The organism is Ruegeria sp. BC2 (genome assembly GCF_056539245.1).
The window spans coordinates 1-114,514 of sequence record NZ_JBQFUQ010000001.1 but is presented as its reverse complement, the minus strand read 5'-3'; the positions used below and the strand labels follow the sequence as shown (position 1 = coordinate 114,514).

The 114,514-nt window shown below is 62.3% G+C and carries 105 protein-coding genes and 2 tRNA genes (1 of these 107 cut by a window edge); 51 read left to right on the top strand and 56 right to left on the bottom strand.

Features of this window, described 5'->3' with window-relative positions; all coding sequences use genetic code 11:
• From ACR0CU_RS00535 to ACR0CU_RS00500, 8 genes are all read left to right on the top strand, one after another.
• Positions 1–112 carry the end of a carboxymuconolactone decarboxylase family protein gene (locus ACR0CU_RS00535; protein WP_170444308.1) on the top strand. It extends 281 nt beyond the left edge of the window, so only the last 112 of its 393 coding nucleotides appear in the window; the start codon falls outside the window, past its left edge; its stop codon occupies positions 110–112.
• A 191-nt stretch (positions 113–303) separates the two neighbouring features.
• A complete protein-coding gene (gene pcaF / locus ACR0CU_RS00530; RefSeq protein ID WP_170444305.1) occupies positions 304–1,506 on the top strand; it encodes a 3-oxoadipyl-CoA thiolase in 1,203 nt (400 codons plus the stop codon).
• Positions 1,507–1,521: 15 nt separating this feature from the next.
• A complete protein-coding gene (gene paaA / locus ACR0CU_RS00525) occupies positions 1,522–2,514 on the top strand; it encodes a 1,2-phenylacetyl-CoA epoxidase subunit PaaA (RefSeq protein ID WP_170444302.1) in 993 nt (330 codons plus the stop codon).
• Positions 2,515–2,537: 23 nt separating this feature from the next.
• Positions 2,538–2,822 (top strand): 1,2-phenylacetyl-CoA epoxidase subunit PaaB, encoded by a 285-nt coding sequence (gene paaB, locus ACR0CU_RS00520; RefSeq protein WP_005978248.1) that lies wholly within the window; start codon positions 2,538–2,540, stop codon positions 2,820–2,822.
• On the top strand, positions 2,822–3,583 hold the full coding sequence (gene paaC / locus ACR0CU_RS00515; RefSeq protein ID WP_170339746.1) for a 1,2-phenylacetyl-CoA epoxidase subunit PaaC: 762 nt from the start codon (positions 2,822–2,824) through the stop codon (positions 3,581–3,583). Before paaB ends, paaC begins: the two co-directional genes overlap by 1 nt.
• A 6-nt stretch (positions 3,584–3,589) precedes the next feature.
• Entirely contained in the window at positions 3,590–4,051 is a 462-nt protein-coding gene (gene paaD / locus ACR0CU_RS00510) for a 1,2-phenylacetyl-CoA epoxidase subunit PaaD (protein WP_170444299.1), read from the top strand.
• Between the two features lie 10 nt (positions 4,052–4,061).
• Positions 4,062–5,135, top strand: coding sequence for a 2Fe-2S iron-sulfur cluster-binding protein (locus tag ACR0CU_RS00505; protein WP_170444297.1), 1,074 nt, complete (start codon positions 4,062–4,064; stop codon positions 5,133–5,135).
• A gap of 13 nt (positions 5,136–5,148) precedes the next feature.
• Entirely contained in the window at positions 5,149–5,907 is a 759-nt protein-coding gene (locus ACR0CU_RS00500; protein ID WP_170444294.1) for a Phenylacetic acid catabolic protein, read from the top strand.
• On the opposite strand, the gene ACR0CU_RS00495 is transcribed toward ACR0CU_RS00500, so the two are convergent.
• The 5 genes from ACR0CU_RS00495 to paaG all read right to left on the bottom strand — a co-directional run bounded on the left by ACR0CU_RS00495 (position 5,908) and on the right by paaG (position 9,337).
• The gene (locus ACR0CU_RS00495) at positions 5,908–6,123 is read right to left on the bottom strand and encodes a hypothetical protein (protein ID WP_170444290.1); all 216 of its coding nucleotides are present in this window, start codon (positions 6,121–6,123) and stop codon (positions 5,908–5,910) included.
• 71 nt (positions 6,124–6,194) lie between these two features.
• The gene (locus ACR0CU_RS00490; protein WP_170444287.1) at positions 6,195–6,791 is read right to left on the bottom strand and encodes a TetR/AcrR family transcriptional regulator; all 597 of its coding nucleotides are present in this window, start codon (positions 6,789–6,791) and stop codon (positions 6,195–6,197) included.
• 3 nt (positions 6,792–6,794) lie between these two features.
• A complete protein-coding gene (gene paaK / locus ACR0CU_RS00485) occupies positions 6,795–8,105 on the bottom strand; it encodes a phenylacetate--CoA ligase PaaK (RefSeq protein WP_480642226.1) in 1,311 nt (436 codons plus the stop codon).
• Between the two features lie 15 nt (positions 8,106–8,120).
• Positions 8,121–8,549, bottom strand: a complete 429-nt coding sequence (paaI, locus tag ACR0CU_RS00480; RefSeq protein ID WP_170445987.1) for a hydroxyphenylacetyl-CoA thioesterase PaaI — start codon at positions 8,547–8,549, stop codon at positions 8,121–8,123.
• A 2-nt stretch (positions 8,550–8,551) separates the two neighbouring features.
• Positions 8,552–9,337 carry a 2-(1,2-epoxy-1,2-dihydrophenyl)acetyl-CoA isomerase PaaG gene (gene paaG / locus ACR0CU_RS00475; protein ID WP_170444281.1) on the bottom strand — a complete coding sequence of 262 codons (786 nt, stop codon included), beginning with the start codon at positions 9,335–9,337 and terminating at the stop codon, positions 8,552–8,554.
• 166 nt (positions 9,338–9,503) lie between these two features.
• Here paaG and ACR0CU_RS00470 point away from each other — a divergent pair, with 166 nt between their 5' ends.
• The 12 genes from ACR0CU_RS00470 to ACR0CU_RS00415 all read left to right on the top strand — a co-directional run bounded on the left by ACR0CU_RS00470 (position 9,504) and on the right by ACR0CU_RS00415 (position 22,930).
• Entirely contained in the window at positions 9,504–10,523 is a 1,020-nt protein-coding gene (locus ACR0CU_RS00470) for a TRAP transporter substrate-binding protein (RefSeq protein ID WP_170357008.1), read from the top strand.
• A 56-nt stretch (positions 10,524–10,579) separates the two neighbouring features.
• The gene (locus ACR0CU_RS00465) at positions 10,580–11,086 is read left to right on the top strand and encodes a TRAP transporter small permease (protein ID WP_170444278.1); all 507 of its coding nucleotides are present in this window, start codon (positions 10,580–10,582) and stop codon (positions 11,084–11,086) included.
• Positions 11,083–12,435, top strand: coding sequence for a TRAP transporter large permease (locus tag ACR0CU_RS00460; protein WP_170444275.1), 1,353 nt, complete (start codon positions 11,083–11,085; stop codon positions 12,433–12,435). Before ACR0CU_RS00465 ends, ACR0CU_RS00460 begins: the two co-directional genes overlap by 4 nt.
• A 43-nt stretch (positions 12,436–12,478) precedes the next feature.
• A complete protein-coding gene (gene paaZ / locus ACR0CU_RS00455) occupies positions 12,479–14,509 on the top strand; it encodes a phenylacetic acid degradation bifunctional protein PaaZ (protein WP_170444272.1) in 2,031 nt (676 codons plus the stop codon).
• A 51-nt stretch (positions 14,510–14,560) separates the two neighbouring features.
• Positions 14,561–15,361: a PaaX family transcriptional regulator C-terminal domain-containing protein gene (locus ACR0CU_RS00450; RefSeq protein WP_170444269.1), complete on the top strand. Its 801-nt coding sequence runs from the start codon at positions 14,561–14,563 to the stop codon at positions 15,359–15,361.
• Between the two features lie 72 nt (positions 15,362–15,433).
• Complete coding sequence (locus tag ACR0CU_RS00445) at positions 15,434–16,915, top strand: flavin-containing monooxygenase (protein ID WP_480642223.1); 1,482 nt, start codon at positions 15,434–15,436, stop codon at positions 16,913–16,915.
• A complete protein-coding gene (locus ACR0CU_RS00440; protein ID WP_170444263.1) occupies positions 16,912–17,886 on the top strand; it encodes an alpha/beta fold hydrolase in 975 nt (324 codons plus the stop codon). The genes ACR0CU_RS00445 and ACR0CU_RS00440 overlap by 4 nt, the downstream gene beginning before the upstream one ends.
• Positions 17,887–17,957: 71 nt before the next feature.
• A tRNA-Met gene (locus ACR0CU_RS00435) sits at positions 17,958–18,034 on the top strand.
• A 233-nt stretch (positions 18,035–18,267) separates the two neighbouring features.
• A complete protein-coding gene (locus ACR0CU_RS00430; RefSeq protein WP_170444260.1) occupies positions 18,268–19,647 on the top strand; it encodes an amidohydrolase family protein in 1,380 nt (459 codons plus the stop codon).
• A 4-nt stretch (positions 19,648–19,651) separates the two neighbouring features.
• On the top strand, positions 19,652–20,458 hold the full coding sequence (locus tag ACR0CU_RS00425) for a DUF3299 domain-containing protein (RefSeq protein WP_254437513.1): 807 nt from the start codon (positions 19,652–19,654) through the stop codon (positions 20,456–20,458).
• On the top strand, positions 20,455–21,636 hold the full coding sequence (locus ACR0CU_RS00420; RefSeq protein WP_170444257.1) for a carbohydrate porin: 1,182 nt from the start codon (positions 20,455–20,457) through the stop codon (positions 21,634–21,636). Before ACR0CU_RS00425 ends, ACR0CU_RS00420 begins: the two co-directional genes overlap by 4 nt.
• Before the next feature lie 160 nt (positions 21,637–21,796).
• Positions 21,797–22,930, top strand: coding sequence for a membrane dipeptidase (locus ACR0CU_RS00415; protein WP_217356748.1), 1,134 nt, complete (start codon positions 21,797–21,799; stop codon positions 22,928–22,930).
• Here ACR0CU_RS00415 and ACR0CU_RS00410 read toward each other — a convergent pair.
• From ACR0CU_RS00410 to ACR0CU_RS00360, 11 genes are all read right to left on the bottom strand, one after another.
• Entirely contained in the window at positions 22,927–24,039 is a 1,113-nt protein-coding gene (locus ACR0CU_RS00410) for an alpha-hydroxy acid oxidase (protein WP_170340254.1), read from the bottom strand. The genes ACR0CU_RS00415 and ACR0CU_RS00410 overlap by 4 nt on opposite strands.
• Complete coding sequence (gene comE, locus ACR0CU_RS00405; protein ID WP_170339641.1) at positions 24,039–24,593, bottom strand: sulfopyruvate decarboxylase subunit beta; 555 nt, start codon at positions 24,591–24,593, stop codon at positions 24,039–24,041. The genes ACR0CU_RS00410 and comE overlap by 1 nt, the downstream gene beginning before the upstream one ends.
• Entirely contained in the window at positions 24,590–25,096 is a 507-nt protein-coding gene (gene comD, locus ACR0CU_RS00400; protein ID WP_170339639.1) for a sulfopyruvate decarboxylase subunit alpha, read from the bottom strand. The genes comE and comD overlap by 4 nt, the downstream gene beginning before the upstream one ends.
• Positions 25,097–25,145: 49 nt before the next feature.
• Positions 25,146–25,556, bottom strand: a complete 411-nt coding sequence (locus ACR0CU_RS00395; RefSeq protein ID WP_170340249.1) for a universal stress protein — start codon at positions 25,554–25,556, stop codon at positions 25,146–25,148.
• 22 nt (positions 25,557–25,578) lie between these two features.
• Positions 25,579–26,559 (bottom strand): zinc-dependent alcohol dehydrogenase, encoded by a 981-nt coding sequence (locus ACR0CU_RS00390; protein WP_170444254.1) that lies wholly within the window; start codon positions 26,557–26,559, stop codon positions 25,579–25,581.
• Positions 26,556–27,317, bottom strand: coding sequence for an SDR family NAD(P)-dependent oxidoreductase (locus tag ACR0CU_RS00385; RefSeq protein ID WP_170444250.1), 762 nt, complete (start codon positions 27,315–27,317; stop codon positions 26,556–26,558). The genes ACR0CU_RS00390 and ACR0CU_RS00385 overlap by 4 nt, the downstream gene beginning before the upstream one ends.
• Positions 27,310–28,617, bottom strand: a complete 1,308-nt coding sequence (hisD, locus tag ACR0CU_RS00380) for a histidinol dehydrogenase (protein WP_170444247.1) — start codon at positions 28,615–28,617, stop codon at positions 27,310–27,312. Before hisD ends, ACR0CU_RS00385 begins: the two co-directional genes overlap by 8 nt.
• A gap of 12 nt (positions 28,618–28,629) precedes the next feature.
• On the bottom strand, positions 28,630–29,958 hold the full coding sequence (locus tag ACR0CU_RS00375; RefSeq protein WP_170340241.1) for a TRAP transporter large permease: 1,329 nt from the start codon (positions 29,956–29,958) through the stop codon (positions 28,630–28,632).
• An 11-nt stretch (positions 29,959–29,969) separates the two neighbouring features.
• Positions 29,970–30,482, bottom strand: coding sequence for a TRAP transporter small permease (locus tag ACR0CU_RS00370; RefSeq protein ID WP_093964490.1), 513 nt, complete (start codon positions 30,480–30,482; stop codon positions 29,970–29,972).
• 97 nt (positions 30,483–30,579) lie between these two features.
• A complete protein-coding gene (locus ACR0CU_RS00365; RefSeq protein WP_170444244.1) occupies positions 30,580–31,725 on the bottom strand; it encodes a TRAP transporter substrate-binding protein in 1,146 nt (381 codons plus the stop codon).
• Positions 31,726–31,749: 24 nt separating this feature from the next.
• Entirely contained in the window at positions 31,750–31,932 is a 183-nt protein-coding gene (locus ACR0CU_RS00360) for a hypothetical protein (RefSeq protein WP_005981170.1), read from the bottom strand.
• A gap of 135 nt (positions 31,933–32,067) precedes the next feature.
• Here ACR0CU_RS00360 and ACR0CU_RS00355 point away from each other — a divergent pair, with 135 nt between their 5' ends.
• A complete protein-coding gene (locus ACR0CU_RS00355; RefSeq protein WP_170444241.1) occupies positions 32,068–33,093 on the top strand; it encodes a LacI family DNA-binding transcriptional regulator in 1,026 nt (341 codons plus the stop codon).
• 14 nt (positions 33,094–33,107) lie between these two features.
• Here ACR0CU_RS00355 and ACR0CU_RS00350 read toward each other — a convergent pair whose 3' ends face one another.
• Complete coding sequence (locus ACR0CU_RS00350; RefSeq protein ID WP_170420139.1) at positions 33,108–34,079, bottom strand: LysR family transcriptional regulator; 972 nt, start codon at positions 34,077–34,079, stop codon at positions 33,108–33,110.
• A gap of 90 nt (positions 34,080–34,169) precedes the next feature.
• Complete coding sequence (locus ACR0CU_RS00345; protein WP_480642216.1) at positions 34,170–36,605, bottom strand: GcvT family protein; 2,436 nt, start codon at positions 36,603–36,605, stop codon at positions 34,170–34,172.
• A 155-nt stretch (positions 36,606–36,760) separates the two neighbouring features.
• Between ACR0CU_RS00345 and ACR0CU_RS00340 the strand changes: the two genes are divergently transcribed.
• Together ACR0CU_RS00340 and ACR0CU_RS00335 are read left to right on the top strand one after the other, a co-directional pair.
• On the top strand, positions 36,761–38,308 hold the full coding sequence (locus tag ACR0CU_RS00340) for a trimethylamine methyltransferase family protein (RefSeq protein WP_437436484.1): 1,548 nt from the start codon (positions 36,761–36,763) through the stop codon (positions 38,306–38,308).
• 83 nt (positions 38,309–38,391) lie between these two features.
• Positions 38,392–39,360, top strand: a complete 969-nt coding sequence (locus tag ACR0CU_RS00335; protein ID WP_170444236.1) for an agmatinase — start codon at positions 38,392–38,394, stop codon at positions 39,358–39,360.
• Here the strand turns inward: ACR0CU_RS00335 and ACR0CU_RS00330 are convergent.
• From ACR0CU_RS00330 to ACR0CU_RS00295, 8 genes are all read right to left on the bottom strand, one after another.
• Positions 39,357–40,337: an arginase family protein gene (locus ACR0CU_RS00330; RefSeq protein WP_170444233.1), complete on the bottom strand. Its 981-nt coding sequence runs from the start codon at positions 40,335–40,337 to the stop codon at positions 39,357–39,359. The two genes, ACR0CU_RS00335 and ACR0CU_RS00330, sit on opposite strands and share 4 nt — an antisense overlap.
• A gap of 61 nt (positions 40,338–40,398) precedes the next feature.
• Positions 40,399–41,988: an ABC transporter permease gene (locus ACR0CU_RS00325; RefSeq protein WP_093964482.1), complete on the bottom strand. Its 1,590-nt coding sequence runs from the start codon at positions 41,986–41,988 to the stop codon at positions 40,399–40,401.
• Entirely contained in the window at positions 41,981–43,018 is a 1,038-nt protein-coding gene (locus tag ACR0CU_RS00320; RefSeq protein WP_170339611.1) for a quaternary amine ABC transporter ATP-binding protein, read from the bottom strand. The genes ACR0CU_RS00325 and ACR0CU_RS00320 overlap by 8 nt, the downstream gene beginning before the upstream one ends.
• Before the next feature lie 84 nt (positions 43,019–43,102).
• Positions 43,103–44,053 (bottom strand): ABC transporter substrate-binding protein, encoded by a 951-nt coding sequence (locus ACR0CU_RS00315; protein WP_170356986.1) that lies wholly within the window; start codon positions 44,051–44,053, stop codon positions 43,103–43,105.
• Between the two features lie 347 nt (positions 44,054–44,400).
• Entirely contained in the window at positions 44,401–45,177 is a 777-nt protein-coding gene (locus tag ACR0CU_RS00310) for a heme ABC transporter ATP-binding protein (RefSeq protein WP_170444230.1), read from the bottom strand.
• Positions 45,178–46,251, bottom strand: a complete 1,074-nt coding sequence (locus ACR0CU_RS00305; protein WP_170444227.1) for a FecCD family ABC transporter permease — start codon at positions 46,249–46,251, stop codon at positions 45,178–45,180.
• A complete protein-coding gene (locus ACR0CU_RS00300; RefSeq protein WP_254437512.1) occupies positions 46,248–47,096 on the bottom strand; it encodes a heme/hemin ABC transporter substrate-binding protein in 849 nt (282 codons plus the stop codon). The genes ACR0CU_RS00305 and ACR0CU_RS00300 overlap by 4 nt, the downstream gene beginning before the upstream one ends.
• Complete coding sequence (locus ACR0CU_RS00295) at positions 47,096–48,148, bottom strand: hemin-degrading factor (RefSeq protein ID WP_170444220.1); 1,053 nt, start codon at positions 48,146–48,148, stop codon at positions 47,096–47,098. Before ACR0CU_RS00295 ends, ACR0CU_RS00300 begins: the two co-directional genes overlap by 1 nt.
• 299 nt (positions 48,149–48,447) lie before the next feature.
• On the opposite strand from ACR0CU_RS00295, the gene ACR0CU_RS00290 reads away from it, so the two are divergent.
• Genes ACR0CU_RS00290 through ACR0CU_RS00265 form a run of 6 tightly spaced genes read left to right on the top strand, consistent with a single transcriptional unit; the run spans position 48,448 to position 53,051 of the window.
• Positions 48,448–50,421: a TonB-dependent receptor domain-containing protein gene (locus tag ACR0CU_RS00290; RefSeq protein ID WP_480642212.1), complete on the top strand. Its 1,974-nt coding sequence runs from the start codon at positions 48,448–48,450 to the stop codon at positions 50,419–50,421.
• Between the two features lie 23 nt (positions 50,422–50,444).
• Positions 50,445–50,891: a hypothetical protein gene (locus ACR0CU_RS00285; RefSeq protein WP_217356747.1), complete on the top strand. Its 447-nt coding sequence runs from the start codon at positions 50,445–50,447 to the stop codon at positions 50,889–50,891.
• Between the two features lie 4 nt (positions 50,892–50,895).
• Positions 50,896–51,561 carry a MotA/TolQ/ExbB proton channel family protein gene (locus tag ACR0CU_RS00280; RefSeq protein WP_170444214.1) on the top strand — a complete coding sequence of 222 codons (666 nt, stop codon included), beginning with the start codon at positions 50,896–50,898 and terminating at the stop codon, positions 51,559–51,561.
• A 31-nt stretch (positions 51,562–51,592) separates the two neighbouring features.
• Complete coding sequence (locus ACR0CU_RS00275; protein WP_170444211.1) at positions 51,593–51,922, top strand: biopolymer transporter ExbD; 330 nt, start codon at positions 51,593–51,595, stop codon at positions 51,920–51,922.
• On the top strand, positions 51,919–52,314 hold the full coding sequence (locus ACR0CU_RS00270; protein ID WP_170444208.1) for an ExbD/TolR family protein: 396 nt from the start codon (positions 51,919–51,921) through the stop codon (positions 52,312–52,314). Before ACR0CU_RS00275 ends, ACR0CU_RS00270 begins: the two co-directional genes overlap by 4 nt.
• Positions 52,311–53,051, top strand: coding sequence for an energy transducer TonB (locus tag ACR0CU_RS00265; RefSeq protein ID WP_170444205.1), 741 nt, complete (start codon positions 52,311–52,313; stop codon positions 53,049–53,051). Before ACR0CU_RS00270 ends, ACR0CU_RS00265 begins: the two co-directional genes overlap by 4 nt.
• Before the next feature lie 23 nt (positions 53,052–53,074).
• Here ACR0CU_RS00265 and ACR0CU_RS00260 read toward each other — a convergent pair whose 3' ends face one another.
• Positions 53,075–54,004 carry a LysR family transcriptional regulator gene (locus ACR0CU_RS00260; protein ID WP_170444200.1) on the bottom strand — a complete coding sequence of 310 codons (930 nt, stop codon included), beginning with the start codon at positions 54,002–54,004 and terminating at the stop codon, positions 53,075–53,077.
• A gap of 111 nt (positions 54,005–54,115) precedes the next feature.
• On the opposite strand from ACR0CU_RS00260, the gene ACR0CU_RS00255 reads away from it, so the two are divergent.
• Together ACR0CU_RS00255 and ACR0CU_RS00250 are read left to right on the top strand one after the other, a co-directional pair.
• Entirely contained in the window at positions 54,116–54,559 is a 444-nt protein-coding gene (locus tag ACR0CU_RS00255; RefSeq protein ID WP_170444197.1) for a cupin domain-containing protein, read from the top strand.
• A gap of 5 nt (positions 54,560–54,564) precedes the next feature.
• Complete coding sequence (locus ACR0CU_RS00250; RefSeq protein ID WP_170356975.1) at positions 54,565–55,374, top strand: glutathione S-transferase family protein; 810 nt, start codon at positions 54,565–54,567, stop codon at positions 55,372–55,374.
• A gap of 172 nt (positions 55,375–55,546) precedes the next feature.
• On the opposite strand, the gene xylA is transcribed toward ACR0CU_RS00250, so the two are convergent.
• The 4 genes from xylA to xylF form a co-directional block, all read right to left on the bottom strand.
• A complete protein-coding gene (gene xylA / locus ACR0CU_RS00245; protein ID WP_170444194.1) occupies positions 55,547–56,854 on the bottom strand; it encodes a xylose isomerase in 1,308 nt (435 codons plus the stop codon).
• Positions 56,855–56,863: 9 nt separating this feature from the next.
• On the bottom strand, positions 56,864–57,595 hold the full coding sequence (locus tag ACR0CU_RS00240) for an ATP-binding cassette domain-containing protein (RefSeq protein ID WP_093965003.1): 732 nt from the start codon (positions 57,593–57,595) through the stop codon (positions 56,864–56,866).
• 71 nt (positions 57,596–57,666) lie between these two features.
• Positions 57,667–58,965, bottom strand: a complete 1,299-nt coding sequence (locus tag ACR0CU_RS00235; protein WP_170340195.1) for a sugar ABC transporter permease — start codon at positions 58,963–58,965, stop codon at positions 57,667–57,669.
• A gap of 63 nt (positions 58,966–59,028) precedes the next feature.
• Positions 59,029–60,048 (bottom strand): D-xylose ABC transporter substrate-binding protein, encoded by a 1,020-nt coding sequence (gene xylF, locus ACR0CU_RS00230; RefSeq protein ID WP_170340192.1) that lies wholly within the window; start codon positions 60,046–60,048, stop codon positions 59,029–59,031.
• A 151-nt stretch (positions 60,049–60,199) separates the two neighbouring features.
• On the opposite strand from xylF, the gene ACR0CU_RS00225 reads away from it, so the two are divergent.
• Both ACR0CU_RS00225 and ACR0CU_RS00220 read left to right on the top strand, forming a co-directional pair.
• A complete protein-coding gene (locus ACR0CU_RS00225) occupies positions 60,200–61,417 on the top strand; it encodes an ROK family transcriptional regulator (protein ID WP_170444190.1) in 1,218 nt (405 codons plus the stop codon).
• Positions 61,407–62,918: a CRTAC1 family protein gene (locus tag ACR0CU_RS00220; RefSeq protein ID WP_170444187.1), complete on the top strand. Its 1,512-nt coding sequence runs from the start codon at positions 61,407–61,409 to the stop codon at positions 62,916–62,918. The genes ACR0CU_RS00225 and ACR0CU_RS00220 overlap by 11 nt, the downstream gene beginning before the upstream one ends.
• Here the strand turns inward: ACR0CU_RS00220 and ACR0CU_RS00215 are convergent, their stop codons facing one another.
• The 4 genes from ACR0CU_RS00215 to ACR0CU_RS00200 form a co-directional block, all read right to left on the bottom strand.
• On the bottom strand, positions 62,919–64,220 hold the full coding sequence (locus tag ACR0CU_RS00215) for a cytochrome-c peroxidase (protein ID WP_170444185.1): 1,302 nt from the start codon (positions 64,218–64,220) through the stop codon (positions 62,919–62,921).
• The gene (locus ACR0CU_RS00210) at positions 64,217–65,170 is read right to left on the bottom strand and encodes an aldose epimerase family protein (RefSeq protein WP_302478124.1); all 954 of its coding nucleotides are present in this window, start codon (positions 65,168–65,170) and stop codon (positions 64,217–64,219) included. The genes ACR0CU_RS00215 and ACR0CU_RS00210 overlap by 4 nt, the downstream gene beginning before the upstream one ends.
• Positions 65,170–66,624, bottom strand: coding sequence for a xylulokinase (gene xylB / locus ACR0CU_RS00205; protein WP_170444180.1), 1,455 nt, complete (start codon positions 66,622–66,624; stop codon positions 65,170–65,172). Before xylB ends, ACR0CU_RS00210 begins: the two co-directional genes overlap by 1 nt.
• Before the next feature lie 474 nt (positions 66,625–67,098).
• Positions 67,099–68,592, bottom strand: coding sequence for a BCCT family transporter (locus ACR0CU_RS00200; RefSeq protein WP_170444177.1), 1,494 nt, complete (start codon positions 68,590–68,592; stop codon positions 67,099–67,101).
• A 173-nt stretch (positions 68,593–68,765) separates the two neighbouring features.
• On the opposite strand from ACR0CU_RS00200, the gene ACR0CU_RS00195 reads away from it, so the two are divergent.
• The 3 genes from ACR0CU_RS00195 (at position 68,766) to ACR0CU_RS00185 (ending at position 70,678) form a co-directional block, all read left to right on the top strand.
• Positions 68,766–69,848, top strand: coding sequence for an AI-2E family transporter (locus tag ACR0CU_RS00195; protein ID WP_170340177.1), 1,083 nt, complete (start codon positions 68,766–68,768; stop codon positions 69,846–69,848).
• Between the two features lie 72 nt (positions 69,849–69,920).
• Positions 69,921–70,196: a hypothetical protein gene (locus tag ACR0CU_RS00190; RefSeq protein WP_170367714.1), complete on the top strand. Its 276-nt coding sequence runs from the start codon at positions 69,921–69,923 to the stop codon at positions 70,194–70,196.
• An 11-nt stretch (positions 70,197–70,207) separates the two neighbouring features.
• Complete coding sequence (locus ACR0CU_RS00185) at positions 70,208–70,678, top strand: phage holin family protein (RefSeq protein ID WP_170339560.1); 471 nt, start codon at positions 70,208–70,210, stop codon at positions 70,676–70,678.
• Between the two features lie 14 nt (positions 70,679–70,692).
• Here the strand turns inward: ACR0CU_RS00185 and ACR0CU_RS00180 are convergent, their stop codons facing one another.
• The 8 genes from ACR0CU_RS00180 to napF are packed head-to-tail and all read right to left on the bottom strand — an operon-like array spanning position 70,693 to position 77,190.
• Positions 70,693–70,950 (bottom strand): hypothetical protein, encoded by a 258-nt coding sequence (locus tag ACR0CU_RS00180; RefSeq protein WP_093964456.1) that lies wholly within the window; start codon positions 70,948–70,950, stop codon positions 70,693–70,695.
• Between the two features lie 12 nt (positions 70,951–70,962).
• On the bottom strand, positions 70,963–71,658 hold the full coding sequence (locus ACR0CU_RS00175; protein WP_170367712.1) for a NapC/NirT family cytochrome c: 696 nt from the start codon (positions 71,656–71,658) through the stop codon (positions 70,963–70,965).
• Positions 71,659–71,688: 30 nt separating this feature from the next.
• Positions 71,689–72,126 (bottom strand): nitrate reductase cytochrome c-type subunit, encoded by a 438-nt coding sequence (locus tag ACR0CU_RS00170; RefSeq protein ID WP_170339556.1) that lies wholly within the window; start codon positions 72,124–72,126, stop codon positions 71,689–71,691.
• Between the two features lie 12 nt (positions 72,127–72,138).
• Entirely contained in the window at positions 72,139–73,056 is a 918-nt protein-coding gene (gene napH / locus ACR0CU_RS00165) for a quinol dehydrogenase ferredoxin subunit NapH (RefSeq protein ID WP_170340169.1), read from the bottom strand.
• On the bottom strand, positions 73,053–73,871 hold the full coding sequence (gene napG, locus ACR0CU_RS00160) for a ferredoxin-type protein NapG (RefSeq protein ID WP_170444174.1): 819 nt from the start codon (positions 73,869–73,871) through the stop codon (positions 73,053–73,055). The genes napH and napG overlap by 4 nt, the downstream gene beginning before the upstream one ends.
• A gap of 27 nt (positions 73,872–73,898) precedes the next feature.
• Entirely contained in the window at positions 73,899–76,391 is a 2,493-nt protein-coding gene (gene napA, locus ACR0CU_RS00155) for a nitrate reductase catalytic subunit NapA (protein WP_170365082.1), read from the bottom strand.
• Positions 76,388–76,681 carry a chaperone NapD gene (locus ACR0CU_RS00150; protein ID WP_170365080.1) on the bottom strand — a complete coding sequence of 98 codons (294 nt, stop codon included), beginning with the start codon at positions 76,679–76,681 and terminating at the stop codon, positions 76,388–76,390. Before ACR0CU_RS00150 ends, napA begins: the two co-directional genes overlap by 4 nt.
• Positions 76,678–77,190: a ferredoxin-type protein NapF gene (gene napF / locus ACR0CU_RS00145; RefSeq protein ID WP_170444171.1), complete on the bottom strand. Its 513-nt coding sequence runs from the start codon at positions 77,188–77,190 to the stop codon at positions 76,678–76,680. The genes ACR0CU_RS00150 and napF overlap by 4 nt, the downstream gene beginning before the upstream one ends.
• A gap of 281 nt (positions 77,191–77,471) precedes the next feature.
• Here napF and ACR0CU_RS00140 point away from each other — a divergent pair, with 281 nt between their 5' ends.
• Together ACR0CU_RS00140 and ACR0CU_RS00135 are read left to right on the top strand one after the other, a co-directional pair.
• The gene (locus ACR0CU_RS00140) at positions 77,472–80,771 is read left to right on the top strand and encodes an adenylate/guanylate cyclase domain-containing protein (RefSeq protein ID WP_480642205.1); all 3,300 of its coding nucleotides are present in this window, start codon (positions 77,472–77,474) and stop codon (positions 80,769–80,771) included.
• Positions 80,768–81,985, top strand: coding sequence for a hypothetical protein (locus ACR0CU_RS00135; RefSeq protein ID WP_254437510.1), 1,218 nt, complete (start codon positions 80,768–80,770; stop codon positions 81,983–81,985). Before ACR0CU_RS00140 ends, ACR0CU_RS00135 begins: the two co-directional genes overlap by 4 nt.
• Here the strand turns inward: ACR0CU_RS00135 and ACR0CU_RS00130 are convergent.
• Positions 81,966–85,634 (bottom strand): flavoprotein, encoded by a 3,669-nt coding sequence (locus ACR0CU_RS00130; protein WP_170444164.1) that lies wholly within the window; start codon positions 85,632–85,634, stop codon positions 81,966–81,968. The two genes, ACR0CU_RS00135 and ACR0CU_RS00130, sit on opposite strands and share 20 nt — an antisense overlap.
• Positions 85,635–85,984: 350 nt before the next feature.
• Between ACR0CU_RS00130 and speB (ACR0CU_RS00125) the strand changes: the two genes are divergently transcribed.
• Entirely contained in the window at positions 85,985–86,950 is a 966-nt protein-coding gene (speB, locus tag ACR0CU_RS00125) for an agmatinase (protein WP_170369935.1), read from the top strand.
• A gap of 12 nt (positions 86,951–86,962) precedes the next feature.
• On the opposite strand, the gene ACR0CU_RS00120 is transcribed toward speB (ACR0CU_RS00125), so the two are convergent.
• Positions 86,963–87,481 (bottom strand): ZrgA family zinc uptake protein, encoded by a 519-nt coding sequence (locus tag ACR0CU_RS00120; RefSeq protein ID WP_170444161.1) that lies wholly within the window; start codon positions 87,479–87,481, stop codon positions 86,963–86,965.
• Positions 87,482–87,765: 284 nt separating this feature from the next.
• Here ACR0CU_RS00120 and ACR0CU_RS00115 point away from each other — a divergent pair, with 284 nt between their 5' ends.
• The 10 genes from ACR0CU_RS00115 (at position 87,766) to speB (ACR0CU_RS00070) (ending at position 98,811) form a co-directional block, all read left to right on the top strand.
• On the top strand, positions 87,766–89,037 hold the full coding sequence (locus tag ACR0CU_RS00115) for an imelysin family protein (protein WP_170444158.1): 1,272 nt from the start codon (positions 87,766–87,768) through the stop codon (positions 89,035–89,037).
• Positions 89,038–89,153: 116 nt separating this feature from the next.
• A complete protein-coding gene (locus tag ACR0CU_RS00110) occupies positions 89,154–89,447 on the top strand; it encodes a (2Fe-2S)-binding protein (protein ID WP_170444156.1) in 294 nt (97 codons plus the stop codon).
• Positions 89,395–89,880, top strand: coding sequence for a bacterioferritin (bfr, locus tag ACR0CU_RS00105; protein WP_149776400.1), 486 nt, complete (start codon positions 89,395–89,397; stop codon positions 89,878–89,880). The genes ACR0CU_RS00110 and bfr overlap by 53 nt, the downstream gene beginning before the upstream one ends.
• Positions 89,852–91,387 carry a di-heme oxidoreductase family protein gene (locus ACR0CU_RS00100; protein ID WP_217356746.1) on the top strand — a complete coding sequence of 512 codons (1,536 nt, stop codon included), beginning with the start codon at positions 89,852–89,854 and terminating at the stop codon, positions 91,385–91,387. The genes bfr and ACR0CU_RS00100 overlap by 29 nt, the downstream gene beginning before the upstream one ends.
• Positions 91,388–91,390: 3 nt before the next feature.
• A complete protein-coding gene (locus ACR0CU_RS00095) occupies positions 91,391–92,401 on the top strand; it encodes an imelysin family protein (protein WP_170444149.1) in 1,011 nt (336 codons plus the stop codon).
• Between the two features lie 3 nt (positions 92,402–92,404).
• Complete coding sequence (locus tag ACR0CU_RS00090) at positions 92,405–93,493, top strand: DUF1513 domain-containing protein (RefSeq protein WP_480642201.1); 1,089 nt, start codon at positions 92,405–92,407, stop codon at positions 93,491–93,493.
• A gap of 99 nt (positions 93,494–93,592) precedes the next feature.
• On the top strand, positions 93,593–95,482 hold the full coding sequence (speA, locus tag ACR0CU_RS00085) for a biosynthetic arginine decarboxylase (protein ID WP_170444144.1): 1,890 nt from the start codon (positions 93,593–93,595) through the stop codon (positions 95,480–95,482).
• A 23-nt stretch (positions 95,483–95,505) separates the two neighbouring features.
• Entirely contained in the window at positions 95,506–96,717 is a 1,212-nt protein-coding gene (locus ACR0CU_RS00080) for a saccharopine dehydrogenase family protein (protein WP_170444141.1), read from the top strand.
• A gap of 85 nt (positions 96,718–96,802) precedes the next feature.
• Positions 96,803–97,972, top strand: a complete 1,170-nt coding sequence (gene nspC / locus ACR0CU_RS00075) for a carboxynorspermidine decarboxylase (protein ID WP_170444138.1) — start codon at positions 96,803–96,805, stop codon at positions 97,970–97,972.
• A complete protein-coding gene (gene speB, locus ACR0CU_RS00070; protein ID WP_170444135.1) occupies positions 97,969–98,811 on the top strand; it encodes an agmatinase in 843 nt (280 codons plus the stop codon). Before nspC ends, speB (ACR0CU_RS00070) begins: the two co-directional genes overlap by 4 nt.
• Here speB (ACR0CU_RS00070) and ACR0CU_RS00065 read toward each other — a convergent pair.
• The gene (locus ACR0CU_RS00065; RefSeq protein ID WP_170441277.1) at positions 98,808–99,398 is read right to left on the bottom strand and encodes an HD domain-containing protein; all 591 of its coding nucleotides are present in this window, start codon (positions 99,396–99,398) and stop codon (positions 98,808–98,810) included. The two genes, speB (ACR0CU_RS00070) and ACR0CU_RS00065, sit on opposite strands and share 4 nt — an antisense overlap.
• A gap of 104 nt (positions 99,399–99,502) precedes the next feature.
• Between ACR0CU_RS00065 and ACR0CU_RS00060 the strand changes: the two genes are divergently transcribed.
• Entirely contained in the window at positions 99,503–100,339 is an 837-nt protein-coding gene (locus tag ACR0CU_RS00060) for a LysR family transcriptional regulator (RefSeq protein WP_170444132.1), read from the top strand.
• A 2-nt stretch (positions 100,340–100,341) separates the two neighbouring features.
• On the opposite strand, the gene lptF is transcribed toward ACR0CU_RS00060, so the two are convergent.
• The 8 genes from lptF to ACR0CU_RS00020 all read right to left on the bottom strand — a co-directional run bounded on the left by lptF (position 100,342) and on the right by ACR0CU_RS00020 (position 113,060).
• On the bottom strand, positions 100,342–101,481 hold the full coding sequence (lptF, locus tag ACR0CU_RS00055; RefSeq protein WP_170444129.1) for an LPS export ABC transporter permease LptF: 1,140 nt from the start codon (positions 101,479–101,481) through the stop codon (positions 100,342–100,344).
• A gap of 51 nt (positions 101,482–101,532) precedes the next feature.
• Complete coding sequence (gene qhpG, locus ACR0CU_RS00050) at positions 101,533–102,972, bottom strand: flavin-dependent monooxygenase QhpG (protein ID WP_170444126.1); 1,440 nt, start codon at positions 102,970–102,972, stop codon at positions 101,533–101,535.
• 11 nt (positions 102,973–102,983) lie between these two features.
• Complete coding sequence (locus tag ACR0CU_RS00045) at positions 102,984–104,291, bottom strand: radical SAM/SPASM domain-containing protein (RefSeq protein WP_170444123.1); 1,308 nt, start codon at positions 104,289–104,291, stop codon at positions 102,984–102,986.
• Positions 104,288–106,045 carry a ferritin-like domain-containing protein gene (locus ACR0CU_RS00040; RefSeq protein ID WP_170436066.1) on the bottom strand — a complete coding sequence of 586 codons (1,758 nt, stop codon included), beginning with the start codon at positions 106,043–106,045 and terminating at the stop codon, positions 104,288–104,290. Before ACR0CU_RS00040 ends, ACR0CU_RS00045 begins: the two co-directional genes overlap by 4 nt.
• Positions 106,038–107,738: a hypothetical protein gene (locus tag ACR0CU_RS00035; RefSeq protein ID WP_170441263.1), complete on the bottom strand. Its 1,701-nt coding sequence runs from the start codon at positions 107,736–107,738 to the stop codon at positions 106,038–106,040. The genes ACR0CU_RS00040 and ACR0CU_RS00035 overlap by 8 nt, the downstream gene beginning before the upstream one ends.
• Positions 107,739–107,782: 44 nt before the next feature.
• The gene (locus tag ACR0CU_RS00030) at positions 107,783–109,342 is read right to left on the bottom strand and encodes an FAD-binding oxidoreductase (RefSeq protein ID WP_170444120.1); all 1,560 of its coding nucleotides are present in this window, start codon (positions 109,340–109,342) and stop codon (positions 107,783–107,785) included.
• Between the two features lie 123 nt (positions 109,343–109,465).
• Entirely contained in the window at positions 109,466–112,780 is a 3,315-nt protein-coding gene (locus tag ACR0CU_RS00025; protein WP_170444117.1) for an adenylate/guanylate cyclase domain-containing protein, read from the bottom strand.
• Positions 112,781–112,984: 204 nt separating this feature from the next.
• A tRNA-Trp gene (locus ACR0CU_RS00020) sits at positions 112,985–113,060 on the bottom strand.
• Positions 113,061–113,204: 144 nt separating this feature from the next.
• On the opposite strand from ACR0CU_RS00020, the gene ACR0CU_RS00015 reads away from it, so the two are divergent.
• On the top strand, positions 113,205–113,909 hold the full coding sequence (locus tag ACR0CU_RS00015) for a lysophospholipid acyltransferase family protein (RefSeq protein WP_170390736.1): 705 nt from the start codon (positions 113,205–113,207) through the stop codon (positions 113,907–113,909).
• On the opposite strand, the gene ACR0CU_RS00010 is transcribed toward ACR0CU_RS00015, so the two are convergent.
• Complete coding sequence (locus tag ACR0CU_RS00010; RefSeq protein WP_170444111.1) at positions 113,910–114,173, bottom strand: hypothetical protein; 264 nt, start codon at positions 114,171–114,173, stop codon at positions 113,910–113,912.
• A gap of 177 nt (positions 114,174–114,350) precedes the next feature.
• Positions 114,351–114,514, bottom strand: a 164-nt coding sequence (locus ACR0CU_RS00005; RefSeq protein ID WP_480642961.1) for an EF-Tu C-terminal domain-related protein, incomplete at its 5' end; no start/stop codon positions are given.

The window sequence follows — 114,514 nt, the reverse complement described above, 5'->3', positions numbered from 1 at the left end:
GGAGGAGATTCGGGCGATCATCCATGTCGTCGGCATCTATTGCGGCGTCCCGCAGGCGCTGGAGTGCTTTCGCGTGGCGCGCAAGGTTCTGACCGAAGCCGGTCAGCTTTAGTCGGTTCCTGCCCCGAAGATCGAGATCGCCCGCCCCCGTGCGGGTTTTCTCATGTCGGCACAAATACGTTACCGAATTTCGATTTGGTGCACGATTGCGTTACATTTTCCTTGCCGCGAATCGCTTCCGGGCGTATTACCCGACCAAGCGGTCACTTATTGACCCGGACGCAAGACACGAGGTTCCGACGCATGGACGCTTTCATCTGCGACGCACAGCGCACCCCGATCGGACGCTATGGCGGGGCCCTGTCCCAGGTTCGCACCGACGATCTGGCCGCGATCCCGCTGGCTGCGCTGAAAGAGCGGAACCCGCAGGTGGACTGGGCCAGCCTGGATGACGTGATCATGGGCGATGCCAACCAGGCCGGCGAAAGCAACCGGAACGTGGCGCGCATGGCCGCCCTGCTGGCCGGTTTCCCGGTTCAAGTGCCCGGCACCACGATCAACCGCCTGTGCGCCAGCGGCATGGATGCGGTCGGCATGGCCGCGCGGGCCATCAAGGCGGGCGATTATGACATGGCGATCGCCGGTGGCGTCGAAAGCATGTCGCGCGCGCCCTTCGTGATGCCCAAGGCCACCAGCGCCTTTTCCCGCGCCAACGCTGTCTATGACACCACGATCGGCTGGCGTTTCGTGAACCCGAAGATGCAGCAGATGTACGGCACGGATTCAATGCCGCAGACCGCCGACAACGTGGCCGAGGACTATGACATCAGCCGCGCTGATCAGGATGCCTTTGCCGCGCGCAGCCAAGCCCGCTGGGCGGCGGCGCATCAGGCCGGCGTTTTTGCCGAGGAAATCACTCCCGTCACCATCCCCCAGCGCAAAGGCGACCCGCTGTTGGTGGACACCGACGAACATCCCCGCCCCGGCACCACGGCCGAAAAGCTGGCGGGCTTGAAGGGCGTCAACGGGCCGCACAAGACGGTGACGGCGGGCAATGCCTCGGGCGTCAATGACGGCGCCGCGGCCATTCTGCTGGCCAACGAGGCCGCCGCGCAGAAGAACGGTCTGACTCCGATGGCCCGTGTCGTGGGCATGGCGGTTGCCGGGGTCGAACCCCGTGTCATGGGGATCGGCCCGGTCCCGGCCACCCGCAAGGTGCTGGCCCGCACGGGGCTGAGCATCGAGCAGATGGATGTGATAGAATTGAACGAGGCCTTCGCCGCCCAGGGTCTGGCCACCCTGCGTGAACTTGGCGTGGCTGATGACGCACCCCATGTGAATCCTAATGGCGGCGCCATCGCCATCGGCCATCCGCTGGGCATGTCCGGCGCGCGGCTGGTCATGACGGCGGCCTATCAGCTGCGCCGCACCGGCGGGCGATATGCCTTGTGCACCATGTGCGTGGGCGTGGGCCAGGGCGCCGCGCTAATTCTCGAACGCGTGTAAGGGAGGAGACCCGACATGTACGCTCAGATGATCATGACGGCAGGAACAGGCGTCAAATCCCGCGAGGAAATGACCGAGCAGGAACGCGCCTTTCAGGACAAGATCGACGCCGACATCAAGATCGAGCCCAAGGACTGGATGCCCGACGACTATCGCGCGACGCTGATCCGCCAGATCGGGCAGCACGCCCATTCCGAGATCGTCGGCCAGCTGCCCGAAGGCAACTGGATCACGCGCGCGCCCACGCTGGAACGCAAGGCGATCCTTCTGGCCAAGGTGCAGGACGAGGCCGGGCATGGCCTGTACCTGTACTGCGCCGCCGAAACCTTGGGCGTCAGCCGCGACGAACTGACCGAGATGCTGCTGGACGGGCGGATGAAATACAGCTCGATCTTCAACTATCCAACGCTGAACTGGGCCGATATCGGCGCGGTGGGCTGGCTGGTCGACGGCGCGGCGATCATGAACCAGGTGCCGCTGCAGCGCACCTCGTACGGGCCGTATTCGCGCGCGATGATCCGCATCTGCAAGGAAGAAAGCTTTCACCAGCGCCAGGGCTATGACGCGATCCGCAAGATGGCCGAGGGCACGCCCGAACAGCGCAAGATGGCGCAGGACGCGCTGAACCGGTTCTGGTACCCGTCGCTGATGATGTTCGGCCCGTCCGACAAGGACTCGGTACATTCGGCGCAGTCGATGGCGTGGAAGATCAAGATCAACACCAATGACGAGCTGCGCCAGAAATTCGTGGATCAGACCGTGCCGCAGGCCGAGTATCTGGGCCTGACCATCCCCGACCCGGACCTGAAGTGGAACGAAGAGCGCGGGCATTACGATTTCACCCAACCCGACTGGTCGGAATTCTTCGACGTGATCAAAGGCAACGGCCCCTGCAACACCGACCGCCTGGCCGCCCGCAACAAGGCCTGGGACGACGGCAAATGGGTGCGTGACGGTCTGCTGGAACATGCCCGCAAGAAACGCGCCCGCAAGGTCGCAGCCGAATAACCTGCCCGATAGGAGGACACCTGATGAAAAACGAATGGCCCCTGTGGGAAATCTTCATTCGCGGCCAGCACGGCATGAGCCATCGCCATGTCGGCTCGCTGCACGCGCCCGACGCCGAAATGGCGATCAAGAACGCCCGCGACGTCTATACCCGCCGCAACGAGGGCGTCTCGATCTGGGTGGTCGAGGCCAACAACATCACCGCCAGTTCGCCCAGCGACAAGGGCCCGCTGTACGAACCCAGCGAAAGCAAGGTCTATCGCCATCCGACCTTTTTCGACATCCCCGAAGAAGTGGGGGCGATGTGATGACCCGCGACGAGGCATTCCTGCAATTCCTGCTGCGGATGGGCGACAACACGTTGATCCTGGGCCATCGCGTCAGCGAATGGTGCGGCCACGCGCCGGTGCTGGAGGAGGACATCGCCCTGGCCAACACCGCGCTGGACCTGATCGGCCAGACGCAGATGTGGCTGGGCCTAGCCGGAGAGGTCCAGGGCGAAGGCAAGTCTGCCGATGATCTGGCCTTTCTGCGCGACGCTTGGGATTTCCGCAACGTGCTGCTGGTCGAGGTGCCCAACGGCGATTTCGGCCGCACCCTGATGCGCCAGTTCCTGTTTGATGCCTGGCACTCGATCATGCTGGGCCGGTTGCTGAAGTCGTCTGACGACCGGGTCGCGGCGATTGCCGAGAAGGCCAGCAAAGAGGTCGCCTATCACCTGGAACGGTCCAGCGACACGGTGGTCGGGCTGGGCGACGGCACCGAGGAAAGCCACAGACGCATGCAGGAGGCGCTGGATTACCTCTGGCCCTATGTGGGCGAGTTGTTCGCCAGCGACGAGGTCGATGCCGAGATGGCCGCCGCGGGCATCGCCCCCGATCCGGCCAGCCTGCGCGAGGAATACGACGCGCTGGTTCGGCGCGTGCTGACCGAAGCCACCCTGACCATTCCCGACAGCCGCTTTGCCCACAAGGGCGGCCGCGACGGGCGCATGCATACCGAACATTTGGGTCATCTGCTGACCCAGATGCAATGGCTGCAGCGGGCCTATCCGGGCGCAACCTGGTAAAGCCCGATGAACCGCGCCACCGTAGAGCAGGTCTGGGAATGGCTCGACGCCGTGCCCGACCCCGAGATCCCCGTGATCTCGGTCGTCGATCTGGGCATCGTGCGCGATGTGACATGGGAGGGCGACACGCTGAAGGTTGCCGTGACGCCCACCTACTCGGGCTGTCCGGCGACCTCGATCATCGCGATGGACATCGAAACCGCCCTGCGCGACCACGGCATCGACAAGATCAAGCTGGAGACCCGCATCTCTCCGGCCTGGACGACCGATTGGCTCAGCGACAAGGGCCGCGCGAAGCTGAAGGACTATGGCATCGCACCGCCCCAGCCCGCAGGCGGACCCGACCGCTGCCCGCATTGCGGCAGCACGGCAGTGGAAAAGGTCAGCCAGTTCGGCTCGACCCCGTGCAAGGCGCATTGGCGCTGCACCGACTGCCTGGAACCTTTCGACTATTTCAAGTGCATCTGAGGAGGACCGGATGGCACGTTTTCACGATCTGGAAGTCACCGACATCCACAAGACCATCCGCGACGCGGTCGTGGTCACGCTGAAGCCGGTGAACGGCGCGGCCGAGGAATTCGACTTTGTCCAGGGCCAGTACCTGACCTTCCGCCGCGAATTTGACGGGGAAGAGCTGCGCCGATCCTACTCGATCTGCGCGGGCAAGGATGACGGCGTTCTGCAGGTGGGCATCAAACGGGTCGAGGGCGGCGCCTTTTCGACCTGGGCCAACACCGAGTTGAAAGTGGGCGACAGGCTGCAGGCGATGCCGCCGATGGGAGCCTTCCACACGCCGCTGGACCCGTCCGCGCACCGGCAGTACCTGGGCTTTGCCGGCGGGTCGGGCATCACGCCTGTGCTGTCGATCCTCAAGACCACGCTGGCACGCGAGCCGAATGCGCGCTTCACGCTGGTCTATGCCAACAAGGGCGTGAACACGATCATGTTCCGCGAAGAGCTGGAAGACCTGAAGAACCAGTACATGGGCCGCCTGAACGTGATCCATATCCTGGAAACCGACGCGCAGGAGATCGATCTGTTCACCGGGCTGGTGACCAAGGAAAAATGCGCCGAACTGTTCCAGCATTGGATCGACGTCGAAAACACCGACACCGCCTTCATCTGCGGCCCCGAGCCAATGATGCTGGGCATTGCCGAAGCGTTGCGCGAACATGGGCTGGACGACAGCCAGATCAAGTTCGAGCTGTTCGCCAGCGCCCAACCGGGCCGCGCCAAACGCAAGCAGGACGATGCCGCCAGCGCCGCGCAGGCCAACCAGACCCAGGCGCGGGTCACGCTGGACGGCGCCACCCAGACCATCACCATGCCCAAGGACCAGACCATTCTGGATGCGGCGCTGGAAAACGCGATGGACGCTCCCTTTGCCTGCAAGGCCGGGGTCTGTTCGACCTGCCGCTGCAAGGTGATCGAAGGCGAGGTCGAGATGGTCGCCAACCACGCACTCGAGGATTACGAGGTCGAAAAAGGCTATGTGCTCAGCTGCCAAGCCTACCCGCTGACCGACAATGTCGTCGTCGATTACGACCAGTAAAGGGAGAGGGACCATGGCCGAAGAAATGAGCATCGAAAGCTACCTGGCCGCAGGCGGCGTTCTGACCAACCCGACCAACGTGCCACCCCGATACCGGGCCGAGCTGATGAAGCTGATGGCGACCTTCGTCGACAGCGAACTGGCCGGTGCGGCAGGCTTTGCCGACATCATCAACCAGGGTCCGGGCATCAAGGAACGCATCGCGGCGGCGAAGATCGTTCTGGAAAAGACCGACAATGCCGACCGCGTTCTGAAGATCATGGGCGAGTTCGGCGCGGATACCGACCGCTACGCCACGCATCACCCGTGGACCGCGCGGCTGGACCGTTCCGCCGATATCGGGGCCACGCGCAGCGAACATGACATGCGCCTTGCGGTCTTCAACTATCCGATCGAAGGCTGGACCGATGCGGTGGTGATGAACCTGCTGATGAGCCGGGCCGTGGGCGTGCAACTGGCCGAGTTCGCGCTGGTGTCCTATCAGCCGCTGGCCGAAGCGTTCCGCGCCATCGCCCCCATCGAGGCGCATCATGGTGAATTGGCCTTGGAAGGCGCGGTGAAGCTGTTGGAACAGGGCGCGGCGCCGGCGATGCAGGACTCGGTCAATTACTGGTGGCCCCGGGTGGCCGCAAGTTTCGGCGCGGGCAACCCCGAGCGGATGGAAAAGCTGCGCCAGATGGGCCTGCGCCGGGCCTCGGGGGTCGAACTGAAGAACCGCTGGCTGGCCGAGGCCGCCGAGGTCGTCACGCGGCTGGGCCTGCGCACCCCGTGATCACCGCCCGCTGGGGCGGCTGATCAGGCCGTACTTCAAGGCAAGCGATCGCAGACCGCGATGCCGTGGCCGGGCCACCTTGCCCGTGCCCGCGCCACGCGCACCGGCCTTGCGGTTGAATTCATAGACGTCGATTATGCGCTCGGCGCAGCCGCAGGCCTCGCCCATCCCGACCTTGGCGAAATAAAACTTGTCGAAGCGTTCCGGTTTTTGCATGGCGCCCTCCGACCGCAAGTAAACACCGGGACACCCGAAAAAGCCAAATCACAATGCCGGCGGGACCGCTGCTACAGCGCCTTGACGCCCGACAGGGTCAGGTTGCTGACCAGCGCGGCATAGTCCCGGCGCGCCTGTGCATCGGCACCGGAATTCCACATGTAATACCAGTTCAGCATACCGAAGACCGACATCGTGGCCGAACGCAGCTTGGACCTGTTGCCGCGAAACACGTCCGGAGCGACTTCGGCAATGATGGAACTGAGGAAATTCACCATGTCACGCTGATACTCGCGCAACAGGCGCTGCTGATCCTCGGGCAGAGCCGACATGCCGCTGGTCTGAACCCGGTGTTCGTCATCCACGCCCTGATAGGCCAGCAGGATCTCGGCCACCACGCGGTGCAGCTTTTCGGGCGGGCTGAGGCCTTCCATCTCGAGCCCGCAGATCAGGTCGCGCAGTTCCCGCAGATAGGTCTCGAGAATGTCGAAAAGGATCGCGTCCTTGCTGTCATAGTAGTGATAGATGTTGGCCTTCGATATCCCGCATTCGCGCGCAAGCTGGGTCATCGAGGCGCGGTCGAAGCCTTCGCGGGCAAAGACCCGCGCCGCCGATTTCAGGATCTGGGCGCGTTTCTGGTCGTGATCTTTTGCAATCGTACGGGCCAAACCTCACTCCTTGCCTCGGTTGTCGACAACGCGCTTGGCCTTTCCCTGGCTGCGCTCGACATCGCCGGGGTCCCCTACAACGATCTTGGTGGAAACGCCAACGATGTCCTTGATCCGCTTGGTCAGCATGCGGGCGGCGGCGGTCTTGCTGAGTTCATCGGCGGCATCGGGCATCGCCTCGACATAGACGCGCATCGCGTCCATGCGGCCGGATTTGTACAGCTCGATCTGGTAATGCGCGGCGATGCCGCCAGTGGCCATCACCTGCTCTTCGATCTGGCTGGGGAAGACGTTGACGCCACGCAGGATGATCATGTCGTCGCTGCGGCCGGTGATTTTCTCCATCCGGCGCATCGAGCGCGCGGTGCCGGGCAGCAGCCGCGTCAGGTCGCGGGTGCGGTAGCGGATCATCGGCAGGCCTTCCTTGGTCAGCGTGGTAAAGACCAGCTCGCCCATTTCGCCGTCGGGCAGAACCTCGCCGGTCTGCGGGTCGATGATCTCGGGCAGGAAGTGATCCTCCCAGATGACCGGGCCATCTTTGGTTTCCACGCATTCGTTGGCGACGCCCGGCCCCATGATCTCGGACAGGCCGTAGATGTCGACGGCGTGCATGTCAAAGGCCTGCTCGACCTCTTTGCGCATCGCATCCGTCCAAGGCTCGGCCCCGAACACGCCCACCGACAGCGAGCTTTCGCGCGGGTCAATCCCGACCTTGTGATACTGTTCCAAGATGTTGAGCATGTAGGACGGCGTGACCATGATGCCGTCGGGTTTGAAATCGGTGATCAGGGCCACCTGTTTCTCGGTCTGACCACCGGACATGGGAACGACCGTGGCGCCCAGACGCTCGATTCCGTAATGCGCGCCCAGACCGCCGGTGAACAGGCCATAGCCGTAGGCATTGTGGATCATGTCGCCCTTGCGCAGACCGCTTGCGCGCAGGCTGCGGGCCACCAGATCGGCCCAATTGCCGATGTCGTTCTTTGTGTACCCCACCACGGTCGGCTTGCCCGTGGTGCCGGACGAGGCATGCAGGCGGATGATCTGCTCGCGCGGAACGGCGAACAGGCCGAACGGATAGTGGTCGCGCAGATCGTTTTTGTAGGTGAAGGGAAACTTGGCCAGATCAGCCAGGGTTTTCAGGTCGTCGGGATGCACCCCGGCCTCGTCGAACCGCTGCTTGTACATCGGCACGTTGTCATAGGCATGGCGCAGCGACCATTTCAGGCGGTCCAGCTGCAAGCTGCGGATTTCATCGATCGACGCGATCTCGATCGGGTCAAGATCCGCTTTGTTCGGGGTCAGATCCTTCATGATGTCCTCCTCACCTCAAGATTCGGGAAACAGGGTGCCGTTGATCGCGCGGGAAAAGCCCCGGAACTCGGCGATCTTGCGGCCGTCCTGGTTGGTCACGGTCACGTCATAGATGCCGCTGCGGCCGGTTAGGCTCTGCTCGGTCGCGCGGGCGATCAGCCGGTCGCCCAGCCGGCCCGGCGCGATATAGCTGATCACGTTGTGCTGGGCCACGGTCGACTGGTTGCGGCTGTTGCAGGCAAAGGCAAAGGCGCTGTCGGCCAGCATGAAAGTCACGCCGCCATGGCAGATCCCGTGCCCGTTGCAATGGTGCTGCTGCACGGTCAGCGCCAGTGTCGCGGTGCCCTCGTCGACCTCGACCAGTTCCATCCCCGCCCATTTCGAGGCATGGTCCTGCGCCCACATCGCGGCGGCGGCTTTTTCGGCGCGTTCTTTCGGCGTCATGCTCATTTGCCCCAAAACTCCGGGCTGCGCTTTTCCAGAAAAGCTGCGACACCCTCGGCATAATCGGCGGATTCACCGCAGGTCTTCATGGCGTCGGCCTCGATCTCCAGATGATCGGTCAAGCTGTTGGTCGCGGCGGCCTGGATGGTCTGCTTGGTCAGACCCAAACCCAACGTCGGGCCGTTCGACAGGCGCTCGGCCAGCGCACGTGCCTCGGTCATCAGATCGGCGTCGGGCAGGGCTTTCCAGATCAGGCCCCAGTCCTCGGCCGTTTTCGCCGCCAAGGGCTCGCCGGTCAGGGCCAGCCCCTTGGCCCGCGCCTCGCCCAGCAGATGCGGCAAGTGCCAGCTGCCTCCGGTATCGGGGATCAACCCGACCTTGGCGAAGGACTGGATGAATTTCGCAGACTCGGCGGCCAACACGATATCGCAGGCCAGCGCCAGATTGGCGCCCGCGCCTGCGGCCACGCCATTGACCGCGCAGATCACCGGAAAGTTCAGCGACCGGATCAACCGCACCAGCGGCGCGTAGAAGGTGCGCACCGTGTGGCCCAGATCTGGCGGGCCGTCCATTTTCGACGGGTCGCGATCGGCCAGATCCTGCCCCGCGCAGAACCCGCGCCCGGCCCCAGTCAGCAGGATCGCCCGCGCGCCCTCATCGCGCGCGCCTTCGATGGCGCGGCGCAGGGCATGGTGCATTTCCTCGGTGAAGCTGTTCAGGCGATCAGGGCGGTTGAGAGTGATTTCCACATAATTTCCACGCCGCTGCGCAAGAATCGTATCGCTCATGGGCCGCTCGCTTTGCATTCGTTTCGATATTCTTCTTGCATTAACCGAACGGTTGGTCAATAAATTTCTCCGACGAAGCGCCGAATCCGGGCTTTCGGCCAGTTGATGGTTACAAAAAGGACCATTAACGCATTTATGACTCATGTTTTGGAGGAGGAAACCAGTCATGAAACTCAACGGGATCAAAACGCTGTTGGCGACGGCTGCCTTGGCAGTGTCTGGCAGCGTGGCATTTGCGGCGGATTACACCCTGACGATTTCCAGCTGGGCGCCGCCCACCCACGGGATCAACGCCAAGATGTGGCCCAAATTCGTCGAGATGGTCGAAGAGGCCACTGACGGCAAGGTGACTGCCGAGCTGAAGCTGGGCATCGCCCCGCCCCCGGCCCAGATGGACCTGATCATGGATGGCGCGGCGGATGCGTCGATCATCTTCCACGGCTATCAGCCGGGCCGCTTCGTGACGACCAAGCTGATCGAACTGCCGGGCTATGAGGGCTCGGCCGAGGCCGCCTCGGTCGCCTATTGGCGCGCTTACGACAAATACCTGAAGGCCGCCGACGAACACCGCGGCGTCAAGGTCATTGCCCTGCACACACACGGCCCCGCCCAGCTGCACACCAGCAGCCCGGTGACCTCGATGGACCAGATCTCGGGCCTCAAGGTGCGGATCCCCGGTGGCGTCGGTGGCGACGTGGGCACCGCGCTGGGTGCGACCGGCATCCAGGTTCCGGCCCCCAAAGTCTATGAGACGTTGGCCTCGAAGGCCGCCGACGGTGTGGTCATGCCGTTCGAATCGCGCAAGGGTTTCAAGCTGACCGAGGTGGCCCCGAACGTCTATGAGATGCCGGGCGGCCTGTATCGCGGGTCGTTTGCCTTCATCATGAACGAGGACACCTTCGCCGACCTGCCCGAGGACATCCAGAAAGCGCTGGAAGAAAACGTGTTCGGCGAACCGCTGAGCCGTGAGATCGGCAAGATCTGGGACGAGATCGACGCCATCGGTCGTGAAGCGACCCAAAGCACCGAGGGCAATGCGATCCACGAAGCCGCTGCCGAGGACATGGAGAAGTTCTCGACGATCGCCGAGGACGTGCGCGCCAAGGTTATTGCCGAAGTCAACGAAGCCGGCGTCGATGCGCAAGCCGCCTATGACATGATCAAGTCGGAAATGTCCTCGAACTGATCCCTGATGCGGGGCGGCACTGGCCGCCCCCACCCAGCCCCTTCCGGAGCCACCCGATGACCCCTCTCATCCAGCTTGTACGGCGCGCCAGCGTCCTGCCGGTGATCGTCGCCTGCACGGCCCTGTTCATCCTGATGGTGATGACCTTCTGCGACGTGATCCTGCGGTCGGTCTTCAACGCGCCGATCGAGGCCGCCACTGAACTGACGCGCATCCTGATGGCGATTCTGGTGTTCTCGGTGCTGCCCATCATCTCGGTCACCAACGGGCATATCGCCGTGGACCTGACCGACGGTATCTTTCACCGCCTGCGCCTCAGCCGCCTGCGTGATGCTGTGATCTACATCCTCAGCGGCGCCATGCTGTATTGGCCGGTCCAGCGCGTGTGGATTCTGGCCGAACGCGCCCGCGACTATGGTGATGTCACCGAATACCTCAGCATCCCGACATACCTCGTCGGCTGGTTCATCACTGCGTCGGTGGCGATCACCGCCGTGGTGATGATCATCACCGGACTGCTGCACCTGTTTACCCCCAAGACCCTGACGGAATCCACTCAATGACCGCTGCCCTCATCGGATTTGCCCTTGTCCTGATCCTGGTGCTGATGCGCCTGCCCATCGTCTTTGCCATGGGGCTGGTCGGCACGTTGGGCTTTGCCTATGAACGCGGCGGCTCGATCTTTGACGAGCGCGGGCTGAAGGCCGCGATGTCGATGGTTGGCCGCCAGATCACCGATACCGCGCAGGATTACGGCCTGTCGGTCGTGCCGCTGTTCATCCTGATGGGCCTGTTCGTCAACAAGGGCGGCATGGCGCGCGAGCTTTATGCGGTTTCCAATGCCTTTCTGGGCCATATGCGCGGCGGTATCGCCATGGCCACCGTCGCGGCCTGCGGCGGGTTCTCGGCCATCTGCGGATCGTCGCTGGCCACCGCCGCGACCATGTCTAAAGTCGCGATGCCGCAGATGCGCCGTTATGGGTATTCCGACGAACTATCGACCGCCTCGATCGCGGCCGGCGGCACGCTGGGCATCCTGATCCCGCCCTCGGTCATCCTGGTCATCTACGGGCTGCTGACCGAAACCTCGATCGGCAAGCTGTTCATGGCCGGCATCATCCCCGGCATTCTGGGCATCCTGTTCTACCTGTTCGCCGTGCGCTGGACCGTGTGGCGCAACCCTCAGGCCGGACCAGCCGGTGAACGCGCCAGCTGGGGCGAGCGCATCAGCGCGCTGGGGTCCGTTTGGGCGGTGCTGCTGCTGTTCTTCCTTGTGATCGGCGGGCTGTATGGCGTGTTCGATTTCGAACCCCTGAACCTGACCTTTTCGCCGACCGAGGCCGCAGGCATGGGCGCCGCCGGCGCCTTTCTGATCGCGCTGTTCCGCGGCGGGCTGACCGTGGGATCGACCTTCGAGGTGTTGAAGGAAACCTGCTTTACCGCCGCCGCGCTGTTCGCGGTGCTGATCGGCGCGCAGATCTTTTCGAACTTCATCAACCTGGCCGGCCTGCCCGAGGCGCTGATCGCCATGGTCACCGCCTATGACGTGGCACCCTTCGTCGTGATCCTGATGATCCTGGGCATCTACATCATCCTGGGCTGCGTGTTCGAATCCCTGTCGATGCTGCTGCTGACGGTTCCGATCTTTTTCCCGCTGGTGACCTCGCTGGGCTATGACCCGATCTGGTTCGGCATCATCGTGGTGGTGGTCACCGAGATTTCGCTGATCACCCCGCCGGTGGGCCTGAACGTGTTCATCCTCAAGGGCGTGGTGGGCGATGTCTCGACCGGCACGATCTTTCGCGGCGTGACCCCGTTCTGGGTGGCCGACATCTTCCGCCTGGCGCTGATCGTTCTGGTTCCGATCGTGGTTCTGTACCTGCCGCAACAGATGGGCGCGCTGGGTCACTGAGCAAATTTCGCCGCGCAAGGCGGCCCCAATACAGGAGCATCTCATGTCTCTGAAACAGATTTCCAGTTTCGCCGCGGGCCAGTGGGTTGCGCCCGGTGCCGGGGCCCGCACCATCGCCTCGGCCATCACCGGAGAACCCTTCGCCACCGCCGGCAATGACACGCTGGACGTGCAGGCGATGCTGGCCCATGCCCGCGACGTGGGCGGGCCTGCCCTGCGCCGGCTGACTTTCCATGAACGCGCCAAGATGCTCAAGGCGCTGGCGCAGGCGCTGTCGGAACGCAAACAGGCGCTCTATGACCTGAGTTTTGAAACCGGCGCCACGCAGAAGGATCACCTGATCGACATCGACGGCGGCATCGGCACCATGTTCGTCTTTGCCTCGAAAGGGCGGCGCGAGATGCCCGACGGCCATGTCTATCTGGATAGCGATGTCGAGCAGCTGTCGCGGAACGGCACCTTCCTAGGCCAGCATGTCTGCACCCCGCTGCAGGGCGTCGCGGTGCATATCAACGCCTTCAATTTCCCGGTCTGGGGCATGCTGGAGAAACTGGCCCCCACCCTGCTGGCCGGGGTTCCGGCGATCGTGAAACCCGCCACCAACAGCTGCTATGTCACCGAATTGGCCGTGCGGATCATGCTGGACAGCGGCATCCTGCCTGACGGCGCGCTGCAGCTGGTCTCGGGCGGGCTGGGCGACATGCTGGATCACCTGACCTGTCAGGACGTGGTCAGCTTTACCGGCTCGGCCGACACCGCGATGAAGCTGCGGCAGAACCCGGTGATCGTGACCAACTCGGTGCGGTTCGTGGCCGAGCAGGACAGCCTCAACGCGTCGATCCTTGGCCCCGACGCGGCACCCGACACGCCCGAATTTGACCTGTTCGTCAAGGAAGTCGTGCGCGAGATGACGACGAAGGCCGGGCAGAAATGCACCGCTATCCGCCGCATCATCGCTCCGCAGGCGCAGGTCCAGCCGCTGATCGCGGCGATCTCGGCCAAGCTGGCGCAGACCACGATCGGCGATCCGCGGCTGGACGGCACGCGCATGGGCGCGCTGGTCTCGAACGGTCAGAAGGCCGACGTTCTGGCCAAGGCCCGCCTCATCGGGCAAGAGGCCGAACGCGTGTTCGGCAACCCCGACGCGTTCGAGGTGGTCGGCGCCGATGCCGAAAAAGGCGCCTTCGTCCCGCCGATGCTGTTTCACTGCGCCGACCCCGACGCCGCCCGGCACGTGCATGACACCGAGGCGTTCGGCCCGGTCTCGACCATCATGGGCTATCGCGATCTGGACCACGCCATCGCGCTGGCCAATCGCGGCCAGGGGTCGCTGGTCACCTCGCTGATCACCCATGACCCCAAGGTCGCGCGCCAGGTGGTGATGGGCGCGGCCGCCTTCAACGGGCGGATCTACATCAACGACCGCGACTCGATGCAGGAATCCACCGGCCATGGCTCGCCCCTGCCGCACATGGTCCATGGCGGCCCCGGCCGCGCCGGCGGCGGTGAAGAGATGGGCGGCGTGCGCGGCGTGAAACACTACATGCAGCGCACGGCCCTGCAGGGCTCGCCCCGGATGCTGGCGACGATCGGCCGGAAATGGATTCCCGGCGCGCCCGAGATCCAAGGCCCCGCGCATCCCTTCACCCGCAAGTTCACGGACCTGCAGATCGGCGAGACGCTGCACACGGCGCCCCGAACCATCACGCTGGACGACATCGAACACTTCGCCCGTTTCACCGGCGACACATTCTATGCCCACATGGACGAGGACGCGGCGGCCAGAAACCCGTTTTTTCCGGGCCGCGTGGCGCATGGCTATCTGCTGCTGAGTTTTGCCGCTGGCCTGTTCGTCGAGCCGAACGAAGGGCCGGTGCTGGCCAATACCGGGCTGGACGGTCTGCGCTTCATGAAGCCGGTCGTGGCCGGCGACAGCATCAAGGTCCGCCTGACGGTCAAGCAAAAGACCCGCCGCACCGACGACTATGGCGAGGTGCGCTGGCACGTGACCCTGACCAATCAGGATGACGAGAAGGTCGCCGAATACGAACTGCTGACCATGAACGCCTACTGAGCGCACGGCAAAGTGTTTTTCTTGCACAGCCGGGCCGGATAGACTGGGCGCATGACCAACGCGCATCCGTGGTTCACCCAGGCCGTCGCCGAATTGGCCGACCCGCAGAATCAGCGGGTCTGGTCGATCATCGTGTCGCTGTTCGGTGACATGGCGCAGGAGCGCGGCGCCAAGATCTCGGGCGGGGCGCTGGGCCGCATCATCGAACCGATGGGCATCAAGCCCGAGGCGATCCGCGTCGCCCTGCACCGTCTGCGCAAGGATGGCTGGATCGAAAGCGACCGGGTCGGGCGCGTTTCGATGCATTTCCTGACCGAATATGGCCGCACGCAATCGGCCCGGGTCACGCCGCGCATCTATGCGCGTGACCCTGCGCCGGATACGCCGCTGCACCTGCTGATCGCCGAGGATGGCACTGGCACCCGGCTGCTGGAAGACATCCTGCTCAGCCACGATTACACGCCGATCGGCCGCAACGCCGCGTTGGGATCGGGGGCACCACCCGTGGACCAGGACGAGTTGCTGATCCTTGAGGTCACCGCCCGCTCGGTCCCGCAATGGGTGCATGAAAAGCTGTTTCCGCCCGAATTGCGGACGGCTTGCCGGTCCCTGCACGAGGCCGTGCGCCACGTGTCCCAAGGCCGCCCGGCCAGTTGGGAGCCCACGCCCTGTCAGATCGCCACCCTGCGCACGTTGATCGTGCACCGATGGCGGCGCGTCGTTCTGCGCCTGCCCGACCTGCCCGACGGATTCTGCCCGCCGGACTGGACCGGACCGGCCTGTCGTGCGCAGGTGTTCCGTCTGCTGGATCAACTGCCGCGCCCCCTGCCCGACGGTCTAAACCAAGACTGACCCAACGGCAGGTTTTCCTGGAACGCCGTTTGACCCTATCCTGACCTTGTACCTTTGGGAGGAGGTGCAGGCATGACCCACGACACTGACATGCTGATCGTAGGGGCCGGGTTCTCGGGGCTAATAATGGCGATCGAGGCCCGCAAGCGCGGCATCCACAACATCGCGATCCTTGAAAAGGCTGATGAGATCGGCGGCACGTGGCGAGAGAACACTTATCCCGGCGTGGCCTGCGATGTGCCCTCGCACCTGTATTCGATGGCCACCCATCCGAACCCGGACTGGACCCGCGCCTATGCAGGCGGGGCCGAAATCTGGGACTACATGCGCCGCGTTGCGTGTGACGAAGGGCTATACGATCTGTGCCATTTCCACACCGAACTGAAGTCGGCCCAGTGGGAAGGCACACATTGGCAGGTCGAGACGACCGGCGGCGCGCAATGGACGGCACGGTTCCTGGTATCGGCCATCGGCGCCCTGCACATCCCCAGCACTCCCGAGATCCCAGGAGCGGCGGGCTTTCAGGGTCCGGCATTCCACTCGGCCGAATGGGACCACACGGTGCCGCTGCAGGGCAAACGCATAGCAGTTGTCGGCACCGGCGCTTCCGCCGTTCAGTTCGTGCCGGAAATCGCCAAAACCGCCGCCCATGTCACCATCTTCCAACGCAGCGCGCCTTACGTTCTGCCGCGTCCCGACGGGCCGATTGCGCCCTGGGTCCGGCACCTCTATCGCCGCATTCCGCTGCTGCCGCGCATCCGCAGGCAGTTCATCTACTGGCTGTTCGAATTCCGCCACCGCGTGTTTCGCGGCGAAAAACGCGCGGTCGACTTTGCCATGAAGATGTGGCGCAAAGCGCTGGAGGAGGCCATATCCGACCCCGAAATGCGCCGCATTTTGACACCGGACTACCGGATCGGATGCAAGCGCGTTCTCAGCTCGAACGACTGGTACCCGGCGCTGGCCCGCGACAATGTCAGCGTGATCCCGCATGGGGTCGAGCGGATCGAAGGGTCCGACATCATCGCGACGGACGGCAGTCGGACGGCGGCCGACATTCTGATCTGGGGCACCGGATTCCACGTGACGGACGCGGTCCAAAGGCTGGACATCCGCGGCGCGGACGGACTGAGCCTGCAAGACGCCTGGGCCGAGGGCATGCAGGCCAATCTGGGCACCGCCATCGCCGGGTTTCCCAACTTTTTTATCCTGCTGGGGCCACATACCGGGCTAGGTCACAATTCGGTCGTTCTGATGATCGAAGCGCAAGTTGCCCATATCGGCCGGGTGCTGGAGGAGATGCGGCGCGCGGGTCTGCCCGCGATTGCGCCAAACGCTGACAGGCAGGCCGACTTCACCCGTGAAATGCAGGAAAGACATACTGACAGTGTCTGGCAGGCTGGCGGATGCACTTCGTGGTATCAGGACGCACAGGGGCGCAATACGACGCTGTGGCCCGGCACCGTTTCGGAATTCCGCAAACGTCTGGCGAAGGCCGGGCTCGAGCATTACCATCCCGTTGATCCCGCCCAGACCAAAGGACCGCCGACATGACCACCCTGCTGACCATTGCGCTGATCATCGGCGCCGCGTTGATCCTGATGCATCTTTGGACCCGGCGCCTGACGCGGATGGGAGCCCAATCCGTGCCTCAGCCCGGGCAGATCCTGCCGGTGAACGGCGGTTCGATCCACTATGTCGAACAGGGCGATCCAGAGAAGCCGACGGTGGTGATGATCCACGGGCTGACCGGCCAGTTGCAGCACTTCACCTATGCCATGACCGACCTTCTGGCCGACGACTTTCACGTCATCGCGGTTGACCGGCCCGGGTGCGGGTATTCGACCCGCGACCACGCGCGGCTGGCCACCTTGCCGGAACAGGCGCGGATGATCCACGAATTCCTCGAAGCCAAGGGCGTATCGCGGGCTATTCTGGTCGGACACTCGCTCGGGGGCGCGGTGTCGCTCGCCATGGCGCTGGACAATCCTGAACGGGTTCGGGCACTGGCCCTACTGGCCCCGCTGACGCATCGGGTGCCCAGCACACCCGCCATCTTCAAGGCGCTGGAGATCCGGACCGAATGGCTGCGCAGCCTGATCGCCAACACGATCGCCGTTCCCTTGGCGAAAACCACGGCTCCGCACGTGATCGGCGAAGCGTTCGCCCCGGAACCGGCCCCGAGTGATTTCCTGGACCGCGCCGGTGGCGCCTTGGGCCTGCGCCCGTCAGCCTATATCACCGGATCGCAGGATCTGGCGGGCGTGGACACCAGCATCGATGCCCAATCCCAACGCTACCACGAACTGAAGGTAGGGGGCGGCATCCTGTACGGGGCCGAAGATCCGATCCTGTCACCCAGCCAGCAAGGCGCACCGATGGTGGAATACGGGCTGAGCTTTAAACAGCTCGAGAACCGCGGCCACATGATCCCCCTGACCGCGCCCGAGGCCTGCGTAGAGTTCGTCCGCCGCATGGCCAACGCTTCGCAATCGCCGTCGAAACCCGCCAACACGGCCGGATGAAGAATCCCGCAATTTCGTGGCATTTCCCTCTTGACCCTCTTCAGCCCCTCCCTTAAATCGCCTCTCACCGTGGCGGAGTAGCTCAGTTGGTTAGAGCAGCGGAATCATAATCCGCGTGTCGGGGGTTCAAGTCCCTCCTCCGCTACCACTTCCCTAAAATCCTCGAGTTTGGCCTTGGGCCGCGTCCGCTTGGCCAGTCGCGGTTATCATCGACGATGCCAATGCCCTCATGCCACCCGTCTGCATCAAGCGGATCGGACAAACGGCCTGTTCGCCCTCCTCCAATGATCAACCCGGAAGGTTTGACTTTGGATGGCCGGCCCTATCATATTCAAATCTAGGATAATGATAGCCAAACCGGCACAAGCGGGAGGAACAGTGATGAAACGTCTATACCTTGGAGTGGTCTGTGTCCTCAGTTTCGCTTGGCCGGCGGCGGCCCAGGATGAAAAACCAGCTCAAACACTGTTCACCAACGTGCATGTCTTTGATGGCGTGAATGAACAGCGCATCGAGAATGCCAGCGTTCTGATCGAAGGCAACCTGATTAAGGCAGTATCAACCGATGCGATTGATGCCCCCAATGCGGAGGTGATCGATGGCGGCGGTAGGACACTGACACCTGGCTTCATCGAGCTTCACGCACACCTCATGCTCATGGGACCGTCTATCGCTTCCATGGAAACGAACTCAACCTGGGAGGATTTTGGCATCCATGGAACCAGGATGGCCGAGATGTACCTGATGCAAGGATTTACGACTGTAAGAGATGCGGGCGGCGCCAACGGCGGTCTGCGGAGGGCCATCGACGCCGGACAGATCGTCGGTCCACGTCACTATGCGTCAGGCGCGTTCCTCGGGACACGCGGCGGCCACGCTGACTTCGCATCCTTCACTTCGCCGCCGGGCGGGCAGACCAACTTCGGTAATCTGAACATGGCGCAACAGGTCAGCGGTGTCGATGATGTCTACTTGTATGGTCGTAATAACATGCGCATGGGGGCGACACAGCTGAAATTCATGCAGTCGGGTGGGGTGATCTCGGCGTTTGACCCATGGCAGTTGCTCGCCGGCTCCAAGGAAGAAATCGAAGCTGCCGTTCAGGTTGCCAACGAATACGGCACCTATGTCATGGCGCATTCTTACCGCAAGGAAGCAATCATGAACGCCCTTGAGGCCGGTGTAATGTCCATTGAACACGGCTTCTCCTTCGATTGCGAGATTGCCGAGATTATGAACGAGAAAGGGGCTTACATAACGACTAACCTCACGGCTTTTGATCCGGGTTTGTTGGATATCCCATCGGTCAAGAACGAGCCCAAGAGCCTCGCGAAAGCGATATCGGCGTCCGCGACTTTCGCGAACTACATTCCGAATATGAAGGAATGCCCGGTAAAACGCGGATTTCAGACCGATTGCGTGGGATCAGTGGAAGCATGCAACATCCAGATTGCTTATGAAAAACATCTCAATAACGAGTTCTTCGGACCGTACCAGTCGATGGTGACGCTTACGTCAATCGGCGGTGAGGTCGTAGCATTGTCAGGCGATTTTTCGAACCCTTACACGGCTGGCAAGCTCGGTGTGATCGAGGAAGGCGCCTATGCGGATATCCTGCTGATCGACGGCAACCCGCTCGAAGATTTCTCGGTCGTGGGTACAGGCGATCAGTGGTTCGGTGCGGACCCGCGGCCTGACAGCCCCGAGACCATCCGCCTGATCATGAAGGATGGCGTGATCTACAAAAATACGCTCAACTAGGGCCATGATGAGGATTCGCGGTCGGGGCCGCCATGACAAGCCCGCCTTTCTGAACTCCGTCGGAACTCTGCTGATTGCGGCGACGCTCAGCTTGGGTACGGGCGCGCCCACTTGGGCCGGCCTCTCGGTTGGTTGGGACGATCTGCCCGATCCGACCGTCCAGACCTTTGAGGACCCCTATCGCGACCTCAGCCCCGAACAGTTCGACGACGTCCTGTTCGTCGTTCGGCTGCGTGGCCGGCTGCAGCAGGATGTCGGCACGGACGAGGACCGCCAGAAGTGGCAGGAACTTCTGCACGAGACCGAGGATGCGCTAGCCGCGGGCGGTGTCGACGTGGACTGGCTGTTGGGTCAACGCCAGGTCGTGACCGAACGCAGGGAAAAAGCAGCCACGCTTGGCAACCCCTTGTATGACGGGCAAGAGGTCACGCTGTCCGGTTTCGCCATTCCGGCTCCTGCGGACGCGGACGGGCGATCCGTTGTCTATCTGGTGCCCGAACGGGGCATGTGCAGTCATATGCCGCCGCCGCCGCCGAACCAGATGATCCGTGTGATGCTGGATGCCGACTGGGTTCCCAGCTATGTCCACGAACCCGTCCGCCTGACGGGGCGTCTGACGATTTCGCCGACCGATCACCAGATGGTCGTGGTCGACGGGCTCATGCCGATGCGCGCCACGTTCCAATTGGAGGCAGACAAGGTCGAGACGCTCCAGAACCGCACCGACGGGCTGGAGTGGAGCGAGGACGCGACAGATCTTCTTCGGGCCGCGGGGCGGCGCAAAACCGGTGGTCAGGCGGCCTCGGAATGATCCGGCGGATTGCGCTGGTGCTGGCGGCCCTTGTCTGGGCTTCGGGTGCGGTCGCTCAGGGATTGTCAGGTCCCTCGTCGGTGAATGCCGAGCTTGAGCCCGGAGACGGCTTGACCAATCCGCAATTCCGGTCGGATTTTCCACGCAATATCGCGCCTGGATGGTTTGCCTGGAAGGATCGTCTGGCCGAAGACGGGTTCCGTTTCAACATTGACTATCTCGCCCTTGGGCAAACGACGGATGCCGACCTGGGCACCGGCGAAGCCGCCAGCGGAATTGCCCGTTTCTATGGCAGCTGGCAGGCAACCGAACAGGGTTCGTTGACCTTCAAGGTCGAACACCGGCACAGCTATACCGATGTCGCTCCGCAGTTTCTGGGCCTGGACGGAGGCGCGCTTTCGATCACAGGAACCGCCTTCAACGACACGGGTTTGCTGCTGACCAACCTGTTCTGGTCGCAGCGGGCCGCGGACGGGTCGTGGACGCTGCAATTCGGTCAGATCGACGTGACCGACTTCGTCGACATCTATGGCCTTGTCAGTCCCTATAGCGGTTTCCAGAACCTGTCGTTCAACACCAATCCGACGATAAACGCCCCCAACCCCGGGCTGGGTCTTGCCGGGGGCGTGCGGCTGGGCAGCAATTTCTATGCTGTGGCCAGTGTCGCTGACGCAAACGCCGATCCGTCCGATCCGAACTTCGACGTTTTCAGCGACGGCAACCTCTTCAAATCGCTCGAACTGGGGTACACGTCGGGCTTTGATCGGATCTATTTCGACAACATCCATCTGACACTTTGGCACGCGGATGCAGCCGATGACGGAAGCCGGGCCGAAGACTATGGCGCGGCCTTCTCCGCCGCGTGGTTCGTGGGCAACCAATGGATGCCGTTCCTGCGCGCCGGCGCGGCAAAGGGAACGGCGGCACTGTATGATCGGTCCCTGTCAGCCGGCATCGGGTACTACGGCCGGAACACCGATCTAGCTGGGCTGGGGCTGAACTGGGCCGAAGCCCGTGGCATCGACGGCGATCAGTTCACCCTCGAAGCTTTCTACCGTTTTTCGATTTCGCCCGGCTTGCAGATCACGCCGTCGGTGCAGTTCATCTCGAACCCACTGCTGAACCCCAGCCAGGACAGCGTGGCCCTGTTCGGCCTGCGGACAAGGCTCGTGTTCTGACGCTGGCCGGGTCTGCCCACTTGAGGCAATGCAACCCATGGAAGGACACTCGATGAAGCCACTGATGACTGCAGCCGCAACTGTCCTGACAATCGCCGCACCCCTTCACGCCAGCGAAGAGAGCAAGACCTAGGACGCATCGGACGAAGCCAGGCAGTTCGTGCAGGACACGATCGTACTGGGCATGCTGGCCAGCCCCTACGGAACCGGCTGGACCGAAGACGAACAACTGCACACCTACTTCCAACGCGCCCGGGACAACGGCATCACCGGCCATGAAATGACATTGGCCGCCGCTGACATGTCGTTCGACACGTTGCTTGAACAGCACTATCATTTCCGCGCCGCCATGGCGCAGCAGCCCGAGAATTATCTGATCGTGAATGAAACACGCGATATCGAGGCCGCGCATGCTCAGGGCAAGACGGCTGTGATCTGGAACAGCCAAACGGCAACGGTTCTGGATGGCGACCTCAAGAAGATGGCCCTGCTCAAGGACATGGGCATCAAAAGCATGATCCTGGCCTACAACGACATTTTCCGAACCGGTTCAGGGCAGTTGGCAGCTTACAACGGACGGGACATCGGTCTGACCCCATGGGGCAAATCCGTGATCGATGAGATGGTGCGTTTTGGTATCCTGCTGGACCTTAGCCACACCGGGTCGAAAACGGCCAACGACGCGATGGACTACATGGACGAGAACTATCCCGGCGTGCCCTATGTTTACACCCACTCGGTTCCGGCGGGGCTCTACGCGAATGAGCCCAACGCCACGACCAAGGGCTGTTACCGAGCCATCCCGGACGACGAGGCACTGCGAGCAGCCAAGTCCGGAGGATACATATCGCCCACATTCACAGAATGGATGATGGACGGGGTATGGCCCGAAGACATCTCACCCAAGCAAGCCGCCGATATGATCGACTATTATGTCCAACTTGTCGGCGTCGACCATGTCGGGATTGCGACGGACGATATGTTTTCAACCGAACTTGTCGTTCAGTTCGCGACCGCGAATGCCAGCATGTATGACGACGGCGGCTACATGATTGATGCGTTCAACAAAGGCGCAACCGGAAATGGTGAATTGGCCAAGATCCTTGCCGCAATAACCGACGATCTGTGGGCGCGCGGCTATTCAAACGAGGACCTCGCCAAAATCTACGGCGGCAACAAAATGCGCGTCTATGCCCAGGTCTGGGAGGGCAAGCCGCCCGAACGGTTTTTGCAGGAATACCCAGAACGCCTGCGGATGAGGCAGGAGTTCCAGAACCTGTTCCACTCGCGCTAGTCCCCGTTCGGTCGTTGAATCTCCGACAAGGTGCTGACACCGATCTGGGCCATGGCGATGTCCATCTCCTCGGACAGCACCTCCCACAACCGGTGTAAACCGGCCTCGCCGCCCGCCGCGACGGCGAATTGCAGGATCCGCCCGAAGAACAGGAAATCGGCACCGGCCATCAGCGCCTTGAGCGCATCTTCGCCGGATCGCAGGCCGCTGTCGTAGAACAGCGGATAGTCGTCGCCGACCGCCGCCCGGATCTGCGGCAGGACCGAGATCGGCGCGGGCGCGCTCTCCAACTGGCGGGCGCCGTGGCTCGAGACCTGGATGGCGTCGACTCCGGCAGCCTTCAGTGCAACCGCGTCTTCGACGTGCAGCACGCCCTTGACCACCAGCTTGCCCGGCCACCGGTCGCGCAACCTTGCCAGCGTGTCCCAATCGGCCATTGCACGGCTTTCGGTGCGGTCGAACGCGAACCCCTCCATCAGGAAATTCGCCATCTGCGGTTTGCCCTTCAGCAAGGTCGAGATCGACCAGCGCGGGTGCAGCGCGAAATCCAGAAACTGCCACGGCCCGACCCGGAACGGCATACGGAAGCCGTGGCGCAGTTCGCGCGGGCGGCGGCCGACTTCGGGCACGTCAACCGTCAGGATCAGAGTCTTGTAGCCCGCGGCCTTTGCCCGATCGACCAGCTTGAACGTACCGCCGCCATCGCCGCTGAAATACAGCTGAAACCAGGCATGGCCCCGGGCCTCTTCGATCAGCGCCTCCATCGGTGTCGAGGCCACCGTGGAAACGCCCAGCGGCACCCCGTATTGCGCCGCCAGCCGCGCCAGCATCAGGTCAGCGCCCGGAGCGGACAGGTTGCACATGCCCATCGGCGCGATACCAAAGGGCCTGTCGGCTGGTTGCCCGAATACGCGGGTTGCCAGTGACCGGGTACTGACATCGCGCAGGATCCGGGGGCGGAGGGTCATCGCGTCCAGCGCCGCGCGGGTGCGCCGGGCCCCGGCCTCGGACCCGGCGGCCCCGTCGATATAGTCGAACACCATCCACGGCAGACGCCGCCGGGCCAGGCGGCGGGCGTCTTCGGCGCTGTGGATGGCGCTTGCGCCCATCAGGCCTGAACGGCCTTCATGAAGCGGTCGCGGATGACGACCGGGTCCATCGTGATCGGCGGCATCTTGGCGTTTCCGCTTTCACATTTGCTGACGATGATGGTCATCTGGCGGGCGTCCAGCGCCTCTTGCAGCACGCGGCCGGTCTCTTCGGCCCGGCATTCGATCACGCGCTCGCAGCCCGCCGCCTCGGCCATCTTGGCCAGCGAGGTCTTCTGCCCCGCATAGGTCGGCTGATCGCCGGTCGAGCCGTACGAGCCGTTGTCGATGATCAGCAGGATATAGTTGTCGGCTACGTTGTTGGCGATGGTCGGCAGCGTCCCCAGGTTGGTCAAGATCGAGCCGTCGCCGTCGATGACGATCACCGGTTTCGGCTGGGCCAGCGCCAGCCCCAGACCGATGCTCGAGGCCAGCCCCATCGTGCCCAGCATGTAGAAATTGGTGGGCTGATCGTCGATGGCATGCAGTTCCTGGCTGGGGATGCCGATATTGCACACGACCAGTTGGTCACGCAGGATCGGGGCGATTTCCTTCAGGATTTCAGAACGGATCATTGGTCGCCATAGCCTCCCCAGAAATTGGCGTCGGTCAGGATCGCGACGGGCTTGTTGCACATGAAGGTGTATTTCAGGATCGCGTCCAGTTCGGCCACGTCTTCCTGATGGTGGAAATGGTAGGTCGGGATGTGCATCTGCGCCAGCAGGGCCTTGGTGTGAACGGCCATCTCGACCTGGCAGGCGATGGGCTCGCGTAGCTCGCCCCGGTACGAGATCAGCATCGGCAGCGGCATCCGGTAATACTGGATCAGCGTCGCCAGCGTGTTGATCGTGACCCCGATCGCGGTGTTCTGCATGATGATCGCGGGTCGCTTGCCGCCCATCCAGGCCCCGGCGCACAGGCCCATGCCTTCGTCCTCTTTGTTCGAGGGGATGTGGTAGATGGAGTCGTGGGCGTCGATCTCGGCGATGACGCCGGCCAGTTGCTTGCACGGCACCGTGGTGACGAACGAGATGTCGTTGGCCACCAGATCTTCGGTGATCTTCTTGTCTATGTTCATGTCGAAACTTCTGTTCCTGGGTTGGGGCGCCGAGGGCGCGATGGACGTGTCAGGCCCTGCGGTGGACGTGGACGGCACATTTTGCATGCCGCACCACGCGCGACGCGGTGGAGCCAAGGAAATAATCAGTAAGTCCGGGACGGTGCGAGCCGATGACGACGCAATCGAACCCGTGGTCGTTGGCATAGTCGATTATCGTGCGCGCGGTGTGGCCTTTGACCAGTTCGGGTTTTACGTCCGTAAGGCCTTCCAGCTTGTTCATCAGGACTTCGCGGGCGCGGGCAAAGCCATCGGCCACGGCGTCCTTATCCAGATAGACGCTGACCGAGCCCTGCGGCATCTCATAGACATGCAGCGCTACGATCTCGGCGGATCCGCCGCCCAATGCACGGGCGATCTCGAGCGTTTGCGGCGAAATGCCGTGGTCAAGCGCCATGGGGACAAGAATTTTCTTATACATGGTTACCTCCAGTTCCGGGCGGTCAGGCCCACGGGGACAGCACGATTTTCGGAACCGCGACCTCGCCCGAACGTAGCTGGGCAAAGGCCCGGGCGCCATCGGCCAGATCGCGTTCTTCGATCCAGTCCAGCGGCCCCAGCGCGCCGTCAAAGATGGCCTGCGCGGTCTGACGGAAATCCTGCGCGGTATAGGTGTAGGTTCCGATGAAGGTGATCTCTTGCAGGGTCATGCGCCGCACGTCCAGCCCGCCGGCGTCCTCGCCCAGGCCCACATGCGCGATCACCCCGCCGGGTTGGGCCCGTTCCGAGGCAACCGCACGGGTGGCGGCAAAGCCCACGGCGTCGACCACGATCGGGAAATCGCCTTGCGCTTCGGGTACGACCTTGGCGCAATCCAGCCTTTGCAGGAACTTACGCCGCAGGTCGTTGGGTTCGACGATGGTCACATCCACGACATCCATCGCCCGTAGCGCAAGCGCCGCCGCAAGCCCAATCGCCCCACCACCGATCACCAGCGCACGGCGCTCCATCGCCGGGTGCAGCGCCTCGAGCGCAAGGCGCGCGGCATGCCAGCTGACGGCCAGTGGCTCGGCCAAGGCGGCTTTGGCGAAGGGCACGTGATCCGGCGCCTCGACCAGATTGTCCCAAGGCATCGAAACATATTGAGCAAAAGCGCCTTCGCGCGGGGGCATCGAGATGATCTGACGGTCGGGGCACAGGTTTTCCCGCCCCGCCTGGCAGGCCGGGCACTGCCCGCAATTTACAAGTGGATTGATCGTGACCCGCGTTCCGTCTTTGGGGCCGCCGATCACTGTGCCCGCCGCCTCGTGACCCAGGATCAAGGGCGAAGGGCGGCGCGCATCATGGCCCAAATAGGCATGCATGTCGGACCCGCAGATCCCAGCGGCCTCGACCCGGATCAGGTGCTCACCGGGTTGCGGCGCGGCGTCCGGTACGTCGCGATAGACCAGCTGTTCGACACCTTCATAAACCAGAGCTTTCATTTCGCCGTGAACCCCCCGTCAACCATCAGGATCTGCCCGGTTACATAGTCGGATGCCTGCGAGCACAGGAAAAGGATCGGCCCGTCGATGTCGTCCATGCGGCCATTGCGACCGATGCATGTCTGCGCCGCGTTGCGGGCCGCGCGGGCGGGGTCATCGAACACCGCCCGCGTCAGCTCGGTCGGAAAGAAACCCGGGCCGATGGCGTTGGCGGTGATCCCGTGGGACGACCAGGCCTCGGCCATGGCGCGGGTCAGCTGTGCGATCCCGCCCTTGCTGGCCCCATAGGCGATCCCGCCGGGAAAGGCCCGCGTCGTCTGCAGCGAAGCAAAATTTACGATCCGGCCCCAACCACGCGCCTTCATTGCGGGAACCATGGCCTGGCTGAGGAAGAACGGCGCACTGAGGTTCAGGCCCAGCGTCGCGTCCCAGCCTTCGGGCGTGACGTCATCGGCGGCCTGTCGCGTATTCACCCCAGCGGCATGAACCACGATATCCGGCGCGCCGAAAGGGGCCGAGATTTGTTCGACCAGCGATGGCAGGCCGTCCCGGTCTGCCACGTCACCTGCGACCACCGCAGCGCTTGCACCGATCTCGGCCTGTAACTCGGCCAATGCCTCGGCCCGGCGGGCAAAGCCCACCACCCGCGCGCCTGCAGCCGCCAGCACCTGCGCAACGCGCCGGCCCAGCCCCGAACTGGCGCCCGTGACGCAGGCCACCCGGCCGGTCAGATCGAACAGGTCGCGGGGGTCATTCATCTGCGGTCAGGTCAAAATTTTCGTCCGGGAAATACTTGGCCAGACGCACATCGGCCGCGCGGGCGTGGCCCTCCATCCCTTCCAGACGCGAAATCCGCGCGGTCGCCTCGGCGATGGGTTTCGAACCCTCGCGCGTGGCCCGCTGCCAGGTGACGATTTTCATGTATTTGTGCACGCTCAGCCCGCCGGTATAGCTGGCCGCGCCTGACGTGGGCAGGACGTGGTTCGTACCGGTGGCCTTGTCGCCATAGGACACGGTCGTTTCTTCGCCGAGGAACAACGATCCATAACAGGTCAGCCGATCCAGCCACCAATCCAGATCCGCGGCCTGCACGGTCAGGTGCTCGGGGGCGTAGTCGTCGGAACACGCGGCCATCTCTTCGCGGTCCGCGCACAAGATCACCTCGGCATAGTCGCGCCAGGCGGCGGCGGCGTTGTCGCGGTTCAGCTCGGGCAGATCGGCGATCAGGGTCGGAACCAGCTCCATCACCCGGGTCGCAAGATCGCGGTCATCGGTCACCAGCCAGACGGGCGAGTTGTAGCCATGCTCGGCCTGGCTGACCAGGTCGGTGGCCACGACGAAGGGATCGGCCGTGGCATCTGCCAGGATCAGGCTGTCGGTCGGGCCCGCGATCATGTCGATGCCGACCTTTCCGTACAAAATGCGCTTGGCCTCGGCCACGAACTGGTTGCCCGGCCCCACAAGAATGTTGGCGCGCGGCAGCCCGAACAGGCCATAGGTCATGGCGGCCACGCCTTGCACGCCCCCCATGGCCAGTATGCTGTCGGCGCCGCTGATATGGGCGGCGTAGACGATCGCCGGGGCCACGCCCTCGCCCGGGCGGGGCGGCGAACAGGCGGTGATGTGACGGCACCCCGCCACTTTGGCGGTGGTCACGGTCATGATGGCGCTGGCGATGTGGCTATACCGCCCGCCGGGCACATAGCAGCCCGCCGCATCGACCGGGATGGCCTTCTGCCCCGCGATGAAGCCCGGCACGATTTCCAGCTGCACATCCGACACGGTGGCCTTCTGCGCCTCGGCAAAGCGGCGCACGTTGTCCTGGGCAAAGCGGATGTCGGCCTTGAGCTTTTCCGGCACCCGGGCGCAGGCGGCGTCGATTTCCGCGGGGGTCATCAGTACGTTGCCCTCGAACTTGTCGAACTTGGCCGCGTATTCCATCGCCTTGGCGTCGCCGCCGGCCTCGATGTCGGCCAGAATGGTCTTGACCGTGTCATGCACCTCGGACGCGTGGGATTGTGCGGTCAGGGTGGCCTTCTTGAGGTATTCACGCGACATATTCAGAAGATCCTATTGGTAGATTTCAGGAAGCAAAGTGGTCGACAGCGCCGGAACGTAGGCGATCAGGATGACGACGATCAGCATGGTCAGCACGAAGGGCACGGCGCGGGCCGCGATCTTGAGGATGGATTCACCCGTGATCCCCGACACCACGAACAGGTTCAGCCCCAGTGGCGGCGTGATGAAGCCAACGCCCAAGGCGGTGATCATCATGATGCAGAACTGGATCTCGTTCATGCCGATATTGTCCGCCAGCGGTTTAAGGATCGGGGCTAGGATGACGATATTCGGTGTCGTCTCCATGACGCAACCGGCCGCGATCAGAATGCCGATCATCAGCAGGATCAGCAGGAACGGATCCTCGGTCAGCGAGGTCACCGAGGCCACGAAGCCCTGCGGTACGCCCATGATCGCCAGCGCCTCGGCCAGCGGGGCCGAGAAGGCGATGATCGGCAGGATCACCCCGTTCACCTTGGCCGAGCTGACCAGCATCGACGGGAAGTCCGCCAGCGTCAGCGTGCGCAGGATGAACCCCATGATGATGGTGACGACAACGGCGGTCGCGCCGGCCTCGGTCGGGGTCAGGCGACCCGAAAAGATGCCGTAGAAGATGATGCCCGGCACGATGAAGGCGTACCAGCCTGATTTCAGCGCCTTGCCCAGATTGGCCAGCCATTCGCCCATGGTCATCATGCCGCCGCCCTCATAGGCGTAGAGACGGTTCATGATGATGTTGGTCACGAGGATCGAGATCAGGATCGCCAGCCCCGGGATCAGAGCGGCCAGAAACAGGGTCGAGGCCGAGATGCCCAGCACGAGCCCGATGATGATATAGGCGATCGAGGGCGGGATCAGGATCCCGGTACAGGCCCCCGCCGCCACCAGCGCACAGGCATAGGGGCGCGGATAGCCGCTTTCGACCAGTCGGTTGATCGTCATCCGACCCACCGCCGCAGCCCCCGCCGCGTCAGAGCCTGAGATGGCCGCGAACATGCCGCAGACCAGAACCGTGGCCGAGCCGAACCCGCCTTTTGCGAAACAAGTCAGCGCCTCGGCCACGTCCAGAAACTTGCGCGACAGCCCGGTTCGCACCAGCACGTCACCGGTCAGGATGAACAGCGGCACCGCGGTCAGGGCAAAGGCGTCGATGCCGGTGAACAGGCTTTCGCCCACAAGGCTCAGCGGCAGGTCGCCCGACATGATCAGCATCACGATCGCGGCCGAGCCGATTGCGGCCCAGACCGGAACCGCCAGCGCAATCAGGCCGACGAACAGGATCACGGGCAGGTAGAAATCCCAGCCCAGTTCGACCGTTTGATTGAGAGAACTCCAAAGCATCCGGTTTCTCCTCAGTCAAACAGCTTGTCGCCTTCGAAGACGGGCGTGCCGTCACGAAGGCTTTTGATATCGTTCATCAACGATTGGATCAGGCGCCAGATCATCAGAGCAAAGCCTGTGGGCACCGCCATCAGGAACCACACCTTCGACACCCGCAGCCCGTCAGTGACCGACCCGAACTTGGCCGAGACATGCACCGCCTCGTAGGACCAGTAGAGCGCGATCACCGCCACCGCGAACATCACCAGATCACCGAAGATATACAGCACCGCCTTGGGCCGGGGGCCGAGGTAATGCATGATGACGTCGATCCGGATATGGGCGCGTTCCTTGACGGCCGCGGCCGCGCCGATCCAGGCCAGATAGATGAAGGAATAGCGGACGATCTCCTCGCCCCAGATCGAGGAATAGGCGAAGATCTCGCGCCGCAGCACCTCGATTGCCATCGTGATGACGAGCATCACGTAGAACACCAGAAGCAGCCAGCGTTCGGCGTTGCGGTCTATGGTTTTGAGTAAGGACATCGCTTCCCTCGGCAAGGCTGGGGGGGATGGGCCTGAAGGATCAGGCCGCGCAGGTCTGGAAAGGGCGGGCGCGCTTCCGACGCCCGCCCGGTCCGTATCAGGCGTCGTGAACGTAGTATTTGCCTTGGGTTCCGGCCGCCTCGACCAGCTTTTCGAAGGCGTCCATCGACCCGGCCAGCTCGGTTTTGAAGGGGTCCCATTCCGAGCGCTGGTAACCGCCGGCCTCCTGCCACTCGGCCAGTTGGTCGTCGGTCAGCGAGTGGAACTCGACTCCGGCCTTGTTCAACTCGGCCATGGCATAGGCGCGAGCCGAGGGGACCTTGGCCAAGTTCTGGTGGCTGGTCATCTCCGAGCCCCACATGATTCCCTCTTGCACGTCGGCCGGCATCGAGTTGAACCATTCCAGGTTGCAGGAATAGACCTGGCTGTCCGGCACCGCCTGGGTGAAGGTGACGTGAGACAGAATGTCCTTGAAGCCAAACACATAGAGCGCGCCGACCGACGGGTCGAGCGCATCCGCCACGCCCTGCTTGATGGCCGAGGGGGTCTCACCCCAGGCAACGGGCGTCGGGTTGGCACCGACCATGCGGTAGTATTGCTGCAGCATCTTGGACCCGGGGACGCGGAATTTCACGCCGCTCATGTCCGAGGGGGTGATGATGGCATTTCCGCCCTGGCGCACGGCCACGACGCGCGGGTCGATCACGACATAGAACAGCGCCTTGAAGCCTGCGGCCTCGACCTTGGGGTGTACTTCGTTCTTCCAGGTGTCGGAATGCACCAGGTTGGTAAACCGCTGGTTCGAGCCGCACAGATACGGCATGTTGATCAGGTCCACGGTCGAAGCGAAGGGTGCGAAGTTCGACAGCGAATGCTGCGCCGCCTGGATGGTTCCACCCTGCACCTTCTGCACCAACGCGCCGCCCGCGCCCAGCTGCCCGCCCGGGGCCAGCTTGACATAGACCTTGCCGTTGGTTGCGTTCTGGATGTTCTCCTTCAGATCCAGTTGCATGATCGGATAGCTGCGCGAGGCGCCCAACACATAGGCCGTAGCGACCGTCATCACATGCTCGGCAGCTTGTTCGCGTTCCTTTTCCTCCTTCGCGGTCTGCGCCGCGGCCTCGGATGACCACAACACGCCGCTTGCGCCCGCCACCAGTGCGGCCGTGAACGCGCCACTGGCGCTGAGTTTCAGGAAATTGCGGCGTTCAGCTGACGCCAGTTCCATTTGATCTTTGTTCATTGATTGCCCTCCCATTGGAAAAATTCAGCCGCCGTTCTCCTCGCGCGCGGCCTCTTTTTTCAGAATTGCGACAACGAACAGGATCGACGCCGCGAACAGAACCAGCATCTCGCCCACGTCCCCAAGAAACGCGCGGCCTGCGAACGCACCCAGCGCCACGTTCGCGAAATAGACGACGAAGACGATGGCGGATGCGGCAAGAAACATGTTCGGGACTCCGGGTAGAATCGGCACTGATGCCATTTGTAAGCGCTTACATGAAAAATGCAAGCGCTTACATTTCAACTTTCATTGCCAACCCGATCCGGTTAGAATTGGACAGAGCAAAGATTAGGTTTGGAAATGTCGAAGCTGAAGCCCGCCCCGACACTGGATGACGTTGCCAGAAAGGCGGGCGTTTCCACGGCTACGGTCTCGCGCTGCATCAATACGCCGGATCGGGTTGTAGAAGCGACCCGCGAACGCGTGCAGTCGGCGATCGAGGCGCTGGGCTATACACCGAATTTCGCGGCTCGGGTCATGGCGGCCAAACGCACGTTTACCATCGGCGCGATCATCCCGACGATGGAGAACGCCATCTTTGCGCGCGGCTTGCAGGCCTTTCAGGAAGAGCTGCACCAACATGGATATACGCTGCTGGTATCCAGTTCGGCCTACAAACCGGCCACCGAAGAAGAGCAGATCCGTACTTTGGTTGCCCGCGGCGCCGATGGCCTGCTGCTGATCGGACACGACCGGGCGTCGCGCATCTACGAATTTCTTGAACACCGGGAAATTCCGGCGCTGGTCGCGTGGTCATTTTCCCCGGACGGGCGTTTGCCCTCCATCGGTTTCGACAACCGGGCGGCCATGTACGAGTTGGCGAAAAGGGTCATCGACCTCGGGCACAGACGGCTTGCGGTGATATCGGGCATCACCCACGGCAACGACCGCGCGCGCCTTCGATTGGACGGGGTGCGCGACGCTGTTCGGCAGCACGGGCTTGACCCGCAGATGCTTCAGGTCATCGAGACTCCGTACGAGATCGAAAACGGCGCAGAAGCCTTCGCGCGTCTCATGTCGCAGGACGCGCCGCCGACGGCTGTCATGTGCGGCAACGATGTGTTGGCCGCCGGCGCTTTGCTCAGGGCTCAGGACATGGGGCTGAAAGTGCCGCAGGATGTCTCGATCACCGGGTTCGATGACATCGAACTGGCCCGGATCCTGCGCCCGGCGCTGACGACCGTGCACGTGCCGCATCGGGAAATGGGCGGAAAAGCCGCCAAGGCATTGATCGAAATGGTTGAAAAAAGGGCCCCGGCGGCCGGTGAACACTTGTTCACGCACATCGTTGAACGACAGTCCCTGGGTCCGGCCAACTCGGCGTGATCCGTGTGCCCAGGTCAGGCGGCCTGATCTTCCATCGTCCGGAAATCACCCTTCAGCCACAAATGCCGCTTGCACATCGGTTCGGTAAAATACTGCCGGATCAAGCTGCTGAGGGCCTTGTGGATCAGTTTAGAAGTGGTGTCCGGATAGACCTCGGTCGTGAACAGAGAAACGATCCTGACAAAGTTCCGACCCGGAAAAGGCGTTGCCCGAACCGAGTCATGATAGCGATGCGCCCGGTGGAAACACCCGGCCGTGGTGATCGCCCATCCGCTGCCTTCGGCGACCAGCCCCATGATCGACTGGTTGCATTCCAGCTCGAACCGGTTGGGCAGGTTGTACTTGTTGCGCGTCAGCTGGATCTCGATCTGCTTGCCGATCGTGTAGTCTCGCGAATACCGCAGCAGCGGCAGGTCGGAATGGGGCGAGAACAGATCCTGCACCTCGCCCTTGAACTTTTCGGGCACGATCACGATGAACGGATCCCGCATCAAAGGGTATTCGACCAGGCCCTGTGTGCCGCCCGGCGGTCGGGTCGCCACGCCCGCGTCCAGCTTGTGCTCCTGCAATTTCTCGATGATCTCGTGGCTGGGCCGCGTGAAATGCCGGAAATTGCAGCGCGGCAGCGCATGGGCCAGAAACCGGATCAGTTCAGGCGCGATCTGGTTGTCGAAATCATCCACCAGGGCCAGCCGCAGATCGGTGGCGTGGCGCCAGTTGCCAGACCGGATCTCGGCCTCGCCCCGCTTCAACACGGTCAGGCCATCGCGTACATAGCGCGAAAATACCTCGCCAGCCGGTGTCAGGCTCATCGGACGACGGCCGTGATCCACAAGTGCGATGCCAAGGGCGTCTTCCAGGCTGCGAAGATGGTTGGAAACGGTGCTGATCGACAAACCCGTTTCCGAGGCCACCTGTTGGATCGAACCGGACTTGGCGATCAGGCGGAACACTTCCAGCCAGCGCAGGCTCAGTGTTTTGGACACGGGGCAAAACCCTCCCGCAATTTCGATTTCATCGAAACTAGCGAAACAGAGTTTTGGCTTTCGGGCAATGGTGAATGTTGGTCACCCGCTTTAGCTGCGCATGCGGGTGAACTCGGGATCGTAGGGGCAGGCGGGGATCACCCGCGCCGGAACCCTTTCGCCGCACAGGTCCAGCGTCATCTCGCTGCCCTCGGCTGAAAGGTGCGGCTCGACAAAGGCATGCGCCAGGTTCAGCCCGGTGCGATGCCCCCAGTCGCCCGAGGTCACCGTTCCCACCACCCGATCCCCGGCCATCAGCGACGCACCGGTATGCGCGGGCGCGTGCGTGGCCTGCACTTGCAGGGCAACCAGCTTGCGCGACGGCCCTTTGGCCTGCCGTTCGATCAGCGCCGCGCGCCCGATGAACTCCGCTTTGTCCAGCCGGACAAAGCGGTCCAGCCCCGTTTCGAACGGGTCATATTCGGTGATCAGGTCGGCCTTCCAATGCAGGAAAGTCTTCTCCATCCGCATCGACTCGACCGCGCGCGCGCCGAACAGTTGCAGGCCAAAGGCCTGTCCGGCCTGTCGCAGCGCAAGATAGGCCGCATAAAGCGAGGCGTTGGGCACATGGATCTCATAGGCCAGTTCGCCCGAGAAACTGACGCCCATCACGGTGGCGGGCGCGATGCCGACAAAGCACTCGCGCACGCTGAGCCACGGGAAGGCGTCCCGCGACCAATCCCCGCGCGAACAGGCCGACAGCACGTCACGCGCCCGTGGCCCGGCCAGAACCAGGATGGTCTGGTCGTTGGTCAGGCTACGCAACTGCACGTCCTCGTCGGGGGCGATGTGCCGGGACAGCCAATCCATGTCATGCAGTTCGGCCGCTGCGGCCGAGCCGTACCAAACCCGATCCGGCCCCCGGTCACTGGCGGGCAGATTGGCAATGGTCGCCTCGGCCTTGACCATGCCCTTGTGATTCAGAAGATAGGCCAACCCCACCCGACCCGGGCGACGGGGCAGCGCGCCGCAGACCATCCTGTCGAGGAACGCATGCCGGTCGGTACCGGTGATCTCGATCCGGTTGAACCCGTTCACCTCGGCCAGCCCGGCATTCTGCTGCACATTGGCAACCTCGGCGGCGATCACGTCGAATGTTTCGTCAAAATCGAAACTGAGTGTCGGCGTGAAATCGGGCGCGGGCTTGATGTACTCGACCCGCTCCCAGCCATTCACCACGGTAAATTCCGCGCCCTCGGCGGCCAAAACCGGGGTCAGCGGCGTTGTCTTGGCGGGCCGCCCGGCGGGGCGGTGTTCGTGCGGAAAGTGAAAGCGGAACTCATTCTGGTAATCCTCGATCGCCTTCAGCGCGGTCAGCTCGACATTGGCATGCCCGGCGAACCGGCGCGGGTCGAGGCACCAGGTGTCATAGCAGGCCTCGCCATGCACGATCTGCTGGGCCAGAAGCCAGCCGTGGCCGCCCCCCTCACCCAGCCCGGCCCGCAGGCCGATGATGCAGAATGCGTTGCGCTTGCCGGGGATCGGCCCGACCAGGGGTGCACCATCGATCGTGTAGGTGATAGGGCCGTTGACGACCGTGTGGATCCCGGCCTCCATCAGGGCGGGCATGCGGGCAAACGCGCCTTCCAGCACATCGGTCACCCGGTCCAGATCGTCCGGGCACAGCGCGTTGACGAAGTTCGGATCGATCCCGTCCATGCCCCAGGTCTTGCAGTCCTGTTCGTAGAAACCCAACAGCAACCCGTTCTTTTCCTGCCGGCAGTAGTAATCGCTGATCGGGCAGCGCAGCAGCGGCATGCGGTGGCCCGCATCACGGATCGCGGGGATTTCCTCGGTCAGGAAATACTGGTGCTCCATCGAGGCCACGGGATGTTGCACGCCCATCATCGCGCCCACCTCGTTCACGCGGTAGCCACAGGCATTCACCACGATGTCGCAGTCGATGTCGCCGTGCTCGGTATGAACGGTCCAGGTGTCGTCCCTGTGCTGGGTCAGGGCCGTGACCGGCGTGTTGCGATAGACCTCGGCCCCGGCCTTGCGCGCCCGCCGCGCCAGCGCCTGACACAGCTGGGCGGGGTCGATGTCTCCGTCCAGCGGATCCCACAACCCGCCCAACAGATTGTCGGTGGAAATCAGCGGGTGGCGACGGGCGCATTCCTGGGCGTCGATCACCTCGAACTGCACGCCCATCCCCCGCGCCATCGAAGCGAAATGGCGATAGCCCTGCATCTGCGTTTCGGTATTGGCCAACCGGATGCCACCGTCGCCATGATGGTAGTTGATTGGATAGTCCGGGTCCTCGGCCAGTTCCTTGTACAGGCGGATCGAATGCGACTTGAGCCCCACCATCGTCTGGTTCATTCCGAAATTCGTCACCTGCGCGGCCGAATGCCATGTGGTGCCGGATGTCAGCTCGTTGCGCTCCACCAGTACCACGTCGCTCCAGCCTTCCTGCGTCAGGTGATACAGGGTTGAACAGCCAGCGATTCCGCCGCCGATCACCACGACCTTGGTGCGCGATTTCATGGGTGTGCTCCTTCTGACATTCCCCGAACCCTGCCGAACGACGCAGCGGGCGGGCAATGGCGCAGTGGCCGGTCCCGAAAAATCGAAACGGGGATTGAGATTTCTCAAAACGGCATTTCCGCTTTGGCCGCACCCCGCGTTGCCGCGTACTCTGCATGGCAGGATCGGATCAGGAGCCTTCGAAGATGCCAGAACAGGGCAAACGCGGCGGGCGGCGGGCCAGGCTGGCGCAACGGGCGGCCAAACCGGCCTTTGACCCCTGCCCGCCCGGCCAGACCGGTGGGCAGTACAAACCCCTGACCTTGCCCGAGATCGCGGCGATCCACGACACCGCCCTGCGCCTGCTGGAAAGGCTGGGCATGGGCGAGGTGCCCGACCGTTTGGCACAAGACCTGATCGCCGCCGGCGCGCGGCCCGGCCCGCCGGGACGGCTGGTCTTTCCCCGCACGATGGTCGAAGGCGCGGTCCGGCAGGCTGCCAAACGGTTTACCCTGCACGGGCGCGACCCGGCCCGGTCGATCGAGGTGGGCGGCGACCGCGTGCATTTAGGCACCGGCGGAGCAGCGGTCCAGACGCTGGACCTGGACAGCGGGCTCTATCGCCCGTCGACGCTGGCCGATCTGCATGATTTCACCCGCCTTCAGGACACGCTGGCCAATGTCAGCTGGTTCACCCGATGCTGCGTCGCCACCGACGTGCCGGACAATTTCGATCTGGACGTGAATACAGCGTATGCGCTGATCCGGAATACCACCAAACCGGTGGCAACCTCGTTCACGCTGGCTGAACATGTCGCGCCCATCGTGCGGATGCTGGATATCGCCGCCGGAGGCCAGGGCGCCTTTGCGGAACGCCCGTTTCTGAAGGCGCATATCAGCCCGGTGATCTCGCCCTTGCGGTACGGCGAAGATGCGGTGGACGTGGTCTATGAATGCATCGCGCACAACATCCCCATGTCCTGCATCACCGCAGCCCAAGCCGGGGCGACCGCGCCCGCAACCATGGCCGGGTTTCTGGCCCAGTCGCTGGCCGAAACCCTGGCCAGCCTGGTCATGGTCAACGCGATCCGGCCGGGCTTTCCCATGGTGTTTTCCAACTGGCCCTTCATCATCGATCTGCGCACCGGCGCGTTTTCGGGCGGCAGTGGCGAAACCGCCGTGCTGAACGCGGCCTCGGCCCAGATTACCAACTGGTTGGGGCTGCCCTCGGGCGTGGCCTGTTCGATGACCGATGCCAAGGCCATCGACGCGCAATACGGCGCCGAAAAGGGCATCACCTCGCTGGCCGCCGCGCTGGCCGGGGGCAACCTGATCTACGAAAGCTCGGGCATGACGGCCTCGCTGCTGGGGGTCAGTTTCGAGGGGTTCGTTCTGGATGACGAGATGCATTCGCACACCTATCGCGCCCTGCGCGGGATCGAGGTGACCGAAGAAAACCTGGGCTTTGACGCGATCTGCCAGTCGGTTCTGGGCGAGGGCCATTTCTTGGGCAGCGCCCACACCCATGCAGCGATGGAGCGCGACTATTTCTACCCCGCCCTTGCCGACCGGGCCGAGCCGCGCAGCTGGCAGGACAGCGGCGCCCGCGATGCCTGGTCAACCGCCCGCGACCGCGCGCGTAAAATCCTGCGCACGCATCACCCGCAATACCTCAGCCCCGAACAAGAGGCCGAGATCCGCGCCAATTTCCGGATTCTGTCCTGATCCGACGCCGTTGTGTCGCGGACCGGGTGTTTTTGACGCGGGCTTGGCGCTAGGCTCGGGCAAACCACGACACAGGGGGCCCCATGGCAAATGCGTTCTTTCAACCCGTCTCGGCGATGGAACTGGCCCGCTTTGCCGGTGTCCCCACCTTCATGCGCCTGCCGGCCCTGACCTCGGACGACGACCGGATGGATCTGGTCGAGCTTGGGCTGGTCGGCATCCCCTGGGATGGGGGCACCACCAACCGGCCCGGCGCGCGGCATGGGCCGCGGCAGTTGCGCGACCAGTCCACCATGATCCGCGCCATGAACCCGGTGACCGGTGTTGCCCCGTTCGAACTGGTCAACTGTGCCGACCTGGGCGACGTGCCGCCCAACCCGGTGGATATCGAGGATACGCTGGACCGCGTCACCCGCTTCTACACCGACCTGATGCTGCGCGGCATCGTGCCCCTGACGGCGGGCGGCGATCACCTGACCACCCTGCCCGTCCTGCGGGCGCTGGCCAGCGACGGCCCGCTGGGGCTGATCCAGTTCGACAGCCATACCGACCTGTTCGACAGCTATTTCGGCGGGCACAAATACACCCACGGCACCCCGTTCCGCCGCGCGGTCGAGGAAGGATTGGTCGATCCCGAACGCTTCGCGCAGGTGGGCATTCGCGGCACCGCCTACAACACCGAGGATATCGAATGGGGCGAGGCGCAAGGCATCCGCATCATCCGCATCGAAGAGTTGTTCGACCGCGGCATCGACGATGTCATGGCCGAGGTCCGCGCGATCGTCGGCGACGCGCCCTGCTATTGTACCTATGACATCGATTTCGTGGACCCCACCCATGCCCCCGGCACCGGCACGCCCGAGATCGGCGGCCCCAACAGCTTTCAGGCCCAGCAGGTCATCCGCAAGCTGGAAGGTCTGAACCTTGTCGGCGCGGATCTGGTCGAGGTCTCGCCGCCCTTCGACCCGGCGGGCGGTACCGCATGGCTGGGCATTTCGCTGATGTTCGAGCTGCTGTGCGTGCTGGCTCAGGCGATCGACGCGCGGCGCTAGGCCCGCGCGACGTTCTCGGCGATCATCGAGATCATCTCGAACATCACCGCCGCCGCCGTCAGCGCAGTGATGTTGTTGGGGCTGTCCTTGGTCGGCATCATGCAGACCACATCGCCGCCGACGATGTTCAGCCCCCGCACGGCATGCAGAATGCCCACGGCCTCGTCGATGTCAAAACCCTTTTCGCCGGGTTCCAGGTTCGACACGCCCGGCGCGATGGTCGGGTCAAGGCAGTCGAGATCGAAGGTGATGTAGACCGGCCGGTCGCCCAGGACCTCGCGCGTTTGGGCGACAACATCGGCCAAGCCACGCTGGCGGAACTCGCGCATGGTGACGATGTTGTAGCCATAGTCATATGAAGGCTGCAGCCAGTCCAGGCTGCGCGGATGCCCCCGCAACCCGATCTGCATCGACCGGGTCGGGTCCACCTGCCCCTGATCGGCCAGGTAGGCCCCCCAATGCGCGGCCGACTTCTTGGCCCCCAGGAAATGATCGACCTTGGTGAACACATCCGTATGCGCGTCCAGATGCAAAAAGCTGATCGGTTGCCCGCCCGCCAGTTCGCCTCGGCCCAGCGCCTGTACGATCCCGCCCGTGATCGAGTGATCGCCGCCCACCGAAACGGGCCGCGCCCCGGCGGCGTCGATGTCACGGTAGAAGGCGGTGATACGCTCGATGCAGTCTTCGTTGTCGTTGGCGCGCGGGAACGGCACGTCGCCCACATCGGCGATGCGCGCGCTCGACCACGGATCGATCTGGAACAGCGAATGCACCCGGCGCTGCACGGCCGAGACATGACGCAGCGCACGCGGGCCCAGATGCTGGTCGCGCTCGGTGGTGCCGTTGCCGGCAGAGTGCGGCACGCCCACAAGGGCGATATCCTGGTCCTGCGGCCCCACATGGGGGCACCGGAACAGGGTGGGCACGCCCCACCAGTACAGGTTGTCCATCATGGATTGTTCGTAGCGGTCCGCCATCATGTCTCCCCGCCCTTAAATGAAACCGCCCCCACGGGTGACCCGGGGGGCGGCTGTCGCGTCAGATCTTTTCGTCTTCGCGTCGGAAGGCGCCCTGAACGATGCGATCCATGACCATGGCCAGGAACAGGATCGCAAAGCCACCCAGCAGGCCCGGCCCCTTGGCCGCGTATTGCAGCGCCTCAAGGATTTCCTTGCCCAGACCCCCGCCGCCGATCAGCGAGATGATCACGACCATCGACAGACACATCAGGATGGTCTGGTTCACGCCGGTCATGATCGACGGCAGCGCCAGCGGGATTTCCACGTCCTTCAGCAACTGCCATTTCGAGGCGCCAAAGGCCACGGCGGCCTCTTTGATGCTTTCCGGCACCCCGCGCATGCCCAGCGCCGTCAGGCGGATCACCGGCGGCATGCCGAAGATGATCGTAGCAAGGATGCCCGGCGGGTTGCCGGTGCCAAAGAAGGCGATGATCGGGATCAGGTAGACGAAGGCCGGCAGGGTTTGCATCAGGTCCAGCACAGGCTCGGCCGCGCGATAGGCGCGTTTGGATTTGCCGAACCAGATGCCCAGCGGAATGCCGAAGGTGACGCACAGCAGCACGGCCGCGCCCACCAAAGCCACCGTCTCCATCGCCACGTCCCAATAGCCCAGCAGCGCGATATAGGCCAACGACGCGGCGGTGAAGATCGCCACGCGCGGACCCGCCGCGCGCCACGCGGTCACGCAGATCACCAGCATGACCACCGGCCAGGGCGACCCGATCAGGGCCACGGTCAGCCCGTCCAGAACCGAGCGCACACCGGCAACGATCCCGTCGAAAATGTCTCCGCCCGCGGCGGCTGCGGCGTCGATCCGGGCCTCCATCCAACTGGCCACGACCGAGAACAGTGTTCCCTGATCAGGCCCGAGTATCATCTCGGAGACTTGTTTCTCGGGGAAGGCATCCAGCAGCGGAAGCGAGGCATTCACCGTGAATTTGTAAACGATCAGCGGTCCGATCGCAGCGATCAGAACTGCCCCCAGAACCGTGTTCCGAGTCGAGCGGCCGCTTTCGGTGTTGTCGGGGTTGATCCGCCAGTTCGAGTACTGTTTTTCGTACACCCGGTCAGCGTAGAACCCCTGAACCAGCTTGAAAACCAGCAGCATCAGAAGCCCGGTGACCATGATCCCCAGGGCTTCGGACTGTGCCAGCTGCGCTTTCTCAAGGCTGCTGTCAGCCGCTTTCTGGATATTCGCGGCCAGTTTGTTGAACCGGTCTATGTCTGCCTTCTCGGTTGCATCCGCCGCGCGGGCCAGCAGCTCATTTGCGCGTTCCTGCTGACGGGCCGCGCGTTCGGCCAGATCGGCCCCCGGGTTACCCCAGGCACCGCGACCGATCTGCACCCAGGCGATGATCTCAAGGATCAGGAAGGTCCAGAACATTCCCCAGATCGCCCGCGAGGCGGACCAGAACGGCCCCAGCACCGCCGCCCACAGGTTGAACGTATTCGGGATCGGACTGGTCGCGTCGTGGATTTTATGAAAGGCGTTGACGTAATAGTCACCGTTGGGGCCGGCGAATTCGTGGATCGACCGATCCAGCGCCTCGCGGTCCACCTCGATGTCGGAGGCGGCCGTGACTTTCAATTCCGTGGTTGCATCAGTCATTTTTGCCCCCCTGAATTCCGCGCAACAGGCGTGGTTTGGTCACGACGCCGACATCCTGACCGCCATCGGTGATCACCACCGGAAGCTCGGTGTTCACGGCCAGGTCGATCAGCTGGTCGAGGTCTGCGCCCTCATCGGCACGCGGCGCGCCATCCAGCGGGCCGGAATAACTGTCCAGCGGCTCCATGATCGAATGCGCCTTGACCAGTTTGAGTTTGGATATGCCCTGCACGAACTCGCGCACGTAGTCGTCGGCCGGGTTCATCACGATGTCCTCGGGCGTGCCGATCTGGACGATCACACCGTCCTTCATGATGGCGATGCGGTGGCCGATGCGAATGGCCTCGTCCAGGTCATGTGTGATGAACAGAGTGGTTTTTTTCAGCTGCGCAACCAGCGCCTTGAACTGATCCTGCAATTGCAGCCGGATCAGCGGGTCCAGTGCCGAGAATGGTTCATCCATCAACAGGATTTCCGGGTCCGAGGCCAGCGCGCGCGCAATGCCCACGCGCTGCTGCATCCCGCCGGACAGTTCCTTGGGCAGCCGGTCCTCGTAGCCGGTCAGGTCCACCAGTCCCAGCGCGTGATCGGACACCGCCCAGCGCTTGGATTTCGAGACTTTGCGGATCTCAAGCGGATAGGCCACGTTGTCGCGCACCGAGCGGTGCGGCATCAGCGCCATGTGCTGGAACACCATCCCGATCTGCTGGGCGCGAATACGACGCAATTCGGACTCGGAGATCTTGGACACGTCCTGCCCCATGATCTCGATCTTTCCGGCCGTGGGCTCGATCAGGCGATTAACATGGCGCACGAGGGTCGATTTGCCCGAACCCGACAGGCCCATGATGCAAAAAATCTCGCCGCGCGGCACTTCGAACGTGGCGCCTTGAACACCGACCACGCAATTGAATCTTTCAAGAACTTCAGGTTTTCCAATACCTTCATTCCGGACCGCGGCCATGGCTTCTTCGGCCCGTGCGCCGAAAATTTTCCAGACATTTTCTAGTTTTACGACAGGTTCGTCCATTTGCCCCTCATCTACGGGGTTGCATCCCGGCAAACAGGCAAAGGGCCGCCGCGATCAGTCGCGACGGCCCCATGCGTTTGTGATTTAGTTCGTCAGCCAGCCGATAACGGTGTCTTCGTTTTCAGCCACCCACTGGCGGGCGAAATCGGCTGCTTCCATGTTGTCCACGGCCAGCGCCTTGCCCATCGCGCTCAGATCATCACCCTGCATCTGGTAGTTGCGGAACAGGGCCGCGACCTCGGGGTGATTTTCCTCAAGCTCTTTGGCGTAGTGCAGGTGCAGAGTTGCCCCGTTCCACGCGGTCGAGGCCTCGGACTTATCCAGCCAGTCCGGGTCATCGGTGGGCTGAACGATCGTCCAGGTGGCCGGATCATGCGGTGGCTCTTCCAGTACGGTCAGATCCTGCGTCACGAAGATGTAGTGCGGGCTGTAGCAGAACCCGATCCACGGATCGCCGGCCTTGGTCGCGTTTGCCAGGTTGGCATAGGCGATGGTTTCTTCGTACTCGGTCAGCTCGAAGATTTGGTCATAGCCATAGGACTTGGCGCGGATCTTCTCGACCACGGTCGACGCCCAGCCGGGTGCGCCGATCCAAACCTCGGGGGTACCGTTTCCGTCAGTGTCGAAGATGGCCATCTTGTCCGGATCGCTCAGGTCGTCGATGGATTTGATGTCATATTCCTCGGCAATGTAGGTCGGAACGCACATACCCTGCTCGGCCTGAACCGGGTTCTCGTTCATCACGACTGTGCCGTTCTGCTTGACATAGGTGTCGTGCAGGTTCTGCTGGTTCGGCATCCAGACTTCCGGGTGGACGTGCATCGCACCGGAATCCATCGCTTCGAAGACGATGGGATTGGTGCCGTTCTGCAATTCGACATCAAGGCCAAGGTTTTCTTCGATAACGACTTCAAGAATGTGCGCGGTGGCGTTCACCGACGCCCAGTTCGGCACACCGATCACGATATCGGCAGCAAAAACCGGGGCAGCGACCGCCATCGATGCGCCCCCCAGTAACGTAGCAAGTTTGTTCATGTTGAATCTCTCCATGTTGGTCGTCTTCGGCGCTGATTCTCGTTGATCGGAAGCGACCAGGCGGACGGGCCTGATCGTCGAGATCGGGTCAGCGTCTCGGGTGTATTGAGCGCGTTTCGCATGTGAACACGCCCCGCACCTTAAAAAGTGAAGCACCTGCCGTTTGACCCATCAAGCGCAACTTCGAACCGGGGTCACGGTTTCGAAATTCTCTCAAAATGGTTTCGCTTAATTCCGAATAACGGTCCCACGCGTCGGGGTGAAGCCCGTTAGACCGTGCGTTGGATTGGTACGCCTGCAGCATGAAATCTGGCTGCCATGCAGTTTGGCTCGGTGGGGATTGGGCCTCAAACCAGCGCCTGCGGCAAGACAAACGGAACGTCAGTTGTCGGCAGCGTGCTGACCGGTAAATCGATGCCATAGACCTGCCGCATCACCTCGTCTGTCATGACGTCCGAAACCGCCCCGGTGCGCCAGACCTCTCCGTTCGACAGCACGCAGACCTTGTCGGCGAACAACGCGGTCAGGTTCAGGTCATGCATCACGACCACAACGCCCCCGCCCTGATCGGCGAATTCGCGCGCGATGCGCAGAACCGTGAACTGATGCGCGATGTCCAGGCTGGCGACGGGTTCGTCCAGCAACAGCCAGCGCGGCCGGTCGCGCCGCACCGCGCTCCAGACCTGGGTCAGAACGCGCGCAAGCTGCACGCGTTGCTGCTCGCCGCCGGACAGGTTCTGGTACGAGCGCGGCTCGAACCCCGCAAGATCCACATGCGCCAGCGCGCGCGACGGTAGGGCGTCGTCGCCGTCGGCCAGGCCACCGGGTAGGCCCAGCCGTACGACTTCCAGCGCGGTGAAGGGAAAGGCGACCGCCGAGGATTGCGGAAGAACGCCCCGCATCGCCGCCAGCTCCCAGGGCTGCAGGGCCGCGATGTCCTGGCCGTTCAAGGTGATCCGGCCGGTGTGCGGGATGTCGCCCGACAGCGCCCCGAGCAAGGTGGATTTGCCCGATCCGTTGGGCCCGATGATCGCAGTGACCTCTCCGGGTTCGGCCAGGAAATCCACATCGCGCAGGATCTGCTTGCGCCCGATGCGGACGCTGACATTTTCAGCTTTCATCATTCACATTCCCATCGATCCGTGGCGGCGCAGCAGGATCCAGAAGAACACCGGCGCGCCCAGAATGGCCGTGACGATGCCTATCGGCAGTTCGGCCGGGGCCACGATCACCCGGCTGATCATGTCGGCGGCTAGCAACAGGGCGGCGCCCAGCAAGGCGGAATTCATCAGCAGCCGATGGTGATCGGGGCCGGTGCCCAGCCGCAGCAGATGCGGCACGACGATGCCGATGAACCCGATCCCGCCCGACACGGCCACGGCCGCGCCGGTGGCGGCGGCCACTGTAAGGATCGCGATGTTCTTGCTGCGCTGCACCGGAATGCCGATGTGATGCGCCACCGCTTCGCCCATGGCCAGGCCGTTCAGGGCGCGGGCCAGACGCTGCGCGCACAGGATCGACGCCAGGATCAAGGGCGCGGCGGTGGCGACCTTGGTCCAGGTCGCGCCGGCCAGCGACCCCATACCCCAGAAGGTCAGATCGCGCAGCTGCTGATCGTCGGCGATGTACACCATGACCCCCGACACCGCGCCCGACAGGGCCGCCAGGGCGATGCCGGCCAGCAGCATCGTCGCCACCGAGGTCTGCCCCTGACGCGTCGAAACGCGATAGAGGATCAGGACCGACGCCCAGCCGCCCAGAAAGGCGGCAACCGCGACCAGGCCACTGCCGACCCAGGCCAGAACGGCGGCGGGCAGAAGGTTGCCGAAGACGATGGCGGTGATCGCGCCCAGCCCCGCCCCCGCGCTGACGCCGACGATGCCCGGATCCGCCAGCGGGTTGCGGAACAGCCCCTGCATCACCACGCCCGACACCGCCAGCGCCGCCCCGACCAGGATGCCCATCGCCAGCCGCGGCAGGCGGATGTCCCACAGCACGATCCGGTTCAGATCCGACAGGCCCCGGCCATGCAGCAGATCCGACACGGCCATCTTCAACGAGGCCTCGGACGCGCCGACCGAAATGCTGGCCACGCTGGTCACGGCCAGAAGGCCGATCAGAGCCAGGGTCACCCATGCCGCCCGCGACCTGCGGGCCGCGGCGGACGGGGGCGCGCCGTTGTCCAGTGCCAGCGTCATGAGCCCCCGACGCCCCGCAATGCGGCCGACAGATCCATGACCGCGTCGGCGGTGCGCGGGCCGAAGCCTAGCAGATAGGCGCCGGGCATCCGGATCAGCGCCCGGTTCCGCCCCGCCGGGGTCAGCCGGACCGCGGGCAGCGCGAACAGCTCTTCCTCCGAGAGGATCGGCCCGCCCTGACGCTCCATCATCAGGATCACGTCCGGCGCGGTGGCGGCCATGGCTTCGGGCGTCATCGACTTGAAACCCGTCACATCGGCGGCTGCGTTTTTGCCTCCGGCCATGCGGATGATGGTATCGGCCTGGGTCTCGGCCCCGCCGACGACAAATTCTCCGCCCCGAGCCGAAAGCAGGAACAGCACGTTCACCGGCGTGTCCTGCGCGGCGGACGCCTCGGCCAGCGCCCGGTCCAGCCGGCGCGCGGTTTCGCCCGCCAAGGCTTCGGCCTCGGCCTCGGCCCCCAACGCGGCCCCCACGGCGCGGATCTTGTCGATGACGCCATCGCGCGAGAACTCGTCGGCAATGGTGACGTAATCCACGCCGGCCTCTTGCAGCACAGCGATGGTCTCGGGCGGGCCCGACCCTTCGAGCGCAAGGATCAGGTCGGGGGCAACCGACAGCACGCCCTCGGGCGACAGGGCCCGGCGATACCCGACATCGGGCAGATCCGCCGCCTCGGGCGGCCAGGTCGAGCTGCGGTCACGGCCGACCAGCCGGTGCTGCTGGCCCAAGGCATGGACGATCTCGGTCAGCGAACTGCCGATGGCGATCACGCGTTTGCTCTCGGCCTGCGCGGCCGCCGCCGAAACCAGCAAAGCCGCGCAGAGTGTCACCAAGCCCCGCATCATGCCGCTCCGGCAGCGGCCGGGCCGGGCAGCGCCGCCACCAGCGCATCCCAGGCGGGGCGATGATCGGCCTTGCCGGTGCGGCGCCCGAAGGTCTGCAGGATCAGGGCGCCGTCCGCATCGAAGGCCTCGACCGAGATCGCCGGGCCGCGCTGGGTCGGCTTGTCGACGGCCCAGACCTCGGCGATGTGATCGCTGCGCAGATGCAGGTTGAAGCCCGGATCCAGCACGTTGAACCACGGCCCCATCTGCTGAAGATTTTGCACCGGGCCGCCGTGGATCTCGATGCAGCCGCGGTTGCCGACGAAGATCATCACCTCGATCTGCAGGTCCCGCACCTGTTCGAACAGGCCTGTGACCGCCGCGGGATCAACCGCGCGGGCCAGCGGTTCGCCCGCGATGCGATAGGCGCCCAGCCGGTTCATCTTGAGCTTCGAGGTCAGGCGCAGGAACTGGTGCGTGTCCGTCATCTTGGCCCATTCGCGGCGCAGCGCGTCGGCCTTGTCGGCATTGGCCTTGGGCGCTTCGGCCGGTTTGCGCGGCGCGACCGTCATCGTCTGGCCTTGATCCTCGGCGGCCAGTGTCCGAACCAAACTGTCCCAGTGGCCCAGGTCCGAGCCATCGCGCAGGAAGATCTTGTGAACCGCGTCCCCGGCCGCATCGAACACCTGGATCGAGCGGCGCAGACCGGCCTCGGTTTCCCGCTCGACGGCAAAGACATGGTGCCATTGCGCGGGGAACATGCGCAGGTCGATCTCTTCGGTCAGCACCATCGCGGCATGCTGGCCGCTGTGGTAATTGTCGTATCGCCCGATCTTTTCGATCACGCAGGACGGGTTACGCGTCAGCGCCATGACCTCGCCCAAACCAGCCAACTGGCCGAACAGCCCGGCAAGGCCGGGGTTCAGCCGCGTTACGCTCTGCCCGGCAAAGGCCGCGACCAGCTGGCCCTCGCTCAACCCCAGCGTTTCCGCGAAATCGCGGTCTCGCTGGCCTGTCTTCTGCGCATAGGCAGCACGAATATCCTGAGGAGCCATAAGCACCTGTTCCATAGCGGGTTTCCCGTCTTCTTCGTGGTTCCAAGGGGGTGCTGGCCCAGGTGCTGATCGCAAACAGCGCCCTGCTGGCAGTGCCGAAATTACAGGCACGAAATTATGTTGACTGTTTTAGTCACCTTTATTAACGAGCACAAGTCGCCGCGAACAGGCGATTCCAAAAAACAGAAAAAAAAACTGACCAGCGCCAGCGAACTGCAAGCATCTCCGGTCCTCACACTTGTTTCGAAGGGACAGAAATGCGTGCGCGTACTCATATTGCAGGCCTGCTTGGGACTGCCTCTTGCCTTGGTTTGATGGCGTCCATGGTTTGGGCGCAGGAACAGGATGACGGGTTCCTCGGGACCTTGGAACTGGGCGAAAGCAAACGCGAGATCCAGACCGGCACCGCGGTTCCGGTCACGAATATCGACCAGGAAGAGATCAACGACCGTCAGGCCAACACGGTGGCCGAGCTGATCGATTCGGTTCCCGGCGTCACCCTGGTGAACGGCTCGACCCCGCAAGGATCGGGCATCAATATCCGCGGATATGGGGCCAACGGCACCTTCGGCACCGACCAAAAGGTTCTGATCCTGGTCGACGGCGCCACCACCGGCGCGGAAGAGCTGTACCGGATCGGCAACCAGCTGTTCACCGATCCGCAGCTGTACAAAAGCGTCTCGGTCATCCGCGGCACGGTCGGGTCCTTCGAATACGGCTCGGGCGTCGTCGGCGGCGTGGTTCAGCTGGAAACCAAGGACGCGTCGGACTTCACCGGCGGCGAGCCGGGGTTCCGCTTCCGCCAGACGCTCGAGGGGTATTCCAACGGCAACGGCTTTGCCTCGTCGTCGATCCTGGCGTGGCAACCCAACCGGCAGACCGAATTCCTGTTCAACTATACCTATCGCGACCAAAGCGATCAGAAGGACGGGAACGGCGACACGATCGGCAACAGCGCCTTTACCCTGCCGTCGCTGCTGGCCAAAGGGAAATACAGCTTTGGCGACAACCTTGAACATTCGATCACCGCGTCCTGGAACCAGTCCACCTCGGAAGAGCGCGACGTGCCCTATGATTCCTTCGGCACGACGGCGGACGCCTTTGGCAACGTAGACCGCGACATCGAAACCCGGATCGCCGTTCTGCGCTATCAGTACCGGCCGGCCGGTAACGATCTGGTCGATCTGGACGTCAATCTCAGCTATTCCGAGCAGGCCATCGACAGCAGCTATGTGCCCGGCTCGTCCAGCCTGGAGGGAACGCCCTTCTTCCCCGGCATCCGGGCGCTGGCCGATGCCACGCACAATTACGAAACCACCAAGCTGACGATCAAGAACAGCGCGTATTTCCAGACCGGGGCCGCGTCGCATGATCTGCGGTTCGGGGTGGAATTCATCGAGCGCGAGCGGCTGGACGCCCCATCGGCGCCGGGCGGCACCGACCGTCGCGTCGCGCTGTTTGCCGTTGACGACATCCAGTTCGGCGACCAGCTGACCGTCACGCCCGCGCTGCGGTATGAAACGCAGGACATCAAGGGCAACGGCGACGCGGCCGCGCCCTTCAACGCCAGCTATGACAACGACGCGCTGATGGGCGGCCTGTCGGCCCGTTACGAATTCGCCAGCGGCTTCGCGGTGTTCGCGGGCGGGGCCTATACCGAAAGCCTGCCGATCATCGACGATCTGGGCACACCGCTCTACATGACCCAGCCCGAGAAATCCCGCACCTGGGAGGCCGGCTTTTCCTATGACCGCGGCGACATCTTCGCCGCCGGCGACGCCCTGCGCGCCAAGGTCAATTTCTACAGCACCGATCTGTGGGACATCACCTCGTACGTGTCGGGCACCCCGTCCCAGCCCCTGTCCAAGGTCGAAACCGAGGGCGTCGAGATCGAAGCCTCCTATGCCCATGCCACGGGCTTCTACGTCGATTTCAACGCCAACATCGTCAGCGCCACCGAATTCAGCGCGGCAGGCATCGGATCGCCGTGGCGCAACGAACCCACGGATTCGGCGCGGATCACCCTGGGCAAGCGGTTCGGCGAAACCCTGGATGTCAGCTGGGAGATCTTCGGCGCCAAGTCGGGGCTCGATTCCTCGGGCGATCCAGTTGCCGGATATGGGGTGAACACCCTGCGCGCGACCTATCTGCCGCAAGAGGGGGCGCTGGCAGGATTCGAACTGCGCGCCGGGATCGAGAACATATTTGACAAGGCCTATCAGCCGAACCTGTCGACCCGCAATTCGCCGGGCCGGAATTTCAAGCTGACCCTGGCCAAGACCTTCTGAGCCCACAAGGGAAAGGACCCGTCATGACAAAAGCCGTGCAAAACCTTGTTCGGGCGGTCCTGCTGGCCCTGCCCCCCATCGCGGGGGCGGGGTCGGCCAGTGCCGCAGACACGCAGGGCGCGGGTGGCGTCACGATCGAGCTCAGCTCGGCCGTGGACCAGGATCAGGGCTGCCTGCTGAGCTTCGTGGTCGAAAACGCCCATCCCGCCGATATCGGCGGCGCCGTCTTTGAAACGGTGCTGTTCGGCGCGCAGGGCGAAGTGGCCCTGCTGACGCTGCTGGATTTCCAGGACCTGCCCGCTGGGCGGCCCCGCGTGCGCCAGTTCAAATTCGACGGCCTGGCCTGCAATCAGATCAGCCGGATCCTGATCAACGGGGTGCAGGACTGCGCCTATCCCGGTGATCTGGCCGATGCCTGCCTGTCCGGCCTGACGCTGCGCAGCCGCCTTGAAACCGAATTGATTGGATGACCCGATGGATGCGTTTCTGCAAAGATTGACCGCGATTCTGGACCTGGGCGGCCCGGTCGTGGCGGTGCTGATCGCGACCTCGGTCGCGACCATGGCGCTGATCCTCTACAAGCTGTGGCAGTACAAGGCCGCCGGGGTCGGGCGGCATGTCGAGCTGTCGCAAGCCATCGAAGCCTGGGACCGCAACGACCGGGCCACCGCGCGGGTGCATCTGGACCGAAGCCGCAGCTATCTGGCGCCGGTAGTCGCCATGGCGCTGGAGGGGCACGGGCCGGAACTGATGGACCGCGCCGATGCCGAGGCCGAGGCGCGCTTTGCCGGGCTGGAACGCGGGCTGAACGTGCTGGACATGGTATCGCAGCTTGCGCCGCTGCTGGGGCTGTTCGGCACCGTGCTGGGTATGATCGAGGCCTTCCGCACCCTTCAGGCGGCCGGCAACGCGGTGGATCCGGCGCTGCTGGCCGGCGGCATCTGGGTTGCGTTGATGACGACCGCCGCAGGGCTGGCCGTGGCCATGCCCACCTCGCTGGTCCTGACCTGGTTCGAGGCGCGCATGACCCGCGAACGGGTCTTTGCCAACCGCGCCCTGCGCACGGTGTATGCCCCCGGCCACGCCGCCGCGCCACGCCCGGTCACCCCGCCGTCCGAGGCGCTGGCCCATGGCGCTTGAAACCCGCAAAATTCGGCGCCGGCGCCTGTCGATGACATCGCTGATCGATGTGATCTTTCTGCTGCTGCTGTTCTTCATGCTCACCTCGACCTTCTCGAAATATGCCGAGATCGAGCTGACCACCGCCGCGGCGGGCGGGTCGCAGGCCCAGCGGTCCATCCGGTTCATCAAGCTGGAACGCGACCGCATTCTGATCGACGGCACCGAAGTCGCGCCCGACGCGGTCGCCGCCCGGTTCGACGGCCGAACCGACCAGCTGGCCTTGATCAGCCTGGACGGCGGGGCGACCTCGCAGCAGTTGATCGACTTGCTGACCGCCCTTGCGCCCGTGTCCCGGCTCAGCACGCAGGTCATCGGATGATCCGGCTGACCCCCAAAACGAAACCCGGCCGCGAGCCGACGATCGCCCTGATCAACGTGGTCTTTCTGATGCTGGTCTTCTTCATGATCGCAGGCACGCTGGCGCCGCCTCTGGGCAAGTCGGTACAATTGGTGCGGACGGCGGATCTTGAAGGGCGCGAGCCCCCGGATGCACTGGTCATCCGCGCCGACGGCGTGCTGGAATATCGCGGGGCCGAGCTGACGGATGTGGCGGCCTATGTCGAGCGCGCCTCGATCGACCTGCCATTGGACGCCGTGCGGCTGGTGCCCGACCGGGCCTTGCCGGCGGTGCGGTTGAAACAGGTCAGCGACGCCCTGCGTACCTTGGGCGCCAACCGGGTCTTCGTCGTGACCGAACGGGGCCTGCCATGATCCCGCAATCCCGCATCATGGCCGCCGTGCTGGTCGTGCTGGCCGCCGCGGCCCACGCCGCCGCCCTGTTCGAATTCGACACGGACGAGGCGGTTTTCGTCGAAGGCGGTGGCGCGGTTGCCCCTGCGGCGCTGGGGTCCTCGTTCCGGGATTACGCGGCCGGAACCGTGGCCCCGCCCCAGGCGGCAACGCAGCAGTCACCCGTTGCCCCGGCCCGGACCGCACCAGAGGCCCCGGCGGACAGTGCGCGCGCGCAGACGGCCATCAGGGTGCAGGCGCAGGCCCCGGCCCAGCGGCAGAACGCCCATACGCCGACCCTGCAAAAACCCGAGCCTCAACAGGCCCGGCCTCCAAAACCACCCACCCCGACCGGCAATGCCGCGGACAGCCGAAAAAAGGGCAGCGCCACCGGCAAGGCGGTGACCGGGGCGGCCTCGGCGAAACGGACGAACCGCGCTGCGCAGGAACAGGGAAATGCCGAGGCCAGCACCTATGCCGGTCTGGTCAAGCGCAAGATTTTGCGCGCCCGTCGCAAAAGCGTGAATATCCAAGGCTCGGTTCTGGTGGCTCTTCGCATCGCCGACAACGGCGCGCTGGCGTCGGTCAGCGTTGCCCGCGGCTCGGGCTCGGCCCGGCTGGATCAGGTCGCACTGGCGCAGGTCCGGGCCGCCGCGCCCTTCCCGCCGCCGCCGGCCGCGGCCCGGCGCGCTTATACCGTGGAAATCGTCAGCAAATAGAAACCCAACCCGCGCTTGTCCGGCTACCTATTGTCCAGCGGCTTCAGCAGATCAAACACTTGTTGCCGCATCCATTTTGCCATCGGATTTGCATCCGATCGTCTGTGCCAGATAGCTATGATGTTGACGGGTTCGATTTCGAACGGCGGGGCAAGGACCTTCAGGCCGAACTCCGGCGCCAACTTCCTGGCCAGCTGAGAAGGCACCAAGGCCACAAGATCGCTTGCACTGACCACTCGGCACACCCCTGAAAACACCGGAAGGGTCATCGCGACGTGCCTTTTCCGACCAACTTTCGCCAGAGCCGCATCACCCATCGCCGCCAGTTTGCCCTCGGGTGAAAACAGCACATGCGACAAGGCGCAGAACGTTTCCATCGGAAGTTCGGTGCCGTCTTCGATCTGTGCAAGGAATGGGTTGTCAACGCGGCCGACGACCATGAAGGACGACCGGAACAGCACTTCTCTGCTGATCCAATCCGGTGCATCTGTATCCGGGATCAACGCGAGATCAGCATTGTAGCGCTCAATACTCTCGACATAGTTCTCGGGAACAAGATCCACCAATTGCGCGACCATCTTCGGAGCCTTGCGGTTCAGAACACCCCCAAGACCAGGCATCAGCAGCTCGGCGAAAAAGTCGCTGGCCGCGATCTTGAAAGTTTCGGATGCCTGCCTGGGGTCGAAATCGTCATTGTGGCTCAGCAAACTTTCCAGTCGATTGAGTTCCTCACGCAGCCCGTCCTTGATCGAAACCGCAAAATCCGTTGGGACAAGCTGATTTCCCCGCCGCACAAACAGATCGTCACCCAAGGCGTGCCGCAGGCGGTTCAACGCATTCGACACTGCGGATTGCGAGACCCCAAGTCTTTCCCCTGCCTTGGTGGTGGACCCCGCCGTCAGAATCGCATCAAGAACACGGAGCAGGTTCAGATCAAGCGTTGCGAAATTCATGCCGGTAATACCGTGTATTATGAACTTTCGTTAGATTGATACCGTTTTTTGCGCCTACAAGTAAGGTACCGAAAGCGCTTTCGTTTCATGTCGGATCAAAGGACAGAAGCGATGCATGATCATCTGGTTGATGACGCCACGCTCGAATGGCAGAGCGTTCGTTACAAAACAATTCTGGACCCCGCTGAAACCGGGGGCGCCATGTCGATTGTAGACAGCCTTTCGCCGGTCGGAAGCGGTCCGCCACGGCACATCCATCAGGCAGAAGACGAAGTCTTCGTGATTTTGACCGGTGTCTGCAAAGTCTGGGTCGAAGGTGTCGAAACGCGTGTCGGCCCGGGCGAAAGCATCTTCATACCCCGCGGAAAAGAACACACGTTCAAGGTCATCGGTGATGAGCCCAGCCGTCACCTTGTCATTCTCACACCGGGAGGTTTCGAGGGCTTTTTCCACGCCATGGCAACGGCCCAGTACAAAATTCTGGAAGACATGCCGGACATCGAGGCCGTAGCCGCCAAGTACAACCTGTCATTTACTGGCCCTCCATTGGATTGAACGTCATGACCCAGCACATCGTCTATCATATTCCCGTGTGTCCCTTTTCACAGCGGCTTGAAATTCTGCTGGCGTTGCGGGGGATGAGGGACCGGGTGGAGTTCCGCGTCGTGGACATCACCAAACCCCGCGATCCAGATCTGCTGAAGAAAACGCGCGGAACGACCGCTCTGCCAGTTCTCGAGACTCCGGACGGGCAGATCATCAAGGAAAGCCTCGTGATCCTGCGCTATCTCGATGAAATGCTCGAAGGGCCAAAGCTGCGGCGCAGCGACCCTGCCGAGCATGCGGTCGAGTCGATGCTGATTGCCAAAGAGGGCGCCTTCACGATGACCGGCTACGTCTATGTGATGAACCAGGACCCCGCGCAGAAAGACGCCCACAACGAAAAACTGCTCGCGCTTTATCGTGACCTCAATGACTTTCTTCTGACCCACAACCCGAACGGTGTTTTTCTGTTCGATCAGTTCGGGTTGGCCGAGGCGGTATTCACACCGATGTTCCAGCGCTTCTGGTTTCTGGAATACTACGAAGACTTTGAACTCCCGCAAAACGGCGAGTACGACAGAGTCCGAAACTGGAAAGCCGCCTGCATGGCCCATGAGGCCACGGGGCAGGTGACACAAGACGAAATCGTGAAACTCTACTACGACTATGCATTGGGTGCCGGAAACGGAGCGTTGGTGGGCGGCCGCAAAGTGTCGAGCTTTGCGTTCGAGCCACATTGGAAGTCGAGGCCAATGCCACCGCGGGACAAATATGCCGGGACGGCATCGGACAAAGAACTTGGGCTGGTAGTCCCGGCATCTGATTGAAGCCAGAAGGCACGCGGGTCGATCGGGGGCACCCGCCGCGGAGGACCGGCGCCCACAACACGCATTCGAATATGGCCCGGTGGTGCACAGTCGGTCTTAAGTCATGAATACCGGCTGATTAAACCGAACCAGTCTTAGGCTTCCGGGCGCGGAACCGTTGAACCTTTAGCCGTCAGACAAACCTGTTGACGTAGTTCTCCAAGCGCTCCTGCCTTCCGGATCGAGGCTCGGGATTGATACCTTCGGCCAACACTCGAGCCGCGATTTCATCCAGCGATGAGGCAAGCATGGATTGCGCCTCCGGGCTGCCCCATCCGGAGTATCTGTCGGTCAACGCGGCATCAAGCCCGCCATCCTCGATCATCGCGGCGGCGGCCTTCAACCCGCGGGCACAGACGTCCATGCCGCCCACATGCGCCGCGACAAGATCCTCGGGGTCGATCGACTGGCGGCGGATCTTGGCGTCGAAATTCGTGCCCCCGGTCGAAAACCCTCCGGCCTTGAGGATGTAGTAGTAGGCCAACGCGACTTCGGGCACGTTGTTGGGAAACTGGTCGGTGTCCCATCCAGATTGATAATCGTTCCGGTTCATGTCGATCGAACCCAGCATACCCTCGGCCGCCGCCACGGCGATCTCATGTTCAAAGCTGTGGCCCGCCAGGATCGCGTGGCCCTGTTCCAGGTTCAGCTTCACTTCGTCTTCCAGCCCGTATTTCCTGAGAAACCCGATGCAGGTTGCGGCGTCGTAGTCGTACTGGTGCTTGGAGGGTTCCTGTGGCTTCGGCTCGACCAGGATGGTGCCCTTGAACCCGATCTTGTGCTTGTAGTCGACCACCATGTTCAGGAACCGTCCCATATGGTCCAGTTCCAGCCCCAGATCGGTGTTCAGCAACGTCTCGTAGCCTTCGCGCCCGCCCCACAACACATAGTTCTCGCCGCCCAGCTTGTGGGTCGCATCCATACAGGATTTCACGGTTGCTGCGGCAAAGGCAAAGACGTTCGGATCAGGGTTCGTGCTGGCACCCCCCATCCAGCGGCGATGGCTGAACATGTTGGCGGTCCCCCAAAGCAGCTTGGTTCCCGACGCCTGCATCTTTTCACCGATATAGTCGGTGATTTCCTCGAGCGTGCGCAGGTTTTCGGCAAAGCTGCCCTGTTCGGGGCGAATATCCGCGTCGTGCCAGCAGAAATAGGGCTGTCCCAGTATTTCAAACATCTCAAAGGCGACATCGGCCTTCATCCGGGCGCGTCCCATGTCGTCTTGCGGGTGCCACGGGCGGACAAGGGTCGGACCACCGAACGGGTCTCCGCCCTCCCATGCGAAAGAGTGCCACCAGGCGACGGCAAAGCGCAGATGGTCCTCCATGCGCTTGCCCAACACCACTTCGTCCGGGTCATAGTGACGGAACGCCAGCGGGTTCCGACTGTCTACGCCTTCGTACCGGACCTTTTCGATACCCTCGAAGAAACCGCTTGTCATACCTGCCCCCTATTCCGAGTTTTGACCGGGCTGCTTGCCCAGAATAATCATCGACAGCAGATCGTCGTCGGTCACGTCCGCGATATCGACCGTGCCGACCAGCTTGCCGTTCTTCATGACCGAGGCCCGATCGCACAAATCCATGACCGCATGGACATCATGGTCGATCAGGAAAATTCCGATCCCCTGCGCCTTGAGCTGGTGGATCAGATCGGCCACCATCTGCGTCTCGTGCGGGCCCAAGGCGGCGGTCGGTTCGTCCATGATCAGGATGCGGGCGTTGAAATAGACAGCCCGCGCGATGGCCACCGACTGTCTCTGGCCACCTGACAGAGCCGAAACCGGATCGTTGAACTTCTGAAAGTTGGGGTTCAGCTGCGCCATGATTTTACGGCATTCGGCCTCCATTGCCGCGTCGTTGACCAGACCGAAAGGCGTAGTCATTTCGCGTCCCAGGAACAGGTTCGAGGTGGCGTCCAGATTGTCGGCCAAGGCCAAGGTCTGGTAGATTGTCTCGATATTGTTGGCCCGCGCGTCGCGCGGATTGTTGATCTCGACCGGTTTGCCGTCGATCAGGATCTGCCCGTGGTCCATCTGATAGGCTCCGGACAGGACCTTGATCAGCGTCGATTTGCCAGCCCCGTTGTGCCCAAGCAATCCCACCACCTCGCCGGGATACAGATCGACCGAGACCTGGTCGACGGCCTTGATCCCGCCGAACGAGATCGAAATGTCTCGCATCTCGACCAGAGGTGGTTGCCCGGATCCGCGACCGGATGCCGGCGGCGTTTTCTGAGTTTCCTGCGCTTGCGTCATTTTCCACCCAATCGCTTGCGATAGACGATGTCGATATAGACGGCCAGAACCAGCACGCTTCCGACGACGATGTTCTGGAACGGCGCATCCACGCCGACCATGGCCATGCCCGATTGCAGCGCCTGCATGATCAGCGCACCAAGGATCGCGCCATAGATGGTGCCGATCCCGCCGGACAGGGCGGTTCCGCCAATGACCGCAGCCGCGATCACTCGCAGTTCGTCCAGTGTTCCGATGTCGTTGGAATGGTTGGCCAGCCGCGCCGAGGCGACCACTGCCGAAACCGCACACAGGAAGCCCATCAGCGCAAAGATCTTGACGGTCAGCAGGCGGGTATTGATACCCGACAGCTCGGCTGCGTCCGGGTTGCCGCCGGTCGCGAAGATATAGCGCCCAAAACGGGTTTTGCGGGCCACGACCGTCAGGGTCACAGCGACGATGATCAGGATCAGGACCGAGATCGGGATGCCGTACCCGACGATCAGGCCCTCGGGCATCGTCTCGCCGCGGGCTTCGAACATACGCTGCAACCGGCGCGTCGGAATGGCATAGCTGTTCAGGATGTACACATATCCCAGGATGCTTGCGGCAATGATACCGGCGAGCGTTGCCTCGGCCCAGACGGGTTTGACCGGGAAGCCATGCGCCGCCTTGGCCCGGCGGCTGCCCCACAGCGCCCAGATCGCAATGGCCGCCGCAAACAACCCGAACAGCCAGCTTGCCGTTGTTCCCAACGTTCCGTTCGTTCCCCCGAACATCATGAAATTACTGTCCAGCGGCCCGATTGTCTGCCCGCTTGTCAGATACCAGGCGACGTTGCGCCAGACCAGAAAGCCACCCAAAGTCACGATGAACGCCGGAATGGTCAGGTAGCCGACCATCCAGCCATGAAACGCTCCGATCAGCGTTCCGATGGCAAGACCGACCAGAATGGTGATGATCCAGGTGGCGGGATGGTCCAGACCCATCCCCAACACGCGCGGCAACAACTCGGTCTGCGTCATGGCCATTACCGCCGAGGTGGTCGCCAGCAAAGCGCCAACGGACAGGTCGATGTGCCGGGTTACGATGATGAACACCATACCGCAGGCCATGATCGCCACCGAAACCGATTGGATCGACAGGTTGAACAGGTTGCGGGGCGTCAGGAACCGCCCGTCAGTGACGATATTGAACCCGATGCACAGGATCACGAATGCGCCGATCATGCCCAAAAGCCGCATGTCCAGTTCCAGCTGCTGGAACAGGCTTGGCTTGGTTTTCTGAGGTATCGGCTGAGACGAAGTTTCGGTCATTTCCGATCTTTCATATTCAGCAAGGGTCCCCGGCCCGCCCATGCAGGCCGGGGACTTTGGAGTTTAGTTGCAGGGTGCGGGGCCGTTCTCGACGCCTTGGCACAGATCTTCCAGCGCGATCCATCCGGCATCCACAACAACCGACAGATTGTCCTTGGTGATCGGAACCGGAGCCAGGAAGACAGAATTCATCGTCGTTCCACCCGGCGAGGTCCAGCTGACCACTCCGTCGATTTCCGACGGGTCGGTGCCACTGCTGAGTGCGACGGCAATCTCGCCGGCGGCCTTGCCCAGTTCGCGTGCGTCCTTCCAGACGGAAACGGTCTGCGTACCCAAGGCTACGCGGTTCAGCGCGGCGTGATCGCCATCCTGACCCGACACTGGGATACCTTCCATGCCCTGCGCGGTCAGCGCCGCGACAACGCCACCTGCGGTCCCGTCATTCGACGCGACAACCGCATCGACCTTGTTTTCATTGGCGGTCAGGATCTGTTCCATGTTCCGCTGCGCATTGGCGGGCAACCAGCCATCGGTATAGGCTTCACCGACGATCACGATGTCACCGCTGTCCAGCGCCGCCTGAAGGATTTCCTGCTGACCACCGCGCAAGAAGTCCGCGTTCGGATCCGTAGGCGAACCCTTGATCATGACGTAGTTGCCCTTGGGCATCGCCTCGTACACGGCGCGCGCCTGCATGCGTCCCACTTCGACATTGTCGAAGGTCAGGTAGAAGGCGCGATCGTCCTCGATCAGGCGGTCGTAGGCGATGACGGGAATGCCCTCATCCGCGGCGGCCTGTACGGCCGGACCGATGGCCTGCGCGTCCTGCGCCAGAATGATCAGAGCGTCCACACCCTGTGCGATCAGGCTTTCGATGTCCGACAGCTGCTTGGCCGCGGACGACTGGGCGTCCGCCGAGATATATTCGGCCCCACCGGCCTCAAGCGCAGACTTGATTGCCGCTTCGTCTGTCTTCCAGCGCTCTTCCTGAAAGTTGGACCAACTTACGCCGACGACCGGCTCGGCAAATACAGCCGAGCCAACCATGGCAACAGCAGCTGAAAAGCTGAGAATTCGTTTCATGATTTCCTCCCGTTGATGGGGCCATCGCGTCATGATTCGCGGCCCTCGTATTTCTGCGTATCATATTTATTTCAGCGGGTAAAATATTTACTCTGTTCGTGGGCCCCAAATCCCAATAGATTGAGGCCAACAGAAGATTCGCGGAGACAAGATGCTGAAAAGCAAGGCTTCTCAAAACTCGCTGGACCAACGGAATGCCACGCGCCTGCGGGTGTTGGAGCATATCCGGACCAAGGGGTCGATTTCGCGGATCGACATCGCATCGGCCCTGCAGACCAGCCCGGCGACCGTCACCGCCGCAACCGCTGACCTGATTTCCGCCGGCCTGGTCCGAGAGACCGAAGGCGAGGCGCATTCCAAATCGGCCAAACGCGGGCGGCCGCGGGTTCTTCTACAACTGGACGGGCCCTCCTATCTTGTGGCGGGCCTCAAGGTCGCGCGCCAGGTCATCTCGGTCATCCTGGTCGATTTCGAAGGCAACGAAGTCACCTCGCACATGTACGCCCTACAAGATGCCAGGATGTCACCGCGCGATTTCGTCCGCACCGTGCGCCTTGCGCTTGACGAGACCTGCGCAAAGATCGACCGCACGATCGACGGGCTTTCAGGTGTTTCCATAGGCATCGCCGGTTTGGTCGATGCCGAAAGGAATTTCGTGCACTGGTCATCTTCGATCACCGAGCGCAATGTGAACTTCGCCGCGTTTCTGGACGAAGGCCTGCCCTGCCCGGCCTTCATCGAAAACGATGCAAACCTGGTGGCCAAGGCCGAACAGCTGTTCGGGCTGGGCAAGGGCCTGTCGAACTTTCTTGTCGTCACGATCGAGCACGGTGTCGGACTGGGCATCGTTCTGGACGGCAAGCTGTTCCGGGGCAACCACGGCTGCGGGGCGGAATTCGGGCACGCCAAGGTCCAGTTGGACGGGGCGCTGTGCCAATGCGGGCAACGGGGATGCCTCGAGGCCTATGTCGGCGACTATGCCTTGATCCGAGAAATGACGGTCGCCGGGCAAAGCAGCGCGCTGGAAACCGTTTCCGACATTCACGACCGCGCGCACGCCGGAGACCAACGGGCAATTTCCGTTCTGGCCCGCGCGGGTCAGATGTTCGGATTGGGCCTGTCAAACCTCATCAATCTGTTTGCCCCAGATTGCATCATTCTGTCCGGAGCCCAGGTCAGCTTTGAGCACCTGTGTTCGGACGACGTGATGGCGCGCATTCGAAACGGAGTGGTGAATGTCGACACCGCCCTGCCCGAGATCAAGGTGCATCATTGGGGCGACCTCATGTGGGCCAAGGGCGCGGCGGCCTACGGGATCGAACAAGTGTCGATCCTGAAGGTGCAGGAGATCGCAGCCCATGCGAGCTGAACTCGCCTTGGTGGCTGCCCTCGCCACGACCGCCAGTGCCGATCCTGCCATCCCCCGGTATCAACCGATCGATGTTCCCTCTCATGTCTATGACGGCGGTTGGGAGCATTTCGTGGGTGGCGGTGTCGCGGTTTTCGACTGCAGCGGGGACGGCTTGCCGGAACTCTTCCTTGCTGGTGGGGCGAACCCATCGCAGCTGTTCCGAAACACCTCTCAGACGCAAATCTCCTTTCAGGCAAACACGCCAGAGCCGCTGTCCCTGACAGGTGTGACCGGCGCCTACCCGATGGACATCGACGGCGACGCCATCCTGGACCTTGTGGTTCTGCGCGTTGGGGCGGACCTGTTGCTCAAAGGTGGGCCCGATTGCCAGTTCAGCCCATTCGCAGGGCTTGGGTTTGTGCCCGATGACCACTGGACCACGGCCTTCACGGCCACGTGGGAACCCGGACAGACACTGCCCACTCTCGCCTTCGGAACCTATGTGGACCGCGACAATCCGAATGGCCCATTCGAGGCCTGCGGCCCCACTCTGCTGTACCGCCCCCTTGGTGAAACCTATGGCCCGCCCGTTCGGCTGGAACCTGGGTACTGTGCGCTGTCGGCTTTGTTCTCGGATTGGGGCCGGACCGGGCGCGCGGATCTGCGGATCAGCAACGATCGGCACTACTATGTCCGTGGCGGACAGGAACAGATGTGGGCGATGGAAGAAACTCCGCGCCTGTATGATCAGGCAGAAGGTTGGTTGCCCTACTCGATCTGGGGCATGGGCATCGCGTCGCGCGATCTGACGGGGGATGGCTATCCCGATGTCTACCTGACCTCGATGGGAGATCAGAAATTCCAGATTTTCGACCCCGAAGCCGGCGGTCCCACATGGCGTGATGCGACCTATGACAAGGGCACGACCGCACATCGGCCGCACATCGGCGCGGACGGGCGACCATCGACCGGTTGGCACGCGCAATTCGCGGATGTGAACAACGATGGGCGTGACGACATTTTCGTCGCGAAGGGCAATGTCGAGCAGATGCCGGATGCGGCTCAGGACGATCCCAACAGCCTGTTGCTGCAGCTGGAATCCGGTCAGTTTTTCGAATCCGCGGCTGGGGCCGGTGTGGCATCAATGGCAAAATCTCGCGGCGCCGCGCTGCATGATCTGAACAATGACGGCTGGTTGGACTTGGTTGTGGTCAATCGCGGATCACCCGCCGAAATCTATCAGAACCAGCCCGCAACAGGGAACTGGGTCATGATGGATATGGGCCAGCATGACATCAATTCGCAGGCCATCGGCGCCTTTGTCGAAGTCCGGACCGCTGCCGGAATTCAGACCCGCGAGATCACGATCGGCGGCGGCCATGCCAGCGGGATGGCAGGGCCGCAGCATTTCGGTCTGGGCGACGCCGAGACCGTGGACATTCGTGTTGCATGGCCCGGCGGAGCCCCCTCGGACTGGGAGACATACGACACCAACCGGATCATCCGACTGCGACGCTGATCACTTGTCGACTGGCAGCCCACTGGGCACCCGCTGTGGTACACCCAGCCGTTCGGCAGGATCCTCCAGTGCAGTCAGAAAACTCAGGATGTCGTCAATCTCTGCGTCTGACAAGGCAATCGGTTGCAGTTCGTTGGCCGCGGCGATGGCATCGACCAAGGCCGGATCCTGTAGCGGCCGTTGATCATCGGCTCCGGGAAAGACAGGCAGCTCTGCCATTTCGATCGAGTAGCGCCGCAACGCGCCTTCGGGGTCAAGGTGGTGCCTAACCACGTCCTCGAGCCGAGCATAGGCGCCATCGTGGCCATAGGGCGCAGTCAGCGTCACATTGCGCAGCGACGGCGTCCGGAACGCAAACGCATCTTCGGCTGCACCGGTTACGCGCAGTCGACCATCATCCCGGACGTGGTTTTCAAAACGAGCAGCCTTTCCCGGACCAATCTGCGGCATCGCGATCGCATGAAACCCGTGGTCAGTCTGAAACCACCCCGAATGGCAAGATCCGCAACCGGCCTTGCCGTAAAACAGCTGCATGCCGCGCGCCGCGTCGGGCGGCAGAGGTTCCTCTCCGCGCATCGCGCGATCAAAGGGACTGTTGTCGGCACGCCATTCAAAGGCGATGAAATCGGCAATCACATTGGCGATGGCTACGAACGAGACCTCCTTTTCGGGGGTCACGTCGCGGAACATCCTTTGATATTCCGGAACCGCAGCCACCCGACCGGCGATCAGATCCCATGCACCACCCTGTTGCGTCAGAAGGCCCAGCCGCACCGCCTTGCTGATCGGGTTTTCCGAATAATGTCCGGCCATCTCATCGGGCGACAGAACCGGGAACATGGCCTGGGCCGCCAACGCCGAGCGGAACCCCGGCCGCATATGCTGCCCCAACGGTGTTCTGATGCCGAAAGGTTGCTCAGGATCATCCTCGAGCCTGCCGTCGTGAAAGAACGTCGTGAACTCGGTCGCGCCAAGGTTCCAGAGGGCCGGAGAGTTGCGCGGGATGCGCTGTTCGGGCAGGTTGTCGGACCCAAGCCCGCGGGCGCTGCCCAGCCCAATCCCGCCTTCTCCGATGCCCAGCGACATCCCGTCCGAGGTCCCGAACCTTGGGTGGTGGCAGGTGGCGCAACTGATATTTTCGTTTCCCGACAGGATCGGGTCGTAGAACAGCATTTGTCCCAGTTCCACGATCGCAAGGTCGGGCTCGATGAACTCGGGAGCCGAGCCCAGGTTCTGGGCGGCTGTCCCAGTGGCAAAGCTGGCAAGAACAGCCAAGGCCGATAAGGAACGGATCACGCTCATGCCCCTGCCTCGGATATCTCAAGCATCAGCGTCTGTTGATACGGTTTCTCGAGCGTACTTATGATCGATGGGAACGCGGAGACGTTCGGCGCATTCGGATAGCCCGATGGCTCGATACAAAGCCCGGCATGCGGCGCGAATGGCGCGGACAAATGGGCGGCAGAGTAGACCTGCGCCCCGGGCTGATCGGAATGGACCGTCATCGTCAATCCCGACGGCGCCGCAAGGGTGGCAACCGGTTGGGCCACCTTGCCGCCGGTGCCGAACAGGAAGAAGTGATCGAGGTCCATGGCGGCCTGTCCGATCGGTTGGGGGGCCGCGAAATCCAGCCCGACCGATGCAGAGTCGACGATCCCGCCAGACGGTATCCCCTGATCGTCCAGTTCCAAGTGACGATCTGACGCCAACTGCAATCGGTGCTCGGAGATGCCTCGAGCGGACCCCAACGTGTAGTAGTTGTGTTGCGCGATGCTGATCGGGGTCGGCCTGTCCGGCCAGGCAGAGATCGAATATGTCAGGCGAGGGAAATCCAACCGGACCCTGACCTCGAAGCGCACAGCCCCCGGAAATCCGCCCGCGCCGTGGGGCGAGACATGGACCAGCACCGCCTCGCACGGCGAAAGCTGCTCGACCTGCCAGAACTGGCGCGAGAGCCCTTCTGCCCCCCCATGCAGCGTATTCGACCCTTCGTTCGCAATCAGCGCATGATGGGTGCCGTCCAGATCGAACCCTGCGCCGCCGATCCGGTTGGCAACCCGCCCGACGAGCGCGCCCAGATAGAACGGGTCGTTCAGGTATTCGGTCGGGTCGTCATAGCCAAGGATCAGCGGTTGGCCCTTGTACCACCACCCTTGCGTGATCGCTCCATAGCCCAGCAATGACACCCGCATGTCCCCGTCTTGCAGGACGATAACCGGGATATCAGTGCAATCAGTGCGACTTTTGTTCATCATCCAGCCAATGGCGCCAGCGCCTTGTAATACGCTCTGTATCGTCTGTAGGCGCTGTCATAGGCTTCGGTCAAATCACTCTGCGGTTCGATGATGGCGTCGATCTCTGGCGGGGTCATGACCTGTTCGGGTGTTACGTCTCCGGCTGCGCACATGGCCAGCCGCGCGGCACCAGTCGCAGCCCCGAACGCGCTCCCCTTGGGCAGGGCCAGCGGCACATCCAGCGTGGTGGCGATGGTCTGAAGCCAATAGCGGGACCGCGCACCGCCACCTACTGCAATCAACTGCGCCGGTTCGGTGCCTGTGCTCCTCAGGGCCTCAAGGCAATCGCGCATTGCGAAACCGACACCCTCCATCACTGCCTGCACCAGATCCGTCGGCTCCGAAGCGATGTCTAGGCCCAGAAAAGCTCCTCGGATGGTGCTGTCATTATGCGGCGTCCGCTCGCCGGACAGGTAGGGCAGAAAGGTCAACGACGACGGCCCGTTTGGCTGGTCGGGCAGCGCCCCGGCCAGCGCCTCGACCGGTTGGCCCAGATTGCGTGACAGCCAGTTCAGGCTGTTGGTCGCCGACAGGATGACGCCCATCTGAATCCATCGCCGAGGCACCGCGTGGCAAAAGCAATGAACCGCCGTCTCGGGTGCCGGTGCATAGCTGTTCCGAGCCATCAGCAGCACACCCGAGGTGCCAAGAGACAGAAACCCGGACCCCTCGTCGATGCTGCCGATACCGCAAGCGGCCGCGGCGTTGTCGCCAGCACTGCCAGCGACCACAACCGGGCCGGACAGCCCCCATTCCCGAAGCAGTTCATCCCGCAGTTCGCCACCATGGTCAGTGCCCTCGACCAGTCGCGGCATCTGATCGGGCCTCATGTGACCCAACTCCAGCGCCCTGTCCGACCAGTCTCGCGCGCCGACATCCAGCCAGGACGTTCCCGCGCTGTCGGACATGTCACTGACATATTCCCCGGTCAGCCAGAACCGCAGATAATCCTTCGGCAACAACACCATGGCCGTACGGGCGAACAGGTCGGGTTCATGGGCACGGACCCATTCCAGCTTGGGCGCGGTGAACCCGGGGAACACGATATTGCCCGTGATCTCGCGCATCCCGGGGGTCTGGTCCAACTCTTTGGCCTCTAGCGCCGATCTGGTGTCATTCCACAGAATGCACGGCCGAAGGACGGTGCCGTCCCGATCCAACAGCGTTGCGCCGTGCATGTGGCCACTCAGTCCGATCGCCCGCAGTTGCGCCAGTGCATCGCCGTTCGTCTCACGCAGCCGGCCCATGACGGTTACACAGGCGTCGATCCAGTCTTGCGGGGCTTGTTCGGACCAGCCCGGTTGCGGGTTCGACGTCGCGATCTCAGCCTCGGCCTCGGCCAGAACGTGCCCGGCTTCGTCCACAAGAATTCCCCTGAGACCCGAGGTCCCCAGATCCAAACCCAGATACACGAGACGCGCCCTCACCCATATTATTTTAGTTGGTAAAATTATTAACTGAGTTCAGAAAATGTCAACACCGGAATCCGGCGCGCAAATTCATACGACACAAATAGGGCGGAATGCCCGGTCCTCACCCAACCTCTTTGATCGGCAGCGGATCAAAAAGCTCTCCGCCAATACGCTGTTTGGGCGCTCAAGACTTAGTTCGCTACAGGCTGCCAACTCTTGCGCATGCTGCCCTATGTCTCGGAGTTCGAGGCGGGTGTCTCGTTGCATGACGACCGCAGCATGGGGCATGGCTGCATCTCAAGCTGCAAGGAAAGCGCGCGCGTTCTTTGGGTTACGCCCATCAGGTTTGATGGATGGCGACATCCCCTTTCCCGGCGACCGGGCCTCAGGGATCCGGGCGCAGGCACAGCCAGATCAGAAAGCCCAGGTACAGAAAGACGGTGACGTTCAGAACGGTATCCAGAACCTCGCCTGTCATGGCCCTTCCTCCCGCGCCAGCACCCGGAACAGACAGACCACCAGAACCGGAACTATGAAAACAAAGGCGATCGCCGAAATTGCGATCACAGATCGCACCAGCCCGATATCCCCGACAAAGACCATGGCAAGCCCCAACGCACCCAGAATTGCCCCCCACACCGTGCGGATCCGGGGAGACGGGTTTTCATCACCACCGGTTCCGATCATCGCGAGGGTAAATCCGGCGCTGACGACGCTGGTGACCACAAACAGAAACGCGGCGACGATGGTCGCTGTCTGCGTTAGCCCCGACAGTGGAAACCGCTGAAGCAACGCGAATGTGGTCGCGTCCAGGTTCTGCTGATTGACCACGGACAAGGAACCTTGCTGCCGCAGCGCGTCAAAAAACCCAAGCCCGCCAAACACGCCAAACCAAAGAATCGAGAACAAGGTTGGCGCGACGATCACACCCAGAAGAAACGCCCGGATCGTTCGGCCCCGGGAAATCCGGGCGATGAAGATACCGACGAACGGCGACCAGGCCAGCCACCAGATCATGTAGTTCAGCGTCCAGTCCTGAAACCAGTTGACGAGGTCGTCTCCAAAGAACTCGGCCGTGGCAAACCCGGCGGGCAGAACGTGAAAAACGTATCTCCCGAAGCCGCTCACGATACCGTTCATCAGGTATGAGGTGGGGCCAAGGACCAACAGATAAATCATCATTGCGACGGCGATCAGCATCGCAGCATTGGACAGTTTGGCCATGCCGTCCCCCAGATCCCGGCGCAGAGGGATGACAAAGGCCACACACATGGCGAAAAAGACCGGAAGCGTCAGAGCCGCCGAATCTGCCACGCCAAGCAATCCGGCCAGCCCGGTCTGCACCTGAAACACCCCCATGGCCAGCGAACCAGCCAACCCCACGGCAATGGCAACGATTGACAGAAGGTCAAAGCCCCAGCCCATCGCCCGAACCCACGGGGCCGACCCCAGAGCGTCGTTCAACGGCGCGCTCAGCAGCAGAGTGCCCCCACGGCGGAAGGCGAAATAGGCAATGATCAGACCGACCACCCCGTAGATTGCCCAGGCATGAAAGCCCCAGTTCAAGTAGGTTACGAACAGAGCGTTTCCGGCGGCCCTCGGATCTGGTTCGTATTTTCTGAGCTCTTCGAAATGAGTCAGCGGCTCGGCCGCACCATAAAACAGCAGCCCAACCCCCATCCCGGCCGCAAACAGCATGGCGATCCATGCGGGAGTCGAAAACTCGGGATCGGCACCATCCGGCCCCAACCGGATGCGCCCAAAGCGCGAAAAGGCCAGAAACAGCGCAACGAACAACAGGCCGCTGGCCTCGAGCATGATGAACCAGCCCCGGCTTTCGAACTGCGTCGCAACCGCGGCAGACGCCAACCGGCCCAGCCCCGCCGGGTCGACAAGACCCCAAATCGCAATGCCTGCGCTGATCGCAAGCGCGATGACAAGCAGCGAATTGGTCGATGTGCGGCGCATGGGCTTTGGTCCTTGGATTTGATCCAAGGCCGAGCGTAGAGACCCGTTTGCAACCTGTCCAGAAATCAACTCTTTCGAGAATTTTGTTTGAGAACAGCCGAATATCTGTGCCTAATGGCGGAACCGACCAACGGTGGCGGGCCGCAATGGTGCTGAGCCCGCAGGAGACGTGCATGGCAACTCAACCCAAGGCCGACAACCAGCGCGTGGGCAAGCCTGGGCTGACCTTCTGGTATCAGCTGGTTGTCCTGCTGTTTCTGACCATCGCGTCACTGGTGCTGGCGTCCTCGGTTCTGATACCGCTTTCTTTCGCTATACTGTTGTTTGTGCTGCTCACTGCAACATCTGACCGGATCCACCGGATCGTCATTCTGGGCCATTCCGTACCAAAATGGATGGCGCATCTTGGGGCATTGTGCCTGATCCTGTTTGGATTGCTGATCATCCTGTCGATCCTGTCCAGCCAGGCCGGTCTGGTGTCCGAGGCTTTCCCGAAATACGAAGAGCGCCTGTCCGGTATTCTGGCAAAACTTGTCGCCCTCGTCGGCAACGAGAACTATGCCGCGGCCCAGAAGGCGCTGAGCCAGATCAACCTGTCGGGTTTTGCCGGCAGCATCATCGGGTCCGCTGGCGCCTTCCTCAGCGCCTTCTTCCTTGTGCTGCTCTACGTGCCGTTCATGCTGGTTGAACGCCTGCCGATGCAGACCAAGATTGACCTCGCGATCTCGGATCCAAGGCTTGCCAACAAAGTTCGCAACGTGCTGCACAGCACGTCCGCCAGCATCCAGCGCTATGTCGGGATCAAGACTTTCGTCAGCGCGCTAACCGGGTTCGGCAGCTTTCTTGTCATGTGGGCGGTCGGGTTGGATTTCGCCGAGACCTGGGCGGTTCTGGCCTTTCTGTTGAATTTCATTCCCACGGTCGGGTCCATCATTGGTGTCGCCCTGCCCTCTCTGGTCGCTCTTGTCCAGTTCGAGGAACTGAGCCCGTTCCTGATGGTGCTGTTGGGGTGCGGGGCCGTGCAATTCTCGGTCGGAAATATTCTTGAGCCGACCTTGCTGGGCAAAAGCCTGAACCTGTCCCCTCTTATGGTCATACTGGCCCTGACATTCTGGACCGCGATCTGGGGCATTCCCGGTGCGCTGATGAGCGTTCCGATCACCGTCTGCATCATGATCATTCTGACCCACATTCCGGCCACGCGCCCCATCGCCATACTGATGTCGGGCGATGGCCGTGTGGGCCCCAAAGACTGATCTCGATGCCGCCAAACCGGATTATCGGCCCATCGCCCGCGCGACTGGCCGCTCCACGAAAGGACAACGCCAATGGTTACCAAAGCGGAACTTGAACAGCAGGTCGCTGAGTTGAAGCGGCAGCTTGAAGAGCAGGCCGAGGAGAAAAAAACGGGCGCGCGCAAGGCGGGCGAAAAGGTGAAAGAGGCCGTCCAGGACATTCCCGATAAGCTGTCGGCCGAGTTCGAAGACTGGTCCGGTGAGATCGAGACCGCGCTGGCCGAGTTGGATGCCATGCCACACAAGAAAGCCATCCTGTTCGCCCTGGGCGTTTTTGCTCTGGGCTACGTGATCGGTCGGTCCAGGTAGGAGACAGTCAGATGAGCCGCATTTCCCGAAACATTTCCATCATCCTGCGCACCGAACGGCTGATCGCTCAGCGGAACATGACCGTCTTGGCCAAACGCGCAGGTTTTTTCGCCGCGGCCGGATTGGCGGGCGGGTTGGCCATCATCATGCTGAATGTCGCGGGCTATCTTGCTCTGGCGTCAGTGATGTCCAAACCGTTGGCTGCACTGGTCATCGCCCTGATCAACCTGATCGTGGCGCTGATACTCGCGGCTATCGCCAACTCGGTCAGCGCCGAGGCCGACACTGCGCCAGTAGCAGAACTGCGCGACATGGCGATCGGCGATATCGAGGCCGAGGTTCAGGACATGATGTCAGAGGCTCGCGAGACGGTCCGCGACCTTAGAACCGTCTCACGCGACCCTCTGGGAACGCTTGCCCCCGGGTTGGTGACCATGATCGCAAGCGCCGTTCTGAAACACCTGAAGAACCGCAAAGAGTAAGCGGCGACTGTCGCCTAGACGGTCGCCCCTTTCTGGCGGATCAGACAACCAATGCTGCTGGCGCACACACCGACCAGAACGCCGATGATCAGCTCCATGGGCTCGACCTTGGCAAAGGTCCAATGCGCAAAAGCCAGGGTTTCCAGTATGCCGATCACCGCGCCCATCGTCGCGGCCAACCACAGTTGGCGGGTCATCATGCCCACCGCAAGGCCCAGAATGCCGGGCAGGCTCAGGATGTTGCCGCCGATTGTTCCAAGAATCTCAAGCATGTCGTGCCACTCCTAGTCGGATGCGCTGTTCAGGAATGATCGGATCTCGGCCGCGCCGGTACTCTGCGCAATTTCAGTGCCGGTCACCGGATCCAGCGAGGCGACCACTTTCTGATACTCCTCCAGGTAGCCCGGCGGCAGGCTGTGCGCGATGCCCTGGTGGCAGTCGATGCAGGTCATATTTTCGTCGATCGCACGCTGGTGTTCGTTGGCGGCGCGCGTTTCCTGAATGGTGAAGTCCATGTATTCGAAATTGTGACAGTTGCGGCATTCGCGGCTGTCCGAGGCCTTCATCTTTTTCCACACGGCCGAGGCCATCTGCAGGCGGTGATCCTCGTATTTCTCGGGCGTGCTGATGGTGCCGACCAGCTCGTGATAGACGTCTTTCACCGCCATGATCTTGGCTTCGATCTTGAAGCTCCATTCCTTGGGCACGTGGCAATCGGAACAGATGGCCCGTACGCCCGAGTGGTTGTTGTAGTGGATCGTTTCCCGGTATTCGCCAAGGTTGGTTTCCATCGTGTGGCACGAGACGCAGAATTCTTCGGTATTCGTCATCTCAAGCGTCCAGTGGAACCCACCCCAGAACAGGATGCCGGCCAGAAAGCCCGCCAGAACCAGAAAGCCTGCGCTGAACGCGGCGGCCGGAGTCCAGATCCACGCCCAGATGCGGCCGATCAAGCCGCGCTTTTCAGGAGAGTCTGCCATATTCGGTGCTCCTTTCAGTCCAAAGCTGGATCAGTTTCCGGCCGAGGGCTGGAACAGGTTGTCGACCAGGGCCGGCGCATCCGCCTGCGGCACATGGCACTGGTTGCAGAAATACCGGGTGCCCGCGATCTGATCGAGCTCGTTGCCTTCGCGATCCAGATAGTGGGTCATCGACAGGGTCGGCGCGTTGCGCTCGCCGGCCTTGGTCCAGTCGTGGCAGGACAGGCACTGATTGGTGCGGATGTCGATCTGGTACTGGTCGATCTTGTGCGGGATCAACGGCGGCTGCTGGCGATAGTTGCGCTGCATGCGCCCTTCGATGTTGCGGTGCACATCATCTAGGATGGCCGGATCATCGATATCCACGCCTCGCAACGTGGTCACGGACGCGGATTGCGCAAAGGCAAGCCCGGTCACAAGAAGAACAGGGATCAGGGCTATTGCGCCTGTCGCTATTGATTTTTTCATCTTGGCACTCCCTTAAGCAGGTCTGGCGGCGCGCGGTTCTGGCGCGGCGGCTGGATCGGGTGGCGCGACGACGGCGTCATCGAACCGGTGGGTAAGCTTGAAGACATCGACCGAGCACACGTCGATGCAGCGGCCGCATGTTGTGCAGCCGGGCGACAGGATCAGCGGGCTGGATCCCGGCTTGCCCTTCAGTGCGGGCGAGATCACCTGGTTTTCCGGGCAGACCGCATAGCAATCCATGCAGTCGTCACAGGCGGCGCGGTTGGTGGCGCTGACCCGCAGCAGGCTTTTGGTGCCGATCAGGCCATAGAAGGCCCCGACCGGGCAGATATGGCCACACCAGCCATGCCGGGCCACGAACAGGTCAAAGACAAAGATCGCCACGACCATCGCCCAAACAAAACCCATACCAAAGACCAGCCCGCGGTGCAGCATGGTGATGGGGTTCACCAGTTCCCATGCAATCACGCCGGTCAGGGCGGACACGATCAAAACGGTCGCCAATATCCACAATCGGGTGCTGCGTTTGGGCTGCCAGCCTTTGGGCAGGTCCAGCCGGCGGTGCAGCCAATGCGCGGCATCCGTGACCGGGTTGATCGGGCACACCCACGAGCAATAGACCCGCCCTCCGATCAGCGCATAGGCCACCAGAACGATCAGCCCGCCGATCAGCGCGGTCATTTCCGGCCAGTGGCCGGCCACCAGCCCCTGCAGCAGGATGAACGGATCGGTCAGCGGCAGCACGTCCAGCGTCAACGATCCGGCCAGCGTGCCCTTGACGATCCAGATGCCGAACCACGGTCCCAACAGGAACAGCGCCAGAAAGAACACCTGACTGAACCGCCGCAGCAGCAGGAACCGATGGGCGCCGACCCATCCCTTGACCTCGCGGGCCTCGTGCCCGACGGGCATATGTGTCCGCGCCGTCATTGGCCTGCCCCCGGAAGGTTGTAGCCCGGTTCGTACCCGCCCGGCGCGGCAAGGTTGTCCGCGCCCGGTCCGGGCAGGCGATCGGGCAGGTCGATGATGCCTTCGACCAGCGGCCCGCCCTTTTCGGCCTTTTCTTCCCATCCCTTGCGATAGTGCTCGGCCGAACTGCCACGCGCCAGCCGTGCGGGCAAAACCTTGATCGCCGCCTCGGGCAGAACGCAGCTTTTCTCGCAGACACCGCAGCCAGTGCAGTGGTCGGCATGAACCGTCGGCGCAAAGATCGCGTGGTGGCCGGAACGGTCGTTGTGCGACAACTCCAGCGTGATCGCCTCGTCGATGACGGGGCAGACGCGATAGCAAACGTCGCAGCGCAGCCCCAGGAAGTTCAGGCAGTTCTCCTGATCCACCAGAACCGCAACACCCATCTTGGCGTCGTCAATGTCCTGCAACCCCTTGTCCAGCGCTCCGGTCGGGCAGGCCGCAACACAGGGGATGTCTTCGCACATCTCGCAGGGCACGTCGCGGGCGATGAAATACGGCGTACCGGTCGCCACCGCATCAACCCCCAGCTCGGCCAGCTTCAGCGTGTCATAGGGGCAATCGCGGACGCAAAGCCCGCAGCGGATGCAGGCCCCCAGAAAGCCATCTTCGGGCAACGCCCCCGGTGGGCGCAAGGCCTCGGCCGGCAGGGCGCGGGCGTCGCGGGCCAGATAGGCCAGCACCGACCCGGCGACCAGACAGCCACCCGCCGCGCGCGCCGAGTCCTGCAGGAACCGGCGCCGTTGCGGCGAAAGAGGTTTGCCGACCAGAGACATTACACGCGACCTTTGCGACCCCTGCCCTTACGCCCGCTCGACCTTGCAGGCGCATTTCTTGAAGTCCGTCTCTTTCGACAGCGGACAGGTCGCATCCAGCGTCAGCTTGTTGGTCAGTTGGCCCTCGTCGAACCACGGCATGAACACGAGGCCACGCGGCACCTTGTTGCGACCACGGGTCTCGACACGGCTGATCACCTCGCCGCGGCGGGTGGACAGCACGATCTCCTGCCCGCGGCGCACGCCGCGTTCCTTGGCGTCCTCGGGGTGCATGAACACCACGGCGGCGGGGAACGCGCGGTGCAGCTCGGGCACGCGGCGGGTCATCGACCCGGAATGCCAGTGCTCCAGCACCCGGCCGGTGCACAGCCAAAGATCGAACTCTTCGTCCGGCTCCTCTGCTGCCGGTTCGTAGGGCGCGAAGATGATCTTGGCCTTTCCGTCCTTGTGGCCATAGAATTTGACGCCAGCGCCCTCAGGCACATATGAATCGTAGCCCTCGCGGAAGCGATAGAGCGTCTCTTTCCCGTCCACGACCGGCCAGCGCAAACCGCGGGCCTGGTGATAGGTTTCGAACGGTGCCAGATCGTGCCCGTGGCCGCGGCCAAAGCTGGCATATTCCTCGAACAGGCCCTTTTGGACGTAGAAGCCGAAATGCTCGGATTCGTCGTTGTGGAACCCTTCGGCGGTTTCCGACAGCGGATACTGGTCGATCTTGCCGTTGGCATACAGTACGTCGAACAGGGTCTTGCCACGATGCTCGGGCATCTTGGCCAGCAACTCTTCGTCCCAAACCTCCTCGACGGTGAAGCGTTTCGAGAACTCCATCAGCTGCCACAGGTCCGACTTGGCCTCGCCCGGGGCCTTGACCTGCTGACGCCAGAACTGGGTGCGGCGTTCGGCGTTGCCATAAGCCCCTTCTTTCTCGACCCACATGGCGGTCGGCAGGATCAGGTCGGCCGCAACGGCAGTGACCGTTGGGTACGGATCCGATACGACGATGAAGTTTTCGGGGTTGCGATAGCCGGGATAGCCTTCTTCGTTGATATTGGGGGCGGCCTGCATGTTGTTGTTGCACTGCACCCAATAGACGTTCAGATCACCATCCTTCAGCTTGCGGTTCTGCAGAACCGCGTGGAAGCCCGGTTTGGGCGGAATGGTGCCTTCGGGAATGTTCCACTTGGTCTCGGTGATCTTGCGGTGTTCATCATTGGTCACCACCATGTCGGCGGGCAGGCGGTGGGCAAAAGTGCCAACCTCGCGCGCGGTGCCACAGGCCGAAGGCTGACCGGTCAGCGAGAACGGTGAGTTGCCGGGCTCGGAGATTTTGCCCACCAGCAAGTGCACGTTGTACATCAACGAGTTCACCCAGGACCCGCGGGTGTGCTGGTTGAAGCCCATGGTCCAAAGGCTCATGACCTTGCGGTTCGGGTCGGCATATTCCTTGGCCAGCTGCTCAAGCTGGTTCGCCGGTACGCCCGACAGTTCAGAGACGTATTCCAGCGTGTAGTCGGCGACCGAGGCGGCGTATTCCTCGAACGAGATCGGCTCCAGCTTGCCCGAGTCCGGGTTCGCCGCGGCCTGTTGCAGCGGGTTGGTCTCGCGCAGGCCGTAACCGATGTCGGTAGCGGTCTTGGTGATGTTGACGTGGTTCTTGACGAACTCCTCGTTCACCGCGCCGGTCTGGATGATGTGGTTCGCGATGTAGTTCAGGATGGCCAGATCGGTCTGCGGCTTGAAGATGATGCCGTTGTCGGCCAGTTCGAACGAGCGGTGCTCGAAGGTCGACAGCACATGCACCTGCGCGCCCGGCTTGGTCAGGCGCGTATCGGTCAAGCGCGACCACAGGATCGGGTGCATCTCGGCCATGTTCGAGCCCCACAGCACGAAGGTGTCGGCATGCTCGAGGTCGTCATAGCAGCCCATCGGCTCATCAATGCCGAAGGTCCGCATGAAGCCCACCACGGCCGAGGCCATGCAGTGCCGCGCGTTCGGGTCGATGTTGTTCGTGCGGAACCCGGCCTTCATCAACTTGGCCGCGGCATAGCCCTCCCACACGGTCCACTGTCCCGAGCCGAACATGCCCACGCTGGTCGGGCCTTTCTTGGCCAGCGCCTCTTTCCACTTCTCGGCCATCACGTCGAAGGCTTCGTCCCAGCTGACGGGCTCAAAGTCACCGTTCTTGTCATAGACGCCGTTCGATTTGCGCAACAGCGGGGTGGTCAGACGGTCCTTGCCGTACATGATCTTCGAAAGGAAGTAGCCCTTGATGCAGTTCAGCCCCCGGTTCACCGGAGCGTCCGGGTCGCCTTGCGTGGCAACCACGCGGTCGTTCTTGGTGCCCACCAGAACCGAGCAGCCCGTGCCGCAGAACCGGCAAGGTGCCTTGTCCCATCGGATGTCGGCATTGGCGACTTGGGCGGCAGCTTGGCCCGTCGCCAGCGGGATACCGGCCGCGGACGCGGTCGCGGCGGCGGCGGTTGCTTTCAGAAACGTACGGCGAGATTCGGAAATGGTCATGACAAGGGCCTCCGGCTGGAATCTTGGCTGGGAGTTTCAGGACGCGGACGGGTCTCCGCGAGATCTTCGAAATGGTGATAGGTCAGGGTCAGCGAGACGACCCCGGGGATCTGGTGCAGGTCCATGATGATCTCGGACGCCAACCGTGTCGGCGTGTCCTCGACAACGACAACGAACCGGCTGTCGTCGGATTCGGCATGGACCTCGACCCCGTCAAACGCAGTCATCGCCGACCGTGCTGCCGAGGTCTGGTCCGGCGCGACATGCACGAGGCATCCACAGATATTCATTCACGCACCTCCACTGTGGCGGGCTGGTATCTCTCAAGGGAAACGGCACCGGTCGGGCATGCGACCGAACAGGCTCCGCAACCGACACATGATGCCAGGTCCAGGTTCACTTCGGCACGGCCTCCGGTTTTCAGGCGGAATCGGATGGCCCCTTGATCGCAGCTGTCCTGGCACACCCGGCAACTGACACCATTTGCCGAAAGGCAGGTGTCGGACACTTTCGCGCGCCACGGCCACTCGGCGAGCCGGTCCAGGCTCAATGCGTCGGTCTTGCACGCGTCGGCGCAGTCTCCGCAAAAGGTGCAGCCACCCTGCTGCGGCTGAAACACCGGCAAGCCCGCGTCGTCCATCGCCAAAACACCCTCGGGGCAAACCGCGACACAGTCGCCGCATCGAGTGCAGAGATCGTGGAAGTTTTCGCGCGCCGCTCCTGGCGGCCGCTTCACGCTGTCGTCTTCGCGAGGCAGGCGTCCTGTCAGGAACGCGCGCCTGCTGGCTACTGCAGACATGTGCCGCCCACCTGTTCAAGAAACATTTGTGGTACTCCGTTCATGCTGCGTGGATAGCGGAAACGAGTCAACTCTGACTTGATCTTGATCAGATTTGCTCATGGATTGAGCAAACGAATCCTTCCTGAAACACAACCCTGGAAAGGCGCGGCACAAAGCTGATCCGAAATTCCGGAAACGGCGGATTGCGCAGTCATAATCGAATATTACTATAAAAAATGCAGACTCGACCCGGTGGTCTGTACTAGGCTGCCTGCGGGTGGATACTTCTGAGGGCACCAATGTCTGGCGACCTAAGGGAATGGCTGAGCGCCCTTGGGTTGTCCGATTACACCCAAGCGTTCGCGGAAAACAAAATCGACTTTGCAATTCTTCCGGAACTTACGGGCGAGGATTTGCGCGAGATCGGGGTGACCGCCGTCGGCGACCGTCGCCGGTTGCTGCGCGCGATATCCGAGCTGGACGTCCCCGAAAGCGTCGGCGCGTTTGAACCCGAGGTCGAACTGGAGCCGGCAAAACGTCAGGTCACGGTTCTGTTCGCGGACCTGACCGGCTTTACCAAATTGTCCAGCGAACACGACGCCGAAGACATGCACGCGCTGCTGAATGCATTCTTTGGCAAGGTCGACCGCGCCGTCGAGAAATTTGGAGGCCGGATCGACAAGCATATCGGAGACGCCGTCATGGCGGTGTTCGGGGCGCCGATCTCGCACACCAACGACACCGAACGGGCGGCCCGGGCTGCGTTGGAGATTCACGCCGCGCTGCCCACACTTGACCCGCCCCTGTCCTGCCATATCGGCATCGCCTCGGGGCAGGTCATCGCCAGCACCACCGGAAGCGAGGCCCATACCGAATACACCGTGACCGGGGACGGCGTGAATCTTGCGTCCCGCCTGACCGACATCTCTGCGCCGGGTCAAACGCTGGTGTCGGATGACATCCAACGCGCGCTTGGCCCTCTGTTCGTGGGCGAGGCGATCGGCACCAAGGCGATCAAAGGCCTGAACAAGGATGTCGAAATCTGGCGTCTGGACCGTCTGGCACGGAACATCCGCACGCGGCGCCACAAATTCATCGGGCGGGAACGCGAGATGTCGTTGTTCTCGGCGACATTCGACCGGTGCCAGCGCCATGGAAAGGGCGAGGTTCACATCATTCTTGGCGAACCGGGTATCGGCAAGACCCACTTTTCGGAACAGGTGGCCGAGCTGGCCGCAAACCGCTCCTATTCGATCCACGGGGGCGTGGTGATGGATTTCGGCACACGCGAAGGGCATTCGGCCATCCAGTCCATCGCCCGCAGCCTTCTGGGGCTCGACCCGACCGACGACTTCGATGCCAGCACCGCGGCCGCTCATGACGCGATCAGCCGGGGTTGGATCAACCCTGCCAGTTCAGCTCATCTGAGCGCCCTGCTCGAACTTGAACAGGATCCCGGGCTGGCCGAAGTCTATGCCGCGATGGACAACGCGGCACGCATGCGGGGTCGGCGACAGGTCATCGACGAACTGCTGCAGGCCCGCAGCCGCGAGGCCCCCCTTCTACTCCAGGTCGAGGACATACATTGGGCGCCACCGGACATTCTGACCATGTGCTCCTACATGGCTGCCGCGACGCGGGACCTGCCTTGCGTTCTGATGATGACCAGCCGGGTCGAAGGCGACCCGATCGATCGGGAATGGCAGATGGGAACGGACGGTGCGCTGGTGTCCAAGCTTGAGCTGTCGCCGATGGGCGACGAACAGGCGCGGAAACTGGTCGAGGAATTCACCGCCATCGACCCCGAGCTGTTGGAAACCTGCGTGCAACGTGCCGGAGGCAATCCGCTGTTTCTCGAGCAACTGCTGCGCAATATCGACGGCCTGACCCGCGACACCGTCCCCGGCAGCATCCAAGGCATCGTGCAATCCCGTCTGGACGGGTTGGATCGTCGAAGCAGAACGGCGATTCAGGCAGCATCGGTTCTGGGGCAGCGGTTCTCGCCCGAAGTTCTGAACTACCTGCTGGGTGAAGGCCATCTGGACACGTCCGACCTGATCCGCTCGGCCCTGATCCGCGAGGCCGGGGCAGATCTGATGTTTGCGCATGCTCTGATCCGCGACGGATCCTATGCTACGCTGGTCAAGTCCGAGCGCGCCCGACTGCACCGGCAGGCAGCAAGCTGGTACGAAGGCAAGGACGCCACCTTGCGCGCCCAACACCTGGACCGTGCCGACGCCTCCAACGCAGCCGAAGCTTATCTGGAGGCCGCCGAAAACCTGATTCATGCCTTCCAGTTTGACGAGGCCAGCCCGCTGATCGAACGCGCGCTCGAGCTTTCGGCTCCGCCGGGTATCCGGTTTGACCTGATGTGTGCCCGCGCGGAAACCCATCGACTTCAGGGCCTGTCGGACGAGGCCCTGAGCGAGTTCAACGAAGCGGCCGCCCTGGCCGAGACTGACGCGCAGAGTTGCCGCGTTCATATCGGTCTGGCACAAGCCGCACGCCAGGCCAGCCTGTACCAGGATGCGCTGCACAGCCTCGACATCGCCGAGGCCGCCGCTGACCGCAATGGATCGGAACGGGATCTGGCCCAGATCAGCTATGTTCGCGGAAACATCTATTTCCCGCTGGGACGGGTCGCGGATGCTCTGCAAAGCAACGAAAAAGCGCTGACGCTGGCCCGCAAACTGGAATCCGTCCGGCTGGAGGTCGGCGCCCTCAGCGGCTTTGGCGATGCGAATTTCATGAATGCCGCAATGCGTACCGCCGCAGGGTTCTACACTCAGGCCGTCGAAAGAGCGCGGGACAAAGGACTGGTCCGGGACCTGGCCGCCAACCTTCACAATCTCAGTGTTGCCCGCAGTTACTCGGGTGACGTGGAGCAAGGTCGGGCCGATGCGCAGGAAGCCATCGAAATCTCGCAGAAATACTTTGCCTTCGTGCCGGAATGTGTCGCGCAGACCTGCCTGGGCGTCGCGTGCACCTTTCAGGATGACATGGACGGTGCGCTGCAGGCCTTCATCCAATCCGCCGATATCGCCCAGCGCGTCGGTGCCAAGCGACTCGAGGCTCAGGCGCTGGAACACTTGGCGCGGGCGCAGGTTTACGCCGGGCAAAGGCAAGAGGCTGAACAGGTGGGGCGGCGCGCCGTGGAAATCGCGTTGGAACATGGCCGCAACTTTGTCGGCCCCAAGGCGCTGTCGGCATTGGCCTTGGCTCTGGACGACCCGGATGCCCAGGATGATCTGTTGGATCAGGGCGTCCGGATACTGGGCGAAGGCTGCGTTGGGCACAGCCACCTGCATTTCTACGCAGACGCCTGCGCCGTAATGCTGGCCCGCCAGGATTGGGACCGCGCGATCCGCTTTGCCGACGCCTTGTCCGAGTTCACCGCCTCAGAACCACTGCCGATGGCCGATCTGTCCATCCGTCACACGCGCCTTCTGGCTGCGACCGGGCAACAGGGCCTCGCCCTGTCTGACCACGCCGAGTTTCCAGAACTTCGATCACAGTTCGATGATCTGGGCGTGGTGCGGTCGCTGATGGGGCATCTGGATTTCCCGGTGGCCGGGATGGCCGGCCAATCGACGGCATGAGCCGCATGACGATGGAACAACAGAAAGAAACAGAGCGCGGAATGACGGTCGAGAAAAAGGTCTGGGGTCTGTCAGGCCTCGTGTCGCTGATCCTGACGGCTGTATTGTTCTACCTTTGGGCCTCGCTGAACCATTTCGAGCAGGACCCGACCCAATTGCCGGATCAGGCCTCGGTCGATACCTATCTGGAGTCGCTGGAGAACGCGCCGGATTATCGGGTCAGGACGGGAATATTCCTCAAATCCTTCAGCTTCGTCGACGCAAGCGATGTCCACGTCACTGGCTATGTCTGGCAGCACTATCAAACCGGCATCCATGACGCGATCAAGCCCGAACCCGGTCAGGCCGGGTTCCTTCTGCCCGAGTCCGTGGATGTCGGGAGCGGCCTTATCGAAGAAGCCTACCGGATGCCAGAACCCGGTGGCGAAGTGATCGGCTGGTACTTTGAGCAGACCCTGCGCCAGTCCTTCGACTACACCAGCTATCCTTTCGACCACAAAACCGTCTGGGTGCGGTTATGGCCGGGCCGGTTTGACGTGAACGTCGCCCTGGTTCCCGACTTCGACGCCTATCCCGCGACTGGACCAAAGGACATTTTCGGGATCGACAACCGCATCGTCATGGGCACTTGGGAGCGCGAAAACACCTATTTTGACTACAAGCTGTCCGATTTGGACACGACGCTGGGCATCAATCAGAACGAGTTTCAGACCAGACTGCCCGAACTGCACTACAACTTTGTCATCAAACGCAACTTTGCGAACGCCTTCGTGGTGCACATGATCCCATTGATCGTAGTCACGATGCTTCTGTTCGGCGCCGTAATGACGGTGACGCGGAAGCCGAACCTGGTCGAACGGCACGATTTCAGCACCTCAAGCGTGATCGGAACCTGCTCGGTCCTGTTCTTCGTGATCCTGCTGGCCCATGTGCAATTGCGCGAAGGTTTTGCCGGGTCACCGGTGATCTACATGGAGTCCTTCTTTTTCCTGATGTACTTCATGCTGCTTGTGGTCTCGGTGAACACCTATCTGTTCGTCTCCGAGTCCGCGCCGTCGCTGCGCTTGATCCACTATCGTGACAACCTGATTCCAAAGGCCGCGTTCTGGCCTTTTGTCCTGAGCTGCATGATCGCGATCACGGCCTACAACCTCAGCCTCAAGTCACCTCCGTCAACGGATGCGCCCGAAGCCATCACGCATCAGGACGGCTAGCGGCCGCCTCATACCCGGGCTTGAGCGTCCCTGTGGCCATGTCGATCGAGTATTCGTCGACCAACTCGGACGCACCGCTTTCCAGTTCGGCAAGGTATTTTTCCGGATTGGCGATGACGTAGACGTAGGCCGGTTTTTTCACCCCATCCATCAGGACATTGATCCGCTTGCGGACATAGACATTGTCAGCCGCGCCCGGTCCGTGAAAACCCTCAAGCTTGTCGAGTTCCTTCAACCCGTCCGAGGTTACCCGGTAGACCTCGCCCTTGATTGGACGGCCAGTGCCCTTGCGATCCACCAGTGTGGCCATGCGGTGCAGATAGGCACAGTTCGGGTTGTCGCAAAACGGCTCTTTCGGAACGATCAGGGGCATGGGCTGCCGAGTGACCGCCTGTCCAACGAAATCATCCAGAACGTCCGCATGAGCGTCGTGGTTGGGAAATCCTTTTTTGAGCGATCCGTAGGTAAAATACAGATAGGTCTTTTCGCGTTCATCGATCAGGTCGTCTTCGTCTTCCACCTCTTCCGGTTCTGACAGGGCGTGCGTGTTGGCCCATTCGTCCAGCATCGCGCGGATCTCGTCCGACACCCTGATGCCCCTGGACCGCACCCGATCCTGCAGGAAGTGGATCAGAGGGCTTGCATCGATGCTCTCCGCCGCCAGCAGTGTTTCTACCATCTCGGCCGAGTTGTTCATCGCGGCGACATGCAGGCTGGTAAATCCGTGGTCATTGACCGCGTTAACGTTGATACCTCTTGCGATGAGGGCTTTGGCAGCCTCGATGTCCGGTTTTCCCAGATCTTGCCCGTTCTCGGTCAACTCGCCCTCGCCGCCCGCCGCATAGTGCAGCAGCGTGTCGCCATTATGGTCATCGACAATGTCGATACCGGCGACCCCATCATCTATGGCCTGAAACACCGGCTCCCATTGGGCGAAGTCATCCGAGGCCGCAGCATCCTGGGCCCATTTGCAGATATTGTGTTCGTGGTTTTCCAGCTCTTCGAAGGCTTCTTCCAGCACCTCCATGATCTGGTCGGGCGTGGCCATCATGCCGATGCCCATCATCCCGTTCGACAATCGCCCCTTGCGGGGACCCACAAGATCAATCCCCAGATCGCGCAGCTTTTCGACATTGTTCTGGGTGGTGACGTTGTTCCACATGTTGGTGTTGCAAGCCGGGCAAAGGATCGCCGGCTTATTGCGGTACTGCCAGGCCACAAAGACTGAGGTCAGCAGGTTGTCGGCAATGCCGTTGGCGATCTTGCCCATCGTGTTGCAGGTGACCGGCGCGACGATCACGCAATCGGCCCAGTCGCAAAGGGCCAGATGCGACGCGCGCAAGGGCATCCCGAACTCGGTATAGCGAAAGTTCCACTCGTCATCGTCGCGGTAGTAGTCATTGTGGGTGATGTAGTCGTCGACTGTCTTGGTTTTCTTCCCGGTCTTTTTTGCCTTGCGGGCCTCGCTGGCCTTGTCGGTCCCGATATCGCGAAAGAACTTTTCGGCCGAAACCGAAGGGATCAGTTTCACATTGTGACCTGCCTCGGTGATCCGGGCGACCAACTGAGGCACCTTGTCCGCAGCCGATGAGCCGCAGGCGCACAGCAGAACGTTCCGGCGACCGTTTGGCGGGGCTGTCAACCCGCCCTTGGGATACCCGAAGATGTTTTTGTCGAGGCTCGGCGACTCGTGGCGCAGCAAGACAGGCAGACCGGCTTTCTTCATGTCTTCCTGCAGGCCGCCATCCAGGATCATGTCAACGATATCGCTGCGCTTGCCCAGGCATTTCCCATGGAAGAAGAGATAAGGCACCTTTTCCTTGCCGCTTTCCGCCACCAGTTGCCGGCGCATTTTCATAGCGTTGGCCCCGTGTCCAGCGACATCGACCAATTTCAGACCGGTCGCGCCGATATTGGCCAGAATGTTCTTCAGCATGTTCGACCACGGGTCCTCATCCTCGTAGAACAGAACCAGCGGATTTTCCCGGACGATCCGCGCCACGTCGCTGGGGTCTTCCGGAGGCTGGGTCTCTTCGATCACAAGCATGGCCGGGCTTTTCAGGTCGCGCAGCCCGCGAAAGATATGCCCGCGCGGCGCCTGCCAGACCTGCGAAGTCGCCGGGCTCATATCGACGACCGTGACAAGATCGGCCTTCTCGTCATAGGCCACGCACAGGCACCAGAACTCTTCCAGCAGCGCCGTCTCGCGGAACACGTTTTCGGGCGGCCGGATCACCTCGAACCCCAACACGCGGTTGAAGTCGATATTGATCATAAGGTGGCGCCCCTCATGTTCGTTCAGACTGCGCAGCTGATCCCGGAACCAGTCTTGCGGCGACCTTTTGTCCTTGCCGGGTCGTTCCGCATAGCTGCGGAAAGTGCTGCCGATATGCACTTCGGAGGTGCCGGCCAGATACCGCTGGGCCATCTCGCTCATCTTCTTGGCGGTCGAAACGCGGCTCAGCGCCTCGGTGTACGAGGTCTGGGTCGCGATCAGCAGCTTGTCTTCGGTGACCTGGACATCGCCCAGGATCTGCAAGCTTTCAGCCAGGACGCCCAGGCTGTTCATGTTCGGGCTTGCCCGACGGAACAGGTTGCGGCGCTTCTTGGGATCGCGGGCCAGATACCTGGTGCTGTCCACATAGTTGCAGTCCTGCCGGAAGGTCTGCAGCGTGGTCTGTACCGCTTCGCGTGCAGAGAACCGCAGCAGGCCGCGCGCCCGCATCGAAGTGCCGTCGCGGTCGGACATGGCAGCGTACAGGCGGTCGATCGTGGTGACCCACAGCTTGCCGTATTTTTCGGGATGCACGTCCATCATGTGCACCAACCCGGTGCTGGGGTTGCACTTGGCGATCACCGCGAAATGGCCGCCGGGCATGGTGGGCTTGCCATGCGCGACCCCAACCTGAAAATTCGCCACCAGAATGTCGTTGTCTCCGCCCAGTCGATTGGATTCGTCAATCGCCTCAAGCAGCAGCGGCACCGAGGTCGTGGCCTCGTCCATGAAATAGGCCTGGACCTGCACCAGGTCGCGCAGACCCTGCGAATGGATATAGGTGCACGCCACGTCGAACAGTTCACCCAGCGAGATGCCGTCATTGACGACAAAGCTGGTGGGCAGTTCGCAGACGCGGAAGATGTCGTTCACCTCGCAGCTGAAGCCCAGCGCCGACATGCTCAGCGCGGCCGCGGTCACGCTGCAGCAGTTGATGGGTTGCTGGAAATTCTGAAGATGCACACTGACCAAATCGCCGAACAGCGTGGCGTAGCATTCGCGTCGAATTTCCGCGGGGATATCCAGCCACTCGTTACTGGCCAGAAAGGCCAGCCGAGTGCCGGGCAAGGCCACGGCCTGCAGGCTGACCGGTATGTCGCGGATCTCCAGATGCTCCTCGTAGAAATAGTCCCCGGTATCGGCGGTCGCCAGATCAACGTCGTTCTGGCGCAGCTTCACGATGCCGTCCAAAACCACATACATCCCGCGCGGCGGCAGAACCGTGTCCTCAAGAACTTCGAACAGATCGAAATGCTGCCTGAGCCGCTCGGCGCTCTGCCGCACCTTTTCGCCGGGCAGGACTGCGAATACCTTCTCCCAATCGGCAGATGTGGCTTCAATCGGTTTTGAATTGGAAATCGTCTGTGTGGTCACGGCCAGTTCCTCCCCCAAAAAGTCAGTGGCGCAATGGTTTCGTATTTCGTGGTCACTTTCCTGAAATCAGCATTTGTATTTTGCAGTCTCCCCCGCCGGACAAACGGCAGACCGCCCGACGCGTGGCGCCATTCAATGCTGGCTCCACCCCTCAATTTGCGCAGGCAATACGAGCGATACTTGCATTCTTAGTACAGATTTGCAGAAAAATCACCGGGATTGTGGGGTTTACCCGGCTTCGCAACCTGATGCACCGCTGGGGCAGAGTGGCCTTGATTGATCGGGTGATAGACGCCAACGTGCAAGCAACCCGCCAGACCCGCGGCCGGTTCAAAGCAACGGAGCCCCCAATGTCAAAACATGGATATGAATCCGGCCGCCTGAATCTGCCGTTCGTCGGCATCGCCACATTCGGCAAGAAGCCATATGTGCAGGATTGGGACCGGATCGATGCCGATGTCGCCATCCTGGGCGCCCCGTTCGACTTCGGCTGCCAATACCGGTCCGGAGCCCGGTTCGGCCCGCGTGCGGTGCGCGAGGCATCGACTCTGTTCAGCTTTGGTCATGCAGGTGCTTATGATCACGAGGACGATGCCACCTATTTGGGCGAAGAGGTGCGCATCGTCGATCTGGGGGATGCCGACATCATCCACACCAAAACCGAAGCCAGCCACGCGAATATCGAATACGGGGTACGCAAGATCCTTGAGGCCGGCGCTCTGCCCGTGACGATCGGTGGTGACCATTCCATCAACATTCCCTGCATCAACGCCTTTGATCAGGACTGCGCCCGAAACGGTCCCATTCACGTGGTCCAGATCGACGCACATCTGGATTTCGTGGACGAGCGTCATGGCGTTACGGCGGGCCATGGAAACCCGATGCGGCGGGCGATCGAGAAGGACTATGTCTCGGGTATGACCCAGCTGGGCATCCGCAACGTCTCATCGACGGCGAAAGAAGGTTACGAAGATGCACGCGCGCGCGGCTCCGACATCTTGTCGGTACGGCAGGTCCGCAAGCTGGGGACCGAAGGAGTGTTGGGCCGCATCCCCTCGGGCGTCCGATACTACGTGACCATCGACATTGACGCGTTTTGCCCATCCATTGCACCGGGCACCGGAACACCAAGCCACGGCGGTTTTTTGTACTACGACGTTCTGGAAATCCTGCAGGGCCTTGCCCGGAAAGGGCAGGTCGCTGGCATCGACCTTGTCGAAGTTGCCCCGGCCTATGACCCGACCGAAAGCACGCAGATCCTTGCCGCGCAACTGTTGCTGAACTTCATCGGCTTCATCTTTCACCACAAGGAATGAAAGAAACCCCGGTCACATCAACTCGGAGAGATCAACCAACGGGGTCTCGCGTGTAACCGCGACGGCGTGACTACCGCCCGAGGATTGAACCCGCACGTCCACACGTTCAGCCTGCGAAAACCGGTCGAAGTAATCAAATCTCATTTCACCAAGCGCCTGAAGGTTGCTGCACCTGACCGTATATTCGGCCTGAAATTCGGGCCGGTGATCGTCAGACCCCAAGGCCGAACCGGCTTCGCCGCCGACCAGCGCCACGTTCGCCGTGGCCGTGGCACAACCCGCCTCGGCCGTGACCGCGAACAGGGTCATGGGCTGTGACAGGTCCGAAATGGCGACCGCGACCTTCGCCTTTTCCTCTGCGCTCGAAGCGGGAAGTTCAAAGCCAACGATTTCAGACGCGGGAACAAACAGGGACAGCGTGTACCCCGAATCCAAAAACGCGATCTCCAGTGCTGCGGGTTTTGGCGCCCCTTCCTGCTGCGCGTCCAACGCAAGGGGAAACACGCAAAGGGCAAACGCCAGGGATCTCATCACGCAACCACCACCAACTCAAGAATCACACCATCATTGTATCTGCGCGCCATCCGCAGGCAACGGCGCGCAACCCCGTCTGACCCCGCTGGAAATGGCTAGGCAGATCCAGAGAACCCATCCAGCCAAACCGTATTTGGCCAAAACAACGGCGTGTTTCACAATTAATTCCCGACTTAAAGACTCGGGTTGACATAACTTACAATTTCACTCAGTTAATATTCATCTCAGCACCCGCACCGGGTGCTCTTGCCCATTCATTTCGACAGGAAGGCCTGAACTTCATGACCCGCGTATTTTCGACGACCAGCCTGGCAGCTTTGCTGATGGCAACGGCGGCAGCCGCCGGCGACGCGCCCGCAAAGGTCGACATTCTGGAAACCTATGCTGACATTGCCGAAGCAAAATATGACGACAGCCTGCGTGCTGCCCGCAAGTTGCAGGCCGCCGTTGCCGCGCTGGTTGACCAGCCTTCTGCTGAAAACCTGACCGCCGCACGCCAGGCCTGGGTTGCCGCGCGCGTTCCGTATCAACAGACCGAGGTCTATCGCTTCGGCAATCCCATCGTCGACGAATGGGAAGGCAAGGTGAACGCGTGGCCTCTGGACGAGGGTCTGATCGACTATGTGGATGCGGCCTATGGCGGCGCGACGGACGAAAACGAGCTTGCGGTTCTGAACGTGATTGCCTCGCCCAGCTTTGAGCTGTCTGGCCAGCCGGTCGACGCCACCGAGATCACGCCCGAGCTGCTGTCTGAGACCCTGCACGAGGCCGACGGGATCGAGGCCAATGTGGCAACTGGTTATCACGCCATCGAGTTCCTGCTGTGGGGCCAGGATCTGAACGGTCACGGCGAGGGCGCCGGCAACCGTCCGTGGACCGACTATGCGCAGGACGAGTCCTGCACCGGCGGCAACTGCGATCGCCGGGCCCAGTATCTGGTGGCGGCGACCGACCTGCTGGTCTCGGACCTGGAATGGATGGCCGCGCAATGGCAGGAGCACGGTGCCGCGCGGGCGGCCCTGACCGACGACGCCGACTCGGGCATCAGTGCAATTCTGACGGGCATGGGATCCCTGTCCTATGGCGAACAGGCCGGTGAGCGCATGCGCCTTGGACTGATGCTGAACGACCCGGAAGAAGAGCATGACTGTTTCTCGGACAACACGCACAACAGCCACTACTATGACGGGTTGGGGATTCAGAACGTCTATCTGGGTCGGTATGTCCGGATTGACGGCACTCCGGTTTCGGGTCCGTCCCTGTCGGATTTGGTTGCGGCCTCGGACCCGGCTCTGGACACCGAAATGAAGACCAAACTTGCGAACACAATGTACGCGCTGGGCCAGATCAAAACCGCAGCCGAGGCCGGATTTGCATACGATCAGATGCTCGAGCGCGGGAACGTCGGTGGCGAAACGCTCATCATGGGCGGCGTCGAAGGTCTGATCGATCAGACCAAGACGATTGAACGTATCGTGTCCGTGCTGGGCTTGGGCAATGTCGCATTCGAAGGGTCCGACAGCCTCGACAACCCCGACGCCGTTTTCCACTGATGAACCAAAGCAGCCGGGCGCAGCGACCGCTTGCGCCCGACCCTGCGACAAGCTGTGTCTGGACCCGAAGCAAATACCCTACTATTTGACTAGGAATTACGAAAGGCCGAGTCGCCATGATCGTCTGCCACTGCACCAACATCACGGATCACGACATCCGCGCGGCAATCGACTGGATGCGCGCGGCAGATCCTCAAACCATCATCACGCCGGGCAAGATTTACCATGCTTTGGGAAAATCGGCGGATTGTGGCGGGTGTATGCCGCTGTTTCTGGACACGATGCGCGCAACCGATAACCTCGAAGTACCCATGCAACTCCGCGCCCTGCGCGTGGATGATACACAGGAGAGTGCAGATGAAGGGCGACCCCAAAGTCATCGAATACTTAAACAAGTCCCTGCGGCATGAATTGACCGCAGTCAGCCAGTACTGGCTGCATTACCGCCTGCAGGAGGACTGGGGCCTGGGCCACATGGCCAAGAAAAGCCGCGAGGAAAGCATCGAAGAGATGCAGCACGCGGACAAGCTGATCGAGCGGATCATCTTCCTCGGCGGCCACCCCAACCTGCAAAAGCTCGACCCGCTGCGCATCGGCCAGACGCCCAAGGAAACCCTGGAATGCGACCTGGCGGCCGAGATCGACGCCCGGGCCCTGTACAAGGAAGCGCGCGAATACTGCCAACAGGCCGGCGACTTCGTGTCGATGGCGCTGTTCGAACAACTGATGGCCGATGAAGAAGGCCATATCGATTTCCTCGAAACCCAGCTCGATCTGTACGAAAGACTCGGCGAAGCAAATTATGCGCAACTCAATGCATCGAAAATGGACGAGGCCGAATAAGACGGGCCTCTTCGTGGTGGCCGTTTTTGCGGCCACCCCCTCCCTGTCTCAGGATCTGCGGGACAGTCATTTGAACCCCCTCCCCCGAACCGACGCTGAACGGGCACGGATCGCCACAGTCACCGCAGCGCCGTCGGATTTCACGCAGCCCCAGCGCTATGAGGACCTGCCGGCAGGCGCCGCGACGGTGCGCGCCCGGACCGATGCGGATGCGTTCTCGCAACCCTCGGCCAACCTGAGCTTTGAGCAGGAGCTGGATTTCAAGGTCGGCAACGGACTGTTCAAGAAGGTCTGGGTGTCGTCTCCGTCCTCGACTCTGGCCTCGGATGGGCTAGGGCCGCTGTTCAACGCCCGGTCGTGCCAACGCTGTCACATCAAGGACGGGCGTGGCCACACCCCGGCCGGACCCGAAGACAACGCCATTTCGATGTTCCTGCGCGTTTCCATCCCCGGAACGCCCGCGGACGCGCCGGAAGAGATCGAAGGGTATCTCGCTACCCTGCCCGAACCCACCTATGGCGGCCAGATGCAGGATTTCGCCCTGCCCGGCCACCAGGCCGAATACCGGCTGGACATCACCTACGAGGAAATCCCGGTGGAACTGTCCGACGGCGAAACCGTGTCGCTGCGCAAGCCCACCTACAGAGCGGCCGATCTGGGCTATGGGCCGTTGCACCCGGACGCGATGCTCAGCCCACGCGTGGCGCCGCAGATGATCGGTCTGGGCCTGCTCGAGGCGATCCCGGCCGAGGACATCCTGGCCAAGGCCGACCCCGACGACGCCGATGGGGACGGGATCTCGGGGCGGCCCAACATCGTGTGGTCGACGGAATTCGGCGAACCCATGCTGGGCCGGTTCGGGCTGAAGGCGGGCATGCCGACGATCATGGAGCAGTCGGCCGCGGCCTGCGCCGGCGATATCGGCATTTCCAGCCCGCTCTACCCCGCGCCATTTGGCGACTGCACCCCGGCCCAGGCCGATTGCCAGACCGCCCCGCATGGTGACGGCGACGAACGCGGCTTCGAGATCGACCAGCAGGGCATGGATCTGGTGGCCTTCTACAGCCGCAACCTGGGCGTTCCCGCCCGCCGCGATGTGGATGACCCGCAAGTTCTGCGCGGGAAAGAGGTTTTCCACACCATTGGCTGCGCGTCCTGTCACACGCCCGCTTTCGTCACCCACCGCCTGCCCGACCGGCCCGAGCACAGTTTCCAGCTGATCTGGCCATACACGGACCTGCTGCTGCACGACATGGGCGAGGGACTGGCCGACAACCGCCCCGAGGCCCGCGCCACAGGCAGCGAATGGCGCACCGCGCCACTATGGGGCATCGGCCTGACCGAACGGGTCTCGGGGCACACCCAGTTCCTGCATGATGGCCGGGCGCGCTCGTTTCTCGAAGCGGTCCTGTGGCACGGGGGCGAGGCCCAGGCCGCGCGCGATGCAGTCGTTTCCATGCCCAAACCCGACCGCGATGCGTTGATCCGGTTCCTGGAGAGTCTCTGACCGATGCGCCTGATTGCCGTGATCCTTTCCGCATTGATGCCGCTCTGCGCGGTGGCACAAAGCCGCGATGCGATCCTGACCGACGTGACCCAGGCCCATATCCTGCCGCGTTTCGACCAGCTTGTCGAAATGGCCGATACGCTGGATGCTGCCGCACGCGCCGACTGCGCGCCGGGGTCCGCCGACCTGCGCGCGGCCTATCACGCCGCCTTTGACGCTTGGATATCCGCCAGCCACCTGCGGTTCGGCCCGACCGAGGTCGGAGACCGTGCCTTTGCCTTGACCTTCTGGCCCGACAGCAAAGGGTTCACGCCCAAGGCGCTGTCGGCGAGGATCGCAGCCGAAGACCCGGCCATTGCCGACCCCGTTGCCTTTGCCGAAACCTCGATCGCCGGGCGCGGTTTCCTCGCGCTCGAGAGGATGCTGTACGACCCGGCCTTTGCCGATCGGGGCGATGCGGCCTATCGCTGCGGGTTGATCCGCGCCATCGCCGCCGACATCCATCGCACCGCCCGGGCCATCGACCGGGACTGGCACGGCTATGCCCGCATCGTGACCCAACCCGGGCCGGACAGCCCCTATCGGTCCGCCGACGAAGCCCTGCAGGAGCTCTACAAGGCCCTTGTCACAGGGCTCGAGTTTACGGCCGATACGCGTCTGGGCCGCCCGATGGGCAGTTTCGACCGCCCCCGCCCCAACCGGGCCGAGGCCCGCCGGTCGCTGCGGTCGCTGCGGCACGTGGAACTGTCGCTGGTGGCGCTGCGCGACCTGGCAGCGCGGCTGTCAGCCGACCACCCGCAGATTGCCGCATCGCTGGACGATGCCTTTGCCCGCAGCATCGCCCGGGTGCAGGCGCTGGACGATCCCGCGCTGGCCGGCGTGGCCGAGCCCCGGGGGCGGCTGCGGATCGAGGCCCTGCAGCAGTCGATCAACGACATCCGCAGCCTGGCCGCCGCACAGCTGGGCCCGACCCTCGGCATCAGTGCCGGGTTCAATTCGCTGGACGGAGACTGACCCATGACCAGCCGCCGAAGATTCCTCACCGGTTTGGCAGCGGCCACTCTTGCCCCCTTGCCGGGCTGGGCTGCGGTCGGTTCGCCCGATTTCCTGTCGGCTGCGCTGTTCGACGATGGGTCGTACCGCCTGGTCGGGTTGACCAGTTCGGGGGATTTGCGGTTCTCGGTTCCTCTACCCGGCCGCGGGCATGCCGCCGCCGCCCATCCCCATCTGGCGCGGGCCGTTGCATTCGCGCGCCGTCCGGGGCGGTTTGCGCTGGTGATCGATTGCGCGACCGGGGACCAACTGGCCCGGCTCGACGCGCCGGACGGGCGTCATTTTTATGGCCACGGCGCGTTTTCGCCCGACGGCCGCCGGTTGTTCACCACCGAAAACGACTATGAGGCCGGCACCGGGGTCATCGGCGTCTGGGACGCGGCCGAGGGCTATGCCCGAATGGGCGAGTTTTCTTCGGCGGGGGTCGGCCCCCATGACGTAGTGTTGATGCCCGACGGCAAATCTCTTGCCATCGCCAACGGCGGCATCGAAACCCACCCGGATACCGGGCGCAGCAAGTTGAACCTGCCGACCATGCGCCCGAACCTGACCTATGTCAGCCTCGACGGATCGGTTCTGGAGCAGGTCGAGCTGCCCGCGGCGCTGCACAAAAACTCGATCCGGCATCTGGCCGTTCGTGCGGATGGCCTGCTGGCCTTCGCGATGCAGTGGCAGGGCGACCTGTCCCACAAGCCGGCCCTGCTGGGGCTGAATCGGCGGGGTGGCCGTTACCACCTTCTGTCCGCGCCGGATGACATTCAGGCGACGCTGGCCGGCTATGCAGGCAGTGTCGCCTTTTCCGCCGAGGGGCGTCAGGTCGCCATCACCTGCCCACGCGGCAACGCGCTGCACGTCTTTGATGCCGAGGCAGCTCGTTTTGACAGCGCCCGTTCGCTCGGCGACGTGTGCGGGTTGGGCCCCGGGCCATCCGGCTTTGTCTTTACCACCGGGCATGGCGATGTGGGGCATCTGGTTGGGTCAAACCCGGCGGTATCGCCCCATCCTCGGGTCCGTTGGGACAACCATCTGGTTCCCATTCGCCCTGCGATCTGAATTGGGCTAACCTCCGATACAGATTACACTTGGAAGAATCGAACGGCTGCCGTATTGGCGGGCGAAATTTCCACGCCTGCAACGCAAGGACTGACTTGATTGAAACAAACGCCCGTCGCACCGCATTCCATCTACGGGGTTGAAAAATGGGGCAAGGGTCTCATCGAGGTGACGGAGGACGGCGAGATCAGTCTGCGCAATCCCATGGCACCCGATGCGGCGGCCATCAGCCTGCCCGGTATTCTGCACGACCTTGATCAGCGCGGGATCAAGGCGCCGATGATCCTGCGCATCAGCTCGTATCTGGAACGCGAAATCGCGCATATCAACGAAAGCTTCCGCGATGCGATTGCGCGTACCGGCTACAAGGGGTCCTATCGCGGCGTGTTCCCGATCAAGGTGAACCAGCAGGCGCAGGTCGTCGACCGGATCGTCGAGTTCGGCAAGCAATACAATTACGGGCTCGAGGCCGGATCGAAGCCCGAGCTGGTAATCGCACTGGCGCACCGTCTGGCCCCCGAGGCGCTGATCGTGTGCAACGGCGTCAAGGACGCGGAGTTCATCGAGTTGGCCATTCTCAGCCGCAAGATCGGGTTCAACACGGTCATCGTGTTGGAGAGCCCGAAAGAGGCCGACACGGTCATCGAGGTCTACGAACGGCTGGGCATCGAACCACTGCTGGGCGTGCGGGTGAAACTGACCAACCAGATCAGCGGCAAATGGCAGGAAAGCTCGGGGGATCGGTCGACCTTCGGCATGAACACCGATCAGCTGGTCGCGGTCGTCGACAAGCTGCGCGATGCCGGCCTGCTGCATTGCCTGAAGCTGCAGCATTCGCATCTGGGCAGCCAGGTGCCCGACGTGAACGACGTGCGCCGCGCCGTGGGCGAGGCCTGCCGTTATTACACCGAACTGACCCGCGAGGGCGTGCCGCTGACCCACCTGGATCTGGGCGGCGGCATGGGCGTCGATTACACGGGCGAGAAGAAGGCGACCGAGAACTCGATCAACTACACGGTCGAGGAATACTGCGCCAATGTGGTGGAAACCGTGGCCTATGCCATGGACGAGGCCGAAGTGGACCACCCCACGCTGGTGACCGAGAGTGGCCGCGCGGTGGTGGCGACCTCGTCGATGCTGGTGTTCAACGTGCTGGAAAGCACGCTCTATGACGCGCCCAACGGCCCCGAGGTGGAAACCGGCGACCACCACCTCGTGTCAGATCTGGCGGCGGTGAACGGTTATCTCAGCCAAGACCGCCTGCAGGAATGCTGGAACGACGCCACCTTCTACCGCAACGAGCTGCGCGCCCTGTTCCGCCGTGGCTATGTCGACCTGCGCCAGATGGCCCGGGCCGAGCGCATCTACCTGTCGCTGATGGCGCGGATCAAGGCGCTGGCGGCCTCGGACGAGGTCGAAACCGATGTGGATGACCAGTTGGAAAAGCTGGCGGACATCTATCACTGCAACTTCTCGCTGTTCCAGTCGCTGCCCGATGTCTGGGCGATCGACCAGCTGCACCCGATCGTGCCGCTGCAGATGCTGGACCAGGCCCCCGACCGCCGCGCGGTACTGTCCGACATCACCTGCGACAGCGACGGCAAGATCGACCGGTTCATTCTGGCCGACGGTGTCTCGCCCAGCCTGCCGGTGCATTCCCTGCCCGAAGATCGCGACTATTACATGGGCGTGTTCTTCGTCGGTGCCTATCAGGAAACCCTAGGCGACCTGCACAACCTGTTCGGCGACACCAACGTGGTCACCATCGACCTGCGCGCCGATGGCGGGTTCGACCTGCTGCATGAACAGGAGGGTGACACGATCAGCGAAGTCCTGTCCTATGTCGAGTTCGACCCAAGCGACTGCATCGCTGCCTTCCGCAAGATGGTCGACGAGGCGATCTCGACCGGCACGCTCAAGGCGAATGAACGCAAAACCCTGATGACTGCCTATCGCGACAGCATCAACGGCTATACCTACTACGAATAACCCCGGCGAAAGGAGAATTTCCCATGGGCAAGACACTGGTTGTTGGCGCGGGTGGCGTCAGCCACGCCGCCGTGCACAAGATGGCGATGAATTCCGACATCTTCACCGAGATCACGCTGGCCAGCCGCACCAAGGCGAAATGCGATGCCATCGCCAAATCGGTCAAGGAGCGCACCGGCGTCGACATCAAGACTGCCGAGCTTGACGCCTACAAGGTCGCCGACACCGTCAAGCTGATCAAGGACACCGGGGCCGAGCTTCTGGTGAACCTGGCGTTGCCCTATCAGGACCTTGTGCTGATGGATGCCTGCCTCGAGGCCGGGTGCCACTATCTCGACACCGCCAACTACGAGCCCGAAGACGAGGCCAAGTTCGAATACCACTGGCAGTGGGCCTATCAGGACAAGTTCAAGCAGGCCGGCCTGACCGCCATTCTGGGTTCGGGGTTTGACCCGGGCGTGACCAGCGTCTTCGCCAAGTGGCTCAAGAAACACAAGCTGGACACGATCCGCCAGATCGACGTGCTGGACGCCAATGGCGGTCAGAACGATCAGGAATTCGCCACCAACTTCAACCCCGAGATCAACCTGCGCGAAGTGCTGGCCGACGCCCGCCACTGGGAAGGCGGCGAGTGGAAAGTGACGCCGGCCATGACCCACAAGGTCGAGTTTGACTTCCCCGGCATCGGCCCCAAGAACATGTACCTGATGTATCACGAGGAACTGGAGTCGCTCTCGACCCACTTCCCCGAGATCGAACGCGCCCGTTTCTGGATGACCTTCGGCGATGCCTACATCACCCATGCCAAGGTGCTGCAGAATGTCGGCATGACCCGGATCGATCCGGTAGTTCACAACGGGGTCGAGATCATCCCGATCCAGTTCCTGAAGACCCTGCTGCCCGATCCCGGCGATCTGGGCGCCGAAACCAAGGGCAAGGCCTGCATCGGCGACATCGCCACCGGCCAGGCCAAGGACGGCTCGGGCGAGAAAACGTACTACATCTACAACATCTGCGACCACGAGGAATGCTACCGCGAGGTCGGCAGCCAGGCCGTCAGCTACACCACCGGCGTCCCCGCCATGATCGGCGCGGCACAGGTACTGAAGGGCAACTGGCGCGAGCCGGGCGTGTGGAACATGGAACAGCTGGACCCAGATGATTTCATGGACATGCTCAACAAGCACGGCCTTCCCTGGCAGGTCCACGAACTCGACGGCCCGGTCGAATTCTGAACCGTTCCAGACTTCATCTGGCCAAAAATATCCCGGGGGTCCGGGGGCAGCGCCCCTGGCTCCTCCAGATCAGGAGACGCTGGTTTTGTCCGACATGATGCCCACACAGGCCGGCGACGCCGGAGCCTTCCGCAGCTTCGACCTCAATCGCGTTCCTTCGCCTTGCTTCGTGGTTGATGAGAAGGCCGTGGAACGAAATTTGGCTGTACTGGCCGATATCGGCGAGCGGTCCGGCGCGCATGTCCTGTCCGCGCTCAAGGCCTTTTCCATGTACGCGCTGGCCCCGCTGGTGCGCCAGTATCTCGGCGGCACCTGTGCCAGCGGCATCTACGAGGCCCGGCTGGGCCGCGAGGAATATGGCGGCGAGGTCGCAACCTTTTGCGCGGGCTACAAGGACGCCGATATCGACGAGATCCTCGCGCTCTCTGACCACATCATCTTCAACAGCCCGGCGCAGAAAGACCGCTTTCTGGCCAAGGCACAGGCCGCCGGGCGGCAGGTCGGGCTACGGATCAACCCCGAGCATTCCGAAGGCGAGGTCGCGAAATACGACCCCTGCGCCCCGTGCTCGCGCCTCGGCACCCCGGTCAGCCAACTGGACGCCAAGGCGCTGGAGGGCGTGGATGGCCTGCACATGCACACGCTCTGCGAACAGGGGTTCGAGCCGCTGGCGCGCACCTGGGCGGCGGTTGAACCGAAACTCGCCCCCTTCCTGAAGGGGTTGAGATGGCTCAATTTCGGCGGTGGCCACCACATCACCCGCAGCGACTATGACCGCGACGGGCTGGTGGAGTTCATCAAACACATCCGCGCCAAATACGGCGTCGAGGTCTATCTGGAACCCGGCGAGGCCGTGGCGCTGGATGCAGGCATCCTCGTGGGCGAAATCCTGGACCTGCCGCACAACGGGATGGATCTGGCGATCACCGACATTTCGGCCACCTGCCACATGCCCGACGTGATCGAGGCCCCCTACCGCCCCGCCCTGATGGACGAGACCGAGGCGGGCCACACCTATCGTCTGGGCGGCCCCTCGTGCCTGGCTGGCGACGTGATCGGTGACTACACCTGGGCCGAGCCGCTGCGGATCGGGCAGCGTTTTGCCTTCCTCGATCAGGCGCATTACTCGATGGTCAAGACCAACACGTTCAACGGCGTGCCCCTGCCCACCATCGCCCTGTGGAACAGCGAAACCGATGACCTGAAGATCATCAGGCAATTCGGCTACGACGACTTCAAAGAGAGGCTTTCATGAGCATTTTCCTCGACAGCGAACTGACCGAGGCCGAGCGCAGCGAAGACGCCCGGTTCCGCGTGATCCCGGTGCCGCTGGAGCGCACGGTCTCTTACGGTTCGGGTACGGCAGGCGGCCCCGCCGCGATCATCGCAGCCAGCAATGAACTCGAGCGCATCACTGGCCATTCCGAACCCTGTATCGATGGCATCTTCACCGAACCTTCGCTGGATTGCACCGGCCCGCTGCCGGACGTCATGGAGCGTCTGGCCCAGCGCACCGAGGCTGCGATCCACGCCGGCAAGGTGCCGGTCACGCTGGGCGGTGAACACTCGCTGAGCTATGGCGCGGTGATGGGCGTGGCCCGGGCATTGGGTCAGCCCCTCGGCATCGTGCAAATCGACGCTCATGCCGACCTGCGCAACGCCTATCAGGGCGAGAAACACAGCCACGCCTCGGTCATGCATCTGCTGGCCGAGGAAGGCGTCCGTCTGGCGCAATTCGGCGTGCGCGCCTTCTCGACCGAAGAAGCCAAAAGCCGTCTGCGGAACCGTGTCTTCCATGTGGATGCCGAAGAACTGGTCACCGGCAACATTCATGCCGTCGACCTGCCCGAGGACTTTCCCGAACTGGTCTATGTCAGCTTTGACGTCGACGGGCTGGACCCGTCATTGATGCCCGCAACCGGCACGCCGGTTCCGGGCGGGCTGGGATACTATCAGGCTCTGCATCTGGTCGAACACGCCTTAAAAGGCCGCCGCTGCGTGGGCTTCGACGTAGTCGAACTGGCCCCGGACGGCAACGCGGCGTGGGATTTCACCACGGCACAGATCGTCTATCGCCTGATGGCGTCCTGCTAGGCGTCCGCGGTTTCGTTCAGCTCCATATGCCCGTCGCCTTTGTTCAACACGCGGCGCAGCATGGGCTCGAAGAACTCCAGCGGCCTGGTCGGATAGTCCGGGTCGAACGCCTTTTGATCGTATTCGTGGCAGAAATAGCGGCAGTCCTCCCAATAGGGGCTGTCGCGGTATTTGTCCCGCGCGTTGCGGTCACCGCCCAGATGGTGGTTGTAATAATAGCCCTGGAACACGCAGTGGTGTTTCAGGATCCAATGGGTGCGTTCGCTGACGTAGGGCTTCATCATCGCCGCTGACAGCTCACCGTGGTTGTAAGGCGACAGGATGTCCCCGGTGTCATGGATCAGGGCAGCCACGACCAGTTCCTCATCCGCGCCATCCTCGTAGGCCCGCGTCGCGGCCTGCAGGCTGTGCTGATACCGGTTGACCGGATAGGGCGTCCATTCCTCGTCCAAGGATCGGATCGCATCCAGAATTCGGTCGGGCAAAGCCGCGTTATAGGCCTCTTCATATTCCATGACGGCGTCCCAATCGGCCTTGGTGGCCTCTTCGAAACTGGTCCAGGTGGGTTTGTGGCTTTTGTCCAGCATGGCGGGTCCTTTGTCTGCGGGTCACAGCCAGACTAGCCGCGACCAGCCAATAGAAAAAATGAATTGATTTTATCATGGCGATCAAAAAATAGTTTCACATGCAGATGCGTGAGCTCGAAACGTTTTTATGCGTGGCGGAAACCGGTGGGTTCCATGCTGCGGCCCGACGGATGAACGTGACACAGACGGCTGTCAGTGCACGGATCCGCCAGCTTGAGGCCGCCACGGGCAAAGCCCTGTTTTCACGTGGTGCCGGCGGTACCAGCCTCACCGACTTCGGGGCGCAGTTCAAACCCTATGCCGAACAGATGCTGTCGCTTTGGTCCTTCGCCTCGCAGGACCTGCCGGCCCAAAGTCAGGGTCGAGTGGCCCTTCGCCTGGGCGCTCAGCTCAGCATCTGGGACCCGCTTCTGGTCGATCTGGCCGTCCGGTTCGAGCAGAGGTTTGGCAAACTTCTGTTGACGCTCAACTATGACCACACGCTGAACATGGCCGAGGCCGTTGCTTCGCACGTTCTGGACGTGGCTTTGACACATGAGAGGCCATCGCGGTCCGGGATTTCGTGCCAGGACTTGCCGCCCGAGCACTTGATCCTTGTCGAGACGCCCCATCTGGCTGAGTCCGGTACCGATCCTGTTTTCATCAATCTCGAACTTGGTGAAGGCTATCAGGAACATATACGCGGTCTGGCCCGGCTCTCTGCTGGGCAAACCGTGTTTCTGGGCAATTGCATGATGGCACTGCGCTATATCCTGCAACGCGGCGGGCGCGGTTTTTTCCCGCACAGCGTCGTCGCCCCGCACCTTGAGAATGGCGCGCTTCGCAAGGTCGAGGAAGCCGCACCACTAATTCTACCGGTCCACTTGGTCTCGCGCGCCGAGGATGACCACCCAAAACTGTTGGATGAATTACACCAGTGCCTGTCAGAGCTGCGGGGCTGACCTCAGGCTGGGGATGGCGCGGGTGCGGCAGTTCTAACCCGCCGGCGAATGATCGGTCTTCCGGCGAAAGCGAGGAACACGACCGATATTGCGAACCCGACAACGGCCGGACCATAGAGCAGCGGCCATAGCTTCGCATCCTTGATCACCACCGGAGATACGAACCCACGCACGCCTTCCAACAAGACAAGAATCGTGAATGCTGCGAATATCTGTGGCCAAAGGCCGAACCGGGAAAAACTACCCAGCATCAGAGTCGAATACCCCACCAGCGCCACGGTGATGCAGATCGCGATCCAGGAAAACCGCTGGTGCAGCTCTTCCACCAATTCCCCCAACGGGTAGCCATCCGCCGCAGCGACGGCGTCAAGATCGCCCAACAACTCGATCGTCGGAATCGCCTCAAGACTGCGGCGTCCATTGTCGGTGTTTCGGGACAGCTCCGAAATGTCGTATGATGCATCGTCGAAAAGGGTCGACGACAGGGTCTTGCCTTCCTTGTTCAACCGCAGTGCAACCCCATCCACCATCACCAGATGAACGCCGGATCCGTTGTTCACCAGATAGGCGGACGTGCTGGAGTATGTGGCGGGGTTTTCCTGATCGCGACGGTCGGACACGAACACCTCGTGCAATGTGCCATCCAGATCAATCCGACCGATATAGACGGTCACGCCCCGAGCCGGGTGCATGAACTCCCCCTCGTTGAGCAACTGCGCGGTGATGTCACCTGCCACCTCGGCCTGGCGCAATTCCAGCTGTTCTACGGAAGCGGGCCGCAGAATGACGCTGACGATCGCCATCATCAGCCCCGCCACCAGACCAAACAGCAACACCGCCCGGCCCAGCCGCCATGGGCTGGAACCGGTGGCCAGCATCACGGTCAGTTCGCTTTCCCGGCTCAGCCGGTTGGTGGCATAGACTGCGGCGGCAAAGACCGCCATCGGCATGACCGTTCGGACAAGTGTTGGCAGGGTCAGCGCCGTGAACTCCAGAAAAACCATAGCCGACTGGCCGCCACTGATGACGTGTTCGAACAGGCTGACCGAGCGGGTGATCCAGAACACGCCCACCAGAACAAGCGTGAAAAAGCCGAAAAGAACCAATAGCTGCCGCAGGAAATACCCATCAAAGCGCGACATGTGACCTCTTTCGGCTGTTTTATCTTGGCGGGACATTAGGCCATTCGCCAGTCAAGGGGAACCGCGATTGCGCCCCAACTCACCGGCCGGCACAAGGATTTTGGTGTGCCACAGCCACCGCAGGACCTGTGCCGCCGAGGTGGGTCCGATGCGGCTAGACCATCGCTGCAGTATATCGGGCACAGAGAGTGGGTCGCGCAGATCGGATATCAACGGCGCCAGTTCGGCCCCTGCCAGCGAGTGGACCGGGCGCGGCAAATTGGGGTGGGTCAGAATCTCAGACTGCAGAACATATGCGTCGCCTTGCACACCGCCCTGTACCAGCTTCGCCTCCGGCGACCGGCGAAGCACCTCGCCGGTGGACAGCTCGGCATTCTGCAGGTCCGCAGGCGGGCGGCGAAGCCAGTCCAGCGGCTGTGCGCGCTGGCTCCAGAACGGCCCAGAGGTGACCTCGTGGTGACGTGCATAGAATGCCGCCGCCAATTCGGCGTGAGTTTCGACGCGTTCGCGCTGTCGTTCCGAATAGAATCCCAGCGCAATGTTGGTGTCGCCGGGCCGGGTCAGAATCGTGTTTGCAACCACTGCGGCCTGCATGGCCTGCGCCATAGCCAGATGCACCCCTTGCGATGACAGCGCATCGACCGAGAAACTCGCTTCGCCCACACGCAGCAAATCATTGGCGGGCGGGGTCAATTCACATTGGCTGCTGGCATCACACCGGCGCACCGGGCCCATCCGCGCCTGCTCCAGACAACCGGCCAGAAGAGTCGATCGTGCCAGAAGGTTCAGATACAGATCACGCCGGGCTGCCGGCAACAAACCAGTGCAATCCGACGGGTCGACAAAAACGCAAGCGTTGACCGTACCGTCCGGCTGTGCTGCGCCCCAATACCAATGGGCATCACCAGCCTCCACGCGGGCCTGCGTGCCAAAACCCGGTGGGGCTTGCCAATAGGCATAGAGCGCCGTCAATGGCGCTGAGGCCGGGCGGAACCTCCGACCCAGTCCCGCATGCTTGCCTGCCGCATCCACCAAAAGGTCGGGGCGCAGCCGGCCTTTTCCCTGCGCAGTCAGGATCGGAACCTCCCAACCGGCGCCAGTGCGCCGTGGTCGATAGGCGCGTGCGGGTTGCAACACACGAACACCCGACTGGCGTGCAGCGTCCAGCAGGATGGCATCGAACCGGCTGCGATCCACCAGAAGGCCCGGATCGTCAACTGGCTCACCCCGCCTTTCAAACGCCCCGCCCCACATAAGGACGGAACCCGACGATTGCAGGAATCCCGCAGCTTTCATAGCATCGCCCACACCCAGAAACCGCAGAATGGGCCAGATGGAGGCAGGCAGTGACTCTCCGATGTGTTGGCGTGGGAAGATGGCGCGTTCCAGCAGACAGACTCGTCGCCCCAGCTGTGCCAGCCGCATCGCCGTCACGGCTCCGGCCGGACCACCGCCGATCACGCATATCTCGGCTTCAATCTCGGCCGCCATCCGCTGCGCCCTCAGGCCGAACGGCGGGCAGCGTCGCCGAAGAAATCCGGGCGGGCAGCCGACAGCCGGACATAGGCCTGCAGGCAATAATCCAGCCAACCGCGGATATAATCACACGCCGGGCGGCCACGATGAATGACCTCGTGATGGCAACCGCCACCGCACATGTACCGTGCCCAACAGATGTTGCACGGCGATTGGTTGTGCACGTGGCGCTCGGCCAGCCAGGCTTCTCGCCGCGCATCCGGGCCGTCATGGACGTTGCCCATCGCGGCCAAGTCATCCTCGACGAAGCGGTGGCAGGCGAACAGATCGCCATCCGCCGAAACCCCGAAATATCCGCCACCGGCTCCGCAAGCGTAGGGCCGGTGCGTGCCACGGTGGATCTCGTGCATTGCGGCGGCCATGTTCGAGAAGGGAAAGCGGCGGCCCTGCAGCACTGCGTCTTCGAAAACGCGTCCGCAGCGGATCATCTGCGAAAGCATTTCGGCCATGTCCTTGCTGCTCATTTCTTCGCGCCCGGTTGGCGAAGCCAGCATGGGTGAGAACCCGACCGAGTGGAAACCCAAGCCTATGAAATGGCTCAGGGTCTCAGGCAGCTCGATGTTGCGCGGTGTCACAGTGACTCGAGCGCCCACCTGCATGCGGTGCTGTTTGTCCAGCAACGGCAGCACCTTGCGCAGAATGGTGTCGTAGCTGCCGCGCCCACCCTGGTTGGGGCGCAACCGGTCATGTGCCTTGCCAACGCCATCCAGACTGATGGTGACGGCAAAGGCGTGGTCTTCGAAAAACTCAGCGTCTTCCGGGCGCAGCAACGTGCCATTCGTCGTGATCGAAAATCCCACATCCACTTTGTTGCGTTGCGCGTGTTCAGCAGCATAAACCGTCGTTTTTCGGATCAGGTTGCGATTGATCAACGGCTCGCCTCCCAGGAAGGCAAGATTGATCCGGGTGCCGGGTTCCGAGTCCATGATCAGCCGATCGACCGAGGCTTTCGCGACCTCCCATTCCATACTGCGGGCAGGACCACCAAAGCTGCCCTGCGAGGCATAGCAATAGGTGCACGCCAAGTTGCATTTCTGCGCGACCGCCAGCGACAAAGACCTGACCGGCATGCGGCGCGGCGGCGCGTCGTCAATGAACGGCACACCATCAAGACCCATCTGCGTCAGGAACTCTCGCTGACTTTCGGCGGCCATACGGGCGAAGTGATCCGCCGTTCCTTCGGCCACATCGAACACGCGCGAGCCATCTACGGCGAGCATGTGCTCGCCCAATGTCGTTTCGAAAAAATGCACCTCGGCAGATGGGTCGGTCATGTCTCGACCTCGGGCCAGAACGGGATACCGATACCCTTTTCCGCCAAGGCTTCACCGGCGACCCGGAAGCTTTTCATCGTGTCGCGCACCTGCTGGATATACTTCTGCGCTTCGGTAAATCGGTTCTGAGCCTCGTTTTGATAGGCCTGTTCGAGCCCATCGGTGATGCGGCGGAACAGATCCAGTGCCTCTTTCGCCTGCGTTTCCGAGCCCACTTGGATCGGGCGCAGATAGGCAGGTGTGCCGCGGCCCGTTTGGTATTTGGCCAGAACGTCCTTCATCTGGCGGAACCGCAGAAAATGCTCGTCGCCGTCGGTGTCGATCCGCACGGCCAAAGCATACAGACGCCGATCGGTGAACGCCTTGTGTTCCAGTGTCGCCACGCACTGGGCATAAGCACGGTCGATGAACCCGTCGGGGCGTTCGATCTCGATGAAGTCGTCGATGGCCTCAGGCGTCAAAGGGCGCAACGACCGTGGGATGATCCGCTTGGGTCCGATGGGCAGGGCAAGCGCGGGCGTCAGCACCGGTTCGTAATCCTTGCCCTGCAACGACCACAGCAACTGGTTTGCCCAGCGCATGTGGGTCATCTCGCCGATCGCAACTTCAAGCAGGGCGCGCCGCGCAAAGATCAGATCATCCTTCAGCGTTGGCCAGCGCTCGGAACCGACGGTTTCGGGATCGGCCAGCGAAAAATAGGCATAGAGGTATTGCAGGCTGAGCGTCATCTCCATCGGCGCCAGACGGGTCTGCAGGTCTTTGACCATCGCCGCTACGCTTTCATACGGTTCGACACCGGGCAGGTCCGTGTCGGCCTCGTAGACTTCGCCGGTCTCGCGTCCCTCGACGACGATCGGCAGGTCGCTCCACATCTGGTTGACCTCGTAATGGTCAATCTGGAACGGGCGGTTCTGTTCGACGGTATTCAACGCCGCCACATTGCCCGAGGGCGATTTGTCCGAGCGCAGCCAATCCAGATAGGTTTCGGCCACGACCGGATCGTCGGGCGCACCAGTCGGCAGGCGGGTGTCATGCGGTACTTCGGCAGTGACCACATCCGGGTGGTTTGATGGCCAGTAGTGGCAGCCGCAATCCCGAAAGTCATGCGACCAGGGATTGCACAGGCTTTGGGTCAGCTCTCCGGGGTCGTAGGCCGTATCGAACACGCCGGCTTCGGTGCGGTACTGCCGGCGGTATCCATGCAGGACGACCGGCGGTGCGTCGACGACACCGTCGTGATTGCGCCGCTCCAGTGCGATGGTCACCGGATGGTCGTCGCCGCATTCAAGGCTGCGGATGAACCGCCAGACCAGCATGCCGTCGTAGGGTTTGCCCTTGTCGTCGCGGAACGAGATACGTCGACCGCCTTGTTCGACCCAGGCCAGAAACCACCGGCCGCTGGACAGCTCGGCGCCGATTTCGCCACGATAGGCGTCCAGCAAATCCTGCACCCAAGGTGTCGAACTGTCATCGGGCAACATCGGGTCATAGAAATAGTCGACATAGACCAGATGAAACCCTTGCGCGTTTTCGGGTGCTTCCGGAACCGGGTTCAGCGGGACACGTACGGCATTGAAAACCAATCCCGGAAAGAACCGGCGATCAAGGTCGCGTACGTCCATTTCCAGCCCCGGGAAACAATTTCCGACCGACCCGTCCAGCCGGGTGTTGTCAGGGTTTCCGGGCACCTTGTAGGCCGCACGGGCCGTCAGGTTGCGGGGTTTGATGCGGATCGGCGCTGGTTTGTCAGACATCCCGAGGCTCTCCTACCGGTTCGGTTTCGGGCGCGGGCGGGTGCGCCTCGAGGTAATCGATGAAAGACATCACCAGATGGTACTGCCGCCGTGACAACGAGAGCGGAAAATAGTTTGAATCCCGCATGTAGGGCGGCATGCGGGCGTCGTGCATCATGTCGCGCACGATCCGCGGGTCGCGGAAGGCGGGATCGGGTGTCTGGTCAGGGTTCGGGTCCTCTTCGAACTGGGCCAGAACGCCAAAGGGTGGGCGCATCAATCGCCGAACGAAATCAGGCCTGCGGCGCAGAAAATCCAAAAGGTTTTCCTCATCGATCAACTGCTCGTGCACAAACTTGGTGGCGACCGTATAGGGCAGCTGTTCATTCGGGACCGAGTTCGAAAAGACCGAAATCGGCTGTGGGCGGATCAACTCGTCGATCTTGTCGGGCGGCACCGCGTCCTTTTCCGTCATCGATGCAGCATCGGTGGACGGCAGGCCCGGTGTAGGTGCGATATTGGTCTGCGCCTGAAGAGAGGCATTGTCCTTGAGGCCCTGTGCCCGGATGTCATCCAGATTGATCAGGCTGTTGGTCTCGAACGCCCTTCGGAAGATGTCGACCACTTCGGTTTTTGCATCAACGTAGTTTTCGGCGGTGACCGAGATCAACGACATGTCGCGATCCGCCAGATCGTCTTCGAGGCTGTAGAAAGGCCGGCAATCCGGTGCGAAATCCGGCGGTCCGGTGAAGATGCGCGCCCGGGCCACCAAACGCTGACCGCGAACAGCCAGCGTGGCCTCGATCGTTCCATCACACGTGTCGTCAACCACCCCCCAGGACTGATCGTTGCCGACCCGTGCACCATCATAACTGTCATGCGGTTCGGGATCGTCAGACAACCCCGACATCATGATCCACTTCGACCACGGCGTGTCCGGGTTCAGGATGCGGTTCTGGGCCGGCACGATCTCATGAATCCGGCCATATTCCGATTTGGGCGGGTCATTCTTGTATCCCGGAACAGCAAGGGTTGCGGGACCGAAGGCGGCGTCGGGCGGGCCGTATACCTCGCCCTTGGGCGGAGTGAACCGCAAACGTAGAAGACTGCGGTCCACCATCTCGCCGGGCACCGGCTCGTCCGTCCCTTGGACCGGGCGGACAACCCGCACCGAGCCCAGCGGGATCGGGTTGTGTTCATAGACCAGCGGTTGCTGTTCCGACGTGTGCGGACTGAAGGCCAGCAAGGGTTTGGGAGTAAAATCCTCGGCCGCGATCTCGACCCGTGTACGAAACCCGCAGGCTGCATCTCCGGTGCGGCGGGCGGCTTTCTGATTGCCTACAGCGACCGTGTAGCGGATGTTCTTCAGCGACAGCCCCTGCCCTTCAAGAAGGTTCAGAGTTACAGGAGTCTCATAGGCCTCGCCGGTTTCAGCATCGAACATGCGCGCCCACAGTTCAAAGAACGGCGCGACCGGGCGCAGGGCGCCGGTGCCTTCATCCCGAAATCGAATCTTCCGCGGGTCCGGCAGGTAGGCCGAGACGCTCCCATCCTCGTTTTCCCGCAAAGTCACGTTCGAGCGTATGACCGTCTTGTTGTTGCCATGCGCGTCCAGATCCTGCTGCCATTCGTAGCTTTCCAGCGGGGTCTCCCCCGGACCAAGCCTGGCAACGGCCATCGGCGGCAGAAAGAAGATTTCTTGTATCGTGTCCATGCCGGGCCCTCTCCAGTTTGGCCATGCTGGTCCGCACCCCGTTTTCAGGGGTACGAATAGCTTTGATAGGTGATCGTCGGGTCCGAGAAGAAGGGAGTCGACTTGTCCCGAATGATGTCCGGCGGCGCGTCGTCCGGAACCGGAGAGATGCTCTGCTGGTAGTGAAAGAAGTTCTGGGGGTCGAATTTCTGCTTCACGAACAGAAGTGAGTTGAAGTTGTCGCCCCAATAGAGCCAACGATAGTTCAACTGTGTGCGCCGCGGATAATTCTGATAACAGCGGTCGATGAAGAACCCCTCGTCCGTCATCATCTGCATGAACCCATCCAGCCACGGGACCACGACGTCTTTCTCATCCTCGGACAACCAGAACACGTCAACGTAGAAATTCATCGACACGTCGCGGTGAATGAAGGCGTTTCCCTGTTTGCCAACCGGCATTCGGTTGATCGCCCCGCCGTACGGCTCGATCGCCACGGCCCCGTAGGCGTTTGGCGTGCTGTCCAGATAATCGACGACCCTTTGCCATTCATCTTGCGACAACTGGCGGGCGATATACCCGCCCTGCTTGTCTTCGCGGGCTTGATCCGGGACCACCGGAATGTCGTATTTCTCGTCATACAGCCAGGAATTGATCTGCTGGTAGGTTCCTGTCTTGCTGTTTTCCATGTGGCCGCCAATGGGTTCGTCCAGCAGCGGCTGGATGACCCGACGCCCTTCGTCTTCGGGTCCGTGATATAGGGCCGAGACCAAAAGAACTTTCTGGTCTCCTTGATACGCAAGAAAGATGTAGGCCCCAAATTTGTCCGAGAGACCGTCCTTCATGTAGTTGGCCTGCAGAAACTCCAAAGCCTTGGCAGCCCTGTCCAGTGGCCATTTGATATGAACGCCCCAGACTTCATACAGGTTGTGCAGCTTGAACCGGATTTCCAGAAGCACCCCGAAATTGTTACCGGTGCCTCCCCGAATCGCCCAGAAAAGATCGGCGTTGGTCGTGTCATCCGCGATCACGATACTGCCATCCCACAGCATCACCGTCACGCCCAGGACATTATCGCAGGCCATTCCGAACAGGCGCGACGTGAACCCGTATCCTCCGCCCATCATGAATCCGGCCACGCAGACATCCTGACACGCGCCACCCGGCACATGCAGATGATAGGAATCCAGCACCGAGTTCAGGACCTTGAACGGGGTACCGGGGCCGACATAGGCCATCGGGGTGTCAGGGTCGACCGTCACGTAACACATCCTGCTGGTATCCAGCACCATCGCATTGTTGACCGAGTACCCCGCCGTGCTGTGCCGGCCCGATCGGCTGACCACCCAAAGATCATAAGCCCGCGCGAAGGCCAGACTGGCCCGCACGTCCTGAATGGTTTCGCAATAGACAATGATTTCAGGGTAGTCCTGAAAGGCCGGGTTCCAAAGCTGACGATCCGTGTTGTAGTTCGGATCAGTCGGCAAAACGACCGATCCAACCAGGCCTTTTTCAAACTCCCGGATCTGTTCGGGCGTGATCGGATGATAGCGCTGCAGGGACAGGTCCGTTCGGCTGGAGGCGACGCGATCCTTGGCCAGAATGGTCTTGCTTATCTTGCGCATGATGGACGCTCCCTTGGCATAACATGAAGAACGCGCAGGGAAAAAACACTGCGCGCACGTATTACGGTCTTTCCATCAACCCATTTCTGCCCGTCCCAAGCTGGCAGAAAGCTTCCGTGCCGGTCAAGAGATCGTTTCAAGCAATGCCCGGGCTTCGAGCAATTCCGGGATGTCGGCCTTTGGGTCGAAACGATCCAGAGCATCGGACAGCCATGGCCCCGGCCGCCCCCCGGTTTTGGATACGCAGCGCGTCAGCTCAACGGCCGCGCGCAATTCGAACAGGCTGGCCCCGCATTTGCGCGCCTCGGACACCGCCTGTTTGAGCATCGGTTCGGGATCTTTCCGCTCATGATCGTCAAGCAACGAGCGGGCCCTGAAAACCTCGGCATCGGCCCAGCCTTCGTCGGTGTCTTTGCGCCAAAGTTCGGCCTGCGTCAGCGCCTGCTTGGCGGCCTTGAGCCCCCCGGCACGCACCAGAAGTTCCGCGATCAGCGACAGAAAGAAGCTTTTGTAGTTTCCGGCGCCACTGGACCACCAGTCATCCGACGCCTGCCGTAGGGCCGCGATGTGCTCGGCGTCCGGGGTCCGGTGCGCCCGCGCCCAACTGAGCCACATGCGGGCCGTGATCGACATGAAGGCCAACCTGTGCTCGCGAGAAATCTCCTCCAGCGGTGCGACGGTCGCGATCAGGGCATCGATATCGCGGTGCAACAGATGGACCATGCACGTATAGGTCAGGACCTGGGCCACGCTGTGCGCGTGTTGCAACTCATTGGCCCAGTCCAGAGCCTGCGCCTGAACCTTCTGCGCACGGGCAGGCTCACCCATCAGGCTGTAACAGACCCCCAGAAAACCGGCTGTGATGGCCGCATGGTCAGTGCCATAGACATAGGCCAGCTTCCCGTGTGTTTTGAAATCGTAAAGGGTCCAGGCCTGCTCAAGGTGCGCTCTGGCATCGGTCAGATTGCCGATGTGCAGTTGCACGGCCCCCATGGCGCGGTGCCCTACCATCCGGTGCTCGGTCCGGCCGCTGACTTCGGCCAGGTCCAGGATCTGGTCCGCCACCTCACCGGCCAGGCGGTACTCGGCCCGCACAAGGTGAAACGCATAAAGCCCATTGAGAACCGGGAACAGGCGTTCCGTCTCGCGGGCCCGACGGCACAGCTCGCGCAGCCGGCCATAAGCTTCGCCTGTCGCTTCGCCCGCAATCCCGTCAGTCGAGCGCAGTACACCCGCCCGAAGCACTTGCAGATCAATCTCGCGCAAGTCGCGGTCGTGGCTTTTCGGCAGCTCTGACACAAGACCAAGCGCTTTGGACAAATGGGTCAGTGCTTCGGACAGAGCCGACCGCTCGATCGCTCTCTGACCGGCGTTTTGCCAATGGGTAACGGCCTCTTCGGGTCGGTTTGCCAGCGTATAGTGCTGGGCCAGAACTTCGGGCTGGGTCTGTGCAAGATAGGGTTGCTGGTCCAGCAATACACCTGCGGCCTGGTCGTGCAAGACCTGCCGCTCGGACCGCAGAAGGCTGTCATAGGCCATGTCCCGGATCAGAGCATGGCGAAACAGGTATTCGTCCTCGGCCCCGTCCGGTGGCCGCTGGATGATGCCCGCCATGGCCAATTGTTCCAGGCTGGCCTGCATCGAGGCTGCCGGCAGCATTGAGACCGCCGCAACCAGAGCCACCGAAAAGCGTCGCCCGAACACCGCACCGGTCTGCGCCACGTCCTTTGCCATACCCAGGCGGTCGAGACGCTCCATCAGCGAATCCTTGAGCGTGCTGGGCACCGACAGCGACGGCAGCGGACCGCGCAGGACATAGCCATCCTCGGTCAGCCGCAACTGGCCGGATTCCAGAAGGCCGCGCGTCACCTCCTGTACAAAGAGCGGGATCCCATCGGTCTTGGCGGCAATCAGGTCGCAGACCGGTCCCGGCAAAGATTTGCCCCCCGCAACATCAGTGACGATTTCCGCCACCTCGGCATTCGACAATCGGGTCAGGGGGATGTGCAACGTGTTGTGGTGGTGCCCCCAGCTGGGGTCGAATCCCTGCCGGGCCGTAACTACGATCAGAACCGGCAGGTCACGAATCCGCTCGATCACCCTGTCGGTCAGCGAAAGCGTGGTCGGGTCCACCCAATGCGCGTCTTCGAACAGCAACAGAACGGGTTTGCTTCGGGCCATCGACACCAATTGCTGCGTTACGGCTTCCAGCGTCTTTTCCAGCTTGACCTGCGGCGGCAGGTCTAAGGGTCCCAATGCATCATCGGCATCGATGCTCAACAAATCCGCAATCAGGCGCTGCTGTTCGGACGTCAGGAACCGCAGCAACGGCAGAAGCTTGTCCAGCTTTTGGGCGTCCGTATCCGCCGGCGCGAACCCGGCGGAACGTTCCAGTTGCTGCACGATCGGATACAGAGCACTGCTTGAGTGCAGCGGCGAGCATTGAAAATTCAGACGCAGAATGTCCTGACCCTGCAACTCGTGCGCCAACCCTTCGATCAGCCGCGACTTTCCGATCCCCGCCTCACCCGAGATCAGAACGGATTGACCCGCCCCGTGACTGGCTTCGTTCCACTTGTCACACAGCTTGCGAAACTCGGAGCCGCGCCCGATCAGGCGGCCGGAACCCGCTTCGGGATTGATCTCGAACCGCCGTTCGATCCGTGCGGCACCCTCGACGGTCCAGGCCTGAATCTCGTCCGCAAACCCCTTCAGAACATGCCTTCCGGCATCCTTCAGTCGAAAAGCGCCCCCGATCAGGCGGCGCGTCGAGGGGCTGATGATCAGCGAATTTGGTTCGGCCAGCCCCTGCAGGCGGGCGGCCAGATTCGGCGTCCGCCCCATGACCACGTCGTTTTCCCGCAACCCGTCCCCATAGATGGTGCCGACCACCACAAGTCCCGTGGCGATTCCGATCCGCGCCTGCAGCTCTTCCTTTCGGTCGATCGCGGGCAGTTCGTCCAAAATCTGCAACCCGGCCTCTATCGCGCGCGAGGCCGCATCCTCCTGCGCGTGCGGATAGCCGAAATAGATCATCGCGCCATCCCCCATGAAACAGGCGATGTGACCACCGAATTTCGAAACGGCGGTTGTGCAAGTCTCTTTGAATCGCCGCACCAGCTCGCCCAGATCTTCCGGATCCAGGCGCTCGGACATTGCCGTTGAGCCGACGAGGTCGACGAACATGACCGTCAATTGCCGGCGCTCGGCCACGATTTTCCCCTGTCGGCGGGTGTGCACGGCGTCACCGGCCGTGTCCTGGGCAAAACGCGCGGTTGCGGCAAGCAGGCGACGTCGCGGACCCAGCGGTAGCCCGAGATCGATCAGATCATGCTCGGACAGATGAACGAGGTCGGACAAGGCCACTTCTGCCGCAGCGAAGGCGGGGGCGTATTTGGACAGCCCCAACTTCTCCAGAAAAGCGACGATATCCGTCATTTCTCCCCCAACGGCCTGTCCAACGCCGGTTTGTTTTGGCTCGGTCCACCCCGCGCAGATCGCGCGTCGCAAACCGTGGCCCGTTCACTATCCAACTGACTGAACAGCCTTTTCGTTCTTTACCCGCACGTCAAGAGGTTTGGCGAACCAAACCGACACAGCACGGTTGACCTTGGAGGCAGAATTGTTGAATCGCTTGGAGAATGGCAGGGGCAGCAGGGTTCGAACCCGCGACCTACGGTTTTGGAGACCGTCGCTCTACCAACTGAGCTATACCCCTGTGGTGCGCCATCAGATATGCCAGAGGCGCGACGGACTCAAGAGGCTTTTTCAGTTTCTCGGGCACATATGCAATCGACAAAGAAGTTGCGTGCGTCGTGCAGTTCTATAAGACAAGGTTCGGCCCACCGAGAGGAAATAACCCTTGAGCCTTCGCAAGAAGATTGCTGACAGCGAGACAACCCTGAACTGGGCCGCGCGCCGCATCGCCAGCTATATCAGGATGGTCCATCGCAACACCAAATGGCAGCGGATCGGCTATGATGAGTTGGACAAGCTCGCGGAACAGGGCGAGCCGGTCATCGTCGTGCTTTGGCATCAGCGGCTGGCCCAGTCGCCCTATTTCTTTCCGCTGGAAAAGGGGCGCATTTGCTCGATCACATCAGCCGCGCGCGCCGGCAGCATGGTGGGCCGGGTGCAGAAGCTCTTCGGCATGGACACCATCGCCATGTCCAGCCACAAGCGTCACGTGGCCCTGTCGCGTGAAGTGCTGGGCAAGATGAAACAGGGGATCTCGATCGGCATAGCTGCCGACGGTCCACGCGGCCCGGAACGGGTGTGCTCGACCGTTCCGCTGGTCTGGGCGCGCAGCTCGGGAAAACGCGTTTTTGGCATCACCTATTCGGCCCGCCATGGCCGTGAGGCGGGCACCTGGGACCGGCTGCTGCTGCCGCGCCCCTGGCGCAACGAAGGCGTCTTCCTTTGCCGCGAATGGACTGAGACCGTACCCCGCAAGGCGTCGGAAGAGCAGATCGAGCAACTGCGTCAAAGCCTCGAGAAGCACATGAATGACATCACCGCCGAGGCGGATCGTATGGTCGGTCGCGCCCCGTGGGAACCAAAGCTCTGATCAGCCCGCCTGCTTTCCGCCAAAGTCACGGCGAAGGGCACCGGTTTGCTTGCCCCCAAGCCTTCTGCGTTCCCGAAAAAAATCGCTGACGGTGTAGTCGACTTCGTGATCATCATCGCTGAGAATGGCGTCGCGCATGTCTTCCAGGTCCTTGTTGTGAAGGATTTGCGCCCCGTAATTCAGAAACTCAAAGCCAAACATCGCGTCCTCCTGCTGTTCGGGCATTCTGCCGAGCGTGCACAGGTCGCTTTCGGCGTTGCACATCAGGTAGACATTCAGCTTCTGGAGCAGATGGGCGGAAGGTTAAGATTTCTCAAGCCGAGGGTCGGGGGCACTACCAAATCGAAAACAATGGCAGACTTGGAACCATCTGATCTGCTTCCCAACAAGAAAAAGGGCGCCCCAAGGGACGCCCTTTCCATCAGTATGCGCTGATGCGCCTTACTCGATGATTTTGGACACGACGCCTGCGCCGACGGTGCGGCCGCCTTCGCGGATGGCGAAGCGCAGACCGTTTTCCATGGCGATCGGGGCGATCAGCTCGACGCCGAACGACACGTTGTCGCCGGGCATGACCATCTCGGTGCCTTCGGCCAGGGTCACGG

Excerpts from the sequence above, each read along its gene's own strand:
- pcaF (WP_170444305.1), top strand. The coding sequence starts at position 304 with ATGGACGCTTTCATCTGCGACGCACAGCGCACCCCGATCGGACGCTAT.
- paaA (WP_170444302.1), top strand. The coding sequence starts at position 1,522 with ATGTACGCTCAGATGATCATGACGGCAGGAACAGGCGTCAAATCCCGC.
- paaB (WP_005978248.1), top strand. The coding sequence starts at position 2,538 with ATGAAAAACGAATGGCCCCTGTGGGAAATCTTCATTCGCGGCCAGCAC.
- paaC (WP_170339746.1), top strand. The coding sequence starts at position 2,822 with ATGACCCGCGACGAGGCATTCCTGCAATTCCTGCTGCGGATGGGCGAC.
- paaD (WP_170444299.1), top strand. The coding sequence starts at position 3,590 with ATGAACCGCGCCACCGTAGAGCAGGTCTGGGAATGGCTCGACGCCGTG.
- ACR0CU_RS00505 (WP_170444297.1), top strand. The coding sequence starts at position 4,062 with ATGGCACGTTTTCACGATCTGGAAGTCACCGACATCCACAAGACCATC.
- ACR0CU_RS00500 (WP_170444294.1), top strand. The coding sequence starts at position 5,149 with ATGGCCGAAGAAATGAGCATCGAAAGCTACCTGGCCGCAGGCGGCGTT.
- ACR0CU_RS00495 (WP_170444290.1), bottom strand. The coding sequence starts at position 6,123 with ATGCAAAAACCGGAACGCTTCGACAAGTTTTATTTCGCCAAGGTCGGG.
- paaK (WP_480642226.1), bottom strand. The coding sequence starts at position 8,105 with ATGAAGGATCTGACCCCGAACAAAGCGGATCTTGACCCGATCGAGATC.
- paaI (WP_170445987.1), bottom strand. The coding sequence starts at position 8,549 with ATGACGCCGAAAGAACGCGCCGAAAAAGCCGCCGCCGCGATGTGGGCG.
- paaG (WP_170444281.1), bottom strand. The coding sequence starts at position 9,337 with ATGAGCGATACGATTCTTGCGCAGCGGCGTGGAAATTATGTGGAAATC.
- ACR0CU_RS00470 (WP_170357008.1), top strand. The coding sequence starts at position 9,504 with ATGAAACTCAACGGGATCAAAACGCTGTTGGCGACGGCTGCCTTGGCA.
- ACR0CU_RS00465 (WP_170444278.1), top strand. The coding sequence starts at position 10,580 with ATGACCCCTCTCATCCAGCTTGTACGGCGCGCCAGCGTCCTGCCGGTG.
- ACR0CU_RS00460 (WP_170444275.1), top strand. The coding sequence starts at position 11,083 with ATGACCGCTGCCCTCATCGGATTTGCCCTTGTCCTGATCCTGGTGCTG.
- paaZ (WP_170444272.1), top strand. The coding sequence starts at position 12,479 with ATGTCTCTGAAACAGATTTCCAGTTTCGCCGCGGGCCAGTGGGTTGCG.
- ACR0CU_RS00450 (WP_170444269.1), top strand. The coding sequence starts at position 14,561 with ATGACCAACGCGCATCCGTGGTTCACCCAGGCCGTCGCCGAATTGGCC.
- ACR0CU_RS00445 (WP_480642223.1), top strand. The coding sequence starts at position 15,434 with ATGACCCACGACACTGACATGCTGATCGTAGGGGCCGGGTTCTCGGGG.
- ACR0CU_RS00440 (WP_170444263.1), top strand. The coding sequence starts at position 16,912 with ATGACCACCCTGCTGACCATTGCGCTGATCATCGGCGCCGCGTTGATC.
- ACR0CU_RS00430 (WP_170444260.1), top strand. The coding sequence starts at position 18,268 with ATGAAACGTCTATACCTTGGAGTGGTCTGTGTCCTCAGTTTCGCTTGG.
- ACR0CU_RS00425 (WP_254437513.1), top strand. The coding sequence starts at position 19,652 with ATGATGAGGATTCGCGGTCGGGGCCGCCATGACAAGCCCGCCTTTCTG.
- ACR0CU_RS00420 (WP_170444257.1), top strand. The coding sequence starts at position 20,455 with ATGATCCGGCGGATTGCGCTGGTGCTGGCGGCCCTTGTCTGGGCTTCG.
- ACR0CU_RS00410 (WP_170340254.1), bottom strand. The coding sequence starts at position 24,039 with ATGGGCGCAAGCGCCATCCACAGCGCCGAAGACGCCCGCCGCCTGGCC.
- comE (WP_170339641.1), bottom strand. The coding sequence starts at position 24,593 with ATGATCCGTTCTGAAATCCTGAAGGAAATCGCCCCGATCCTGCGTGAC.
- comD (WP_170339639.1), bottom strand. The coding sequence starts at position 25,096 with ATGAACATAGACAAGAAGATCACCGAAGATCTGGTGGCCAACGACATC.
- ACR0CU_RS00395 (WP_170340249.1), bottom strand. The coding sequence starts at position 25,556 with ATGTATAAGAAAATTCTTGTCCCCATGGCGCTTGACCACGGCATTTCG.
- ACR0CU_RS00390 (WP_170444254.1), bottom strand. The coding sequence starts at position 26,559 with ATGAAAGCTCTGGTTTATGAAGGTGTCGAACAGCTGGTCTATCGCGAC.
- ACR0CU_RS00385 (WP_170444250.1), bottom strand. The coding sequence starts at position 27,317 with ATGAATGACCCCCGCGACCTGTTCGATCTGACCGGCCGGGTGGCCTGC.
- hisD (WP_170444247.1), bottom strand. The coding sequence starts at position 28,617 with ATGTCGCGTGAATACCTCAAGAAGGCCACCCTGACCGCACAATCCCAC.
- ACR0CU_RS00375 (WP_170340241.1), bottom strand. The coding sequence starts at position 29,958 with ATGCTTTGGAGTTCTCTCAATCAAACGGTCGAACTGGGCTGGGATTTC.
- ACR0CU_RS00370 (WP_093964490.1), bottom strand. The coding sequence starts at position 30,482 with ATGTCCTTACTCAAAACCATAGACCGCAACGCCGAACGCTGGCTGCTT.
- ACR0CU_RS00365 (WP_170444244.1), bottom strand. The coding sequence starts at position 31,725 with ATGAACAAAGATCAAATGGAACTGGCGTCAGCTGAACGCCGCAATTTC.
- ACR0CU_RS00360 (WP_005981170.1), bottom strand. The coding sequence starts at position 31,932 with ATGTTTCTTGCCGCATCCGCCATCGTCTTCGTCGTCTATTTCGCGAAC.
- ACR0CU_RS00355 (WP_170444241.1), top strand. The coding sequence starts at position 32,068 with ATGTCGAAGCTGAAGCCCGCCCCGACACTGGATGACGTTGCCAGAAAG.
- ACR0CU_RS00345 (WP_480642216.1), bottom strand. The coding sequence starts at position 36,605 with ATGAAATCGCGCACCAAGGTCGTGGTGATCGGCGGCGGAATCGCTGGC.
- ACR0CU_RS00340 (WP_437436484.1), top strand. The coding sequence starts at position 36,761 with ATGGCAGGATCGGATCAGGAGCCTTCGAAGATGCCAGAACAGGGCAAA.
- ACR0CU_RS00335 (WP_170444236.1), top strand. The coding sequence starts at position 38,392 with ATGGCAAATGCGTTCTTTCAACCCGTCTCGGCGATGGAACTGGCCCGC.
- ACR0CU_RS00330 (WP_170444233.1), bottom strand. The coding sequence starts at position 40,337 with ATGGCGGACCGCTACGAACAATCCATGATGGACAACCTGTACTGGTGG.
- ACR0CU_RS00325 (WP_093964482.1), bottom strand. The coding sequence starts at position 41,988 with ATGACTGATGCAACCACGGAATTGAAAGTCACGGCCGCCTCCGACATC.
- ACR0CU_RS00320 (WP_170339611.1), bottom strand. The coding sequence starts at position 43,018 with ATGGACGAACCTGTCGTAAAACTAGAAAATGTCTGGAAAATTTTCGGC.
- ACR0CU_RS00315 (WP_170356986.1), bottom strand. The coding sequence starts at position 44,053 with ATGAACAAACTTGCTACGTTACTGGGGGGCGCATCGATGGCGGTCGCT.
- ACR0CU_RS00310 (WP_170444230.1), bottom strand. The coding sequence starts at position 45,177 with ATGATGAAAGCTGAAAATGTCAGCGTCCGCATCGGGCGCAAGCAGATC.
- ACR0CU_RS00305 (WP_170444227.1), bottom strand. The coding sequence starts at position 46,251 with ATGACGCTGGCACTGGACAACGGCGCGCCCCCGTCCGCCGCGGCCCGC.
- ACR0CU_RS00300 (WP_254437512.1), bottom strand. The coding sequence starts at position 47,096 with ATGCGGGGCTTGGTGACACTCTGCGCGGCTTTGCTGGTTTCGGCGGCG.
- ACR0CU_RS00295 (WP_170444220.1), bottom strand. The coding sequence starts at position 48,148 with ATGGAACAGGTGCTTATGGCTCCTCAGGATATTCGTGCTGCCTATGCG.
- ACR0CU_RS00290 (WP_480642212.1), top strand. The coding sequence starts at position 48,448 with ATGGCGTCCATGGTTTGGGCGCAGGAACAGGATGACGGGTTCCTCGGG.
- ACR0CU_RS00285 (WP_217356747.1), top strand. The coding sequence starts at position 50,445 with ATGACAAAAGCCGTGCAAAACCTTGTTCGGGCGGTCCTGCTGGCCCTG.
- ACR0CU_RS00280 (WP_170444214.1), top strand. The coding sequence starts at position 50,896 with ATGGATGCGTTTCTGCAAAGATTGACCGCGATTCTGGACCTGGGCGGC.
- ACR0CU_RS00275 (WP_170444211.1), top strand. The coding sequence starts at position 51,593 with ATGACATCGCTGATCGATGTGATCTTTCTGCTGCTGCTGTTCTTCATG.
- ACR0CU_RS00270 (WP_170444208.1), top strand. The coding sequence starts at position 51,919 with ATGATCCGGCTGACCCCCAAAACGAAACCCGGCCGCGAGCCGACGATC.
- ACR0CU_RS00265 (WP_170444205.1), top strand. The coding sequence starts at position 52,311 with ATGATCCCGCAATCCCGCATCATGGCCGCCGTGCTGGTCGTGCTGGCC.
- ACR0CU_RS00260 (WP_170444200.1), bottom strand. The coding sequence starts at position 54,004 with ATGAATTTCGCAACGCTTGATCTGAACCTGCTCCGTGTTCTTGATGCG.
- ACR0CU_RS00255 (WP_170444197.1), top strand. The coding sequence starts at position 54,116 with ATGCATGATCATCTGGTTGATGACGCCACGCTCGAATGGCAGAGCGTT.
- ACR0CU_RS00250 (WP_170356975.1), top strand. The coding sequence starts at position 54,565 with ATGACCCAGCACATCGTCTATCATATTCCCGTGTGTCCCTTTTCACAG.
- xylA (WP_170444194.1), bottom strand. The coding sequence starts at position 56,854 with ATGACAAGCGGTTTCTTCGAGGGTATCGAAAAGGTCCGGTACGAAGGC.
- ACR0CU_RS00240 (WP_093965003.1), bottom strand. The coding sequence starts at position 57,595 with ATGCGAGACATTTCGATCTCGTTCGGCGGGATCAAGGCCGTCGACCAG.
- ACR0CU_RS00235 (WP_170340195.1), bottom strand. The coding sequence starts at position 58,965 with ATGACCGAAACTTCGTCTCAGCCGATACCTCAGAAAACCAAGCCAAGC.
- xylF (WP_170340192.1), bottom strand. The coding sequence starts at position 60,048 with ATGAAACGAATTCTCAGCTTTTCAGCTGCTGTTGCCATGGTTGGCTCG.
- ACR0CU_RS00225 (WP_170444190.1), top strand. The coding sequence starts at position 60,200 with ATGCTGAAAAGCAAGGCTTCTCAAAACTCGCTGGACCAACGGAATGCC.
- ACR0CU_RS00220 (WP_170444187.1), top strand. The coding sequence starts at position 61,407 with ATGCGAGCTGAACTCGCCTTGGTGGCTGCCCTCGCCACGACCGCCAGT.
- ACR0CU_RS00215 (WP_170444185.1), bottom strand. The coding sequence starts at position 64,220 with ATGAGCGTGATCCGTTCCTTATCGGCCTTGGCTGTTCTTGCCAGCTTT.
- ACR0CU_RS00210 (WP_302478124.1), bottom strand. The coding sequence starts at position 65,170 with ATGAACAAAAGTCGCACTGATTGCACTGATATCCCGGTTATCGTCCTG.
- ACR0CU_RS00200 (WP_170444177.1), bottom strand. The coding sequence starts at position 68,592 with ATGCGCCGCACATCGACCAATTCGCTGCTTGTCATCGCGCTTGCGATC.
- ACR0CU_RS00195 (WP_170340177.1), top strand. The coding sequence starts at position 68,766 with ATGGCAACTCAACCCAAGGCCGACAACCAGCGCGTGGGCAAGCCTGGG.
- ACR0CU_RS00190 (WP_170367714.1), top strand. The coding sequence starts at position 69,921 with ATGGTTACCAAAGCGGAACTTGAACAGCAGGTCGCTGAGTTGAAGCGG.
- ACR0CU_RS00185 (WP_170339560.1), top strand. The coding sequence starts at position 70,208 with ATGAGCCGCATTTCCCGAAACATTTCCATCATCCTGCGCACCGAACGG.
- ACR0CU_RS00180 (WP_093964456.1), bottom strand. The coding sequence starts at position 70,950 with ATGCTTGAGATTCTTGGAACAATCGGCGGCAACATCCTGAGCCTGCCC.
- ACR0CU_RS00175 (WP_170367712.1), bottom strand. The coding sequence starts at position 71,658 with ATGGCAGACTCTCCTGAAAAGCGCGGCTTGATCGGCCGCATCTGGGCG.
- ACR0CU_RS00170 (WP_170339556.1), bottom strand. The coding sequence starts at position 72,126 with ATGAAAAAATCAATAGCGACAGGCGCAATAGCCCTGATCCCTGTTCTT.
- napH (WP_170340169.1), bottom strand. The coding sequence starts at position 73,056 with ATGACGGCGCGGACACATATGCCCGTCGGGCACGAGGCCCGCGAGGTC.
- napG (WP_170444174.1), bottom strand. The coding sequence starts at position 73,871 with ATGTCTCTGGTCGGCAAACCTCTTTCGCCGCAACGGCGCCGGTTCCTG.
- napA (WP_170365082.1), bottom strand. The coding sequence starts at position 76,391 with ATGACCATTTCCGAATCTCGCCGTACGTTTCTGAAAGCAACCGCCGCC.
- ACR0CU_RS00150 (WP_170365080.1), bottom strand. The coding sequence starts at position 76,681 with ATGAATATCTGTGGATGCCTCGTGCATGTCGCGCCGGACCAGACCTCG.
- napF (WP_170444171.1), bottom strand. The coding sequence starts at position 77,190 with ATGTCTGCAGTAGCCAGCAGGCGCGCGTTCCTGACAGGACGCCTGCCT.
- ACR0CU_RS00140 (WP_480642205.1), top strand. The coding sequence starts at position 77,472 with ATGTCTGGCGACCTAAGGGAATGGCTGAGCGCCCTTGGGTTGTCCGAT.
- ACR0CU_RS00135 (WP_254437510.1), top strand. The coding sequence starts at position 80,768 with ATGAGCCGCATGACGATGGAACAACAGAAAGAAACAGAGCGCGGAATG.
- speB (WP_170369935.1), top strand. The coding sequence starts at position 85,985 with ATGTCAAAACATGGATATGAATCCGGCCGCCTGAATCTGCCGTTCGTC.
- ACR0CU_RS00120 (WP_170444161.1), bottom strand. The coding sequence starts at position 87,481 with ATGAGATCCCTGGCGTTTGCCCTTTGCGTGTTTCCCCTTGCGTTGGAC.
- ACR0CU_RS00115 (WP_170444158.1), top strand. The coding sequence starts at position 87,766 with ATGACCCGCGTATTTTCGACGACCAGCCTGGCAGCTTTGCTGATGGCA.
- ACR0CU_RS00110 (WP_170444156.1), top strand. The coding sequence starts at position 89,154 with ATGATCGTCTGCCACTGCACCAACATCACGGATCACGACATCCGCGCG.
- bfr (WP_149776400.1), top strand. The coding sequence starts at position 89,395 with ATGAAGGGCGACCCCAAAGTCATCGAATACTTAAACAAGTCCCTGCGG.
- ACR0CU_RS00100 (WP_217356746.1), top strand. The coding sequence starts at position 89,852 with ATGCATCGAAAATGGACGAGGCCGAATAAGACGGGCCTCTTCGTGGTG.
- ACR0CU_RS00095 (WP_170444149.1), top strand. The coding sequence starts at position 91,391 with ATGCGCCTGATTGCCGTGATCCTTTCCGCATTGATGCCGCTCTGCGCG.
- ACR0CU_RS00090 (WP_480642201.1), top strand. The coding sequence starts at position 92,405 with ATGACCAGCCGCCGAAGATTCCTCACCGGTTTGGCAGCGGCCACTCTT.
- ACR0CU_RS00080 (WP_170444141.1), top strand. The coding sequence starts at position 95,506 with ATGGGCAAGACACTGGTTGTTGGCGCGGGTGGCGTCAGCCACGCCGCC.
- speB (WP_170444135.1), top strand. The coding sequence starts at position 97,969 with ATGAGCATTTTCCTCGACAGCGAACTGACCGAGGCCGAGCGCAGCGAA.
- ACR0CU_RS00065 (WP_170441277.1), bottom strand. The coding sequence starts at position 99,398 with ATGCTGGACAAAAGCCACAAACCCACCTGGACCAGTTTCGAAGAGGCC.
- ACR0CU_RS00060 (WP_170444132.1), top strand. The coding sequence starts at position 99,503 with ATGCGTGAGCTCGAAACGTTTTTATGCGTGGCGGAAACCGGTGGGTTC.
- lptF (WP_170444129.1), bottom strand. The coding sequence starts at position 101,481 with ATGTCGCGCTTTGATGGGTATTTCCTGCGGCAGCTATTGGTTCTTTTC.
- qhpG (WP_170444126.1), bottom strand. The coding sequence starts at position 102,972 with ATGGCGGCCGAGATTGAAGCCGAGATATGCGTGATCGGCGGTGGTCCG.
- ACR0CU_RS00045 (WP_170444123.1), bottom strand. The coding sequence starts at position 104,291 with ATGACCGACCCATCTGCCGAGGTGCATTTTTTCGAAACGACATTGGGC.
- ACR0CU_RS00040 (WP_170436066.1), bottom strand. The coding sequence starts at position 106,045 with ATGTCTGACAAACCAGCGCCGATCCGCATCAAACCCCGCAACCTGACG.
- ACR0CU_RS00035 (WP_170441263.1), bottom strand. The coding sequence starts at position 107,738 with ATGGACACGATACAAGAAATCTTCTTTCTGCCGCCGATGGCCGTTGCC.
- ACR0CU_RS00030 (WP_170444120.1), bottom strand. The coding sequence starts at position 109,342 with ATGCGCAAGATAAGCAAGACCATTCTGGCCAAGGATCGCGTCGCCTCC.
- ACR0CU_RS00025 (WP_170444117.1), bottom strand. The coding sequence starts at position 112,780 with ATGACGGATATCGTCGCTTTTCTGGAGAAGTTGGGGCTGTCCAAATAC.
- ACR0CU_RS00010 (WP_170444111.1), bottom strand. The coding sequence starts at position 114,173 with ATGTGCAACGCCGAAAGCGACCTGTGCACGCTCGGCAGAATGCCCGAA.